Origin of the sequence: Brucepastera parasyntrophica (assembly GCF_022376835.1) — a bacterium.
GTDB lineage: Bacteria > Spirochaetota > Spirochaetia > Treponematales > Treponemataceae > Brucepastera > Brucepastera parasyntrophica.
This window is the reverse complement of record NZ_CP084606.1, coordinates 3,095,030-3,210,372: the sequence shown is the minus strand read 5'-3', so window position 1 is coordinate 3,210,372 and position 115,343 is coordinate 3,095,030. Positions and strand designations below refer to the sequence as shown.

Sequence of the window (115,343 nt, the reverse complement as noted above, 5' to 3'; positions counted from 1 at the left end):
GGTTCCCATATTTGTGTCCGATGCGACTTTTGAGGATTTTTACAATCTGCTCGAACATATCCCTGCTTCAATAAAGAAAAGTATAGAATCATATCTGAAAAAAGATATGCTGGTGCGGCAGACACACAAGTTCTGGGCGAACCCGGTAAACTTCCGCGATATGCCTGAAGCGTATAACGCGGACCTGAATAAAAGTGAATTGCTGGTTATCAAAGGGGACCTCAATTACAGGCGGACTGTCGAAGACCGGTATTGGAAAAACACGGCTGATATCAATGAACTGACCCGGTACTCTTCTCCGGAAGATGCCGTTCTCAGGGTTTTAAAATCAGATGTTCTCGTTTCCGTTTCAGATGAGCAGTATAAAAAATATATGGACCTGGATAATCAGTTTAAAACAGACGGACGTTGGGGCCTGATTCAGAAATTCCATTGATGCGGATTTCATTATTATCCTGCCTGGCAAAAAACACAGAATTTGTGCGGTACCTATACGCCGTTAAGAAACATTCTGCGGGCCGGCAACGCTTTCAGAATAAATAAAAACCCCAAATTCCTGCTATTCGGGAATTTGGGGGATCAATATAGCGGCAATAGGACTTGAACCTATGACCGAACGGATATGAGCCGTTTGCTCTACCGACTGAGCTATGCCGCCGTGATGTCTGGATAAATTATCAGACATCACGGAAAAAGTCAAGCTATGCGAAAAAAATATCAGCAACCGATATGTTCGGGCCTATTTGACAAACTGCATATTCGGATAGATTTTTTCCATACGGTCATCGGGATAGTGTTTATCACAAAACTCGTCCAGCCGGCCCGAAGCTGCGACACCCTTAGCCCGTTCCGACCAGCGGGAAACAGCAATAGACGAAATGCTCGCGTCCGCAAGCAGGGCAACAAAGACAATTATTGCCGCAATTTTGCCCGGTTTAACCGGAATTTTTCTGATGAGCAAAATCAGACGGGGATATATATATCTGACCCAGACAAGGCCGAGGAAGCCCCACATAAGTGAAAACATAAGATTGGTCCGTCCATGGAGGTTCAATTGTGTGTCGCTGTATTCCCATGACACCGATCCGAAAATCAGTTCCTGCCCGAGACTGCACATGTATTCGAACAACCCGCCTATAATCATACCGCCCAGGAAAAGAAAAATATCTCCCTTTTTCGCGAAGCGCGACAGAATCAGCGACATAAGCAGGGCGCCGGCGCCATATATGGGATTTGTCATTCCGTATATCAGCGCGGTCCGGCTTTCGAGGTGCCCCCTGGTCGCTACACACCAGATCATTTCAAGAAAAACACCCACATAGGAGGCAATAACAAAAACCCAGAACAGCTCATATATATGGTCCGAAGCCGAAGCCGCGGGAGGAATATGAATATATTTTTCATTGGCTGCGGTTGCTGTTTTTTCCGGTTTGCTGTCCTGCGCGAGGTCATCTTCATGGAACAGCTCAAGCTGCTTTGCGCTGTTTTTGTTTTTCATTCTCGGAAACGCTTTCAGGATTCTCGCGGAAGCCTTCGAGCGGGAAAGCAGACTATCCAGTTTTTCCGAAATCCGTCGGTTCATTTCAGTATTATTGTTTTTTATATTTTCGCGGAGCCGGTCGACACTGCCCTTCATATCATTTTCATTTATCCATTCCGTTACGGAGGAATTCGTTTTAAGGTGTTCCAGATATGCGGCAACCGAGGCCATCCGGTTGTCAAGATCAATAAGCGTACGAAGTGTACTGAGAAGGTCTACCACCAGGACGGCAGCCAGTACCCCGGCTATGATCTTCAGCGCATTTTCCGGGATCATGGAAAGCACATGAACAATTGCCGGATGGACAACAAGAACAGCTATGACACTCATTACTCCGAATAAGAGTGAATTTGTCAGGCAGACCCGTCCGTGAATATTGAATTTATGATGGGAATAATCCCACCATTTTGTATTGAATACGGTCTCAAGGACCCAGCCGGTAATATATTCGACTGTTGATGTGATAATCACTGACATAATATACAGCAGGATAATGTTTCCGTGAAAAGGCTCCAGCAAAAAGATAACCAGAAGTCCGCCGATTCCGTATACCGGACAAATCGGTCCGTGTAAAAAACCCCTGTTGGTCCATTTATGGTCTTTCACGAAACAGAAAAGGACTTCACACGCCCACCCTATAAAACTGTATATAATAAATAAGAGAAAAAGAAACGATAATGACATTTCAGCCTCCATCCGGTATACATAAAAAATCAGATCAGCATGTTATCCCGCGCAGCCCGGTACAGCCGGCTATTCCAGACCGGCTTTTGCAGAAGGGATTCCCGCATAGTATTATCGGTAATACCTCCCGCCCTCTTCTGGAGATATTTAAATCCCCGGCTCAGATAAGTCAGCGTATCCGCTGAAATAATACCTGTAGTCTTTAAACTCAAATTATAGCAGAGAAAATAATAAACGGCGGCATAAGGGTCGTTCATATCAATAGCGGCCCGCGCCGTTTCCTCCATTTCCGCAATTTTGGACTGGATTCCTGCTTCTGGATTAAAGAAGACAGAATAATATAAAAGAAGAACCCTGTAAAATCGCGTGAGGATTCTTGATTCCGCGGCTGTCCCCATACAGCGGTCTTCCGCCGGCGAAAACCCGCTTTTCCATATAACACGGTCAGGAGACCAGCTTTCCGGCCCCGGAGCAAAAAAGTCTAGTGTATCAGGAAACTGAATATTCTTTTGCGATTTTTTTTCGGAAATAATTGCCGTCTCAAGCAAAAAGAGCCAGGCCTCGGGAACAATATTTGTATACTCCAGAAGGATTTCTTCGGCAGCGCTGAAATTTTTCTGGTGAACAAGGGCCCTTGCATACCACGTTCTGCAAACCGGGATTGAATCGAGGAAGCCGTTCATATTGGCAATAGCAATTGCCGCCTGAAACCTTGCTTCAGCATTCTGATAATCGCCAAGTTCAAAAGCTATCCGGCCTTTCATAAAGACTATCAGTACTTCCCAGTCTTTTGCATAGCATTTTTTTGCAACGTCCTGTGCAAGATCAAGATAATGCAGGGAGGAATGAAACTTCCCGATAACAAAATAAACCATTGCAATATCAAACCGTGTCCGTAAAAGGCCGAAAGAATCATGCATTTTTTCCGCGTTCTCGAGCGCATATTCAAGATAAACGACAGAATCGTTCGCGCTTTTCTGAACAAGGGTAATCATTGCCGCAAGCGAAAAGGCGCGGTATTCCCCGGCCAGTATTTTTTCCTGCTGAAAGGTATGGAGAACATCCTTTACCATATATGAAGCTTTTGAATAATCACCTTCATTATAACGGGCAATGGCTTTCTCAAGATCATAAACAGCCTGTATAAGTTTGGGCTTGCTGAAAAACTGTTCCAGTTTTTTTGCGAGAGATACGGGATCATTATTGTGATACAGGCAGCGTATTAAAAATGAATCGGGAATGGTATACCCCAGTTCATTCAGCACATCAAATAATTCCAGGGTCGGCAGCAGCGAACCTTTTTCATATTTTGTCCACAAAAAACGGGCAATTGACATATCCAGTATCTTGGATTTAATTCCTATTGCCGCTGAAATCCGCGAAAAAAGGGCAGGATTCAGCGAAAGAAGATTTACCGGATCGGCCAGGATGCCTTTTGTGTAAAAGAGGTTTCCGAGCGAAGACAGAAAATCGGCCTGCTTTCCCATAAACACAAAGAATTCCGGCAATTCGTCAATAAACAGAAATTTCTCGGCGCGGTATATTAAATAGGCAAGTTCAAGCATATCCGCCGGAATTGAATCCGTGTCGGGAACCTGAAAACGGGTTTCCGTTTTTTTCAGCTGGAAATCTGCCTTTCGCCTGAACTGCTCGAATATATTCTGAAAAGATTCAGGCATCACTGCGGTATCAGGAATTTCAATCACCGCTTTTGTATATCCGGCCCGTTTCATTACAGACAGCAGCATGGAATAATATGAAATACAGGCGGCAGTATAATAATCCGGCCGGTCAGGTGAAAAACGGAGCCGCTCGCTCATATCAACCGCGTATTTTTTTTCAATAAACCCGGACTGTTCTTCCTGGCTAAGCAGGGAAGTATAATCGGCGTCAGGAAGAGAGGCAAATATATTATGAAAAATAATAACAGGATTGGTTATGTATGTGTTCGTAAAAGAAAGGGTTAAGGTATCTCTTGAAACTGAAACAGTTTTTTCAGCAGGTGTTTCAACATTTGTTTTTGTATACAGCCGCAGAGAAGTCTTTTCAAGCGGGACAGACGAAACATATGTACCCAGAACGGAAAAGGCTTCCTGGGTCAGTAAAATTCCCTGGGCGGGAATAACCAGATTATCATACTGCATTATTTTTTCCCGGAACGATTCGGGGTCCGCGGCGGCCGGAGAATAATCAACAAGCGCGAGATATTCCTTTACCCGTTTATTCTGGTTTATCAATGCCTGCAAATCATCAATAACGCGGGAAGCGGCAAACACAAACCCTATGGAAGAATCATCAAATGAATATAAATTTCCCGAAGCAAGCCGCAGCACCGCCCCGCCGTTTTTTCTGACCCGTTTCTCTATTTCGGCAAAAAAGGAGTCAATTACAGCCGGGCAGATTATCTGCAGCTGCCGCAGATAACGCAATTCGAAATATATATATATCATTTATTCACCCGATTTTCCGGTTAATATTTGCATTGACAGCATGTCTCCGACTCGATAGTATAACTTAAAAATAAATAAAAATCGAGATGTTTTAAACACCGACAGGAACGAATACGGAAATTAAGGAGAAAAATCATGTATCCTGCGTCACTTAAAGGCAGATCACTGCTTACATGGAAAGACTGGACTCCTGAAGAAATCAGATTTCTTCTTGAATTATCCCACGCTGTAAAGAAATCGGCCCACAATAATGACGTCCATCAGAGATTCCGCGGAAAAACGCTGGCTATGATTTTCGAAAAACGTTCCACCAGAACACGCTGTGCTTTTGAAACATCCTTCAGTGAAGAAGGCGGACATCCCGTATTTCTTTCCACACATGATATTCAGCTCGGGGCAAAGGAATCAATTGAAGATACCGCCCGGGTGCTTGGCCGGATGTTTTCGGCAATAGAATTCCGCGGGTACAAACAATCAACCGTGGAAATCCTCGCCCGTGAATCAGGGGTCCCTGTTTATAACGGGCTGACAGATTTATATCATCCCACCCAGGTTCTGGCCGATGTAATGACTCTCGAAGAAGTTTTCCGCAAACATAAAGGACTCAAGCTGTGCTATGTCGGCGACGGACGGAATAATGTTGCCCGTTCGCTTATTATAATAAGCTCAAAACTGGGAATTAACTGTACAATTGTTTCTCCGAAGGAACTGTTTACCGAACAGGCCCTCCTCGATGAATGCGCGGTATGGGCAAAGGAATCAGGGGCAGAAATAACAGTAACAGACGATCTTGACGCGGTTTCCGGTGCAAATGCGGTGTATACGGACGTCTGGGTTTCAATGGGTGAAGAAGCTGAAAGCGAAATGCGGCGGAGCCTGCTGCTTCCCTATCAGGTAAATGAAGACCTAATGAAAAAAACAGGCAACGCGGCTTGTATTTTCCTGCACTGTCTTCCTGCGATAAAGGGAGAAGAAGTCACAGTCCCGGTGGTTGAAGGCTCTCAAAGCAGGGTCTGGGACCAGGCGGAAAACCGGAAACATACAATAAAAGCGATTATGCTTGCAACTTTGATGAACCCCAGTGTATAATATAAGTGGAGGCTGTTAAAATGAGGAAAGGTGTTCTTCTTTTTATATCATTCTGTCTGATTTTTGGTATATTTGCTGCGGCGCCGGCCGTTTCACAATCTGCTGATACCGACGAGTCGGATATTTATTATTTCAACATTCCGATTTTAAGAATTTATCCGCACAAACTGGGATATTATATAATCTACCGCAGGCCGAACCTCAAGCAGGGCAGTCTGTATATCCCGAATGAATGGTTTGACCGCCGGGACCAGAGAGCGGTTATAAACAGGGTGGATAATACTGTCAATCCTTATATTTCGGTATTTATGCGAAATAAGGAATTTGACCACATACGCCTGTATATTTCGAAAAACATCCGGCATCCGAGCTGGGGGACGATACCAAACAGCGCCATTCCTGCGGAGAAATTCCAGGTTGAAACGCTGGAACTGGAATTTTAGGGCGTATTTTCCATATCCTTACAGCCACTGTTTTGTGAGACCACAGAACAGTGGCTTGAATTTTTTTTTCCTCTATATCCCTTGTTTATTTAAAAGCAGCTGTAGAAATGTAATATTCCGAAAAACGGAGCGTGAAAATGGTCGCAATACCTGAAAATTTGAAGGGCTTTCTGTCCAGATACAGCACATATATCATTGCAGGACACAGAGAGCCGGACGGCGACAGCATCGGCAGCGCCCTGGCCCTGTCTTCCTTTTTGCAGCGTCAGGGGAAACAGACCATTCTGCTTTCCGCGGGGCCTTTTAACCGTACTGAAATAAAAAAATATTCAGGCCTTTTCCTTCCGTCAATAAGCGGGCTGAAAACGGAAAAAAACACGGGACTGGTTATTGTGGACTGTTCTACCATGAACAGGCTGGGAAACGCCGCGGAAGGGCTTGAAGCTTTTCCGGCCGCGATTATTGACCATCACGCCACAAGCGATCCCTGCGGTGAAAATTCTTTCATAATATCCACTGTTCCGGCCACGGCGATTCTCATACAGGCCATTATTGAAGATTCCGGCCTTCCTGTTACCTCTGAAGAAGCGGAATATCTCCTGTTTTCAGTCTGCACTGATACCGGCTTTTTCAGGCATCTTGATTCATCAGGCAGCGAAACCTTTCATTCAGTTGCCCGGCTTGTCGAAGCGGGCGCAAATCCGAAAAAAGTTTTTCTTGAGATAAACGGAGGCAAATCCTTTGGCTCAAGAATCATTATTTCACGTATCCTCTCACGGATGGTGCGGTATTACAGCGGAAAATTGGTCATTTCGTATGAAACAATGGAAGATACCAGGGAATTCGGCCAGGAAGGCAGGGATTCCGATACCCTTTATCAGGTTATCCAGAGTATTGCAGGGGTCGAAGCCATTGTTATCGTCAGACAGGAATCGGAAACGGACTGTTCTGTAGGATTCAGGTCTCTCGATTCGATTGACGTAAGCAAGATCGCATCCTCTTTCGGCGGAGGCGGCCACCGTCAGGCAGCCGGGCTGAGCATAAAAGGGGTTATAAACGAGCTGATTCCGCAATTTGTTGAAGCCTTTGCCGGGCAGTTTCCCGGCATTCCGGCCTGAAAATCCCCGATCCGGAAAAAGACACCGCACTGCCCTCCCTGCAAAAAATCCCTGCCATATATTATTGAACAAATTCCACAATATTTTATGATAAATATCCTGCCATACTTATTATAGGACAGACCTGAATTCAGGGATTCAGGTTATTTTCAGGTAAAAAGACGGATATTCAGCCGGAATTTTTGTCCGGAGAGTAAGAACAGACAAAAAAAGACCGGTTTTCAGCCCGTTATGCGTACTGGCATATTTTTTGCACATAAAAACCTCACAAAAGGAGGTTTTTATGACAAAAGCTGCACTTATTTCCCTTATCCGTGAATACAGGGACAGGCCCTGCGCTTCATTAAAAGAAAAAACTGTTCAGGGTATGGGAGAATATCTGTATATGAATCTGCTGAAATATCCATTCAGGGGAATGGATGAGGATGTACGGAGTGAATTCATAGTCTGGCTGTATCCAAAATTATCCCTGCTTCTGGATCGGTACGATGCCGGAAGGTCCGGTTTTATCACTTATTTTGATATGCTGGTACACCTGAGTTACCGGACATTTCTGCGTCAGCAGATTATAAAACAGACAAAACACCAGATATTTACTATGGAAGAAGAAGCGGAACTTAAAAGTATTATGGAAGAGAACAATAATAATGACTGGGGGATGGCGGCAGAAGAACCCGAAATCCCCTATCTTTGCCGGAATATGGATTGCAGGGAAAAACGGAAAAAATACAAAGATACGCTGGATAACCGCCAGATATTCCTTTTAACCTGTAAAGCAGGAATGTATGTATCGGATACAATGATTAAGAAGGTTGCCGCATATACAGGTTATGAAGAAACATATATTCAGACAACCATAGACAGAATCAGGACCCAGTGGTTCGACAGATATGAAAAGCTTCTCAGGGACAGGGAAAAACGAAATGAATACTATTTCCGGGTCCGCAACTGCCACAGTCAAATGCAGCTCGTGGACAGGGAATCGCAGCGGTTTTCCCAGCTGGAAAAGGAATACCATTACTGCGCAAAACGGCTGGAAATCCTGCAAAAATCACTGATTCACAGGAGACGATGCCCAAGTAACAGATTTCTTGCCGGCATACTGGGCATAAGCCGGGGAACCATTGATACGGCCCTTGCAACAGCCCTTCAACATGATTATGATAAAATATAGTCAGATAAAATACGCCGCTGCTCTGCGGCGTATTTTATCTGACTATTTCCGATTGTAAGTGTTTCTGATGTAAAGAGTTGGTTAATTCTTTACATCAGAAACTTACAATAAAGGAGTATATCATGAAAATTTACCTGGCGAGCGGTAATGCACATAAACGGGGAGAAATTTCCCGTATACTGTATCCCCATACAATTACGATCCCGTCCGATGAACATATTGCGTTCGATCCTGAAGAAACCGCCGACAGTTTTTTTGGAAATGCCCTCATAAAGGCAAAACAGCTGTTTGAAATAACCGGGTTCCCCGCTGTTGCGGACGATTCGGGCATTTGTGTTGATGCCCTGAACGGAGAACCGGGAATATATTCAGCCAGATACGGCGCTGAAACCGGAGCCGGAGATGACAAGGCAAGAAACAGACTGCTCCTTTCAAATATGGAAGGCATTACTGAACGGAAATGCAGATTTATCTGCAATATGGTGCTGTATTATGACACGGACCGCTTTTATTCCGTCCAGGAAACTCTTGAAGGGATTCTGGTAACCGAGGGCCGCGGAACAGGCGGATTCGGCTATGATCCGCTGGTTTATCTCCCTGAATATGGAAAAACAGTGGCGGAACTCACTCCAGAAGAAAAGGACGCCTGTTCCCACCGGGGAAAAGCGGTCCGGAAACTGGCCTGTATTATTGAAACGCTTCAGTGACAGCGGCATTATTCACAACTGATACCTGAGCCAATTACCTTTGCAATTGGCTCATCTGATAAAAAAGCAATTTTTTCACATTTTTTTTATTTTTTATTAAGTTATTTTTCCAACAGGCCGATATTTATAACGGAAAAAGAAATTTCTAAGCATTTTCGGCAGAAAATGCATACAGAAAGGTCTTTTACTCTCTCTTACCGGTAAGTTGAAACAAGACAATGTCTGCTTTCAGCTTGCCAACCGGAAAGCATGGATGCGTTCCGGAAATACATTCCATGGAGGAATCACTATGATTATCAACCACAACCTATCCGCTATGTTCGCCCAGCGATCTCTCGGAATCACCAACAGGGCCGTTGAAAAAGACATCGAACAGCTCTCATCCGGTTACAGGATTAACAGAGCAGGCGATGACGCGTCAGGTTTAGCTGTGTCTGAAAAAATGCGCAGCCAGATCCGCGGTTTGAACCAGGCTTCCCAAAACGCATCAAACGGAATCAGCTTTATCCAGGCCACTGAAGGTTATCTACAGGAAACCACAGATATCCTGCAGAGAATCCGCGAACTTGCAGTTCAGGCTTCAAACGGAATTTATTCCGCTGAAGACAGAATGCAGATCCAGGTCGAAGTTTCCCAGCTGGTGGCAGAAGTAGACAGAATCGCCAGCGCCGCACAGTTTAACGGTATGAACATGCTCACCGGACGTTTCGCAATTGAAACCGGTGAAAATGTCGTTACCGCTTCAATGTGGTTCCACATTGGTGCAAATATGGACCAGCGCATGCGGGTCTTTATCGGCACAATGACGGCAGCGGCTCTCGGCGTCCGCAATATCGCTGACGAATCCATTATGGATATCCAGACAGCCGACGAAGCAAACAGGAGCATCGGAACAATCGATGCAGCCCTTAAAATCGTTAACAAGCAGCGCGCTGACCTTGGCGGTTACCAGAACCGCATGGAACATGCTGTAAACGGTCTGAATATTGCGGCTGAAAACATGCAGGCGGCCGAATCACGCATCCGCGATGCTGATATGGCATCAGCCATGGTTGAATACACCAAAAACCAGGTTCTGTCACAGGCCGGTACCGCTATGCTGGCGCAGGCTAACGCAAACAGCCAGCAAGTCTTGTCTCTTCTGAGATAACGTAGTATAATGTGATATAAGGGAAAAGTGGGTTTCCACTTTTCCCTATATCCTTGAAATTCTTCCGACTTTTTGGAAGAATTTCGGTGTTCTTTGAAAAACACCCTCAAAAAGCCATACCACGGTATGGATAGTTTCGTTTCCACGAGAGAGATAAGCGAAACTATCCGTGCCGTGAGGGCAGAAACTGAAGATCGGGGCGCTTATCCGGTCTCAGAGTCTGCAACAAACGGCAGATTGTCCGGCATGGATGGCTGGACATCGGAAAATCAAGGAGGGTCATTATGGTTATTAACCACAACCTGAGTGCTATGTATGCTCAGCGGCAAACAGGCATTGTTGAAGCCAATTTGCAGCGGGACATTGAAAAGCTCTCAAGCGGGCAGCGAATCAACCGCGCCGGGGATGATGCTTCCGGTTTGGCCGTATCTGAAAAGATGCGCAGTCAGATCCGGGGACTTAACCAGGCAGGGCAGAATATCCAGAATGGTGTTTCTTTTATCCAGGCAACGGAAGGTTATCTGGTTGAAACCACAGACATCATTCAGAGACTTCGTGAACTTGCAATTCAGTCGGCAAACGGAATCTATTCCGCTGAAGACAGAATGCAGATCCAGGTCGAGGTATCACAGCTGGTTGACGAAGTAAACCGCGTAGCAAGCCATGCTCAGTTTAACGGTATGAATCTTTTAACCGGACGTTTTGGCATAGACTCGGTGACCGGTCCGTTCCAGCTCCATGTAGGCGCAAATGTAGATCAGAATGAAACTATCTACATCGGAACCATGACCGCGACAGCGCTTGGTATTGCTGGAGCTCAGGGGGCAGATTCTATGATATCATTATCAACTGTTGAAGGCGCAAACCTTGCTCTTGCTTCTCTTGACTCAGCACTCAGAACAATTTCGAAACAGCGCGCCGATCTCGGTGCATATCAAAACCGTTTTGAAATGGCTTATCAGGGGATTGCAATTGCAGCTGAAAACCTGCAGGCAGCAGAATCACGGATACGTGATGCAGATATGGCAGCGGAAATGGTTTCTTTTACAAAGAACCAGATCCTCAACCAGGCCGGAAATGCAATGCTTGCACAAGCCAATACACAGTCTCAGTCAGCGCTGCGACTGCTGCAATAGGAAGGTTAAATTAGCTGGGTGAAAGAGATTTCTGGACGTCATCTCTTAAAAACCCCTGCATATCATTATTGTGGAAGAGGAAGAGGCGCCCTTCTTCTTCCATATTAAAACAATACCGGTTTTGCCGGTTTTGCATACTTGTATACCGGATTACATAGTGTTCCGGTTATATTTCCTTGAGATTCCTTTCGGGGAATCGACTCTGTATCACGGAAGATACAGATAGTTACTTTCACGGAGGTTCCCGATGAGTATCGAGGTTGCTAACATCGGGCAACATCTGGCGGCAATGGATCGCCGGCTGGAAGGTTCGGTTAATTCGACTTTAAGAGCTGCAACAGAAACAACACAGACAACAAATGATGCCCGATCAGAACAGATAAGCGAGGCACAGCTTCGCGATGCGGTTGCACAAATACAGAACATTTCAGACATGTTTGACAGGAGACTGCAATTCCTTGTCAGCACGGATTTGGAGAAGGTGATCGTCAAGATTATTGACTCGAATACCGATAAGGTTATAAGGGAAATTCCATCTGCAGAAATCCAGAAGCTTCAGGCAAGAATCAAGGAGACGCTAGGGCTGCTCTTTGACGAAACTATCTAAGTAATAGTCCGCCGCTGCTTTACTGTATCTGCATATTTGGAAAGGGAGGCCCAGTATGTCCGACATCAGTATTCCTGGCGTAAGCGCAAGCAAATACAAAACGGATGAACTCATCCAGGGATTGATGAAGGTTGAGCGGGCGCCGCTTGACCGTGCGGAAGCAGAGCTTGAAACGTATAAAAAACAGCAGTCGGCCTGGAGACAGTTAAACCAGCATACGCTTGTATTACGTGATTCTGCCAGAAATCTGTATTCATATAACAATCCTTTTACTGAAAAAATCGCTGATTCAACGGACTCCCGGGCAGTTACTGCAACTGCCTCACGGGAGGCCCGGGATCAGACTTTCAGAGTATCGGTCTCACAAATAGCCGCCCCTGACAGCTTTCTTTCCGACGTAATTCCGCGGGATTCCAAGGTTCCGAAGGGGACATATACATTCACGGTCGGGGAAAAAGAAATCAGTTTCGCATGGAATGGCGGCACTGTCCAGGAATTTGTCGACGCCCTGAACCGCAGGTCAAATAATCTTTTGAGGGCGTCAATCATTCAGGTTTCCTCAAACAGCCGGTCCATATTAATCGAGTCACAGAAAACAGGAGCCCAGGAAAGGCTGGGTTTTTCCGATGATGCGCTTACCTTTGCGCTTGAAAACGGATTTATCAGAAAAAATGACGCAAGTACAGCGGTAAGCCTGTCGCAGGATTCCCTCACCGCCCCTCCCCTTTCAAACGCCGTTATTGACTTTTCAGCGCCTGTCCGGGCGAGAAACGAATATGTCCTTGAATATACTATAAGCACTGTGCAAAAGGAAGCCGGTACTGAAGCCTATGCCGCTCCCGGTCCGGAACTCGGCAAGCCGGGGACCGTAAGCTTCGGAGGCATAACTGTCTCAAACGCGGCGTCCGAAACCCTTCTTGATGACGAACCTGTCCAGCAGACGCCTCGGATTGTGGAGGATAACGCGGTCTTTTCCCTGCGTTCGACCCGCAATACATCCATTCCGCTTCCTGAAATAACGGACAGTACACAGAAAACCGTAGTTACGGTACCCCTGTCGGAATACGGCGATATAAACGCGCTGCTGGTCCAGAACAATAATACAAACAGGGAAATAACCATAGAAAATATAAAAATATACGATCCTAAGGCAGTCGGAGACTATGTTCCCGTTAATCCGGTTTCGACCGCCCAGGACGCCATTCTCAAATATGAAGGTATAACCATTACCCGTTCTACAAATGAAATAGACGATCTTGTTCCCGGCGTTACCATTAACTTGCGTGAGGCAACGGAAAAAATGGAAACACTTAGTATCAAACCGGATACCGAAACGGCAAAAGAAGCTATTATCGCCTTTGTCGCAAATTATAACAGGGTTATGGCGGAGCTTAATATTCTGACGCAGGACAGGCCCGAGATAATTTCGGAAATCCAGTATTTTACCAATGATGAAAGAAAGGAAGCCGAGGAAAAACTGGGTATGATGAGGGGCGATACGACCCTGAATAATGTAAAATCCACACTCCAGAGACTGACCAGCAATCCCTACTATCCCGGCGACGCCGAGACAGTAACCCTCCTTTCGAACCTTGGTGTTTCGACAAAGGCAACTGCCGGCGGGGCGCTCGAATCGTCCCGCATGAGGGATATCTTGAAATTGATGAAAAAAAACTGGATGACGCGCTTAAAAACCATATTTCCGGCATCAAGAATTTCTTCGGATATGATTCGGACGGAGACCTGGTAATTGATTCCGGGCTTGCCTGGGCATTTGACAATAATCTCACGCCCTATGTACAGACAGGCGGTATTTTCCCGACCCGGACTTCCGGGCTTGCGACCAGGATCACAACAACGGAAAAACGGATTGACCAGCTGGACAAGCAGCTTGAGACAAAGGAAGCGGAATTGAGGGCAAAATACGGAAGAATGGAAGGTTCCCTGAACAGTCTCCAGAACCAGTCTGATTCAATTTCAAATTTCAACCGGCGGAACAGCAATAACAACTAAAATGACAGGAGCCATGATGAAAATTCGTCTGAATAACGAAGACATTGATTTTGAAATAAAAAATGAACAGACGCTGGGGGAAATTCTCGGGCAAATTGAAGAAGCCTGTGAAAAAGAGAAAAACACTATTACGTCAATTAAAATAGACGGGAAAGAAATCAGTCCCGGTGAACTTGACGGTTTTTTTTCAAAATCCCCGCAAAATTTTTCACTTATAGAGTTGGGAACAATTTCCGGCGAAGATGTCAGATATATGCTGCAGGCGGTAGGACAGCGGTTTTCGGCTTCTATTGATCAGCTGCAGAATATTCCTGTTCTTCTCCAAACCGGAAAGGACCTTGCTGTCATGGAAGCCATCAAGCTTTTGTCTGAAAATTTCAGGGAATTAAACGGACTTATTCCTCTCATTCCTCTTGCAGGGATTGATCCTGCTGCTCTGCAGATAGAAGATTCAGAGCTTTCGGCCTTTTTGCTTGAACTTCCTCCGATTTTAACGGATTTGCTGGGCGCGCTTGAAAAAAAAGATACTATCCTTATCGGGGATATTTCCGAATACGAACTTGCCCCCCGTATCGAAAAACTGAGTGAGGTTCTGAAGGCAGTGTGAACCAAGCTTTTTATTGCGGAAAAAACGATTTCACTATATACTATTATGAATATTACGGAGACAATACTAAGTGACAATACTGGATATAAACAATATAACCCGTAAAGAAAATTTTATTTACTATCGCCGGGAATTTACCGGCAATGCTCTGTATGATCTCCCCGGAAAGACTTTTTCCGGACAAATCGAATTTGTTATTGAAACAAATCCGCTCGGGAAAAAGGAAATATTCGTAAAACTGATTGATAAGGTTGACTATCCCCTTCTCCAGGTGATCTCGAACCTTAAGGAATTTATCCTTGGTCTCGACTATGATGGAAAATTGCCGTAATTTTATTCTCGTGGCGAGGGTTTAATATCCCAGACCGAAGGTCTGCCTGCTCTGCGGCGGAGTATTTTATTGACCTCATTTTTTTTATGCTGTAGGGTTACTCATGACCTTTGTTACTCATTCATCAGACGAAACCATTGCATTCGGGAAAAAAATAGGTTCGCAGCTTGAAAAAGGAGCGGTTCTTGCCCTGCAGGGTACGCTTGCTGCGGGCAAAACAACCATAACAAAGGGAATAGCCGCCGGTCTTGGTATAGATGAAAATATAACCAGCCCTACTTTTACTCTTATTTCCGAATACTATGGCAGACTTCCCCTCTATCATATGGATGTATACAGGCTCGATTCCGGTGAGGATTTTGTCAATCTCGGAACGGATGAAATGCTTTACGGGGACGGAGTATGCGTTATTGAATGGAGTGAAAAGGTCATGGATTTGCTGCCCCCATATTCCATCATAATAAAAATGGAAGCGGACAAAGACAATGACAGACTCATTACTGTGGAAAACTGGCCCTACGGCGAATTGTGAGATATATTGGGGCAGAATAACCCTGACACTATAAGGCGATACTGATGAATATTATTTCAATTGATACTATAACCGGAATGCTTTCCGTCTCTGCCCTCGGTCCCAAAGGACAGGCGACTGTTTTATTTGATTTTAAGGGACATCATGCCGAATATATTACCGACGCGCTGAGCAAGGCCGTCGATTCAGCCGGTTTTTCTCCTGAAAAGACCGAACTGGTTGTCTGCGCGGAGGGGCCGGGATCATTTACCGGACTCAGGATCGGCTTTTCCGCAGCAAAGGCTGTTCAGCTTGCTGCCGGATGTCCGCTTTTTCCCATTCAGCCGCTTGTCTGTTATGCATATCCATTCAGCAGCTGGCCAGGCGCGGTGATCAGTGTTCTCGATGCAAAAAAAGGACGGTTTTATGTGCAGATATTCAGACAGGGTCAGCCGACGACTGAAGCGCTCGATATATCGGAAAAAGAAATTTTTCCGTATATTGATCCTGCGGAACGGCTGCTGATAACCGGGCCTGACGCGGCGCTCTTTGCAGAACGGCTTGGCAGGGAAAACCCGAAAATGGATATATTTTCCTGCATTTCGGGAACAAAGGGCATTTCGCTTGAAATGGCTTTGATGGCAGAGTCTTTATATAATGATGAAAAAAAAATACCGGACCACGCAGGACCGGTATATGTCCGCAAGAGCGATGCGGAAAACTCTATTCCGGGATAATGCCGGAAAGTCCCTCAAGATTTGTATTTGAAACTGCCGCCGCGCGGTTTTCATTCTGGATAGCCTCAAAGACTTCCTGGCGGAAGACTTTCACCGATTTTGGAGCTTCAATTCCTACTTTAACCTGATCGCCGTGAATTTCAATAATTGTAACGGAAATATCTTCGCCGATCATTATTTTTTCGTTTATTTTTCTTGATAATATAAGCATCAGGACCCCCGCTTTGCGGAAATTTCCGCGACGAGATCATGCTTTGTCTGCCAGCGGGGGTCTACCAGAATAGCCTGGAGCGCCTTGTTATTTTTTTTGTTGATAATAAGCGGGCCCTGGAGATTTGCCGTAATCGGACTTCCGTCAGAAGGGACCGTGAGCAGCACAAAAACCAGAACATCCGACGGGGATTGTATTTCCAGCGGTTCCAGCAGGGAATCGTCCACATCTATTTCGTAATCAGGCCGGAAAATAAACGGATCAATCACCAAAAAAGCCAGTTCCGGATTTTCCAGTGACTGGACCCATATAAACGGTTTTTGTTCCGCATCAATCAATGCAAAAGAATGATACTGTTCAAATCCGTAAAAACCGTGTTCAAGTTCAATTATCTGTTTTTCAACGATGGATACGGTTCCCATCGCCTTAGTCTGTACTTCCATTCTTCACCTTACCTTATGTAATTCAGAAGCGTGTTTGAATATAACTTTCCTGCTACGCTCAAAGCCGCCTGCTGCGTGTATTCATACATTTTAAGATCTGTTATGGCTTTTGTAAAGTCAATATCGCCTTCCCGCGATTCCGCGGCGGAAACATTAAGAATTTGGGTATCAAGCCGGGCAAGTGTCATCTGGGAGCGGTTATAGCGCGCGCCTATTTCGGCCAGCCTGACAGTGAGATTATCAGTAGCGCTGTCTATAGAACCGAGGATTCTGCTGCCGATTGCTTCCTGGTCACCAGAAATCAGTGAATCCCTCAGGGAAATAACGGCATCATACAACGATCCTCCGGAAAGTCTGACTGACGGCGCAATATTGTTCGGAGGACGCTGGTCCGGGCGGACCAGCCCAAGAGAAGAAAGAACGGTGCCGCCCTCCCCATCCCGGAGCCAGAGCTGGCGGGCATCGGTTGTCTGAAGATTAAGAGCCTGGGTAACAGGATCAAGCGTGGCCTTTACCGCCGCGCCGGAATCATTAATCCGTGAAATAATGGCATACACATTGTCTCCCGCATACAGATTCACCGTTATACCGTCAATTTCAACGGTGGTGTCAGCCGGGACCATATATTCAGTTGCGTTTACTTCCGAAAAAAGCGACTGGGGCTCCGCCCAGAAGGTACGGCTGCCCGGCTGGTTTGTCTGAATGTAGGACTGTTCATCAATTTCAATGCCTTTTTCCCCGAGAGATCCGTTATACCGGACCTGCATGATCATCGGGTTTCCCGCACCGTCAACATCGCCGTATACGGCCTCAAAAGGAAGCGTAAAGCTTTTTGTTCCCGAAAAAAGATAGGTCCCATCAGGGCCGATGGCGTTTCCGTTCGCAACAAGTTCTTTCAGAATTTCATCGACCTCGGCGACCATATTTTTCAAGTCGGCCGGGGTATTTGTTCCGGTGGCGGCGCTGACCGTCAGTTCCTTGAGACGGTGCATAACCTGCAGGGACTGATTCATATATCCCTCGGTTATGCTGTACTGATCTTTTACCGTTTTTGCGTTTTTTTCAAACCGTTCCAGACGGGACAGATAGGACTGGTACCGGACACTGTGTCCCGCGGCAAGAGGATCGTCCCGGAGGTTCAGGATCTTTCTCTGACCTGATATCTGATTATTTACCTCATTGATCCGGGATTCCTGGCGGCGCAGCGCAAACTGCGTGTCATTATGCTGGAGATTTGAGCTTATACGTCTCATTTATCCGTCCTCCTTATTTAGGGAACTTCTAAAAACTGAAGTTTTTAGAAGTTTTCTTATCCGGGGGAGAAAATCGCCAATTGATAAATCCTTGTTTTGGAAGGACCCGGCGATTTTTTTCCAAGCTGTCACTTAAAACCTAACAGGGGTTTTAAAAGGCGGCCTTTATACACCCATCCGGTTTATTATGGTATCAAGCATTTCATTAATCGTAGCAATGAATTTTGCCGCGGCATTATAGCCGTGCTGAAATTTGATAATATCAGCAAGTTCTTCATCAACATTTACTCCGGAAACGGAGTCACGCATATCCCGGAGTTCTTTCATAATTGCGATCTGTGTTTCCAGGGAGCGGGATGCCTGCTCGCCCTTGAGGCCGATATTAGTCACCGCTTCCGAGAAAAAATCATCAAAGGTCCGGCTGTTGCCGACCATAACGGCAGTATTGCGGATTTGTGCGATCGCGACAGCGACCCGGTTATCTCCGGGAAAAACAGTGCCGTCAGATTCCGCGAAACCCGCGGCAATTGTCTGTATATCGGATTTAATGGCTCCGTTTATTTCTATCCAGCCGGAAGGATGGGCGATCGGGGAAACTGCGAACTGGATATTTTCTCCCGCAAGCAGGTTAACGGCGTCAGCCTGTTCCCAGGTATAGGCATTTTCAGGCCCGGAACCGGCAAGCACTCCCGCATATCCTGCAAGAAACCGCCCCGAGTCTTCCATATAGCGGATTACGAAGTCAGGATTTTCACGTCCGTCAGCTACCGTGCCTTTCAGAACAAGGCGTCCGTCCCGGTCAAGGCTGGCAACGACTTCTGCGCCGGAATTATTTATGCGGGCTACGACATCCGAGACCATATCGGTAGGATAGTAAGGTACCTGGACATTTCCTTCCGCGGCGGAAAGCGTGATTTCACCGGCCAGTCCTATCTGTTCCCGGCCGGACAGTTTATTTCCGCCCGTTATGCGGAAAATATATGATGAATCATATTCGCCGTCCCCATTCCGGTCATAATTTCCGGCGACATTATTAATAAAAGCCTGTTCTACAAAGAAATTGATTCCTGATTTACCGTTTGTGCCCATTCCGTCATAGTGAATATCATTGACAAGGTCGACAAAATTCATGGTCATGGTGTCAAGGTTCTGGATTTCCGAACGGACATCGACATCGCGAAGCTCGATAAGCGCCCCGAGCTTGCCGCCTGTAAAATAGGCCCGCTGACCGTTATCCGCCCAGACAACATCTCCATAACCCTCGTTTTCAAAACCGGACTGCACACTGAAGGCGCGGTAATTCATTCCCTGGACCAGTTCATATCCGGAAGTGTGAATAACATATTCTTCATCAGTATCGCGGCTGTCTACGGTTATGTTTATCAGGCTGGAAAGTTTTTCCACCAGAAGATCCCGCCTGTCCATTAAGTCATTGGGATTATCGCCCATGGCCTTAACTTTGACAATTTCGCCGTTCAGATCGGCAATCTGACGGCTTAAATCATTTACCTGGCGGGTTACGGCTTCAATATCGCCGTTCAATATATCCCCGATTCCCCTCAAACCCTTATACTGCTGGTGAATAGCGTCAACAAGGGTTTCACCCCGGCTCAGTACTACCTGGCGGGCGCTTTTTGATTCCGGATACAGAGCAAGTTCTTCCCATGAGTCCCAGAACTGGTCCATTCGCGTTCGCAGGGAAATATCGGCAGGCTCATTGTAAACCTGCTCCATCATCAGAATGTAGTTGTTTCTGGTTTGCCAGTACCCTTCCCCGTTTGTCTGTGCGAAAATTCGCTGGTCAAGAAGCGTATCGCGCAGGCGGCGGATCGATTCCACTGAAACGCCCTGCCCGAGCTGGCCCGGCGTTTCGGCCCTGCTGAGATCGGGACGGTACAGGGGATCCGTGGCCTTTAAATCAACACGCTGGCGTGTATATCCTTCAGTTGATGCGTTGGAAAGATTATGTCCGGCTGTCTGTATCGCCTGCTGGTGGGCAAAGAGACTCCTTTTTCCCATTTCAATTCCTGAAAAAGTCGACATTCGTTTCTCCTTAAAATGAACGGTTTAACAGCAGACTTTCCACATGAGCTGTCAAAAGATCTCCCCGCCTGTTGTATGTCTTATTCCGGCGGGAAGGCATAACGGTTTCAAGCATTCCGTTTATAACGGAACGGGCATTAGTTACATAGGTATTGAAAACTTCGTTTTCAGTTTTTGAAAGAAGAAGAAGCCGCTTTACTTCACGGAACATGGCGTTTATCCGGGTCCGGTCGTCTTCCGGAAGTTCCGCGGTCACTGAATAAAAATCGCGGGAACCTTCAGCTTCCGGCTTTATTTTCCGGGCGGTTTCAATCCGCTGTTCATCCATATCGAGGAAGATAACCGCGAAATTCTCGGAGCGGGCTGTTTCTTTCTGGAGTTCAACCCAGTCACGGGCCAGGACACATTCATACATGCGTTTCTGGCAGGCATATAAATCAGTTAAAATGGAAATTTCTTTCTGTAATATATCCTCAAGAAAAGCTGAATTGTCTGTCTGCTGCTCCATTTTATACACTCCTTCAATTCATTATCGGATTTCCGCGCAGGAACTGAATTGAAAAGAGGGCTATTCTTGACTTTTTTTCTATCATCTGGCAAGATTGCTTCATTGTTTATGGTGCCTGTAGTTCAGCGGTAGAGCGCCAGATTGTGGATCTGGTTGTCGTGGGTTCGAACCCCATCAGGCACCCGAAAAAGGGCCTCCTCATGGAAGCCCTTTTCTGTTTTCAAGCCGTATTTTCATAGAAAATCGCGCCCGTAGCTCAGTTGGATAGAGCAACAGACTTCGAATCTGTAGGTCGCACGTTCGAGCCGTGTCGGGCGCAAAAAAAATGTATTGGTTTTCACAAAATATTTTTTGAGTCTGAAATATTGTAATTTTTTTCCTTCCGAGTTGTTTTTTTCCCTTTTTTTTGGAAAAAACCTGCTATACTGTATTCAGTGGCATCTCCAATAGCCGGGATGCCTTATATTTTTGATATGTAAGGGGTAATGTATGAAAATTCGGATATTGCTGTCTGGTATATTACTAATGGCAGTATTTTTTTTGCCGGCCCTGTCCGCCCAGGAAAGGGACCCGCAGGTTTCCACAGTATCAAATCTGAACAGATCGACCTTCGGTATATTCAGAAATGATGTGGACTCAATTATTGACGTAAATTATTTTTCCACAATAGATATGGAAAAACGGTTTGCCTTTACCGGAGCGGCCTATAACCAGAATAATCCGACCTTTTCGGCAGGTTATGCGCAGCGTCTGGGCAATAACTATCTGGGGCTTTTCTATAACGGCTCCATGTGGTTTGGTAACAGCAATACATATTTTACCACCACCGGCGGCACGACGCTCCAGCAGGACCCGGCCGACACCGGAATAACCTGGGACAATACATTCGCGATTCTCTTCGGGAATGAAGTGCTTGGCGGCATCAAACTTGATATAGGCATTCTGGGACTGGATAAAGATACGGACCTGGTTGAAACCACAACAACAGACTCGGTAAAAACAGTGACCACAACCGGCGCAATGAATTTCGGACTGACCTGGGGACACAGTCTCAACATGGGAAGTATTGTATTCAAACCGAAAATCGGCGCCGCGTATTATCTGGATATGAATAAAATCGAAACCGAAACAACTACGGCGGCCGGAACCGATACGGATACGGAATACGGTTATTACAGCGGAGCGACGTTTTACGGGACCCGCTCCATTCTCCAGGCAATTGCCGGCGTGGCTTTTGAATCCGTGAAAGAAGATAACTCGGTATCCGTTTTTTCCGCGGATTACCGTCTGCTGTATTATTTCTATCCTGATTTTTATGAGGAAAACAAACTTGCCGCCGGAGGAGATCCGACGATCGGAACAAATGACGGCTCAAAGGATATGAGACATTATATCAATCTGAGGTATAAAAAAACATTTACCGTTTCCGAACGTTTTTCGGCAGGTTTCAGTATTGACGGCCAGGCGGTTATCTTTTCCCAGGAAACTGCGGACGTAACAAAAGTAGGGAGTACGATACTGAACGAAGAACCGGTTATAAAAGAATTCAGCATGACAATCCGTCCTTCCGTAAGCGGGGCCTTTATGTACTGGGTCAAGCCGGAAGTATTCAGCCTCAACGCCGGATTCTCCCTGCGCATACCGACCTATACATATACATCGGAAGAAGAAAATGACGAGGCGGCGGATATAGTCACCACGACAAAAACCCATACATGGGACGGCTTCAGCACAACGGTCAGCGCGGGCGCTACATTCAATATAAATGAGTACTTTGCCTTTGATCTGTGTTCGTATTTCAATATAGGCAATAATAACGCCAGAAACAGCTATATTGATCTTTCCCGCATATCGCTTATCGCGACACTGAAAATGTAAGAGAAAGGAGGGAAAAACATGAAATCGCACATATATTTACTTTGCGCAATATTAAGCATATTTGTTTTTACGGCGCCGCTGACTGCGCAGTCTTCTTATACAAATTCATCCACCGCAACGGTTATTGAAACCGATACGGATTTCTATATGGATGTTAATGACTTTAAAAAGGTTGAGATGGAAAATTTCTTTTCATTCATCAGATTTGCCGACAGCCTTACCGCTGGTTTCGCGAAAAACTTCGGAAACAATTATATCGGGCTTTATTACAGCGGGAACCTGCTGAGCGGAAATTCCGCCAAAACGACAGTTGAGACAGCGGGAACCTCCGTCAGGCAGGACCCGGCAGATACCGGTATTCTGTGGGGGAATTATATTGCAGCCCTCTGGGGAAATGACATATTCGGCGCGTTCCGTCTGGATATCGGCTTAACCGGCCTCGGAACGGATACGGACGAAACAGGCGTAAATGTCACTGATACAACCACAGGAGATATTCGCATCGGGCTGACCTGGGGAAAAAACTTTGGACTGGGCGGCGGACTACTGAAACCCGAAGCGGGCGTGGAATACTATCTGGCAATGAACAAGGTAAAATACAGCGCTACCAATTCAGATGATTACATACTGACGAACGGAAACCTTTCAACACTGAGTTTCAGATTAGGCACAGACTTTGAACTTGAACGGAAAGGAAAAGGTCAGTCGATTCTTTCATTCTATTATCTGCCCGCCTTTGTTATTTATCCAAGTTCTAACGGTGAAATGGTTATCGGCAATACAACAGTCTCGGGTGAAATCGACAGTTCCAATATGATAAACGGACTGTCCTTCAGATACAGGTATATTTATGAAATGAATGAACGTTTTTCATCGGGAATTGCCGCGAATCTGTATGTCACACTGACTTCCGCAAAAGAGACGCCGACGACTGTTACAGAAATGCCCGGCTCAACAACCAGTGTTAAAGGCGATACTCAAACCTACTTCAGCGCCTATGTAGCGCCAAGTATAGGAGCAGGATTTTCATTTAAGGTCAAACCAGAAGTATTTACTTTAAACGGAGGACTGTCGCTGACACTCCCCTACTATACCTACACTAATACTAAGGATGACGGAACACCGGAAACCGAGTCAAAGTCACATTCATGGACCAGGCTGACTCCCTCTGCACGTATCGGCGGCACGCTTAATATTACTCCGGCTTTTTCACTTGATATGCAATTATCAAGCAGCTTTGGCAATACGCCCGCGACAGCAACCACATATGATTTCCTTTCAACAACTTTCAGTATTATGGCTACGATCAAAAAATAAAAACCCGGGCTGTCCGGAAACTTCGGTTTCCGGACAGTTTCCGCCGCAAACGGCTTGACCTTACCGGACAAGTCGTTTGCCGGAACCGGTGTGTTCCATAAAAACAGAAGTATTTCAGAAAACAAGCTGTCAGTTGTATTTTGCGGCAGTTACTGTTATACCGGGAAATCCTGAATTCCTTCTCTGCCCTTACCATCAAGTTTTTTATGAATTATCATATCCCTTTTAAAGAAGATATAAGCCATTATTTTTTCTATTGCCGTGTTTTTATTGGGATTAAGGCTTCAGCATTTTAAAGTACCGGTCCCTGATAAAATTATTGACTTTTTAGTTATAATACTATAATATGCTTCTATCGTTATTAGAAACGGGCCATTAGCTCAGCTGGTAGAGCAACAGACTCTTAATCTGTGGGTCGAAGGTTCGATCCCTTCATGGCTCAAATGTTAAGTCCTTATAACATAAGGACTTATGTACTTTGAAAAACCCCTGTGTATCCAAAATGCAGCCAATATTTTTCTAAAATTGAGACAATATGCCGGCGTACAGATCGAACTATTCATTATATCAAAGCAAAAGACATGTTTTGCACCGGTACGGCAGGAATGTACTTTCAACGCCGTTTTTTCCTTTAACTGTATTATACCTTATTTAACACTCTCTCAAGAATAAACCGCATAGGTTTGTACGGGAATCCCTCGAGTTCCCTTTGGACCTGTTTCATTTTTTCGCGTATCGGGATTGCCTGGGGACAATGGCTTTCGCATTTACCGCATTGTACACATAAAGACGCATTGTGTTCCGCTGTCATGAGGATATACCAATACAGGCTCATTATTTTCCCTTTTATCATGGTATCATTCAGGCTGGAAAAACACATGGGGATATTGACATCTTTCGGGCAGGGCATGCAATACCCGCAGCCGGTGCAGGATACTTTTGTAGCCGCCCGGATTGCATCGCGTACCCCGGTGTACAGAGTCAGTTCTTCTTCCGTCAGTTTATCCGGATATGCATCCGAAGCAGTGGCTATGTTTTCTTCCACCATTTGCCGGGTTCCCATGCCGGAGAGTACACAAAGTACCTGGGGATGATTGAGAACCCACCGCAAGCCCCAGTCCGCTGGTGAACGCTTGACCGGTGCATGATTCAAAAGATCGAGAGCTTCTTTCGGCAGCTTTTGTACCAGAGTACCGCCGCGCAGCGGCTCCATGACTATGACGGGGATTCCCTTACTGCCTGCGTATTCAAGCCCGGCCTTCCCCGCCTGAACGTATTCATCAAGATAATTAAACTGGATCATACAAAAATCCCAATCATAGTCATCCAGCAGGGCAAAAAACTCAGACTGGACACCATGGAATGAGAACCCGATATTCCGTATCCGGCCGCTGCTTTTTTTTTCAGCAACCCATTCCCTTATGCCAAGATCACAGAGTCCGCGCCAGCTTTTCAGGTCGGTTACCATGTGCATAAGGTAATAGTCTATATAATCTGTTTGCAGGCGTTCCAGCTCGGTATTGAAAAACCTGTTGAAATCCTGATTTTTCCTGACCATGTAATAGGGCATTTTAGTGGCTATTTTGACTTTTTCGCGCAGGCCGTCTTTTGAAAGAATTCTGCCCAGAATCGCTTCGCTGTTTCCATACATATAGGCCGTGTCAAAATAATTGACACCCTGCTCGATGGCATAGCGGATTTGCCGTTCCACTTCCCTTTCGTCCTTGTGAAACCGCATGCAGCCAAAGCCCAGCGCGGATATCTCTTCATTGTTCTTTGGGTTTACCCTATACTGCATGCCATCCTCCGGAAGCGTATCACTCAATTATGCCGAAAGGCAGATAGCCTGGTTTTGCAGGCATTTCAGTTACCCGGGAGAACTGGAAAGGCTTTCCAGTTTCTTTACACGCAAGCGCGTAATGGCAGAGAGCGATTCCCATATCAATATCCGACAATTTATACATCAGTGAAACCGGCGGTTTTAATTTCTGTTCATACACCATAACCTTGCCGCCTTTCTTCTCGAAATACCACGGCTGGGTATTTACTCCGGAGGGAGCGAGGTGGGCGGCCTGAATACACACATCATCCGGCGCGTTTGTGATTTTGCCGATCGGTTTTCGAACAAACTTGTCTTTTGTCCGGTGTACCTGTTCTGTTGTCCGGCCGAAAGCCAGAGTAATAATATCTTTCTCTGTATTCTGTGTTTCCAAGTCCTTTGATGACCCGAGCCATACACTGCCGATTTCCATGGCGTCAAGCCATAATACCAACTGCTCAAACAGGAAGCCCGTATTTTCCATTTCACCTGCCTTGCCCTGTCCGCTGATTACCAGATACTGGGGCGCTTCCGCATTGAAACGGCCTTTTGTTTTTTTGCTAAAACGGTATTCCAGAGGTACAGAAGGACAAAGCACATCAAAACCCTTAATCGCGTCTTCAATTTCATTGATAATGCTGTGCTCCAGGGGCTGCGTTTCATATTTCCGGCATGACTTGCGCTGCGCTATTGAATGGTATAAATCCATGACTGAAACTCCTTTATTTAAAAACAGGAAATAGTATCACCCCGGTTTACGGGAATATTCCATATTTTCACCCTTTCATGAAAACAAAAGTGTTGCTCATATAATGCTCTTTACTCTAGAGTAAATACAGATGGTACAATAAGTCAATATATTTCAAACAGGTGATGCAGGAAACGAATACTACCCCCTGTTGAAACTGTCCAAACAAGGGTTCTTCCCATATTTATTTCACCATGCCTGTAGCCAGTTCCCAGTCATAACAGGCAACCAGATATTCGTAGATGGCATTCCGGTAGCCAAGGCTTGCCTGGCTCAGGTTGTCGATGGCCTGGTTCACCGAAAGCTGGGTCACCAGTCCGTTAGCATAGGCGTTCCGGGAAAGGGTTACCGCCCGCTGGGCCATACTTTCGGTGAGTTCGGCTGTCTTAACCCGTTCGGCCGCTTCATTAAGACGAAGCCGGATTTCAAGAAACTCACTTTCAATAGAGTCCCGTTTTCTGGTCAGGGAAAGTTCAGCCTTCTCCTGTTCCAGCCGGGCTTCCTGTACTTTGGAAAGGCGGTAGCCTCCGGTAAAGAGAGGTACAGTCAGGGTAAGATCGAGATTCAAAAGTGAAAAATCATACCCCCTTGTCAGGGAACGGCCGTTTCCCATACCGCCGAGGGCATAGGAGAAACCGCCGGTCAGTTTAGGCATGAAGGCGCCCAGCGCAGCCTTCTTTTCTATATCCACCAGTTCCCGGGAGAGAACAAGGGCATGGTAATCGGGACGCATAGACAGGCTATGTTCCAGACTTTGGGGATCAGGAAGAGGAGGAAGGCTTTCTCTGGTTTCAGTAAGATTCACGGTTTCCGTAAGAGGAATACCCGCCAGTTTCTTAAACGCTATCATGGCCGTGTCGGCATTTTTCCGGGCTTCCATAGTTTGGGGAATTCTGTTCTTCCAGTCTACTTCTGCCATGAGCAGCTCAAGTTCTGTGGCCGCCCCAGCCTGGAATTTCCCTTCGGTGCTCTGGTATATCTCCAGGCTGATCTGTTCGGAACTTTCCAGAATGCTTACCAGACTTTGCGCCAGCTGGTTCTGTATATACATTTTTTTGCGATGGTGATGATATTCTGCCGTTTACTTTCCGTGGCCTGTTGCTGGATAGCCTGCCCTTTTTTTGCCTGGTTGTAACCCGCAATAGTTCCGGCGTCAAAAATTGTTTGGTTCAGTCCAACTGCGAAGGACAGTTCATTGTCATAATTGACATCCACGTTTTGAAAAATCAAGGGACCACCGCCGGGCAGGGAGGCAACAGCCCTGGACTCTTCACGGTCAAGGAAATTCCGGGTATAGCCACCCTGGGCAGCAATAACCGGGAAAAAGGCCGACCGGGCCTGGTTAACATACTGCTGGGAAAGTTCCAGTTCTTTTGCCGCCACGGCAAGGTCAAGATTATTCGTCTTGACCCTTTCCAGATATGTTTCCAGGTTATAATCCTCCGCAACAGCGGAGATCGACTGGCCAAACATAAAAAGCACCATCAGACAGCTAAGTACATGCCGGAATGTACGATTTAACGAATGTACAAATTTCATATAGTCCTTCCTTCAAGCCGGCTGCGGCGGCTTACCAAGTATTCTATTGCGGGGATAAACCAGAGTGTCAGAACGGTAGAGGAAATGATTCCGCCGATAATGACAACGCCCATGGGCTGACGTATTTCCGCCAGAGATGCGCCTATTCCCATAGCCATGGGAACCATGCCCAGGATGATCGCTATATTGCTCATCAGAATTGCCTTTAGTTTCACCGGGCAGCTCCCTTCAGCTTCGCTCTTAATCTGCGGGCCGAAGCTTAAAACCTTTCTTCATGGCATAGACACAGGCTTTTATTAATTAACGAAACGGAGTTTCCCCAGCCTGCCGCCATAAAAACTTGTTTAGCCGCAATAGTAAAAAAAACTGAATAAGTTTGGTTTTTCTTCCGGATAACAGAAAGCATCTGTTAGATACCTGTTATCCGGCCCCGCCGCCCAAAACCGGATTTTGTTTTTCGCCCATACGTATAGTTATTCTGTTCGATGTCATTTTTCCTGCCATATTTTTTATTCCAACAGGTAGCTCTGTCTTCCAGACGGATCATCGCCGACGAATAAAGAAACCATCCTTGATAGATTTATTCACTGTTTTTCCTGTTTTGAATAAACCATGATTTGGTTACGGCCGTTATTTTTTGCCATGTAAAGCGCGCTGTCAGCCTTCTGGATATATCCATTTAAGGTATCCTTTTTGCCCGGAATGGCTGATATCATACCAATGCTGACGGTAAAACTAAACTCAGGGATATCCGGAAGACGGATATTCCGGACAGCTTCCAGTATCCTGTTCGCAGTTGCCTGTCCCCGGAGGCATCACAGTTATTGCACAGCAGGATAAACTCCTCCCCGCCGTACCGGCAGCATACATCATCCAACCGTGTTTCCTGTTTGACCACCGCCGCAAAAGCCTTCAAAACTTCATCTCCGAATGGATGCCCGTATTGGTCATTGATTCGTTTAAAGTGGTCAAGATCAAAAAACAGGAGCGATAATGGAGAATGTTTTTCCTTGCTCGTTGTATAAATAGAGGACGCCCTGAACAGGAAACCATTGCGGTTAGTCAGACCGGTAAGTGAATCAGTCGCTGCCATTGCCTCCGCTTCCTCGAGATCTTCGGAAATCTGGTTTTGTATAATTGCCGACGCGATCATCATTCCACCGGAACGGAGTATTTCAGACACGTCGCGCGGTAAGTCATACTGTTCCGCTTTGTAGGAAAAGGCAATAAATCCCCAGCCGGAATCATGCAATACAAGCGGGATGAAGAAAAGAGAACCTGCGTGCAGGAGTGAGTCGGTACGGTGTAAAAATGCGCTCCCATCCAGCACTGTGCTGCCGCCGTTCCCTTTTATTTTGCCCTGCTGGCGCCAGCCGGGCAGAAGTTCGTCGGGATCAATAACAGATTCAGCATTCATATATTGATTGGACTGCCCTGTGATCCACGCCGACAGCCGCCGTCCGTATGTTTTACCGTCCGGATAGGTAAAATTCTGCCAGATCGACACACCCTCAGCCCCCGCGCTTTTTCCCAGTATACGCAGTGATTGATGCAGAACATCCTGAAACTGCTGGTATTCCACATTCAGAATGGTTTCCGCCACATGGTTCGTTGCGATCAGCATTTCATTCAGATTGTTCAGATGGACATTTTTTTCCTCCAGTTCTTTCGCGTTATTCTGGAGTTTTCTTATCAGTCCGTCGATCCTTTCGACCATAACCCTGAAGGCATTCGATAAAATACCAATCTCTTTGTTGTTTTGGACGAGCGGTACTTCCACATTCAGATTACCCTCGCCCAGCTGTTTAGCCGCTCCCGCGAGTGTCAGTATGGGTCTGGTAATACTTTTTGATATCAGATAGATGATAAAAGCAATCACGCATACCGAGATGGCGCACACAATGATAACATAGTTCCGGATATTATTTGAAACCTTCAGTACTTCCGGCATGGGAATACTGACAGCGACAGACCAGGGATTTGTGTCTTCGCTGAAACGTATCGGCATGTATACAGTATAGTAATCATTATTGCTGGAAATATACAGTTCACCATTTCCTATGGCAGAGGATACTTCGCGCACATATTCAAGCCGGTCAGGATCGGTCTCAAGCATTTCACCGGCCAAAACAGGCGTGAGCAGACTCAGGTCAGGTTTCGCTCTATTCTGACCGGACGAATATGCCAGCAGGCCGGCAACAAACTGCACCGTGTTTTCATGTTTTCTCATTTGCGCTTCGTCAGGCGAACCGGGCAGCGGATGGTTTTGAATATATGTATTTGCGGACCGGACTGCCGGACCGATTTTATCAGGATGGGATATAAGCATGTCATAAAGCAGCAGCTCGCCAATTGTCTTTCCGAGATACTGCTTGTCCGGGTGTGCCACGACCGCGCCGGAATTTGAAAAAACCGCTGTGTACTCTCCCATACCCCGTGTATCTACCTGGGACACCATCTCCTGGAGTTTATCAAGAACAATGTCGGAAGCGATAATGCCGATAAATTCGCCGTCATGGATAAGGGGAAAAATGAAACTGGCGAGCATAACATCCTGCCCCTGGACATGAAAGGGATAAGGGTTTGTTATATACTCTTTTTTGTTTCCTTTCGGAACGATATACCAGTCCTGCGCATCTATATCGAGCAGAGGCTCCGCGTCAATGTTGCTGCCCAGCTTGTTCCAGTAAGGCGCGAATCTTCCGGTTTCATCATATGGCGCCTGTCCAGCATATTCCGCGTCCCTGCCGTCCAGCATATTGGGATCATAGGCGACACAAAAAGCGGTGATATACTCTTTCTGCTCAAGCGCTTTCCGCAGCATATCATTTATCATGTCACGGTCGGTAATATCATGGTCTTTCAGTGTTTCCAAAACAGCTTTAAGCGTTTCCGAAGTTACACGCGCGCCCTGAAGCTCCGCCATAATCTCGTTTTTGTATTTTTCCGCCATTTCCCTGGCAAGAGTGAAGGCGTCTTCCTTTGCCATCTCAATGCTCCGGTCGGAAACAAGCAGCGCGACAGCCACAAAAGATATTACCACGACTATGGCTACAAAGATGAAAAGCTTTATCTGTACGCTCATATTTTTAAACATGTTTCACCTGCTTTTGTTTTAAAAAATACATTTTATGTTAATCACATTCCTCACAAATTCTGACTATCCTCATACAATAAAGATAAGCATAATTCCGTTTTTCTTGTAGTGTTTTTATATATTTTTTTGTAGTACAAAGATTTGTTATACAGAATTCCGCAGCGGCGCGGCGGGAAAAGATCCCTTTGAAGTAGTTCACGCCGCCCGTTTTCTGTCTCCAGAATGCAAAATGACGGCCCGCAAGCTAACCGGCATGCATTATGGGCATTGAAGGGTTTAAAGATGTTAAACCGGGAAGCGAAAATAATGTGTGACTATTGATCCATTTTTTTTTACAAGCCGTGGTATTAAAAAACAGAAGTTGTCCGCTGTCCCGGTCAGCGGTGATAATGAAGCACTCCAGCGGGGTTGACTGGTCAGGTTGACAGCCTGTGGGAAATTCTTTTCCGGACATAGTGATACTTTTTTCACAGCCTACAGGGTGACATACGCTTGCATATGTTGTGTAATTACATATCTGGTTACAGGGCGGCGGAATGATTTACTGTTAACAGATGAAAAGATGGTCCCAGCAAATGTGAACAGAATGCACAGGGCGGACACGCTGGAAGCGTTCCAGAGTGTTAAACCGGGAAGCGCTGACAATGTAATATTATGAATGGTTCCATATTACTTAAAACTGCAATTTATATGAAACGGAAAATATTTTTCGTAAAAATTGACAGAAACACCGCCGTGTTTTATTGCGGCGGGGCGCCGTTTTTTGCCTGGGGAATATTATCGGGTTCACCCATAATACGATACGCTATCGTATTACTGTGGGAATTACGGCATTAATACTATAACAGTATACTATATCATTATAGTATACTGTTATAGTAGACTGGCTTTGAAATGATAAAAGGATAAATCAGAAAAATCGGAAGCGGCAGGGGAATCCGCGGAAGGCCCGGGCATTTTTCCAGCTGATTCAAACATGCAGATATAAGCCCGCAAATAGTTTTATATAGGTCTACAAATATAAATTTGGAGACCTATATCTTTCAAGTTTTATTTGTCCGATTTATTTTTTTCATTTTTTCTTCCATTTTCTGATTAAACTGTTTATAGTTCCACCTACGGAATTGCATTTGATAAGCATCCTTCGCTTTTTCTACTGGAGCGTTATTTGATCCATAAAAAACATCATTTGTAACATCATGGCTTCTATCTTGTATCGTTGTCCCTCCATATCCATTGGTGCCATATTTACCTGCACCTCTACCTGTTCTTTCCAAATTTCCTTGTTTAACAGTGAGTATAGTTTTATCGTCAGTTATGATAACTTGAATATGACTTGTGGAAGTGTTGACGTTAGCAGAACTACGTCCCATAAAAACTATATCCCCTTTACGTAATTCTGGTCCATTTATTCCTTCAGTATTTTGTAATATATCTTTGGCTGCTGTTGTAGATAATACTTCCTTTTTAAATTTATCAATATTTTTCCATTTTTTATCACCGGAATAATGAACACCTTTACCATTCTCAATAGAAACAGGCAAGCCTTTCTCTGAAGCATAATCAATTAAAACACCCAGAGCTAAATCTTCACAGGTAAATTTTTCTCCACTTTCTTGATATTTCGCTATTTTTGCTTCAACATATTCTTTGTAGCCATTTATATACTCATCATTCCACTCGTTAGTATGTTCCCATGCATCCAGACCATCCGGATCAACATACTTCAGCGGATTGTTCCTGCAGTATTCATACCAGTTGGTCCCGTCGCGGGCGGGGTCCTCTGTTATGAATTTTCCGAGGCTGCTGTCATACCAGCGCGCGTTGAAATAATACAGGCCGGTGTCTTCGTCGAGTTCCTTTCCCGTGTAGCTCGCCGCAAATGCCATGGTCCCGGATGTCCGGAGGACCGAGCCGAAGGCTTCGTAATTCGCCTCCCAGACTATCAGACCAGAAGCGTCGGTAACGGCTTCGCTGGTGCCGAGGTGGTCGGTGTGGTGATAGTATACGGCGGTTGCGCCGTCAGCGATCCGTTCCTCGGCCCACAGGGTATTTCCGGCCCGGATATACCGGCACTGCCCAGCTTTGCCTTCCTTCCAGATAAGGTTTCCGGCCTGGTCGTACTGGGTATACTCGGTCCCGCCACCCGGTTTTACGGTTTTTACCCTGAGCCCGCGCACATCGTATGTATAGGCCGCTATTTCAGTGAGGCCCTGTATGCCCTTCCTTGATTTTTCCACGCGCACGAGGCGGTTTGAAAGATCATACCCGTATTTCCAGACTTCCCCCTGTGTTCCGTCAAAGTCAAACGAGCCGGAGGTTCCATTCCAGACACCGCTGTTTCCCCGTTCCGTCAGGTTGCCGTTCCGGTCATAGTTGTACGACCATCCGTCCCTGGTCATCAGCAGGTTTGTGTTCGGGTAGTACGTGCTTTCTATTCTCCGTTCTCCCCTTCTGTATTTTGTTTCCAGTACCCGGTTGCCGGTCTGGTCATAATACCAGGAGCTGTCCTGTTCATCAATTATAAACCAGACATCGACTATATCGGCGGCGGGGCCGTCAATAGTGTGCCTGTCGACGGGATCAAAGGAGGCGTCCCGTTCATCCCAGGTATTATGCACTTTTATGTACCGCGCGGTTACCGGTTCGTCAAAGCGGTAAATCCTCCCTGTTTCATCAATACTTACGGAATAATTTTTTATTCTTTTCCAGGTCCCTTCAGCGCCGGTGACGCTGATATATATTTCGACAGTACGCTCATTAATCCGTCCGCTGATGCCTTCAAGCCGCAGCCGGGTTATCTGTGTTTCGAGACCAAGATCATAACCCAGGCTCATTGCCTGGTAATCAAATTTTATTTCCTCACGCGCGTTTCCGTATGAAAAGACCGTATTTCCGCCCACGTCCGAGGCCTTCATACCCTGGCGTGACAGGCCGAAGTCATGTACGCTGGTTTCAATTTCGCCCGTTTCGATTGCCCGGTCCAGGCGGTTCAGGGCGTCATATGAAAATCTGTTTGCGTTTTCGCCCCGGGTTATCTTTTCTATATTTCCCCTCGTATCCCAGGAAAGGGACCGTGACGCTACGCCCGGTATACCCCAATCATAGCCGTCAAGCAGGCCGGTCTGTCCGTTCCAGTTTTTTCGCAGTTTGGTACCGTTGGCGGCGTGGAGTTCATTGAGCCGGCCGGTCCGGGTGTATTGTCCGCCCGAGGCGTAACCGGGAATTGCCGTAAGATCACCCAGGCCATTATACTGGTATGTGACGGTGTTTCCGTCGGGATATACCAGCTCCAGAGGTCTCATGCCGGAGTCATACTGGTGGGCCGCAGCCAGGGTCTTTCCGTCAACTGTTGTGGAATAGGCGGTTATAAGTCCGTAGGCGTTGGCCTTATAGGACCCGTCTATCCTGTTTACGGCCGTATGTATACTGCCGTCACTGCCGCCGGTCATAAAGCCCGCCATGTCATAGGTCCAGCTTCTGCTTTCAGTATGACCGTCGTTCTGTTTAGTTTCAGACATGAGAAGTCCCGTATCGCTCCATACAAGGCTTGTCATGGTACCGTTCGGATCGGCCGAACTGACAAGAAGGTTCCGCGGATTATACCAGTACTGCCAGAGCTGTTCCGAATTTGTGCGTTCATAGCTGAGGTTCCCATGATCGTCATAATGCTGTATCCGTATCTGGTCGCCCCACTGGGTGTTTTTGTGTATTGTGGCGCTTAATTCTCCCCAGGCGTTGTAATACAGCGCCTGTTCTTTTCTGATTTCCCCGGTTGTACCTGAAAGCAGGCCACGGCTGTTGTACGTGTACCGCGTCTGGTTTCCGAGCGCGTCCCGTTCGGACTGTACCCTGCCGAGCGCGTCATACCGCTGTATGAGAATCTGTCCGTCAGGATAATCGGTTTGAGTGATGCGGTTCAGCGCATCATATGAATACCGCGTTTTGATTCCGGTTCCGGACGCAGGATTAAATCCGGAAGGTTCTCCCCCTGCTATGTGAGCGGTAATATTTCCGCAGTCATCATATATCCAGCCCTGAATGCGCGCGGTCCCGTCAGGTCCGGTCATTTTTTCCGTCAGCTTTCTGTTTCTGGAATCATAGGTCCAGGAAGTTACGACGCCGTCAGCGCCGGTCATCGAAAGCGCGTTTCCTCGCAGATCATAGGTAATATAAATCCGCGACCGCTGATTGCTTCCGGGCACCGGCGGGAGGTCGCCCTGCACGAGTCGTCCCAGATCATCGTAAGTATACAGTGCGGTAAAATTTTCAGCTTCAGCCCCGACCGCGCGGGGGTCCGTCATCTTTACCGGACGGTCATCCCGGTCGTACCAGTATCTTGTTTCCGCGCCGGCTTCATCAATCTGGATTGCGGGCTTTCCGCGGGATGTATAGATTGTTCTTTTATATGAGGGGCTTCCCCCGGATTTTAAGCGGGACACCTGCTCGGCGTCGGCAGTCTGCACCGGATTTCCCTCGCCGTCATACCATATCCAGCTTTCGTGCGGACCGTTTTTCTCTTTAATTATACGCCCGAGCGCGTCGACAGTATACACCCTGATTCTCCAGGAACCTTCGTATCCGGTCTGTTCCCTGACCGGGAAGCCGTTATCATTATAGGTTATGATGGTTTCAGGAGTTATCTTTACAGTCTGGATCGATGGGAAACTGCCGTCCGGATTTTCCGGAGGAATAAAAACATCCGTCTGAGGATATGAAATCCGTTTTTCTTTGCCAAAGGGCGAATACCAGATACGTATAACCTCACCGAGGGGGTTCTTTTCGGCCACCTTCCGCCCGAGACCGTCATACCATATCTGAGTTGTCAGGTCCATTCCTCCAACATCCGCTATGATATACTCGATGTCCCCATTCCAGTTCATTCTTTCATTTGTAATAATCCCGCGTTCATTTTCCGTTGTTTTAAGTCCCCATCCGTCATTATAGGTATGTTTTACGAAGGTGCCGTCAGGGGCTGTAACAGTGCGCGGGCGGTTCAAAAAGTCATACGTATAGGTTGTTTTCTTTCCATTCGGGTCGGTCATGGATGTTACCCGGCCGTATTTGTCATAACTGAAACTGGTTATTGCGGTCCGCTGCGGGTACAGACTCCGTTCGTATTTTTCCGCACGCAGCATATTGTTCCGCTGGTCATATACATAGTATTCGGTAATACTCCGGCCATTTGTGTTTCCGGTAAGCGTATCCTTATTCACCGTTACAGTCCTGGAACTGTCATTATAGGTAATTCTATCCCTTGGCGCAGATTGCCTCGAAACAGTCCATGTGCCCGCGGCAGCAGGAGGTTCGTCACCTGGTTTTATCAGCGATGTTATCCTGCCAAGTTTATCGTATCCCATTTCCGTGATATAGCCTTCGGATGATTTAATAACCCTCGGCCAGCCGGTTCCGCGGTCATATGCTATTGCAGTAGTAATATCCTTTGAAGTTCCGTCGGGCTGTATTACTGACTTTTCAATCTTTGTCTCTATAAAAAGATTACGTCCGCTGAGAGTGTCAAAATCATACCTGTACTGAGTATAACTTCCGCCTGTAGTAGTAACTTCTTTTATTCTGCCGGCAATTTTTCCGCCGCTTTCGGTGTTATAATAAGCCGTGGTAACGGAAGCCCAATGGTCTTCATTGTAAATTCCCCGCCATACCTGCCTGCCATATGTATCATAGGAATATCCCTCGTAGAATACACTTTGCGCTCCCGGAAAATGACGGGAAGGCAGGCTCACTGTTTTTTGCTCCCAAGAAGCAGATTGCGTGTCCCTTTTTCAGACTGCCCCGGGGTCCCGGGAATTCCTGACGGAATGCCTGAAGGCCGTATTGATCCTGTATCATAATACCAGGATTCGGTAGTAATGGAAGTGGTTTCCTGCGGCGTCCAGTATGATGTCTGGTCTTTTGTTATATTGCCCCAGTCATCGTAGGTATAGTGCGTTCTTTTTTCCATTGCGCTCCCGCGCGTCACGGTTATGTAGCTTGGTCTTTTCTGCTCTTCATTCCATACCTGTACGGTTTTTTCATATTCCGTTCCTGTTGAAAGATCCGTAATTGTTCTCTCAGTCATAAGCGCGAAATACAGCCGCTCCCACATGGGGTCTTCTGTATGAAGCCCCTCCCTGAGGACAGCAACGAGCCCGTCATCAAATGAAAAATATTTCCAGTACATTTTTGAGGAAACCGAATAGTTTTCACGGATCCTGATCAATCCGTTTGAAATCGTTGTCCGGGTTATCATCCACTGAGGTCCGAACCGCGCCATGTCGTAGGAATAATCGGTTTTCATTGACTGTCCTGAATTATTGACGGTAATATGTGATGTCATTAATTTTGCGTTAAATTCAAAACTGACCTTAACCGCTGTCGGCAGGAATCCGAGAAAATAATCGGCTGCTCCGAATTCAACCATACTGAGATCACGGTGCTCATAATCAATAGTGGTTACAAGCCCTCCCCATCGGTAACTTTAGATATCTGTGTTATATATTCAGTTGATACCCGGCCGGTCAGCGTCAGGGTCGGAATACCCAGTATGGAAGGAATCATGCTGGTAAAAGGTATGATCTCGAGAATAAGGGTAACAATATTCAGCTTTACTGATCCGCCGCCGGTTAACAGCAAATCTTTTCTTGCGTTATAGGTTGTAACCCGTCCGCCGACATCTTCGGCAGTCTTCATTGCGGGAAGCGTATTAAATATACCCTGTTCAAGTATGCTCGAATCATATTCATACCTGCTGCTTCTTTCGCCGCCGTTTGCGGCAGGAGTAATGATACGGCTTATAGTCGGACGCATAACTATGGAAATAAGTCCGCCATTATCATATTCAAAAAGAGTTTCATTTCCCAGGGGATCAATAATTTTTCAAGCAAAAAATCCAGGCCGTATTCAAATCTGATAATATTGTCGCCCGCCGGATCGCTTATTGATTCAATCCGTCCAAGCACATCGAAGGTGTAAATCATCCCGTCCTTTGTAACCAGTTCACTTCTGTAAGTTATCCAGTCAGGAATGACATTACCGATAAGTGAAATTGCGCCCGCTACCGATATGCTTCCGCTGTCAAGCTTTGCTATAGCCGGTACTGATGTGATCATACCGCTAAAATCAGCGCGGACCTGTTTTACCGTAAAGGTAAAATCGTCTCCGCTGTGATTTTCATAGTTCAGGACCCGGTGTCCCGATACTGCCGGGGCGTTTCCCTGTAATTCCATCTGTTTAATCGGATAATATCCGCCTGTCGGCAGGCGTATCATCACATTTGTATTATCCGCAAATACATACGGAAGATTGAGGCGCCACCCTATTCCCATGGCCAGATTGTAATCTCCGTTTCTTTTAAAAAAGTCTTTTAACCGCTGGATTACCGGACCCAGAGCCATATTTGTTCCGGCTGATATAAGCTGGCTCGCGATCTGGTTGCCTATTTGAGCGGTAAAATTAAGTCCTATTGACATACTCAGATTTATACTCGGGCTGTCCAGGCGGGCCGTTTGTGAATCATAGACACGTTTTACCGGATAAGTGAAGCCGTTTTTTCCTTTCAGAACAAACTCGGTCACTTCAGTCATCATGGTACCGCCCTGGGGGGATACGGATATTTCACCGACAACGCTTTCCGATTTGTCAGGGCGATGTCCGGTGTCCCACAATGCTTCAGGGGAGATATCTTCAAGCATTGTCGGCTGTACCGAGAAATTTGAAAAATGGTCCGCAAAGAGATAAATCGTATTCGTTTCAATATCTATGCCGGCTTTTTTTCACGGAACCATCTTCCCCACATTTCGTCATATGAAAAGACTGCGAGACTTGACTCCGGAAATCCGTTTGGGGCAAGAGATTCATCATATTCGATTATGATAAGAATATCTTCTTCAAACTGGGTATGCCGCTGCTCTGTAAGATTGCCTTCGCCGTCCTTCAGAAATGTGGTAAATGAATACATGGGACCGATAATCGGATTGGCGCTCCGCTTATCAAGTTCCTCGCTTTCAATTTCAGTTATCATTACCGCGTATACGTCTTCGGCGAGACAGACACCGGGTATCATAATCTTTACATTTTCATACTCAATCAGATTTGTTTCGGCCGGATCACAGCTGACCGGCTGAAACGCGAAACCTATCAGGACCGGATTTGTTTCAGTCCACGGCCCCAGATTTCCGGCATGGTCTTCAGCCCTCGCGCGGAATGACATGAGCGTATTCGGGACAAATCCGTCACGCCGGAAAGAAGTATCAGCAGTACTGAAGGCAGATGTTGAACCTTCTATCGTCAATTCAACATGAAAGATAAAAATATCCGTATCGCCCGTTGCCCAGAGCCCTTCCATTGAATTTTTTCCGGGAATTATGCGGCAGTCATTCAGCACGGCAGGCGGTTTTGTATCTATGTATACGGTTATATCTGCAGATGTATGGTTTCCCGCATTATCAACAGCGCGGACAATAAGTTTTTGAATGCCGTCACTGAGCTCCGCGACTTTCTGGGAACTGCTGATTTCTACCCATGAAACTCCGTCAACCGACAACTCATAACGCGCGATACCTGATAAATTATCAGTTGTTTCGAACATCAGTTCGGGAGTATTATTATTGCTCCAGCCCGTTATATTGGCCGTGAGCTCGAAATCTTCTGGTCGTGTGCAGTCAATATATGCGGTTATTTTGCTTCCGGTCACATTCCCGGCGCCGTCTACTGCAAGTACTTCTATTTCATGAATACCATCTTCAAGTTCCGCCACACGGTATCCGCTTTGTATATTTCCCCTGGATATGCCATTTATGATCAGTTCGTAGCGTTCGATACCCGAAGTTGTGTCAGCTGCATGGAAATTCAGTACGGGACTATTATTATTTGTCCATCCGCTTATGTCGGAAGAAATGATAAACGGTTCAGGAGGGACTGTATCAATCAGAATATTTGTTATTTCAGAACGTACATGTCCGGCCCGGTCCATAGCCCGGACAATAATCGGATGGCTTCCGTCCGGAAGTTCGGCTAAATGCAGGGGTCCCGTATCGCGTATCCAGTCGTTGCCGCCAAAACTGTACTCGTAATAATCAATACCGCTTACCGCGTCTGTTGTATTATATCGGATTACAGGGCTGTTATTGCTGTTCCATCCGGCCGCGCCCGTTTCTATCAGAAAAGATTCAGGAGGGTTGTATCCACAGTCAGGGTAATTATCCGGGCGTCGCTTATATTCCCCGCAGGGTCTGCGGCTTTCAGCGGCCATTCATAGTCACCATCAGCCAGCTTCAGTTTTTTCTCATATGGATTCGTTTCCGCAAAATCCCAGGTACCATCAGGCATTTGCCACCACACGGGGCCGGATTCATCAGATTCCAGTAAAACTGTTATCTCACTGACCGTTATAAATTCTTCCTGCGGATATACAACGCTCAGAATTTCAGGGGCAGTTGTATCACATTCAATTCTGATTGTCTCATGTATTACTTGCCCGCAGGAATCGGTTGCTTCAAAAATAAAATCATTTATTCCTTCGGAAAGGCTGACGTCTGCACGGAAGAATCCGTTTGTATCTGCCAGTTGTTCCCCATTCATGGATACTTCTAGGTTAAATCCGTTTGCAATGCATCCAGTCAGTGTATATAAAACCTGCCGGCTTTTGGTATTTCCCGCAGGTTTTTCAAAACGCATATCAGGAAATGCTGTTACGCGGTATACTTCTTTTGTCCAGAAAGCCAGGGTTTCTTCTCCATCCCGGATTTCCACTGTTATTGTCTGGTATCCCTTGCGTAACGGAATATCAGCGAAATAACGACCCTGATAATTGATTTGGTGTTCTTCACCATTGATATAGCAGCTCCATGCCCTGCTTGCCAGACTGCCGGAAATAATTATTGAATTATTCAGCGTTGCCGTTAATTCGGTTCCCTGGTCAAATGTACCCGCATTTATGCCCAGTGAAGGCATACGGTATGTTTCCTGAACCCGGAGCTGTCCGTATCTTCCTTCAAGTATAAAAAGCCCCTCGTTATTTGTTCCGGATAATCTATTTACCGGCAGCCAGAATACTCGTCCGTCCTGGGACGGATGCAGACCGTTTATTTTCACCTGTGTTCCGGGATTTCCAAGCCATCCAAGAATATATCCGTTTTCTTCGCCTGTATGCCATAATTCCATTCCGGGTTTTTATCAGAAGCACAGGATGCAAATACCTGTATTTCATAAAGCTCTGATATATTTGGCGGCGCAGCTATTTTCAGGCTTTCTGCATATAACCCGTTAACATCCGCCTCATACCAGCCCTGGCCGCTCCTTGACCAGTCCAGAGGAGCCCATTCACTTTTTCCGCTGTTTCCGGTTTTGATTAAGAGGCTCGCGTCCGGAGCTGCCGCCATTTCACCGTATATCCGCAGTTTTTCTGTCTGCCAGAGTCCGCCGAAGTTCCATTCTGTTTGCTCACTATCTTTTTTTATTGCAGGCGGCGTTGTCAGAATTCCATCATTGCCGGACCATTCTAAATGTAGTATTCCCCTATCTCTTTTTTCACGAAGTACAACACTTGCAATTTCATTAGCATTCTGTATTTTCAGAAACTGCAAATCCTTCCTGAAATTTTCTTTCGCAATTTCAATCCGGTAAATATTCATTCCGTTTATGTTTGTGGGGTTTCCTGCGATACACAGTATTCCGTTCCATTCAACAGATAACGGGGCCGGTCCTGTTTCTTCCGTGGTAATTTCAATGACACTGTCTTTTTTCTATCAGGAAAAAGGCTTGTGTTTTCCGCTGATGTATTCATATCAACAATAAAATAATACGCACCGTCCGTATCACGTGATCCTATCAATAATTCCTGTACAGGCTCTTTCCGGATACCGCTTCCCCATACTTCAATTTCCCCGATATATCTTGCCTGCTCCCATCCGCCCGGGAAGGTAACTCTCATCCGGCTAGTCGTAATTCCGGCCGGCCGCTTCATCCTTTGCCATCCTGAATTACCACCGCCGAGGGTTTCCGCACTTTGCCATGACGTACCGTCCCAGAATTCAAAACATATCTGCTGCCAGGGTTTGATAAACCACGCCTTTATGGTGTCAATTGAATATAGTCCATCAAATTCCAAAATGATTTCCGCATCAGTGCGGGAATTTCCATATTCATCAGGAAATAAAGCGGCAACTGCTTCCCGGTCAACGCCGCTCACCGGATCTTCGGGGAACTTCCAAAAGGTTTCATACCAGGAACTGTCAAGGATTCCGTCCCATAAGCGTTCAGCGTACAAACCAATATTTTCATTTATATTTATTGAATATTGGGAAGGAATTATTTTCCCATACGGAAGGGGGATGACTGCTTCTTTAATCTCCAGTTCAATGATTTTTATCTCGTCTGCTGTTTCTCCGGAAACCTTCAACAAAAGACTATTACTCACAGTGTGTTCTGTTGGGAAAACCAGCTCGGCTTTATCGTCTATGGGCCCATCGATAACCGCGCCGGGAATTGCGATCCACCTGTCGTTTTTATTCATATATACTGAAATACGGCTTCCGGCAGGCAGAATTCCGTCAATAACTAACCCGGCAAGCTGCCTGTTTTCATTAAAACAGACTTCGAGCCACCCGTCTTTTTCACCCTTTGCAAGGGCCCACCAGGTTTGTGTATTTCTGTCAAATACATAACGGCCAGGATTGACAATTGCCGTACTGGCGGACTCATAGTAGTCTGTACATTTTATTTCATTAAAAACAACATTGGTCTGCCCATACATCGCTGGAACAAATAAAGCCGTTATTATTATTGCATATAGTTTTTTCATATTCTTTACCATCCCATCCATTTATTCCATTATCAGTGTTTGAATTTCTTCAGGAGTCAGAACAGTTATATCACCGCGGTAATAATCAACACCATTTTCATCCAGTACTATTCCGCGAATATCATATACTCCGTCATATTCTTCCTTGATACCGTACCAGTGGTTCCTGGAAATAATACTGCTTATCAAAGTCAGCCTGCCGCCAAGTAAATGCATTCCATTAATATTGCCGGACAGTCTGAATTCCGTTCCCTGTATTTCGCCTCCGGGGTGCAGGGTAAAAGCCCGTTCCGCGCCGCTGACAGAAAAACCTGATCCGCTTACAGTTCCGTAGACTTCCACACCGAGCCAGGAAAAACCTGCGACTCCTCCGGCTATACTGCTTACACCATCCGGTCCATTGGCTATCAGGAGTCTTCCTCCGGGCTCCGCAATAATACCGGATTCAATAAGACCCTTTTTGTTTGTCAGACCTTTTGCTGTAATATTGCTGTTACTCAGGGTAAGGGTTATATTTTCAGGTATTCGCACAATACCATCAAGTTCAAATGGACCGCTCCAGTATTCATCCATATACAGCGAGCCGCTTTTTGTATTTGTCACTGTAATCGGCAAATCAACCTCAGTTGTTTTATTGTATCCGTCCGTAACTATGAGTTTTCCGACCCATTCACTTTGCTGTACCTTTTCACCGCTATGGATATAATAGGTGCCATATGTACCCAGACTGCCGAACACTGAATCAGAACCGGCACCGCCGGACCACATTAATATCTGCTCGCCGTTTCCCGGATCCCAGGTAAATGTGAGCGGATAGTCACCCGTCCCGCTTCCTTCATCATCAGTTACATGTGTTATATCTTCAATAAATACCGGCTTGCCCGGGGTAACGGTCAGTGAAGATTCCCTGACCGTTATCTGCGGAGCACGGTTATAACGAAGGGGAACAGCAAATTCACTGATATTTCCCGCACGGTCCTCAATTCTGATATTCACAGGATATACATACCCTTCGGGAGTCTGGCCGAATAAAATCATGCCCTCTGCTTCTGTCTGATATGTATCGCCAGCAGGCAGCAACGGATCAAGCCATGAACCCTGGACAATGAGCATCCACCTGACATCTTCATTGCTTTCAGCCAGATATTCCTGTGTCGGTCCGTTCGTAATGACTGCATCACGTTCATATTCATCAATAATAACCTTCCCTGCAAAACTGCCGGGCCATTCATTTTTTATCAGTTCAGGCGGAGTACGGTCTATCGTTATTACATCACCTTCGCATGCGGTCCAGCGTCCGCTTCCATTTTGCACCCGGATTATCCCCTGATATATTCCTTCACCTGCTTCAATTAAGGGGACGAAAATATCCGTTAACAGTACCGGCTGTCGGGATTTATCAATTATTGAATTAACCGGAATTCCGGTCCAGTCTATTTTTTCAACTTCCGTTCCGTCCTTCACAACTACGGCCTGATATCCAATGATACCGCTTTCGCTGTCACTCATTTCTATCCGCCAGCCGCCTATTGCTTCTTCCTCATTTGTCCAGCGGTAATCGCGGTACAGATTCATGGTTTCAGGTTCACTTACATCTATTTCAATTGCTTCTGTTGTTTGAACACCGCTCCATATTCCAACCCCGTTTGATGCCCTGAAGCGGAAACGTATTCCTTTTCCATGCCACCATTCAAGATCCTCATTACGTACATTTTCAAGCAGCTCTTCTATGCTGATTTCATGCACACCCCGCTTTTCACGCCAGCCGATTATTTCCTGCTCGCCGGGAACAAGTACGGCGCTCCATTGAATTGCGCTTATGCCTGTATTTCCGCTGCCGGTAAAAACTGCCCGGCCTTCAACTCTGTCATACCAATGAGTTGCATTTGTAATGAGCGGTATCCGACTCTCATTTTCGGAATATTCGGGCGGACTGGTATCAATCACCAGAGTCCTGGCTGCGACAGGCCCCTCGCTGCCGGCGTAGGATAAGGCATGTACACGAATTGTTATAATTGCGCCATTATCGAGTCCGAGACCGTCTTTGCCCCATACAAAAGAAACTGAAGGAACACTCACGGTACGGCTTGCAAGGACTTTACCGGATTCCGTAATAACGACACTGTAACCCCGGACATACCGGGATTCAGATTCCGGAAGACCATCCCAGTCGGCATGAATATTTACCAGATCAAAATTTGCCTGAAGTCCGTTTATTCCGCCAATACCGGTTTCGACCATCAAACCGCTGCTTATGGCACGGTTTGATATGTTTCCTGCTCCGTCTTCGATCTGGGCTTCAAATACCCACAGTTTGCCCTCATAATCGGAATCAAGCGTGACCCGGGCTGTAAAACCGTGCAGCTCTTCACGTATTGGAACAGCCTCCCCGGATTTCTCTTTCTTTGCTGTTTTTTCATCAACGATATACGCCTGAATAAAACCGCCGTTCATCCAGCTTTCATTTTCCGCCGCCCGGATTTTTACATAAACAGTGTTGTTTATCACTGTGCCGGCCCGGACATATCCTTCGCAGGGGTTCCGATAGCTGCTGTCACTGTATACTTCAACGTCATGAATAAAGGGAGCGGTTTCATCCAATACGATGCCATCACTATAACCGATCGAAGTTAATCCTGCGCCGTTTACCGTCTTAACCGCAAATATCACGGTCCGTCCGTTTATACCGGTGTTTCGCAGATCAACACTTGCAAATTCATCTAATTCGTCGCTGCTGTTATTTTCAAGTCTGTACCATTCTATATTCCGTTCATCTCCTGCATAGAACCATCCCCAGTAATAAGCTTCGAGGCCGCTCTCTGTGTCAATCCGGCTTAACCGCCAGTTTATTTCCAGCTCCTGTTTTGTATGATTTATTACATCACCCTGATCGAGGATCAGGGGTACAGGGGGATGCGTATTGTCGATTATAATGCCGCCTGTACGTACCTCACTATACATCCCCGCTCCATTTTCTGTACGGACAACGAGGCGGACCATATCCCCGGTTTCACAATAACCGTTAACATTTGCGTTAATCATCCCGTTTTCACCGCCGGGAACATACTTCCAGGGGTTATCGTTTTCTTCGCCGGCTATCTGCCACAGACGGTCCCCGGTTTCTTCATCGATTTCATTCAGCCGTTTTTCGATTAACCATTCTAATCCTTCTATACCGCTTTCGGGTCTTTTGCTTCGACCTGTCCCCATACCCGGTCGGAGCTTGCAGCAGAGGCGGAATGAATCCAGCGTATATCAGGAGGAGTCCTGTCTGTGATTGCCATAATACTTACACCGTTGCGGACTTCCCGGGCTTCTTCATCCAGGGCCCGCACAACAGCATAGATTTTTCCGCCGTGCTGCAAGTCATAGTCATGAGGTATTCTGATCAGCGCAGACTGCTTTTCAGTCATACCTTCTGCAATTTTAACCTTTTCGGATGAGGCTCCTCCGCTTTCCCACAACTCATATTCATATTTTACTTCCCCGGCAGCTGAACCATTCCAGCTTACCGCGACAGGATTTATTCCATCAGTAAACTGGGCAATATATACAGAAAGACCTTCGGTATCCAAATCCAACGGGACCGGTATTTGCGTACTGACAGCTTCAAGTGCGCCTGCGTTGACCGCCCGTCCGATAAGATAAAAATTTCCGTCTGCCCAGTCAATTTCGCCGGGGTCCCATTGGATTAATGCTTCATCGGAAAACACTGCTGCAGTTTTTATGAGTTTTTGACCTGACCCGGTATCCTGATAGAGTTCAATAGTTTGATGTACCGGACTCTCGGGTCGTTTCCGCCGCTCCAGCTCACTTTAAAATCCTCATACCGGTAATACGCCGCACGGCCATCTGCCGTCTGCTGCAGCATCAGTGTTATCTGCGCCGGAGGAGTTTCGTCAATTACAAATATATTGCTCAGTTCAATGCGTTCTTTGCCATTTCCCGTGCGCACAGCAGCTTCAATAATATAGTGTTTTCCGGGGAGCCATATCTGTCCGTTGTTTTTAAGCTGTTCCCAGCTTTCCGTTTCCATTATTATTGTTTCGGAAGACTCTTTCTCAATAAGTCTCCATCTTTTTTCAAGGCTGTCCGTATCTATGCCATTTTCGAAATGTATAGCAGCTTCCAGATCACTGAAATTGCCTGCATATAAAATACCTCCGGCTTCACCTGTAAAACCCGATACTTCAAGTGTCCATTCAGGCATTTTCGAATAATACAATACTCCCGCTTCAATTTCCCCGCTCTCATTTCCTGACGCATCCTGTATTTTAAACCATAGTCGGACCGCATCTTCAGCGTCCCCGTAAACCGGAACATACACAGTTTCTGTTGTCCAGTCATACTGCTGCCATATTCCGCCGGGACCTTCACGCACAGACCAGAACGCAATGGGACTGCCTGTTCCATCCGCCCCGATAAAGCGGACACGGACACCGCCACTGATCTGTTCTTCTATGGTAACGGAATCGAATTCAGGCGGAACCATATCAAAGCGTCCGTAGAATTCTTCTCTGGCGGTATTGCCCGCCAGATCACTGACTGTTACGGTAAGCCGGTACTGGCCTTTCAGTTCACTGCAGTCTATTACAAGCTCTGCAGTGTCTGAACCTCTGGTATTTTCCGTTATACACTCACGTTCTGCTATATGAGTAGTGTTTCGTGTCTGGTCATATACATATACCAGCCCCTGCAATTCAACAGGTTCAATTTCATAACGTACCGAACCGAGTCCGCTGAGACTATCCTGCACGGTAAAACTGAAATTTTCATTATTCCACCATCGGCTGTTCCAGGGATACCAGGGCTCATTCATACTGATAACCGGGCTTGTCTCATCGTAGTGGTCACGGCTATATGTTCTGGAGATTTCATTAACCGCGCCTATTTCATCAGAGGCAAGAAGAATCAGTGTACAGCCGTATTCCTTAACCATCTGGATTATATCTCCCTGTACCTGACCTGATACATGGCTCAGCAGTTCCAGTTTAAAACTTGCCATTTCTCCAAATTCGGAAGGTTCATATTCCCGGCTCTCCCAGACAGCCGCATTATCACCGCATATTACCCTGATTTTATACCGCACACTGTGACCATCAGGATCAACCGCGATATTCCATACAATGGGGGTTGAGGCGGAAAGGTAATCAGGCCATTGTCCTGAATCCGGCGGGATGAACAGCGGCGCACTGTTCGGAATTTCTTTCAGCTCTGATTTTTCACCATATACGGTCCGCGCGATTATGTAGTCATCATTCCCGCTCTCGGCTTCAAATTCAGCCCAGATACGGATACTTCCCAGCTGTCCCGCGACCCATGATCCGATTGTTTCAATATCATCACGTTTCCAGGTTATTTCGCCGTCATTATCCTCGGAAGCTGTAACCGGAATCCTTTCTTCCGGTCCCTGGGCCTTGTACACAGGTCTGTAAAGCACCGGCCCATACCACCGCCTCAGGGAGGGATCTTCATCGACTACGATACGGAATGTTGCCGCATTGTCCGTTGTATATGCGTCTTTGTGCCAGCCGGGTATTCCGGGCGGCTCGGGATGGATGAAAGTAAAGGTCCGGTCTTCCTGATTGCCCCATTTGTCTACGGCGATCAGACGGACATCATCCTGCCGAGTCCCGGCGTCAGGAGCATATATTCCATTCTGTATGTGTCCGAGGTTCTTGTTCCACAGAAGTGATATTCCTCCCGCCGCGGGAGCCAGCGCAAAAGTCTCGTCCGTCCCATTCCAGGCAAGAGTATATGTTTCTTCCGGATCAACCTGGTAGATATACATATCCGCTTCGTCGCCCGCGGACACGGCTTCGCCGTTTATCCTGAACAGGTATTCGCCTTCTTCCGGAAATACAATCCAGTTTTTTGAAGGAGCCGGAACAGTACGGTCAATTGTGATGAGAAATTCTTTTTCGGTTTCATTTCCGGCCATATCAGTAACAAGAATTTTTACCGAATAGATCCCGTCAGGAAGTGAAGAAATTTCCGTTCCGTTGAGTTCAACCTCACAGGGTGCCGGCAATCCCGCGTTAACCGCCGCCGAAGAGTCCAGTACCGGCTCGCCGTTTACGGGACTGACAGTCCACCGGACTGTCCCGACGCCGCAGCTTTTGGAAGCGTATTCACCGACTTTTACCGACATTCCGCGCACATTACCGGTGTATTCCTTGAAACACTCGGAACGTTCGCCGCCCTTGTTCACATCAGCAAGCCGCAGCGATATGTGTTCGTCAAGATAGGGGTAGCGGTCATAAATAATATGAGCATCACTGAGCTCGTTTGTATTTCCGGCAATATCGGTTACCTGAAAGGTATACAGAAAATTACCTTCTTTCAGATCTATATATTCTTCACGGACTTCCTGTCCCCGGTATGCTTTATGTCCCGGTATCGCTGAGTCATCCGAGTATACGGGCATATACGCACCGTCGTTTTGGTCTGATGTTTTATACTGTACCCGGCCGATTCCGCTCGTGCTGTCCCGCGCGGTTATATTCAGGCGGCTGCCTGCCTCGTTAACATAATTCGTCTCGGCTCCGCTGAGTTCCCGTCCGTTTTTGAAAACCATAGATGCAGACGGAGCAGCCGTGTCGACAGAGAAGGTATGATCAAAGGGAATCTCATTTTTGTTTCCAGCTTCATCTGTAAGATTAAAATAGACCGTATGCTGTCCGTCTTCAAATGGAATACCTATATTTGAACCGCCTGCTTTTATAAACTCCGTTACACCGGTCCAGAGAGTGGAATCCGTACTCCACTCCAGGTTGAATGAATCGGGCCATGCGGACATTGGTCTGTCCGCGTCATCTGTCGGCATCAGTCTGATGTACCCATCATTTATCCAAACATTGTCATCTTCATTAAAAGTAATGCGCGGAGGATGAACAAGCAAATACTGTATTACCTCAATTTCTATTGAATTATTTGGCGTTTCCAGATATGAGTTATACTCAAAAGTTAAAGCCCCGTAATCACGAGCAGAAAAATTCCACAGGCCACGTCTACTATCTTCCGGGGTATCATATTTAAATAATTGTCTTGTTGCGCCAGATATTTCTTTGAGCGAGCCCTCAATAACGCCTACCTGTTTTATTGTATGTACACCACTATCACCGGAAAGTTTTTCATTCGCTGCGACAATAAAAGAAGATTCTCTTGCGGCGCGTAGATAATATGATTTTTTACCAGATATTTCTTCATGCTGTATTTTTGTCCCGGACGGCTGCTCAATCCATATTTCAGGACCTGTCTTGTCAGCGCATACAACGAGTTTTTCCCTTACATTGCCGAGAAAGTCGGTTGCCCTTATGATATATACTCCATTGGCGTCAATATTAAAAGAGCTGCTTCTGCTGGCCGTATTTCCGGTCCAGTTCATCACGGTTTCCTCCGACTTCACTCCGTTAACATACCAGTTCTTTCGCGTAACGGTTATTGTTTTGATATTGACTTCATCATCGGTACAATCAAACTGGATCGTTTTCCGTATACCGTCCCAGTTCAGGTTAAGAACTTCATTATCCGTAATTTCCGGAAATGCGGGAAATGTTATTTCCGGACCTTCAGTTTTGAGTTTAAACTCAAGACGTATGGGAAGCGTAAGACCGGTTCCGTTTGGAGAAGCAACGCTTTGAGCCGGTGAATAAATCCAGTCAAGTTTAGTATTTGAAACACCCCAGCATTCCATATAAATATAGACCGTACATCCATCAGTAAAAGGCCATTTGCTGAAACTAACGTCAGCTTCAGAATCACCGGATTTAGGAGAAAGTGTAAATTTAGTGTGACCATACTCATATGGTTTACTCGACCATATAGTCAGCTTGGCATTTCTGGCTGCATTTGACGTATTGAAATAGGTAATTATTGAACCGTAGCCGCCGGAAATCTTATTCCTGGTATAAATATTCCGGTATTCGCTGAGTTTAACCTGGATTTCCCAATCCTTGACCATTGAACCAAAGGGAAGCCCCGAACCGATAATTCCTTCATGCCCCAGATTGTAACCGTCATCATTGCTTTTAAATGTATACTTGCTATACGGCTGCCCCGCGGCCTGAACGCATACGACGGCGATCAGGACCGCCAGCATAATACCTTTTTTTACCGGACTGTTTTGCATTTTGCTTCCCCGTTTTTTTACTGACCGTCCGGCGGAAAAGAATTCCCCCCCTGACAGCTGAACTATATATAGCTATATAACCGGCTTTAACCGGTTTTCATAATTCCCTGATATCAGAATGCGGACGCGGATAAAAAATCACCATCACCAAAAGCATTTACATGAAAAAGAGAGAGCTTTGACAGAACGCTTCCTTTACCTGCTTTCAGAAATGGAATTTTATGAACAGAAAAAATGCGATGTAATGAGAAAAAAAGAAAAAAAGATGAAAAGACCCGCGCAGTACAGCGGCCGCGCAGCAGAACAGACCAAGCAATAAACACACATATTACCCGTTGTAAAAACATTATTGTATCCTTATATTTCATTATATTATAGATGGCTTACATTAATAATTACAAAACAGCGTTTCCGCCGCTCCGCATAAAGATATTTTTTAAATGTCAGAGATAATTCCGGCTGGCTTTTACCGACCCTCCCTTAATCCTTCGCCGGAACCAGCAATTACGGGAATATTTATTTCCTTTTACGGTATCTATTGTACTTCATATATTTTTTTTTGCAAGCGGTTTTTTTAAAAAAGCAGAATTAAACTGAGAATCATACGTACCGGATTCCGGAAAAAATCAGAAGGCCCAGCCATACATACGGCAGAATATTGTATTATGAAAACAACCCTGGTATATACGCTATAAGTATATACTATATTATCAGAGTATGTACTTATAGTATATATAAACGGTATACAGGAAAAAATCCGAAAGCCGGTTCATAAACTCGAATGGGAATCAAATTATGGAAAATGCCGGTAAATACTGAAAACGGCCGCCTGACAATGCCCATCCAGGGTCAATACCGGCGGCCGCACCCAGAATATCAGCGTCAGATTATTTTCCCTTTATAATATCAAACACATCCCTGATATTTAAAAGGAGTTCCCGTTTTTCCTCAATGGACAAGGTATCAATATCAACCACTTTGTTCTGGAAAACTATTTCCCTGCCGTCAACAATCTTTATCAGGCTCGCTGATTTTTTGCTGTTTTTTACTCTCACCGGGTTATAGGCTTTTACCGGCGAGGAAATTCCCTTAAGAGAATATTCGCCCGCTTCGGCACATTCGATCTCGTCTCTTACCAGCATATATGTTTCATAGCTTATAAGAATGGTATCCGGTTTCGCGGCGGATTCATACCTGGCGGCAAGATTGACATTGCCTCCGATAATTGTATAGTCCATTTTTGTTTCGGACCCGAAATTGCCTATAGTACAATAACCGGTGTTGATGCCCATACGCGCATGGAAGGGACGTTCAATTCCCGCGCTTTCCCATTCAATACGGAGCTCGGCAAGACGTTCAAGCATTTCCATTCCCATTTTAACGGCGCGCAGCGCATGGTCCTGGTCAGAGGTAAATTCGGGATCACCAAAAAACACCATAACAGCGTCACCGACATACTTGTCAATTGTACCTCCGTACTTTTCAGCTATCCGCGCCATATTATCAAGATAGGAATTGAGAAGGGCTGACAAATCTTCCGGCTCCATGGATTCGGTTGTCTTTGTGAAATCCACTATATCTGAAAAAAAGATAGTGAGTTTTTTTCTGTAATGTTTTTCAGTTGAAACTTCCCTGTCGCCGCCCGCGATTGACGCGTACAGTTGCGGTGAGAGATAGTGTTTCATTTTGTTGTTCAGAGTTTCGATTGTCCTGGTCCTGTCTTCAACGGTTTTCTCAAGGCCGCGGTTCATCTCCTGAATAGTAAATATTTTTTCATTTAACTGGGCCCGCATTTCATTGAAGGCCGTTCCCAGTCTGCCGATTTCATCCTTTACGGTTAAGACAATTTCATGCGCAAGATTTCCCGAACGGACAACATTAACTCCATCGAGGAGCTGTCCGATCGGATTGAGAATAGTCGCTGAAATTCTGATAACCATAAAAGACACGATAATAATAATACAGACCGCGAGTATTGCGTATATGAGGGCGGCGGCCCCGAAGGTGGTTATATAAGGAAGGGATGACAAATAAACATGCAGCACAGCGACCGGGTCCCCATTTGTACTGAAGATGCCGCGGTATTCATTAAGCCCTGCCCCTGTGAGACTTATGCGTTCCGTATTTTTTTTCAGCAGGGCTATATCATTATAATGTTCAAGGGTTATCGCAAGATCGTCCGTTGCAATAACCGGTTCCGCATTTACATAAATGGCAAGATCGCTCTGGAGGTTTCTGGAGAGCTGACTGAAGAATTCAAAATTATCGGAAAAAACAAACCGCACCATTACTATGCCGGTAACCTCATTATTCCGTTTTACCGGAACCGCGGCTATGTATGCAGGAAATAATTCCTGCAGCCCATTTACCAGGTTTATGGTATCAATAATTTTTCTGTCTTTCAGGGCTTCCTGGAGAACAACCTGTTCGGAAGGAGATATCTGTTTACGCCCGGTGAATAATTCAGAATCCGTTTTGCCTATATCCGCCATAATTGATCCGCCGCTGTCAAAAACAGTAACATAATACATTTTTTCTTTGGCAACCTGCGGCATGAGATATTCAGTAAGTTTTTCCCTGCTTGCAAGGTCAATGCCTATTTGAATGGAACGGTCAGCGGCGATACTCTCCGCGAAAGCAAGTGTTTCATTTTTCTTTGCTTCCATAAAAACATCGGCAAGCTGGATTTTATTGCGGATGAGACTTACCGCTTCCCTTTTTGTAAAGAAATAGAAATATGTCAGAGAAAAAATACTCATCAGAAGGACAATAGCAACGGATATGACGAGGAAATTTCTCTGCAGGCGGCTTTTAATGGAATCCTGTTTGTTTACTGAAAACTCATATTCTTCCAGTAACTTTTTTTCTATGGCTCCTTCAACTGCATCCTGTACGACTTCAATATCACTCATTCTCTTCTCCCTTCAATAAATATATAATTGACTCATATCCTGACAGGCTTATCAGGGTTGAGAGTTTCGGACCCTGTTCCTTCCCCAGAAGAAGAAGATACAGGACGCGGTAAACATCTTTCTGAAATGCCGCGGCTTCAGGATTATTAATAGTATCAAGGGAATCCCCATGATTTTTTTTGGAGCGTCATATAGTAATTGCTGTATGGCGTCCTCATCCGCGCTTTCCGGCAAATGTTCCGCAATATATGAAACGGCTTTTCGGCATTTACCGGAAATTTCCTTCCAGACAGCAGTATTCCTTTCTTTCAGAAGAACGGGTACATCCTGGGTCATTCCGTATGTATAGATAAGTTTTTTGTACATTTGATCCGCGGCAGAACCTTGGTAAAAAAATCCGGTTCCGCGTCTTTATACGGATGGATGCTCCGAAGCAGTTCCGCGGCTTTTTTTTCATCACCGCCGGCAATTCCGGTCGCAGCTATAACTGTTCTGAAAGGTATGGGATATCTGCAGAATTCTACACCCTTTGTCGCGAGTCCGAATATCCTTTTATCTTCAGCAGTCGCGGAACCGTCCGTAATTTTTGTCATAAAGAGATCCCATTCATGGTACATTCTGTTCAGCCCGTTATCCATATCTATTGAAAAAGGTTTATCGGGACTGTTCTTTAAAAAGAGCCATCTGATAATGGCTGGTTCCAGCAAATCCGTTAATCGTGTTGAAAGCGATTTTTCACCCTGTGCGCGGGACACTTTTGCGATTCCGGGGATGCCGATAAACCGGTACAGAAGGGAAAACGGGGCCTGCCCGCCGAAAACCTGCTCCGCGATCCTGCTCGAAACGGCATAGCTTCCCGTTTCCGTAAGCTGGTTTTCTCCCGAGCTTTCATACCTGACGATATCATCAGTCCACCGCATTGCCCAGTTTGCCTTCCACATCAGTTTTCCGAAAAAACTGTCATTCAGTGTATAGGAAGATACGGTACCGCAGGCCCTGCATTCATATGAAATGCTGTCACTTTCCTGGTCATATCCGGTCACTGTAACAAGGTCCCTCTGGCATTGACTGCAGTAGACTTCAAGCGGATAGTAAGCTTCCCTCGCGGCAAGCAGTTTATCATCATAGGGTTTTTTCTCCCCGTTAATTATGTCAAAAATAACATCCCTTTTCTCTATTGCCTGCCGGATATATTTCAGATAAGCGCCGGATGCATATACCTGAGACTGATAATTATATTCCGGGTGGATTCCTATTGTTTTCAGTCCGTCTTCAAATACTTTCATATAATGTTCGCCGTAAGAAGGATATCCTCCCTGAAAATCAGGCACCTTGCCCAGCGGCTTCCCTATATGGTCCTTTATGGCTTCGCGCGTTGTGAACCAGGGAATTTTACAGAAATGGTCAAAATCGTCCCAGTAATATATTAAACGGGTCTTCCTCCCGCGCCTCGAAAGCTCTTCGGCAACAAAATGGGAAATGGCAATTTCCCTTAATATACCAAAATGTATAGGACAGGAAGGGGTCATTCCAGCGGCGCAGGTAATAGTATCATTGGCGGATACGGACACCGTATCAAGATATAACAGAAGGGCATCCGCAACTTCATCAAGCCAGAATGAACCGCCTTTTATTTCGTATTTCATTGTATGCTGTCACTCCCTGCATAAACGAGCTGGTCTACACTGGAGAGAATAGACAAGGGAACGGAAAAACCGATTTCCTGTGCGGTATCAAGGTTCAGTATAATTGACGGAACCCCTTCAAGTCGCTGCGAAAGAATACGCGGAGTAACTCCGGAAAGAATTGCGGCAATTTTTCGCGCGTTATAAAAACCGAATTTCTCGGTTTCGAGAGAGGAAATCCCAAGCATAATCCCCTGATCCACACGGATTTCACCTTCGAGAGCAAAAGAGGGTATACGGGCTTTATTGAGAATTGCCACGACCTCATCCATTATGTCATATTCAGTTATCGCTGTTGACGCGCCAAGATAGACAGCATCAACCCTGGTACACAGGTCCCGTAAGGCGGACAGATACAGGCGTGTTGTATCCGGCGCCATTACTTCCTTTACATTAGTATTTCTGACCAGCGTAAAGCCTTTTTTCCTCGCGACCAGTTCCACATCATTTACAGCCCCATACAGGCGGCCGTATTCATCATCTCCATACAGGATTCCAAGTCTTTTAAATCCGGCAAAATCATGAAAAAGCTGAACCTGCCGCTGATACTGGCCTGGATCAACGCGGCAGGTTACAAAATCACGGCCTGAATCATCGAGGGAATAGATAATGCCTGAGCCGACAGGATCGGTAATACCTTCCATTAAAACCGGAATCGGATAATTTTTATAACGGGTGAACAGCTTGCCGGCAACGCCGCCGAAGGCAATAACCAAATCAACATCAGGTTTCCTGTCCGTGAAAAATGCTCCGGCTGCTTTTGTGTTTTGGCCCCATTCAAGATCGAGGATATACTCTTCAGGGAATTCGATATACTCGCTGAAGTCGCCTATTGATTTTACCATTTCCCTGATTGTCTGTTTTTCGGGAATTACTGTATCGAAATTTGCCCAGCCGTTTGCAATCAGCCCGGAAAGGATACCCCTGAAATGCTCGTCAAATTCCCAGTACGTTCCGCTCTGCAGTATTGCAATTCTGAAGGGTTTTCCGTCAGCCCGTCTGCGGGGAAGATATGAATCGGACAGCTGGATTGCCGTCGCCGCATAATTGGTAAACCCGGACAGTAATTCATTGTCAGTGTGCCGGCTTACAGGAGCGGAGCCGTCAGCAGAAAGATATACTTCGTCTGAATTGATGATAATATCAACAGGAACATTAAAGCCTATTGTTTTCGCGGTCGCCAGGTTAATCGCGACAGACGGAATACTTTCAAATATCTGCGGGAGTTCCCGGGGTTTTATTCCTTCAAAAATATGCGTAATCTTTGTCGCCGTATAAATACCCGACCTGATCATACCGCTTGAAGCCAGACTGAACAGTATGCCGTCTTTTACACGCACAGAACCTTCCAACGCGAACGAGGGGATCTTTGCTTCATTTATAATATGCACAATTTCGGGAATAATATCATATTCGGTAACGGCTGTCGAAGCGCCGATGTATACCGCATCCGCGCGGGAAACCACATCCCTGAGCGCGTCAAGATACATATCTACAGTATCATCATCCATGTCTTCCTTGACATTGGTATTGCGTATTATTTCAAATCCGAGTTCCTCGGCGACAGCTTCCACATCCCGGACCGCTCCATAAATGACACCGAATTCATCGTCGCCATATACAATGCCGAGTTTTTTGAACCCCGTCAGTTCATGAAACAAACGCACCTGCTGCCGGAATAATTCGGGATCGATTTTTACTGAAAAGAAATCCTTACCTGAATCGGTAACCGTTTCCGTAACGCCGGCGGCCAGAGCATCAGTTATGGCGTCCGCAATGACCGGTACCGGATACGAATCCTGCTGATAAAACAGTTTTGCGGCCATCCCGCCGTAAGCAATAACAACATCGGCATCCGGTATTTTTTCAATCATGGCCTGTTCCGTTTCTTCATAATTATCCCCCAGGATAAGTTATGAAAAAGCTCAAGAGGGAATTCCAGATACTCACTGTAGTCCCTTACGGAAATCCATTGAAGCAATTGTTCACAGGTCACAACTGACGCGGGGATGGAAATGGAATTGGCCCATCCGATATTGGAGAAGCCTTCAATCAAACCTTTCAGGTTATCAAAAAACTCCCAGTAATCCCCGGAAATTACAACTGAAATCCGGTATTTTTTTCCATCATTTCTGAGCTGGGGATCAGGGATTGTTTCATCTTCCGGAAAGTCATCCGGCCGGTTTTCATTTATTGCGGTTTTTACATTCTGCCGGACCCAATTGGTTTCCTGTTCCGCTCCGCCCCAGAAATTATCAGAAGAAAGGCTGTCAATTGTACAGGAACATAAAAGTACGGAAACAAGGAATAATACGGCGAAACAGCCGGCACGGGATATATTATGCTTCATGGCGGATTCCTCCCCATCTTCCGTTTTTGCCCAATAGCAGAAACGCTATGGCACCGACGGCCGACCATACTCCGATAAAAAGCATGCTTGCGGAAAAACCGGCGGACATAATAATAAGACCTGTTACGGTCGGTATAAAAACGGAAATTATTTTTTCGATTGTTTTATAACTCTGTAAAAGGTTTTCTTCCGATATGCCCTTGATATTTCCAGAAGATACATAGACCTCTTCGACCGCATCTATAAATACATTATCGACACCCATAGCTATAAGAACACAGACAAAGAGGAAAATTCCGCCTGCAGGATACATGCCGAACAGAATCAATACAATGCCGACACATAATGAGCCGAATGACAGCAGCAGCTTATCATTCTTAACATAATCGGAAAGTGTGCTGACAAATACGGCGCCAAGACTGACAATACTGAAAATACTCAGAAAACGTCCTATATTTCCCTGCGTCATTCCCAGCGTATCGCTCATATACAGCGGAAGCAGGAACTGGAACAGTCCGACATAAATCAATTGGAATGGAATATTTATACAGAGGATATATACGATAACATGCCGGGATGTGAGTATCCGTAAAAAACTGCGCGCCGTTAAGCGGTTCTCATTAACCGGTACAACAGCCTGCGCTTCTTTTTGTTCATCAGGCTCACTGTCTTTTTTAATACAGAAAAAGACAAACAGAAGAAACAGGACAGCAAATACAATGGATACCCATATACCAGCAGCATAGCCGAATTTATTGACAATAATTCCTCCGACCGGTATGGAACATATCGAAGCGGCGGCAAAGGCCGCGGCATTTGTGCCGAACCCCCTGCTCCGTGTTTTTTCATTTGTATATGAAATAACCAGCGAGGAAGTACTTAAAAGCACTCCTCCGAATCCGAAGCCCGCGACAAAACGCGCGGCAATCAGGACAGGTATGTTTTCAGAAAATATTGTCAGAACTGAACCGGCAATAAAAACCAGCGTCATAATAATGTACCGGTTCCGTATGCTGAGATTTTTCATGCCGAACAGGGTAATAAACATTGCGACCATAATACCGAGCATGTACGAACTGACAGGAAGACTGATAATAGTTTGTTCCGTGAAAAAACCAAGGCTGTACGGATTCTGCAGATATATGTGCTGGATAAAAATCGGAATAAACGAAAGGGTTTCAAATGCCGCGAACATAAAAATAAAGGTGCTGATCTTTATAAGCCGGAGACTGTTTTTTTCATCTTCTTCATTCCGCACAGTATTTATCTGCTTCACATGTCGCCGTCCTGACAGGAAGGCAAAGAAATCTTTAAGCAGGAAGGCGAATATGAGGGCGACTACAATAATAGTCCCGGAATCGAGCGCCATATCCCTCAATATATTGTTAATCATGGGCCGGTTAACCCGCAGAACAAGATATCCGTTGCCGAATACGGAAGTCAGGGGAATAATAGTCAGGTCCGGGTCCTGTCTGGTCAGACGCGCATCGGAACCTTCGCCGGATTTGTGTATATTTTCCCGGTGCGTTTCATAGAGAATATTAAGATTTATGTCGGTTATATACATATCCGCGCACTGGGGATTCCCATCCATACGCTTTGCGAGGTATGAGTCCGCCCGTCCGAGGTCTTCAAGTTTAATATTATAATCAAGCGGTTTTTGAAAATCCTCCGCAATTGATTTTGCCAGAACGGACATATTCTTGTTGAACATTCCGGTAATGGATGTATTGTACAAATTATAATTCTGAACCGTAAAAACCAGCTGGGAACCAAGCAACAGAATAACAGTGACAATTGTTTCAACTCTGCGGTGCTGCGGCAATAACTGCAAAAGCAGATAATACAGCCCCAGAGTAACGACCAGAAAAATCAATCCTGTTTTGACCAGCGTTTCCGCGGTCTTGTATATGTATCCGGATATTGTCTTTTCGGAAAATTCAACAAGAAGGGTTCCTTCAAAGGTCCTGCCCTCCGAATACAGGGGAATGCAAATATAATAGGAATCAAGAAATTTAACTGTTTCCGAAGGAGGCCGGTCTTCGCCCGCAGCAAGATCGCTTCCCCGGAGAAACTGGAAGGGAATATGGTTTTGATTCATAACAGTCCGTGTGGAATACAATATAACGTCGTCCCTGTCAGCAACATAAAAATGCTGTATCCCGGATCCCTGTTTTATAGAATCATAGAATATTTCATCAATCTGATTGTCAAGCAAATAAAGCTTTTTCCCCAGGTTTAACGCGCTTTCAATTCTGCTCTTGACAGCCTCGCCCTGAATGCTGAATTGGCTTACCAGCGAATCCCGGTAGGTCGATTCAAAACCTGAAATATCCAATACGCCGTTAAGGGTAAAGGCAATAAGCAGGATCAGACCGAAACCTGCAAAACCTGACCAGAATGTTTTACTATTATTCACGAATATTACTCCTTTAAGATAATTCTGGTTATGTATGTATTGAGCAGAGCCTGCGAAGCCGCGGCATAATCCGCGGTAAAACCGACATATTCACCGGCAGCATATTTTCGCTGTGAATCAGTAATGTCCGCCACAGTAAAATCAAAAGTCTGTCCCGCTATTTCAACAGCCGGATCAACAGGAACAATATCGCCGGAAGAAGCTGCGAGTACGCCGAAGTCAAGGACAGCGCAGAGGCGTTTGCCCGTCTTTCTCGGCTGCCGGAGACCGCCCAGGGCCGTATGACCGCCGCCGTCCGGTCCGGTTATTTCCTTTTCCCTGATTTCAATAATTTCACCGTACAGAGTAAAGGCGCCTGTTCTGAATCCCGGCAAATACCCTCCGGAAGAAGAATCATGGCCGAAAAAGATACCCTCGCCTATTCTTATTTCGGAAACAGGCGCGGAAAGCCTGCCTTCCGCCAAAAGCTGATATACAACAGTTCCTCCGACAGATATGTCCGGATTGCCTGGTATCAGGGCCGCGCATTGTTTTAAAATTTCAAGGCTCTTCGCATCCGGCATTTTTCCGGAAAGGCAGGCAAAATTTGCCGAGACTCCCTCGATCGGAAGCGTTTTAAACCGCGCGATAATATCCGGGAGCTGATCAGGATAAAAACCTTCTTTCAGATCGCCCACTTCAACAATCAGCATTATGCCGGGTTTCCGTCCGGAAGGCAAAAGGGCCGCCGCGGCAAGCAGCTTTTCATCCGAAACAAAAAGCCTGTCCGGCCATAAGTATTCAGGTATATCCGGCAGCGCGCGGATATCGCTCAGGCGGGTTTTTATAAGTGATTTGGAAAATTTTCCTGCGAGTTCAGGCGGCAATGCCAGAAAATTCGGCATATTACTGTCGGCGACCGAGGTTATTCCTTCCTTTTCAAGTATCTGAAGGATTTCCGGATCGGAGGTACAGAATTTGGTAACAGCTGTCAGACTGAGGCCGGATTGGCCGGCTAAATCCCGGAATTTGCGTATATTATAGAGTATTGGGTCAGGATCGATCTCAATATACGCCATTATTTTCTCAATCTCCTCGCAAATGGGTTATCTGGAACTTTTAACTGGAAAATATACTCGTAAGTATATCACAGTTTTTTGCAGAAAGCCATAAAAGTTATTAAAGAATATTCATGGGCGGGCAGATGGACCGCTCCGAATCCGGCGGCTTCAATCTTTCTTTTTAAAGCGGTAACACCTGAAAAACACGCCGGCCTCCGTCCTGTTTTCAGACTTCCTTCTATTGACTTTTTTTTGTTTTCAGCTACTTTTTACTTCCGAACACAGAAATGTTGATGACAGTCATCTGGAAACGGAACACATAATAGTTGACATCCTGTTCCATATTATGTAGACTATTGACACTCATCTCGTGAGTGCACGTACTGTGTAAGCGAGAGTGGTGGAATTGGCAGACACGCCAGACTTAGGATCTGGTGCCTTGGCGTGAGGGTTCAAGTCCCTCCTCTCGCACAATTCCACACAGTAAAACAGGCAGATTTTGCGGGAATAGCTCAGTGGTAGAGCGCCACCTTGCCAAGGTGGATGTCGCGGGTCCGACTCCCGTTTCCCGCTCTTACTCCAAAGCGGTTCGGAAAAAATCCGGATCGTTTTTTTTTATCCGGCCTGGCCGTAAAGGCCGTGAATATCTAAACAATGAAGAGGAATAGTATGAACCTTACCAAGCAAATCACCAAGCTTGACAAATCACGTGTAAAACTCGATGTAACAATTTCTAAAGATGACGTTGAATCGGCATATAAAGAACTTCTTCAGAAATATGCAAAGACAATCCAGATTCCCGGATTCAGAAAGGGTAAGGTTCCCATAAATATTCTTGAACAGAAATACGGAGACGCGCTCAGGGGAGACGCGGCCGGAGATATCATCGATAAGGCCCTGGGGGAAATTTTTGAGACGGCAAATGAATTTGAACGCCCCCTGCCCTATGCCCAGCCCTCGCTCGATGAGGCGCCGGATTTTGACCCGGCGAAAGACCTCACATTCTCACTGACCTATGACGTATTTCCCGAAGTAAAACTCGAAACGCTTGACGGTTTCAAAATAGAAGTTCCCCAGGTTGCAATCGGTGACGCGGAAATGAAGGAAGAACTTGAAGCAATCAGGGAACGGAATGCCCTGGTTGTGGACTGCGGAGATAACGAAAAAGCAAAAAAAGACGAAATCGCAACGGTCAGTTACAGTGAACTTGATGACAGCGGAAATGTTATTCCCGGAACTGAACGGCAGGATTTTGTGTTTACCATCGGGACCGGCTATAATATTTTCAAGTTTGATGATGATATTATCGGGATGAAAAAAGGCGAGACAAAGGACCTGACAAAATCCTATCCGGAAGACTTTGAGGACAAGGATCTGGCCGGAAAAACAAAAAAAATCAGGGTAACGCTGACCGCTCTCAAGGTTAAAAATCTCCCCGAACTGGATGATGAACTGGCCCAGGATGTAAGCGAAAAATATAAAACCCTCGATGATCTGAAAAATGACATCAAAAAGCGGATGGAAGCCGCGCTTGACAACAAATTAAAGGAAATCAAGCAGAACAGCCTTCTGGAACAGATTGTCGAAAAAAACACCTTTGATCTGCCTGAATCCATGGTTGCGGCCGAACTCGAATCACGCTGGCACATGCTGGCGCAGCGCTTCGGGACTGATACGGAACAGCTTGAAAAAATCATAACCTCTTCCAATCAGACAAAGGAAAGCATGCTTGAGGAATGGCGTCCGGAAGCTGAAAAAATGCTCAAAAGCAGGGTGGTCGTCGAACTTCTCATAAAAGACAGGGATATTACCGTAACTCCCGAAGATGTGGAAGAAGAATACAAAAAAATTGCCGAAGGGGCGGAAATTTCCGTTGATGAGGTGAAAAAACACTATTCCGATCCCCGGAAAAAAGAGTATCTTATAGATGACATTAAAGAACAGCGGCTGTATGCACAGCTTCTTGAAAAATGCACTATTGCAAAAGGTAAAAAAATGGCCTTTGCAGATCTCTTCAAAAATGGACAGTGATATGAATGTACAAATGAGCAATCTGGTTCCCTATGTTGTTGAACAGACCGGCAATGGGGAACGTTCCTATGATATTTTTTCCCGTCTCCTGAAAGACAGGATTGTTTTTATTGACGGCGAGATTAATGATGTGACCGCCGATCTGGCGGTCGCGCAATTGCTTTTTCTTGATTCCCAGAACCCTGAAAAAGACATCAATCTGTATATAAACAGCCCGGGCGGTTCCGTGACGGCCGGCCTCGCTATTTATGATACCATGCAGCAAATCCGCTCAGATATTCAGACTTTCTGTCTCGGCCAGGCGGCAAGTATGGCAGCCATTCTGCTTGCGGGCGGAACAGCCGGCAAGCGTTCGGCCCTGCCCTCTTCACGTGTACTCATTCACCAGCCCTGGGGCGGTGTCCAGGGACAGGCTTCCGACATAGGAATCCAGGCCCGTGAAATAATCAGGCTGAAAAAACTGACCATTGAATATTTCGCATATCATACAGGCAAGCCCGAAGAACAGATTGCTTCCGATATGGAACGGGACTTTTTCATGACCCCGCAGGAAGCCCTTGAATACGGCATCGTCGATCAGGTAATGAAGCGGAGGAAACATGGCAAAGCAGAGAAATGACCGCGGCCTTGTTTGTTCGTTTTGCGGAAAACGCGAAGACGCCGAACACAGGATGGTAAGCGGCCCGGGGGTTTTTATCTGCAACCAGTGCGTCGATGCCTGCAAGGACATCTTTGACGAAGAAAACACCCAGATTGCGACCCAGTTTACCGGTGAAATTCCCACACCAAAAGAAATGAAGGAATATCTCGACCAGTATATAATCGGACAGGACCTGGCTAAAAAGGCCCTGGCTGTCGCGATTTACAACCATTACAAACGCATCACTAATGTAAAGCATACTGATGAAGATATAATGATTGAAAAATCCAATGTTCTTCTTATCGGACCGACAGGCTCGGGAAAAACCCTTCTGGCCAGGACAATTGCGCATAAAATGAAGGTTCCCTTTGCCATAGCGGACGCCACTACACTGACGGAAGCCGGCTATGTCGGGGAAGATGTGGAAAACATCCTGCTCAAACTGATACAGAATGCGAATGGAAATATTCCCGCTGCGGAGCGCGGCATCATTTATATTGACGAAATTGACAAGATCGCCAGCAAAGGTGAAAATGTTTCAATAACGCGCGATGTTTCCGGTGAGGGCGTCCAGCAGGCTCTCCTTAAGATAATTGAAGGAACAACGGCCTCCGTTCCGCCCCAGGGCGGACGCAAGCATCCCAACCAGGAAATGCTGAAAATTGATACAACAAATATTCTGTTTATATGCGGCGGAGCATTTGTCGGCCTTGATAAAATAATCGAGGCGCGGGTTGCGCAGCACCCGATGGGTTTCGGCGCTGACATAAAACTGCACAAGGAAAAAAACCTTGCCGAGCTGTTTGACCAGCTCAGCCCGGATGATCTGATAAAATTCGGAATGATCCCAGAATTCATCGGACGGCTTCCCATGACAGTGGCTCTCACTGATCTTGGAAAGGAAGACCTCAAACATATTCTGACCGAACCGAAAAATGCTATTGTCAAACAGTTTCAGGCTTCGCTTGCGATTGATAATGTTGAGCTTATCTTTGAGGATGACGCAATTGACGCAATTGCCGATCAGGCGATACGGCAGAACACCGGAGCGCGCGGCCTGCGGGCAATTGTCGAAAAACTTATGATGGAACTTATGTTTGAAATTCCCTCAATTCCGGGAAACAAAAAGGTCATCATTTCAAAGGACGTTGTTGAAAAAACTGAAAAACCAATCATAAAACGGATTGAACAGAAAACAGCATAAAAAAAGCCCTTAAAGGGGCTTTTTTTATATTATGGAAGTAATGCAGTCTATTGTTCCCTGCGCGCTTTTTTTCCAGTTAAAAGCTTCAACCCATTTAATTCCGCGGTTAATCAGGTCATTGCGGAGCGGTTCGTTTTCGCCTCCGGGGGTTTTAACGAGGCGCCCTATTGCCTGGGCAATATCCTCGGGATTATTCTGGTCAAAATAGACCGCGCAGTCGCCGGCCATTTCGGGAAGCGCTCCGGCGTTTGCGCAGGCGACAGGAAGGCCGCAGGCCATTGCCTCAAGAACAGGAAGACCGACACCCTCAACCGCAGAGGGGAAAACACAGACATCCGCAGCTGAATATAATTCAGGAAGATTCTGGTGAGGGAAATATCCGGTAAGCAGTATATCGGAAGAGACCGGAGACTTCAGGACCTCCCGGTGTACAATTTCAGCATTGATTCCGTCAGCGCCCGCAAGTACCAGGCGGTGAGGAGCCCCGGTATTTTTTTTGAAAATGGAAAAACCTCTGATTAATTCCACGTGACATTTTGCCGGAAAAGCGACGCGCGAAGCATAAATTATATAGGGCCGCCTGATCGAAAACGGATGGATTAATACGGCCTCATTGCTTATCTGGGGCCGGGGATAAAAAAGATTGGTGTCTATGCCATTATGAATAACCTGTATCATTGACTCGGGGATACGGAGATTAACCAGATCGTTTTTTATAAAATTGCTAGCGGCAATTATCAGTTTCGCTTTTTTCAATTGCATCCGGTGAAATCCGGAAATAAAATCATCATCGGTGTTTCTGGAAATATTGGAAAAAAAATCCTGTATAACAACAACAGAAGGGACAACATAATTCAGGGGAAGCAGCTTTATTCCTGCCGGAAAAAGAACCGCGTCATACTTTTGTTTTTTTACAAATGAAGGATACCGGAAAAAATGCCATAAATGTTCGGCGAACAGACTGTCGGAAACAGAAAGACCGGTGTATGTTACAGACTCAAGGCCCGAAGAATAGGTATAACGGTCAAGTTCCGGACCAAAAAGGTCAACCTGAAAATCAGAAGCAGGTAAATTGCGCACCAGAGATAAAATATAAGAGCCTATGCCTGATCTGCCATGATCACAACCGAAAGTATTTATACCTATTTTCAATATACCCTCCGCCAAAATCCGGTTACCAATATATTATTTTCAGTTTTTTCCATAGTAATAATTCGCCGGGATAATATTAATTGCAATTGTTTTTTGGGCATACAGCCTCTCAGACTATTAGTATAGCACTTTTCAGCCTATTATGCTATCCTGTTTTAATGAATAGTTTTTCCAGTTTGCCTATTTTACCTGAAATTTACGAAGCTCTGGCAGCAAAATCAATTACGGAGCCGACCGAAGTCCAGAAAATGGTTATTCCATCCATTCTTTCAGGTGAGAATGTTGTATTTCAGTCAGAGACAGGAACGGGAAAAACGCTGTGTTTTTTGATTCCGGCCTTCATGAGATCACTCGGGGACGGAAAAAAAGCGCCGCAGATACTGATTGCCGCGCCGACAAATGAACTGGCATCCCAGATAAAAACTGAAGCGGTTAATCTCGCATCCGCGTCCGGACTGCCGGTTTCTTCCGCCCTGCTCATCGGAGGAGCCCCTCTGAAACGACAGTTCGATCTGCTTAAGCAAAAGCCTTCCATTCTGATCGGCGGACCTGCCAGGCTCCTTGAACTTATCCGGCTGAAAAAGATACCGACCCAATCCCTTTCCATGATAATTCTTGATGAAGCGGACAGGATGCTTGCTCCCGAAATGAGGGACATTTTGAGGGACCTGCTGAATGAAATGCCCTCCGTCGCCCAATATATTGCCTGTTCGGCTACAATGACAAAATACCATCTGACGCTGTTAAAAAAATGATCCCCGGACATATAAAAAAAGACGGTGATGATAAGGAAAACAAGCCCATATCCTTTCAGCTCATATCGCTGCCGCCGGAAGATGTTCTCAAAAGAAAAATCGAACACTGGGCTTTTTTCAGTGAAAGGCGCGATAAAATCGAAGATTTAAGAAAATTCATACTGGCTGAGCAGCCCGAAAAAGCGCTTGTGTTTACGGCGCAGACCGGACAGGTTGAACATATTGCTTCACGGCTCCAGTACCGGGGTGTGGCCTGTTCCGCCCTTCATGCAAAAATGTCAAAGCTTGACCGGAAAAAGAATCTCGATGCTTTCAGATCCGGCAAAACAAAGATTCTGATAACAAGTGACCTTTCCGCCCGGGGTTTGGATATTCCGGACATAACTCACATAATCCAGATGGATGTCAGTGACAATGAAGATTTTTTCATTCACCGCGCGGGAAGAACAGCGCGCGCAGGCAAAACAGGAATCAACGCGGTATTCGGGGATGAACGGGAACTGCGCGAGCTTGCCCGCATAGAAAAAAAGCTTGGAATTATCATTTATCCGAAAATAATGTACGGGGCAGGATATGTACCCCTGAACAGGATGAAACCATTCAATAAAATACCTCGCCGCAGAGCAGGGCAGACCTTCGGTCTGAGGTATTTTTCTCTCCCGTGGAATTGGTCCCGGGTTTAATACCATGGAACCTATAAAAACTAACGTTTTTACAGGTTGTTATATAAACCGTCGCAGAGCAGTCAGCTCGAAGAGCTGCAGACCTTTGGTCTGGGGTATTCGCAGGTCGCGTAAGCGGCCATTAAATCGTTACCTTGCAGAACCCCAGCCGCAGGCTGATTAAACCCTCGCCTCGAATAAGCCGCTTTCCGGAATTACAGGCAATCAGTAAAAATATTCAAAACCGACAAAAACATAATGATTGAGTTCACGGCCGGTGGCGGAATTGCGCCAGACAGCAAGCTGTTCCTTTGCCCGGGCTTCAATAGCGGCATCATCATCAGGATCAAGCGTTTCATCATATTTGTAGATCGAGCGGTTTATATTCGCATTTATATTGCATTCAAAACGGTATCCGGCGCGGAAAACCATGTATCCGCCTGTTTTCAGGACCGGCAGGCGGCAGACCGCGTCAAAACCGACCTGCCATATATATTGCAGCGTATTCTGCGTGAGGAAGGGTGTTGAATCCCAGTATGCATGTCCGGAATCAAGACTGTCATCATTATTGTGAATGGATCCGTCAGTATTATAAATATCTTTTGTAAGATATTCCTTCACCCATTTATATCCTATATTTTCGTTAACATTGCCATGACGGATAAGAGTACCTACAAGATCAATATCAAGCTTTTCAAGCGGACGAAAGGTTGCCTTGAGATTAAAACGGTCAGAGTTTGGGTCAAGAGAGGCCCCGAAACTCTGTCCCGCGTGAGTATAGTTCTGATAATTTATATCGTATTTATTGCGGTTATCGTCGGCCTTATGTGTGTAGCAGTAAGGAGTAACCATTGTATAGTCAAAAGAAACTCTTGTAAAAATTCCCGAAGACGGAGGAGCATAGGCAGCGCCGATCTGGCCGGCAAGCCGCCACTTTGTTTCCCACTGCAGTTTAATTATGTCATTAAAGCTGAGATCATCGGCGTACAGAACTCCGTCAATTTTCAGTCCTTTCAGAGGTTTAACCGTAAAAGTCCCGCCGATAAAGGAGTTGTCATTGAAACCGGTATTCCCCTGGGAAATCATATAGGCTGAAAAGGGAATAAGGTACATAATATCAAATCTGCCGCCGTACATCATTGATTCAAGCACGGAGATTGAAAGCCAGTCGAAAGGATGAAAATCAATGGAATGAAGTGATAAATATTTTTCAGGATAAAACTTATCTGTTTTCACATCATTTGTAGCGCTCAGGGCGTACAGGCTGAGATTAAAAGTCCATTTTGGTTTGTGAATGACAAAAGTAAACTGACCGCTGTGCAGGGCCTGCTGTCCCACAATAACACCGTTTTCCTGAAAAGGCCCGAAAGACCCTCTCATCAGGCCGACCTGAAAATAATACTCGGACGTCCCGACTGCCGCTGATGTGTTCAGTGAAGGAAGGATATAAAAAGAACCTATTCTTGCATTATCTTCTATAATATCACGTTCCGACATCTGATGTTCAGGCAGCAGAGCGTCTGACGGAAGACGGTTGGTTGCCCAGATATCAAGGGAACCGCTTACGGTGAGAAATCTATTCAGCATCAGATTGATATCGACCGCAGGTGCGACTTCCAGCTGCATATCGCCTGACATAAATTCATAGGAAATCTGGGTCTTTCCGCCTACTGAAAAGAAACGGTTAAAAAACCGGCCGTAATGGGATTCGGCTATACCGCGCTGGGTCGCGTCCCCCTGTTCTATAACAGTTTCCAGAATCTGTTTGACGAGCTGAAGTGGATAAGGCCTCGCTGCCGGCAGGGGGCCGACCAGTCCCATAGTTTCCCAGATAACAAGATCCGTATAAAAAAAATCGAGAGGATCCGCCGCGACCTGGGCAAAAGAATTAATTCCGAAGCAGGCTGCAAATAAAAGAATTATCAGCTTTTTTTTCATTATATACCGTCCTAGTTCAGCAGTTTAACAGGAAATATTTTATTTTCAGATTTTCAAAAATCATTACAAACTATACATGAGCTTCGCCGGAAACTCAAGCACAGCGTTATCAGGATTATATTTTAAAATCATGAATAAAGGAAGCTATGGAGGACAATCCATTGGTAATTTTTAACTTGCTGATATTATTTTTTACGTTTGCGGCGCAGTCCGGATCCCGCAGGATTTCGTCAGCCTTATCAAGTATTGCGTCAGGATTCCTGATATACCAGCCCGCATTGTTTTTGACGGCAAATACTATGTTGCCCCATTCCTGGCCCCGGATATAGGTGGAAAAAACAGCCGGTTTCCCAACGGCAAGCGTTTCCATCAGCATTGACGCGCCGCCTTTTGTTATCACACAATCGGCAATATTGAGAAGGTCGGGCATAAATGAGACAAAGCCGAAAACCAGGATATTATCGGTGCCCGCCTTTTTTATCATTCGGGAAATCCGTTCTTTTTGCCGGTCATTGCGGCCGCATACTACAATAAGTTTTTCAGTACTTTTCCGCCTGATAAACGCGTCAACAATTTTTTCGGCCTTTCGTAGCCCCTCGCCTCCTCCTGCAATTAATAAAATCTTTTGATTGTCCGGGACCCCAAAGTTTTTGCGGACTAGTTTTATTTTCTGCGTTTCATACGGGTGATCATATTCGCTCGAAAAAAGAAAGGGAAAAACATGTATCTGTTTTTCCGGATAGGCATATCGCTCTATTGCTTCCCTGCGTAACTTTTCCGAAAAAACAATTACTTCCATATTTTTTTCATAAAACCACAGAGGATGGGCTGTGTAGGGGTCCGTAACGATAGTAATGAGCGGTATTGAAGGGTCAACCTTATTAATGGCCTGGCGGGTAACTATTGTAAGAACCTCATGCATGCAAACAACTTTCGTAATGCCGTATTCCCGGAGCAGATGAATTAAGTGTGTTTCACCGTGCAGGGATACAAAATAATTACCGACCCTGATACTTACGGAAAGACGGGTAAGCTGGTAAAACGCGACATAAAAACTTTCAAGATAATTGGATGTCAGAGCGTATCCATCAACAAAAAACGACCTGCACAGTTTCATTTTTTTGCTGAAGCCGTCAAATAAAAAAACATCAGAGCTGCCCGGATATGAATCGACAATTGTCCGGGCCAGGGCAGCGGCAGGATTAATATGGCCGCTTCCTGTTTCAAGATAGAGAAAGGCAATCCGCTGTTTCATTACAAAATAAACCCGGAACTATTTTTTCTTTGCATTATATTCCTGTATTGTGTCCCGGTAAGCACCGAGAAGTTTTTCTGTCATTGTTTCAATTGTCCATGACTGGGCATGCTTTCTGGCATCAATCACCTTGGCGTCATACAGGGATTTATTTTCAAGCAGATCAAGGACCCGTCCGGTAAATTCTTCAGGATCGTTTTTTACCATAAACCCGCCGTTGTCCCCGCCCATAACCGCGATAGTCCCCATCTCGCCGATAGCCACAACAGGAATACCTGAAAGCATGGCTTCAATTGTGACCAACCCCTGTGTTTCAGTGAGGGAAGGAAAAACAAACATATACGACATTCCGTACACCAGGGACAAGTCTTTGCGGTCCAGATATCCGGAGAAAACGCAGTAATCCGCTAAGCCCATTTCCTCGGCTTCTTCCTGAAAAAAAGGAAGGTCAGGACCATTGCCTGCTAAAAGCAGCACAACATCACCATGCTTTTTGATTATATCGGTCATAATTCTGAACAAAAAAGAAATATTTTTTTCTTTTCCTATACGCCCGGCAAAAAGGAGAATCCGTTTTCCTTTAAGCAGAGGATATTTTGTTTCAAATTCCGCCCGGAACTGCTGTATTTCTTCGGGTGAATTTGAAAATAATTCAGGATCTATTCCTGTCGGAATGAGATAGCTGCTCCGTTTTATCTTATAGCGCCTGAGGACTTCCTGAATCTGGAGGGAAGGCGCGATGATGGTATCGGAACGGGCGGCCGCGGTTTTTATTATCCTGCGCGCAATATACTTAAGCAAAAACTTGGGTAAATACGGAATATAATTTGTAATATAGTCTTCCCACATAGTATGAAAGGTATACACAATCGGAAGAGAATACAGTTTCGCATAGTAAAAACCGAATTCACCGATTACAAATTCGGAATGAATATGAATAATATCCGGATCAAAAACATTAAGCTGTTTTGACACCCAAAACCACTTGTGAAATTTCGCAAGGCGGTCTTCTTTTGAAATAAATATCGAATGAGAGGGTACCCGTATAACAATGGGATCATCATCATGTTCGCGCTTGTCCATAGTCGGTGTCGACATTTGTCTGACTGTTTGCGAATCAGGATAAAAAGAACAGATAATTACAACCTCATGTCCGGCCCTGATGAGTGCACGGGAAAACGATTCCACTGAAACAGTTACACCATTTACCCGCGGCCAGTAGGCATCAGTGAACATAACAATCTTCATGCACGAACCTCTCCATAATATCCTATGTGTTAAACAATAGTACTTTATTTCATATTATACCATACTATTTGAGACTTTTCCGGGATAAGACGAGAATTCAGCCGCTTTACAGACAATTTCTGCGGCCTGACAAAATGAGGCCTGGTATGCTATAGTCAAATAATCTGAATTATCTGACTTTTTCCGATTGTGCGTGTTTTTGCCGTAAAGAATTAGTTAATTCATTACAGCAGAAACTTAAATTAAGGGAGTACATAGTAATTATTATCATGAATGCTGCAGAAAAAAAAGAACTGTTTGACTTTCTGGTAACAGCGGAAGGCTGGTTATCAGAGCGGCGGATAAAAACAGGCGAACCGGTTTTCTCCGATACGTCAAGGAAGAAACAGAATAGCCCGGACAGTATTGAATCCATATATACTGCGATCCGTTCCTGCAAAAACTGCGATCTCGCCGGTAAACGTACTCATGCAGTTCCGGGTGAAGGCCCTGAAAATCTCCGCGAAGTAACCGTTATGGTTATCGGAGAGGGTCCCGGAGCGGATGAAGACGCAACCGGACGGCCTTTCGTAGGAAAGGCGGGCCAGCTGCTGGATAAAATGCTTGCGTCAATCAATTTATCCAGAACGGAAAACTGCTATATTACAAACATTGTCAAATGCCGGCCCCCGCAGAACAGGGACCCGCTTCCCGAGGAAGCAGCCGCCTGCATCGGATATCTGGAAAAACAGATAGCCCTGATCCGTCCCAAAATGATTCTGGCAGTCGGACGTATTGCAACCCAGCAATTGCTTAATACAACAGAGGGTATCAACCGGCTGAGAGGCAGGTTTTTCACATACAGGGAGATTCCCCTCCTCGCGACATATCATCCCAGCGCGCTTTTGCGGAATGAAGAGCTGAAACGTCCTGCCTGGGAAGATCTGAAAATCTTCAGGGCGGAACTTGAAAAACTGCTTGCTACGGACAAAAAATAAAATACTCCGCTGTTCTGCAGCGGAGTATTTTTCTCTCCCGAGGAATTGGTCTCGGGTTTAATACCATGCAATCTATAATAACTAACGTTTTTATAGGTTTTTATAAAAAACGCCGCAGAGCAGCGGGGGTATTCGCGGGTCGCGTAAGCGGCCGTTAAATCGTTACCTTACAGAACCAGCCGCAGGCTGATTAAACCCTCGCCTCGAATAAAAAGGTACCTTGCTAATGAATCAATGGATAGAGGTTTTATTTAACCTCCCGGTAAACCAGGCATTTACATATCGGATTCCTGAAACAATTATATCAGAGATATCCCCGGATATTTCAAACATAGGAAAAAGAGTCGAGGTCCCCTTCGGCTCACGCAAAATTACCGGATTTATAATACAGGAAAGCGACCGGCTTCCGGAAGATTTTTCCCTCACTCCTGAAGCAATAAAACCCATATACCGGATAATAGATGCAGAACCCCTGTTCGGCAGGCAGGAAATACATCTTGCCAGGTGGATGGCATCGTTTTATCTTTGTTCTGAAGGGGAAGCATTGGGAACCATGCTTCCGTCCGGGAAAAAAGAAAGCGAAACAGGGGCATTTTCTTTCAGTGACAGTGATTTTCTGCCATCGGGACATGAGCTTTCTTCCGAGCAGAAACTGGCTGTGGAGGGAATTCTGAGCGGTACGGATGAACGGTCCGTCTATCTGTATGGTATAACAGGTTCCGGAAAAACGGAAGTATTTTTGCAGGCTGCGGAAGCCGTTCTTTCCAGCGGTAAAAGCATAATTTATCTGGTCCCGGAAATAGCATTGACTCATCAGGTTGCGGAAGCTGTTATACAGCGATTCGGAAATATGGCCGCATTGCTTCATTCCGAACTTACAAACAGCAAACGCCTTTCGGAATGGATGCGTATCAGAAGAGGCGAAGCCCGCATTGTAATAGGCGCCAGAAGCGCGGTATTTGCGCCTGTTCAGAATCTTGGCCTTATTATTATTGATGAAGAGCATGACGGTTCATATAAATCGGGAACAACACCAAGGTATCACGCCCGGCAGATAGCAATGCGGAAATGCGCCGATGCCCGCTGTACTCTTGTGATGGGCAGCGCGACGCCTTCCCTGGACGCCTGGTATCAGATAAAAACAGGCGCAATACGCATGTTCCGGCTCAGCAGCAGAATTGCAGGCGGAAAAGAACCGGAGATACGCATAGTCAATCTGAGCGGAAGCGACGGAGCCCTTTCCGAAACACTTATTTCCGAAATCCATGAAGCGAAAGCGGCCTCACGCCAGACAATTCTTTTTCTGAACAGACGTGGTTTTACCCACTTTTTCCACTGCAATACCTGCGGCTATGAAATGAAATGCAAAAACTGTTCGGTCCCTCTCACCCTTCACCGGAAAAAAAACAGCATGAAATGCCATTACTGCGGCTGGCAGACACAGCCGCCGTCCGCGTGTCCTGAATGCGGATCGCTTGATATCGGATATGCAGGATTCGGGACAGAGTTCATTGAAAATGAAGTAAAAAGAGCATTTCCCGGCTTTACGGTCCAGAGGATTGATACGGACAGTCTTGGAAAAAAGAAGATTTAAAAACACTCCTTGAAAATTTCCGGGACGGTAAAACAGATATTCTGCTCGGTACACAAATGATAGCCAAGGGGTTGAATTTTCCCGGTGTCAGACTTGTCGGGATAGCCCTTGCAGACACCGGACTGCATATGCCCGATTTCAGGGCAGCCGAACGGACCTTTGCCCTGATAGTACAGGTCGCGGGAAGGGCCGGACGTTTCTTTCCCGACGGCAGGGTTATTATCCAGACATGGAATCCAAAAAACCCCGCAATTGTTTACGCCAGCCGCGGAGATATAGAAGGATTTTATGCCTATGAACTGGAACAGCGTTCACAGATGGATTTTCCGCCTTTTTCACGTCTGATACGGCTGGTCTTCAGAAGCAAAAACAGCAGAATTGCGGAACAGGGAGCTGCTGAGGCTGCCGGCATACTGAAACAATACCTGCCTCCTGAAGCCGACATTATGGGACCGGCAGAATGTCCGCTTGGCCTTATAGCGGGCAATCACCGTTTTCAGATTATTCTGCGCGCAAAAAAAATGCCTCCGCTCGCAAAAGCTGTCAGGGCCTTTCAGCAAACCCGCAAACCGGTCCAGTCCCTGTATATCGAAATAGATGTGGATCCGGTTAATCTGTTATAAATCACAGATAGCATACGATACGAAATACGATGAGCGATACGATAAGGTATCGTATCGCGGATATGATAAACATCCCCGCGGACACGTACCGCTTTTTGCTGCTTTGCATCTCCTTTTATTCGTGGCGAGGGTATTTTATTGCCGTATCCACAGCTCTGTCAGGTTCATGTATGTATTCTAATGCACTCACGTATTATTTTTACAGCAGATTATTTTATACACCTTTAATTTAAGTTTCTGATATAAAAAATCAGCCAATTCTTTATATCAGAAACACTTAGAATCGGTAATAGTCAAATAATTTAAATTATTTGACTATATCAGACTATTCAAAAACCTGGCTGTAGGTTCCCAGGCTTTGTCACCATACCCGCCGGCCATCAGCCAGGCGGAGGGAATATTTCTCTCCTGCAAATAACGGAAAATGAGTTTATCCCGCTGCAGGCACTGTTCAAGGGTCAATCCAAGAAGGGCACTCGATGGAAGACCGTCTCCTATATACGGATCGGCCCCGTCTACAACAATGGCAAGATCGGGTATTATATTTCCCGATAACTGTTCAAGACCGGCAAGTCCGTCGGCCAGGCGGGAAATATATAATTCTTCTTCCCCTCCGGCAACCGGTATATCAATATCAGAGGGAACAAGCGGAGCCCGGCCTTCCTGCGCACGCGCAAGCGTGTCATGGTCGAGCGGCCAGCCTTCCGCCATATGAACTGAAAGTGTAAATATGTTTTTTTGTCTGTCTATTGTTCTGCGGAATGCAACCAGTTCCGCGGTACCGTCACCTTTATGAGCGTCGACATCTATGATCCAAATGAGCTGCGCGCGGTCTTCTTCCTGAATCCGGCAGGCTGCAATAAGAATATCATTAATGGGGCAAAATCCGGTTCCGCCGTCATAATAGGCATGATGCATTCCCCCTCCGAGGTAATAGCAAAAACCCCTGTAGCCCATCTCACCGGACCCGGACAGCGCCAGTCTGCAGGCCAGATACGTTCCCTCTGTTTGCAGCAATATCTTTTCAAAAAGGGAAGATAAAGGCAGAACCGCTTTTTCGGGACAGAACCTGTTATAATTACCGGATTCATCAATCAGTTCGTAAGCTTTCATGAGAGCAGCAGATAGACCTTCAGGACCTTCACGGTATAATTGCTCCGCATACTCGGGAGAATGGACCCGCGCAACATCACTTCGGGTTATTGAAATATGGCTGTCCTGCAATAATCTGACAGCTTCATCGAATGAATATATTGGACAGCCGGACGTACGGGGCTTTTCTTCCAGAAAGTTTATTATTCTCTGAGCGCGGGAGGCCTCAATAGGGAGCATAATTCCATAATCACGGTATTGAACACTGGTGGAAGGGGCATACAATATCATAGGGCCTCCTGTATTCTTTTTGGAAATCCGGGGCCGGCTCAATACCGTACATCCCATAAAAAAAGGCCGGCCCCCGGTGCTGTCGGCCCTGCGTTACTGCGGCAGGCGGAATATACTATATGCCGGAATTCTTCCGCAGATTTGCCTTTTTCTTCCAAATGTATAAGGGTGCCTGTAATTGATCTGACCATCTTCCACAAAAATGCATTCGCGGAAATTTCAAATATGATTTTTTCTCCCTGGGGAAAAAAAACCGCATTATAAATATAGCGGAAAGTACTGTGACTTTGATCCCCGGCCGCGGCAAAGGTCGCGCAGTCAAGCTCTCCCCGTAAGCAGGACGCCATACTATTCAATCTTGATATGTCGGGAGTCCTGGGCAAAAACCACAGATAGGGCATTTCATAGGCCGGAGGCGTCTTACCGCAGTACAAAAAATACCTGTATGTTCTCGCGCGGGCGTCAAAGCGGGCATGGAATGAATGGGGGCTTCCCTGGCTTCAAAAATACGTATATCGCGCGGCAAAAGCGAATTCAGGGCGGGAATAAATTTTTCCGCGGGAATGCTCCTGATATCCGTATAAAAATTCGCAGCCTGGCCCGCGGCATGGACGCCTGAGTCGGTCCGTCCCGAACCGGTAAGCGGGACCGGATGTCCGTGCATTTTTTCAAGGGCCCGTTCTATTTCTTCCTGAATGGTCCGGTTTTTTACAGCCGTTTTCTGGCTCTGACGCTGCCAGCCGTTAAACTGGCTGCCGTCATAGGAAATGCGCAGCAGTATATTCCGTATATTGCTGTCACTGTTCGGATTCATCTTCGTCGTCAATATCTTCTTCATTGATTTCCGCAACTATATTGTCATACAGCATGCGGGCATGTTCAAGAATAGGTCCGGGTTTGTTTTTTGATGATTTGCCCAGACCGAACATCTTTGCGAGGGAACGCCGCTGGGTTTGAAGCAGTTCTTTTCTTTTTGCCGGGTCCGAGCGGGAACCGTATTTATATTCAAGGAGTGCAGTAAGATATAAGACCCCGTCATATCCGTAATTTTTATCCAGATCAGGGCCGAATGATTTCAGATTTGCTATCATTTCTTTTCCGCTGGTTTCAAGTTCTATTGCATACCGGTAAAAGAAAAGCGCTTTCCGGTAAAAAAGTTTTGCCACATAATCATAATTTTCTTCCGGATATTTTTTTCCAAGTTCAGAAAAAAGCCAGGCCGCCCGCAGGGAACAAACGCCCTGCTTTATTCTCGGAGAATATTTACTGTCAACATATTCGTAGCAAAGCATGGCAAGATAATATGAGGCGGCTCCTTCATTAAGGGTACGGTGTCCGTTAAAATCAAGTTTTGTGAACAGCTGTTTTACTGACTCGATCCGTTCCTGCATATGGTCATTTATTCTGGTCAGGCTTGCCTTGTCAAGAATACAGAAATCCTGGGGAAAAGCGGAATAACTGCATTTCGGACATACCGTCATTGCATATATAAGGGGAAAAACCTCGCCATATTTTGCTGACGGTTCGTATAATCTGCGCAGCTCATCAGTGAGATCGCCCGCTATCATACGTCCTCCGCCTGACTTAAGTTCCTCCCGCTTGAATTTGGTATTGCAGATGGGACATTCTATCTGATCCTTTGCATAGAAAGTTATCGGGGAAAGTTTATCAGGTTTACCCGGGGTATTTTTACTCATATCAGCCGCCTTCTATTACAACCATTGCCAGGGCATTATCACTTTCATGAGTCAGACTCAGGTGAATATTTACACCCCGCGATTTCAGGAAAGCGTCACGGGCGTTCCCGAAGAGAGTCATGCAGGGTTTCCCATTATGGTTATTCACTACAAGGATATTCTTTAAAGTTATCCCGCGTAAACCTATTCCCAGAGCCTTGCCGAAAGCTTCCTTCGCGGCAAAGCGGGCGGCAAGAGAAAGGGTTGCGCCCGCGCCTTTGCGCAGGGCGGCCGACAGCTCCTCGGGATGAAAAAAACGCTCAAGCAGACCGGGGATTTCCATCCAGTGTTCCAACCGTTTTACATGTACAACATCAAGACCTATACCGAGAATCATTCATCCTTCCTTGTAATGGTAAGAATAATTTCAGACGGAGTACTGTCGAGTACCTCAAATGTTCCCGGAATTATCGGATGAACAGGCAGAACATATTCACCGGGAACGGTTATTGTTTCGCATAATACAGTAAGCGCGTTTTCCGGCAATTCCCATCTCGATAGCCGCTTTTCCGCTCCTTTCAGTCTGATCATTCCATACGGAATATTTGCCTCAGCAGTAAATTCCGGACGCAGGTTTTCATAATAAAACGGAACATTGGTGAACTCTTTGATAAGAATGGTTTGTTCAATATTGACCCTGTAATCAACCCGCCCGTCTCCGCCGAGTGTAACCAGTGCCTCCGGATTTACAAGATTTATTGAACCGGAAAATCCCGCATTTCGTCCGAAAAGATCTATTGCTTCTGTTTCTATTTCGGTTATTTTTTCTATGGCCGAGCGGGGTCCGCTCAGATCCATTATGGACGGGGTTACGGTATAACCGGCAAATTCATATCCGGCTTCGGGATACCCTTTGAAAATCGCAACTACAGGTACTTTTTTTTCAACACGGTGTTCAAGCCGCAGGACCAGTTCGGACGGTTCAACCGAAACTTCGAGCGGATTGGCGTTCAGCGCTGTTCCTTTCAGCCGTGTCTGGACCGGAATACGGTATTCGCCTTCGGATGTATAAGCTGTCAGATCAACAAATGGAATTATGTCATTCTCAATTACCGGATATATAGCGTCTATTTCACCGCGCAGGGTTATTTTAACCATTTGCGGATATGCTGAAGCGGGGACAATATCTCCGTTTGATTCAATATGTAAAGGCGCAGAAAAAAACCTGTTTTCAAGAGTACTCATGCGGTAAAACAGAAACAGCAGAAGGGCCAGAGTAAAACATATGATTTTTGCCGGCCAGTGATCAAAGATTATATCAATCAAATTCTTTAGTTTCATTATCCGTTCCTTCTACCGGGACAAATTCGGAGCCTAATTCAAGAATTCCTTCCAGCTGTCTGATTATTTCAACGGAAGAAAGATCGTAATACAGTTTTGAATCATAGGCCAGACTTATTGCACCGGTTTCTTCCGATACAATCATAACAACCGCATCCGTTTCTTCGGTAAGTCCGAGGGCGGCCCGATGCCTTGTTCCAAAGGTTTTCCGGATATCATGCTGTTCCGAAAGCGGCAAAAAACAGCCGGCAGCTATAAGATGTCCGCCCTGAATAATGACGGCCCCATCGTGAAGCGGTGTGTCATGACCGAAAATGGTGACTATAAGGCTGGACGAAAGATCGGCATTCAGCCGTGTCCCGGTCTCCGTAATATCTTTTAATGTATTCCTTCGTATAAATACGGCAAGCATTCCCCTCCGCTGGTTTGAAAGAATTTCAGCTGCAGTCAGCACCGAATCAAGATGGCTGTGTTTCGAGCGTTTTCCCACACGCAGCCAGTCGCTTTGGCCTATCTTCAGGAATATTTTCCGGAGTTCGGGCTGGAAAACAATAACAACAGCTACCAGAAGTCCGGGAGCAAGAATATTCAGCAGCCATAAAAGGGTATTTAACCTGAGTATAAAAGCAACGGCATAAATGGCGAGGACTGAAATCGCGCCCTTGAGCAAATGAATTGCCTGTGTTTTCAGAAGAATTCTGTATACTGTGTACAGCAAACCGGCAAGAATCAGAACATCAAGGAAGGGCTGAATATAACTGTATATGGCACTAAGTCTCTTTATGATTTCCAAAGTTTGAAATCTCCTGTAAAACTGCAAGCATATCCCTGGCCGGAGCAACATCATGAACACGGAGTATCGCCGCGCCATTGAGAACAGCAAGCATATTGGCGGCAAGCGTTCCCGGTAGTCTGTTATCCGTATCCCGGCCCGTAATCTGACCTATAAAAGATTTGCGTGAAAGGGCCATAAGTACAGGGTACCCTTCACTGCCGATTTCCGCAAGCCCTGCAATCAGCGCGCAATTATCTTCATACCGTTTTCCGAATCCTATTCCCGGATCAAGTATTATTTTCTCTTTTTGTATTCCCGCCTGCCTGACAATTTCAGCCCGGTTAAAAAGATACGCGGAAACCTCATGAACAGCATCGGTATAAACCGGATTATTCTGCATATTTTCCGGCTCGCCTTTTTTATGCATTAAAATTACCGGTATTCCGGTCCCGGCGGCAAGCGGTATCATTCCGGGATCATCTTCAAGGGCTGAAATATCATTCAGTATGTCGGCGCCTTCATCAAGGGCAGCTTTCATAACCGAAGAGCGGCGTGTATCTATTGAAATAGGGATTGAAGTATGTTTGCGTATCTCCCTGACAAGGGGGATAACCCTGCGGAGTTCTTCCGCTTCGTCAATATAAACGGAACCGGGTCTGGTGGATTCGCCGCCTATATCCAGCATATCGGCCCCTTCTTCCGTCATGACAAGGGCCCGTTCAAGGCCGGCAGCAAGCGTTCCTGATCGGCTCTGCGCCCAGAACGAATCGGGAGTTGCATTAACAATGCCCATAATGAAAGCAGGAAGGGATGCAGTCAGAATACGTCCTTTTGAAAGACATATCCGGGGATTCATGAATGGGAATCCATCACCATAGTATACCGCAAAGCGGCTACTTCATCCGCAATATGGGCAGGAGAAAGACCGGCAGAGGCCAGAATTTCCGCCCGGGTTCCCTGAGGATAAAAAATTTCATCAAAAGCCATAACCGAAATCTGTTTTTCCGGACAGGACCGCCGTGTTATTTCAGAAAGCGCACAGGAGATTCCGCCTGTTTCAATCCCGTCTTCCACGAAAACGATATTTTTGTACGGCAAAACCGCTTCAAGAAAATAGGCTTCATCAATCGGTTTTATAAAACGGAGCAGATAACAGTCCGCAGGATTTCCGTTCCGCGCAAGTATATTCACAGCCTCATGAACTTCAGGATATATCCCTCCGGTGCAAACAATAAGCGTATCGGAACCGGCCTGATGCGTGAAAATTCCCCGTCCGGCTTCCAGTGGAAGCGAAAATTCCGGCAGTTCAGGAGGACAGGAGGTTTTCGGATAACGCAGAATAACCGGCCCGTTCTGGGAAACTGCCCAGGCAAGCATTTGTTTCATTTCAGCCGCGGAAGCGGGAGAAAGTATGGATACGCCCGGAACAGGGCGGAACAGGGCAATGTCATATAAGCCCTGGTGGGTTTCACCGTCATCAGGAACAGGGCCGGCCCTGTCAAGAGCAAAAACAACCGGCAAATGCTGCAGGGCCACATCATGGATAAGCTGGTCAACAGCGCGCTGTATAAAGGTACTGTATATGGCAACAACCGGCCGTATTCCGCCCGCAGCCAGTCCGGCGGCAAAGGTAACGGCATGCTGTTCGGCTATTCCAACGTCATAAAACCGGGAATGATATTTGCGCTGAAAAGCGGAGAGACCGGTCCCTTTTGACATCGCAGCCGTTATCGCCACGATTTCGGGATTTTTGTCCGCCTCCGCGATAAGGGCGTTTGAAAAAGCCTCGGTAAAACTGATAGTATCGAATTTTTCGACTTTCCCGTCGCGTATACAGAAAGGAGCGACGCCATGAAAGGCGGAAGGATCATCTTCCGCGAGACTGTAGCCCTTCCCTTTTTGCGTTAATGCATGAACAACAACAGGGTGTCCGAGCGCTCTTACATCCCTGAAAACCTTTTCAAGTTCTTTTTCATTATGGCCGTTGAGGGGGCCGACATATTCAAAACCAAGGTCAACAAAAAAATTATCCTTGAAAAGAACTCCTTTCAGGCCCCGCTTGATCCGGTAAATAAATTCTATCAGCGGATCACCTATACAGGGAATCGCGCGGATTGCCCGGTCAACCCGGAATTTAAACCGCTGGTAGTTCGGTCCCATTGTAAAACGGCTGAGATATTCTGATAAAGCCCCGGTATTCGGACTTATGGACATTTTATTATCATTAAGCACGACAATTAAATCATTCATTCCCTGTCCGGCGTGGGAAAGGGCCTCAAAAGCCATTCCGCCTGTCAGGGCGCCGTCGCCGATAACGGCAATAACCTTTGATTTTTTGCCCTGCCGCCTTCTTGCTTCCAGAATACCAAAGGCGGCGGATATTGATGTGGATGAATGGCCGGTATCAAAAAAATCATGGGGACTTTCATCCCTTTTAGGAAAGCCTGAAATACCGTCTTTTTTTCTTATAGTTGAAAACTGTTCGTATCGGCCGGTCAGAAGCTTGTGGGTATAAGACTGATGACCTACGTCCCAGATTATAATATCATCAGGACTGTTAAAAACACGGTGAAGGGCTATTGTAAGCTCAACCACTCCAAGATTGCTCGAAAGATGGCCGCCATTCTGCCCGACAATTTCAATTATCTCCTTCCTGACCTCAGATGAAAGAACTGCAATTTCTTCCTTTGACAGTTTCTTTAAGTCAGCAGGAGATTTTATTCCGGCGAGGATTGATTTATTCATTTCAATATCACTATATCACAGTATAAAGCATTTTCCAAACCCCGCTAAGTTTTAAAAATGACTTTCAAAACCGGCATTTCCGCTGGATCTGAGATTAATACAGTCAAATAATTTAAATTATTCGACTATTTCCGATTCTAAGTGTTTCTGATGTAAAGAATTAGTCTTTACATCAGAAACTTAAATTAACGGAGTATATCAAAACAAAAAGTTTCAAGCATCAACAAATTATGTAAAAAAAAGACCATATCAATAGATATAGTCATTTTTACAGGAAATAAACCGGACATAAAAGAAATACAGGACGAAACAGTATACTGTTTCGTCTTTGCCTAAACCGGGCAGAATAATCCGCCCGGGTACTATTATTTTTTCTTGTGCCGGTTTCTTCTAAGTTTTTTCTTTCGCTTGTGCGTCGCTATTTTCTGACGTTTTCTCTTTTTTCCGCAGGGCACGTCGGCACTCCTTTTATATGGATATCTTTTAAGTATGCATAAAAACCGTATTAGCGTCAAGTATTGCGGGAAATTTTATGTTAAGGAACATTTTCAGCTCCGGATTTTAAAAAATGAGTTCCGCAAAGCCCGCTGAGATTATAGAATTCGGTCACAGTATTATATATTTCCATTATATCATCGGCTGGAATATGACGGACACCGGACATCGGCCGGATAAAAGTTTCCTGGCGTTTTGCATATTTCCGGCTGTTCCGCTGAATGAGATTCTGAACGGACATAATATCAGTATCAGATAAATCCTGTCCTGAGCGCATTTTTTCAGCTGCACCCGGAACGGCAAAAAATTCACGATAGCCGATAGCCCTTAAACCGGAAGATTCGGCAGTGTATCCCGATCTGACGAGTGAACTGACTTCTCCGGCAAGCCCGGACCGGACCATTTCCTGCACCCGGGAATCTATACGCCGGTACAATTCCTCTCTCGCGCGGTCCAGAGAGATAACGCGGAACAGATATCCCGTCCTGAAATGGCAGGGAAGATCAAAAGAACTTTGGGCTTTGCCTGACGCGGCGTATATTTCCAGCGCACGGATAATCCGGTATTCATCATGGATTCCGATGCGCCGGGCCGATACAGGATCGATTGCCTCAAGTTCTTTTAGCAATACGGCTATTCCCTCTTTTTCTGCCCTTTCCTGAAGTTTTTTTCTTACTTCCGCATCGGCCTGGGGCGTTTCGGGCAGTCCGAAAAGGAAGTTTTTAATATAAAAGGCGGTTCCGCCGAGGACTACAGGCATTTTTCCCCGGGAAAATATATCCCCGCAGGCCGCGTCGGCAAGCCGGACAAAATCCCCCGCACAGAACTGTTCATCAGGATCACAAATATCGATAAGATGATGGGGCAGCTTTTTGCGGAAATCCCTGTCGGGTTTTGCCGTGCCTATATCCATACCCCGGTATACCTGCATGGAGTCAGCGCTGATTATTTCAGCCCTGCCATTTAAAAGGGCTGAAATTCCCTCAGGAATTGGGATGGATGGTTTTTCGGAGAAAAAAATATCGGCAAGCGCTGTTTTTCCGGACGCTGTCGGCCCGAAAATAACCAGTACGGGAAGACTGCTGCTATGAGACATATTTGGAAATTCCGGAAAAGAAGGAATTAATCTTTTTCGATCTGGTATTCAACCGTTTTGGTAAAGACCTGTTTTGCTGCAAGAGACACAACTTTTCCGTCGTTTTCCTCTATTTCAGGGTCATGGACCATGGAAAGCTGATAGGCACGTCTGATTGCCGCGCAGGTTATTTCATATACATTGCCCGTAAACTCAACGAGCTGTTCCAGTGGGAATATCATAGAATATAGTATATATTTTTTTCCATTTTTGTTCAAGTGAATCTTGTGCGGATACCCGTATTTAGATACAGTAAAGGTATTAATTTCTTCGGAGGCCTGTATAGTCAAATAGCTTTAATTATCTGACTATTTCCGATTGTTACTATTTCTGATACAAAGAATCAGAAGCTTCTTTGTATCAGAAACTAAAGGTAAAGGAGTATATTTATGGAAAATAGTAATGCATCCGGACCGAAACGCCCGAAATGGCTTTCGCTTCCGGTTATTGTAACGGCTATTGTGATTGTTCTTGCGATTATAATAGCCGCCACAGGACTTTTTGTTGTTGATCAGACGGAAGACGCGGTTATCACCAGATTCGGAAAATACCGCATGACGGTTGGTCCCGGACTGCACTTCAAAATTCCTTTCGGAATTGATAACAGCTACAATGTCCCGACAAAAACAGTAAGGACCGAACAGTTCGGGTTCCGTCCGGTGAGAGGCGGAGTCCATAATTCCTATCAGAACAATCTGAGAAATGAGTCAACCATGCTTACCGGGGACCTCAATATTGTTGATGTCGAATGGATTATCCAATACAGAATTGTCGATCCAAAAGCCTGGCTGTTTAACGTTCAGGAAGACGTCAGGATTTCAACTATCAGGGATGTTTCGCAGGCTGTCATTAATTCCCTTGTCGGAGACAGGGCGATCCTCGATGTTATCGGGCCGGAACGCACGGCAATAGAAAACCAGGGAACTCTTTTGATGAATGATCAGCTGAAGGAATTCGGTATCGGAGTGACAATAATTAATGTCCAGCTGCAGAATATTGTCCCCCCGGAAGGCGTTCAGGCGGCTTTTGAGGACGTCAATAAGGCTATCCAGGACATGAACAGACTTATCAATGAAGGCAAGGAAGCGTATAACGCGGAAATCCCGAGAGCGTCCGGTGAAGCAGAAAAACAGATCCAGATTGCCCAGGGATACGCTTCGGAACGGGTAAACCGCGCAAAGGGCGATGTTGCCCGCTTTAACGATGTTTATGCGGAATACCGAAAGGCCCCGGATGTTACCCGGCGAAGGTTATACCTGGAAACGATCGAGACCCTCTTTACAACGGAACAGGGAACAACTCTTGTTGACAAAAAACTTGACAATTTTCTTCCCCTGAAAAACCTTGAAAATGCGGGAACAGCAGTACGGGGAGGCAACTGATGAAAGGAAAAGTAATACGTGCGTTAATAATTATTGCTATTGTTCTGATAGTTATCCTCATGGGTAATCCGTTTTATGTGCTGAAGGAAGGGAATCAGGTTGTTATTACCCGGTTCGGCGAAATTGTTAATTCTACCGCAGAGGCCGGGCTTCATCTAAAGGCGCCGTTTATTGACACGGTAATCACCTACCCCAAAAAACTTATGTCCTTTGACGGTGATTCCCAGCGTATCCCTACCAAGGAAAACCAGTTCATTATTGTAGAAACCACAAGCCGCTGGAAGATTTCAGATCCGGTCAAGTTTTATGAGGCCGTGACTACCATAGAAGAGGCCTATCTGAAACTCGGCGATATTATCGACTCGTCAGTAAGAACGGTTATCACTTCTTCCGGGCTTAATGATGTTGTCCGTAATTCAAACATTATTAATGAACTGCAGCACAGTGAAAACTTCGCGCTCGGGGCTGAAGCTGAAGATGTACAACTGATTCAGATAACGGGCGATAAGGTTATCTATGAAACAATTACCCGGGGGAGGAAGGCACTCAGCGCCGAAATGGCGGCTATTGCCCGGGAAAAAATGCCGGAATTCGGCATTGAATTGCTGGATATAGTGCCGAGGCAGATAAAATATTCCGATGAGCTGACAGGAAGCGTTTACAGCAGAATGATCAAGGAACGGAACCAGATTGCCCAGACATTCAGATCGGCGGGAGAAGGAAAAAAAGCGGAATGGCTGGGAAAACTTGAAAATGAGAAAAAAACCATCCTTTCCGAGGCTTACAGCAGGGCTGAATCAATAAAAGGTTCAGCGGACGCGGAGGCATCCCGTATTTACGCGGAATCCTACAGCCGTGATCCGGAATTCTATAGTTTCTGGAAGAGCATAGAAACATATAAAACAACCCTGCAGGGATTCGATAAGATTCTTTCGACCGACATGGATTTTTTCAGGTATCTGTATTCACCGGCGGGCCGCTGACAGTATGAATATTGCCGTTCACTATGAATATGAGGGCAAGCCTGTCCTGGCTATCAATACAGGCTTGCGTCCGGAGGCTTTCGCAAAATCCCGGCTTCCCAAATCCCTTGATGAAAAGGGGTTTATACTCCGGCCGTCAGGGGAAGCCGAGGAATGGCTGCCCATCGGGACATTCTGCGCAGGACCGGAAGGCAGTGAAACCGTGTATATATACGGAAAAGAGGTCCCGGGCATACCGCTTCTTCCGGAAATACTGGAAAATGAACGGGGCCGGGCCTGGGAAAAACTGTATCAGACCGTAAAAACAATACGTGCTGCCGCAAAGTCCGCGCCGGGGATTGCGCGGCAGGCCGCGGGCTGCGGTCCCGCCGGCATCTTCATTGCGGATGAAGGCAGCGTTTTTATTCTTCCGCTGGAAATCTGCATAAGAAGCATTGCCGCGCAGGGCAATGCATTCGAAATGGAAAACCGGTTATTCTGGATACATCCCGATTTCAGGGCTCTCCCGGAGGAAATTTCTTTTAGCTTTATGGCAGGGACACTCGCCTATTATCTGCTGTGCGGTAAAAGGCCCTTTATCCCGGTCAGGCGGCCCAAACGAAAACTTGAAAAGGAAGCGGCTCCGGCAGAATATACGGCCGGACTCATCAGAAAAAACTTTTTCGAACCGGCCGGAGTCGCTGTCTGGGCGCTGAAACCGGAGGCCGCGGAAGCAATAGACGGTATGCTCCGGGGACGCGCCCCAATACAGGCTTTTCTGGATCTCGGCCCTGATTTCTCAGCCCTCTTTGATGCGGCAAAGGTAAATCTGCCCGAAACGCAGGAATTTCAAAACAGAAGAACCGCCGAAGCCAGAAAAAGGGAATCACGGGTACGGCGGGAAGCTTTTATCCGCTACAATATAGGAAAGTTTTTTACGGCCTGTGTCCTGCTGTGCGGAATTGTGGTTGTTACAATAATTGTTATATCCGAATGGAAATTCCAGCCGACGACTCTGGGCCTCACGCCCGATGAGGTCCTGGAGGATTTTTATGACGGAATCCACACGCTCAACGGAAAACTGATTCAGACATACGCGCCGAAGGCGAAAACGAATTATCACGAATTTATAAACATGCTTTTTATTACAGCCAAAATCAGGGAAACTATTGACAGGAATTCCGGAATAATCACTCCGGCCGAGCTCTTTGCAGACAAGGAAATGGGTACGAGAAGCGTTTTCGGTATTACCGGATTTATGGTCGCTCCTGTTTCCCGGACCGAAGCTGAAGCCGTATATACCGTTTCATTTTATTTATGGGTGCCGATGGCGGCCAAAAGCAATGACATTAATGAAACACTGAATATGATAGCTTCCGGAGAGCCAATGCCGGCGGGCTTGAGTGTATATCATTATATCGATGATATAACGGTGTCCTATGTAAAGGACCGCTGGATTATTACTTCCATAAAAGCGGCGGAACGGACCCTGATTGAACCTGACGGAGAAAAGCTCCTCAGATCGGTCAGTGACGGAAGCGCGCTGGAGCTGCCCTACGCGCCGGTTATTGAGGAAATAGAAAAAGCGGTTATCGATTAGGAATATCGTCCCTGAAATTGGGATAATAACTGGCACATTAATTAAAAACCCGTTCAGTTTACGCCTGAACGGGTTTTATTTTCCCTAATGGGGGACTCCGGCTCTTGAAAGCGGCCAGAACCTGAAAAAAGCGGTCCCAAGTATTTTATCGGCATGGACATACTTGGGAGCGAGAATGGAAGAATAAACAAACGAATAAGGATCTTCAGAATCAATCGGAGTCAGTCTGGGCGTATAGGAGTGGCGCATATCAAGGGAATTAAAGCGGTTATCACCCATCATAAAAAAACAGTTTTCCGGTATATAGTCGTTTTCACCGGCAGGAAATTCACCGAAATTCCGCTGGTCATGCCAGGCCATATAAAATCTGTAAGTATCCGCCTCGGCCAAAAGACTTCTGCGGATTCCGTCCGTGGCAAACTGTTCAATTGTACTGTTTGCGGCAAGCAGTTCGGCATTGCGTACAATCAGCTTACCCATACATAACTTCAAAAGCAAATCAATATGAAATGACTGTTCATCAAATAAATTTTTTCTCGGCGGAACATTAATCCAGGCGGTCATAAAATCCCGGAACCAGTTATACCCGCCGTTGGTTGTAAGCAGCGTTTTTGTTATACTATCATTTGACTGGAACATATAAACCAGCTCGCGCTGCTGTTCGGAAAAGAGTTCCGGCGTACTGTATATGGTATCCGGGGAAATTTTCAGCGAGGCAAAGCGTTCCACAAGACCGCGGGCTTCGGCAGCAGCGCTGTCGAGATCGATATCGGAGCGTTTTGACTCTACTGATTCAAGGAGCGCAAAATTTTCTTTTGACATAGGAAGATGCTGGACAAGCATCCTGTCGGAACGCGGAAGCGAATTTATATCCCACATTGCCCAGACTGCGTCTTCGGAAACCGGTACAAATTCACCGCCCTGCCGTCTGCTGTACAGGACACCGTCAACCAGCATCAGTTTTTCACCGGGAATACCCGTAATCCGTTTTACAAGAGGATCAGCCTTTACTCTGCCGAATTCGTCCCGGTTAATATTAACGGTCGTAAAGGTGAGCATATAGACCAGCTGGTGGGTAAAAGAAAGGACTCTCGCTTCTTTTGTGTCATTGTAATGGGGATTGCTGAATACAACAATATCGCCCCGGCCATAGGAACGCATCCGGGGAATACCGACATCAGACAAAGGAAATTTCGGGCCTGAGGGCGTTTTAATAACCGCGACCCGGTCTCCCACCATAAATTCGGGAACCATTGATTCAGAGGGAATCGCATAAAGCTGCAGAATAAATTGCTGAAAAATCAGTACAAAACAGGCGGCCTGAAGCAGCGCATCGACCCATTCCAGCAGGTGAATATGGATCGGCTTTTTTCCGGCCGGAGGCGCGGGCATTTTGGGGTAAATACGGGTTACCCGTTTGTCGGAAAGTTTGAACGAAATAAAAAAACTTAACACGCAGACAATCAGCCATACAATAACGGTAAAAAGATCGAGAATAAACGGACATTCAAGTTCCGTGGCGCGCCTGATTATAAACCCCGCAAACAATACAAAGGGAAGATATTCAAGCAATTTCCGGAAAAGGAAGAGACGCTGTCTGTCAGGTTTTTGCTGGAGCCGGAATGCGGCGGCAAAACATACCAGAGAGTATATAAGAGTGAGAGGGAAAGCCCATGCCGCCGCATTAAAAGCAGGAACAAAAGACAGGAAGGAAAACACCAGTGAAAAACCAGTACACAGATACATTATTATTGTCATAAAGCCTCCGGATGCCGCGGGCATTTCTATATTGATAAAACTTTTTCCACAAGCAGTATAGCAAAAAGGAATACAGAAGGCTATACTTCCCGTTATAGTTAAATAATCTGAATTATTTACCTATTTCCGATAGTAAGTATTTCTGATGCAATGAATTAACCAATTTCTTACATCAGAAACCTAAATTAAAGGAATATATATGGATTTTGATGAAATTTCACCGGATAGGCAAGACAAACCGAAATTAAACGGTGCATTTCTTGAAATTCCGGGTTCACTGCTGACTCGGCTGACGTCGGAAGCTTTTTCCCGTCTGGCTTTTACGTTTACCCGGGAACATCTGGAAAATCTTGCCGCCGTTGTGACGGCTGAATCTTCCAGCTATAATGATAAGTTAACAGCGTCGCTTTTACTCAGAAATGCGGTTATTGCTTCGGAAGGAATACTCCCGCTCTGCCAGGATACCGGAACAGCCCAGATTTTCGGCTGGAAGGATGAGGGAATCATTACCGACGGAGATGAAATACAGGCATTAACTTCAGGCATAGAAAATACCTATACAACAAAAAATCTCCGTTACTCGACAGTAATTCCTGATTCACTGTTTGAAGAACACGATCCGGGGAACAATCTGCCGGGACAAATCCTGATTACCGCATCTCAGAACAGGAACGAATCGGGACCAGTATTCCGGTTTTTATTCTGCGCAAAAGGAGGCGGTTCTTCCAATAAGACAGCCCTTTTTCAGGAAACCAAGGGTATTCTGAATGAAAAAAGTTTCACCGGGTTTCTTGAAAAGAATATAGCAGGGCTCGGGACTTCCGCCTGCCCGCCTTACACGATTGCGGTCGTTATCGGAGGCATCAGCCCGGAACAGAATCTCCTTGCGTTAAAACTGGCAACGGCAGGCTGGTTTTCCGAGCGGAGGCCCGGATATGATTACCGTGTTATGGGAACTGAACCGCTCCGCTTTCCGGACTGGGAAAAAAAGGTAGTTGAAATTGCCGCGAAAACAGGATTCGGCGCCCAATTCGGAGGCCAGGCAATGGCCCTTTCAGCCCAGGTCCTCAGACTGCCGAGACACGGCGCAAGCTGTCCGGTATCAATAGGCGTTTCCTGCTCAGCCCACCGTAATATATGCGGATATATTGACAAAACAGGAGCCTGGATTGAAAAGACCGAGCCGAACCCGCTTTCCGTCCCCGGTCTCGCAGAAGCCGCGGCTTTTTCGCAACAGCAGAATACCGGTCCGGTCCACATAGAAGTTGAAAACGACATACAAAAAACCAGAAAAAACCTTTCCGCCATTAAACCGGGCACTCCGGTGATTCTGTCCGGAAAAATACTGGTGGCAAGGGACGCGGCCCATGCCCGCTGGAGGAATTTGCTTGAACAGGGACAGCCGCTCCCCGGATATACAGCAAAATATCCTATTATATACGCCGGCCCGGCGGAAACTCCCGAACACCATATTATAGGAAGTTTCGGCCCGACTACCGCGGGCAGAATGGACGCTTACGCGGAAGAATTAATGGAACGGGGCGCGGCCCTCATCACTCTCGCTAAAGGAAACCGGAGCGAAACATGGAGAAGGACTTGCGAAAAATACGGCGCAGTATATCTCGGCGTTATTGGCGGGGCGGCGGCCCTTATTGCGGATTCATATATAACGGGGAATGAACTTATAGATTATCCTGATCTCGGTATGGAAGCGGTCAGACTGATAACGGTCAAGGAACTTCCGGCCTTTGTCCTGATAAATGGCAGCGGACAGGACTTTTATGAAGAACTTGTACAGGCGGCAAAAAAAACATAAATGGCCCAACCTTGTGCGTCCGTCGTACATTCTGCCATATATAAGTGTATAGGTGCTATACACAAGTGTTTAGTACCTATACACTTTCATCCACGGACCCTTGCCCTGAACAATCAGAGCTGTATCAAAAATTATCCGTTCAGGAAAATCCTCCGGAAATTCTTTTCAACCTGTTCCTCGAAGGCGGATTCAGCAATCCCGGAGAGCGCGGCGGCAGTACGTGTAACCGGATAAATATCGTCCGGGATACTGTACGGCTCGCCCTTAAGCTGCATGTAGGGAGCATCGGTCTCGGTTAAAAGCCGGGCCGGATTTATTCCGGCGACCGTTTTACACAGGGACTTGTCACCCTTAAGAATATTCTTGCCGGCGCAGAAAAAAGCATTGACTCCTTTTTGCAAGAACGATTCGGCTTCAACCAGTGAACCCGGCCAGCCGTGAAAAATAACGGCCCTGACTTTCGACAGTTTTCGAATTTCCGCGAACAAAAGATGCAAAGCTTTCCGGCAATGAATAACAAGAGGAAGGCCCCTCTCCAGCGCCAGATCAAGCTGGAAATTCCATACCTCCCGCTGCTGTTCAACCGTAACGCGGAAAGACTCATTAAAAAGATCAAAACCGCATTCCCCTATTGCGTGAATACGGCCTTCGCCTGCAAGGGTTTCCATTAACTGCTGCATCTCCATAACCATTGCTTTTTCTTTCACAGCATCATGTTCCGGAAAGGCCGCAAAAATCTGAGGATGGATGCCGAATGAAAGAAAGATTCTTCCGGGATTTTCTCCGGCGAGGGATTCATGGTACAGGAACTCGTCCCAGCGGTAGGCGGAAGTACAGGCCATGCTATCCTGAACCAGCTCAGGTTTTTTACCCGTGCGGCAGAATAAATCATACAGATGGATATGGGAATCAATATACATTATAGTCCTTTAATTTAAGCTTCTGATGTAAAGACTAATTCTTTACATCAGAAACACTTACAATCGGAAATAGTCAAATAATTTTAATTATTTGACTATACATGTCAAATATACACCCGGTATTTAAAATTGTCAGGTATATCCGGGCCTGAAACAACCGGATTTTTAATAAAAAAACAGCCAAAAACTCCGGGAAGATAACTCTAAAGCTATCCCGCAGAAACCCGAAAATAATAGTGAGGTTTTTGCTGAAAGCGAAAATGTCTTCTCTGGAGGTTATATGAAAAGCTATTATATCAGGAATAACACAAACACAGTGTCTTTTCTTTCAGTAGTCAGGGAAACGGAAGAAGGTTATATGGTTCGCATAACAAGAGATCTTGACGGATATACAAAGGTTATTGATGAATTTTTGCCGAAAATGCTGTTTGACAGCTGCCTTCGGACCGGATATTTATCGGAAATTGAGGAATCAGCCGAAAACGCTATAGCCTGAGGGTTATTCGATCCGGCCAGCCGGAAAAACAGGGGTGATCAAAGCAAGAGCATCACCCCTGTTTCCGTTTTTAACCCATGCAATTTGAACCCCCTTCCGTTCCATTCTCCTGAACCAGGTTTCCTGCCGCTTCGCAAATTGACATATCGCGGTATACAATAATTCCGTATATTCTTTTTCTGAACTTATTTTTCCCTGAAGCAGTTCCGCGGTATACCGGTATTCCAGTCCGAGGCGCTCAAGACGTTCCCAGCCTATTCCCGCCGTGTTAAGGTTCCTGACCTCTTCAATCATGCCTTCCTGAATTCTGCTTTCGAGACGGTCGCGTATGCGTTTTCTGAGTTCGGAACGGTCGATCCGGACGCCCAGTATATAGGGGTTTAAGAAGGGTTTCTGCAGACGGCTTTCAGTGGGCTGCAGAGATACATCAGATTTGTTTTTCTTTATAAATTCCGCTATTTCTATTGCCCGTACCAGTCTGGGCCGTTCAATGAGGTCGCTGCTGTTATGGACTTCGGGTCTCAGCGACAGCAGCCTGTTTATGAGAATTTCCGGAGGAAGTCCGGCAAGTTCGGCCCGGAGGTCCGGATTAACGGGGACCTCAACAAAGTCATAGCCCCGGATAATGGCATCAAGATACATTCCCGTCCCGCCGACAAAAACAGGTATGTTACCGCGGCTCCGTATACCGGAATAAGCCCGGGAGGCGTCTTTATGAAAATCAAATACATTATATTCGGAATCCAATCCGGCAATATCGATCAGATGATAGGGTATTTTCCCGTATTCATCCAAATCTTTGCCTGAACCTATATCAAGTCCCCGGTATACCTGCCGCGAATCAACGGAAATTATTTCGCCGTTTATTTGGTTTGCGAGGTAAACACCCAAATTCGTTTTTCCGCAGGCTGTCGGGCCGAGGATAATCAAGGAATCATAGAGCTGTTCCATAACGTATTCCTGATCCGTAACCACTGTTGTTTTCTACCATATCCGCATTATAAAGCATTTCAGGTAATCCGACTCAGGATAGCCCAAAAGCACGGGATGATCGGGTGAGGGGCCTCTCTGTTCAAGAATCTGCACTGTTTTATGGGAATCCATTGCCGCATTTTGCAGCATCCGGTAAAAAAGGTCTTCGGAAAAAAAGTGGGAACAGGAACAGCTTACCAGTATCCCTCCCGGAGTGAGCAGTTTCATAGCCCGCAGGTTGATTTCCTTGTATCCGCCGTATGCCTTATCAACCATTTTTGCCGTTTTCGTAAAGGCCGGCGGATCCAGGATAATCATATCAAAGGAACGTCCTTCTTTTTCATATTGTTTGAGCAGGTCAAATATATCCGCGCAAACCGCCTGCATGTCCGTTCCGGCGCTGTTCAGTTTAATGTTAGCCCCTATGACGTCAACGGCTTCTCCTGAAATATCCACTGAAACAACAGAAGAAGCTCCGTTCTTCCAGGCGTTGAGACCGAAGGCCCCGGTGTGCGAAAAAGCATCGAGGACATTTTTTCCGGCTGCGTATTTTGCGGCAGCCAGGCGGTTTTTTTTCTGGTCAAGGAAATAGCCTGTTTTCTGGCCTGTTTCCAGATTTACCCGTATAAGAATTCCGTTTTCCGAAATAGTTATTTCAGGGTCGTGTACGTGTCCTATCCAGCCCTTCTGCCTCGGAAGCCCTTCCAGGTCGCGGACATGAACATCGCTCCGTTCAAATATTCCGTCAGGCCGGATACTGTCATTCAGAATTGATAGTATTTCATTCCGGAAAAGATCTATTCCGAATGTTAAAAACTGAACTGAAAGAAAAACCCTGCCTCCGGTATCGGCGAAACGGTCAATAATAAGGCCGGGTAAAAAATCCGCTTCCGCAAAAACAAGACGGTAAGAATCTTCCTGATTAAACAGTAATTCACGCATTTCAGCGGCTGCGGCTATACGTTTTCTGAACAGCAAACTGTCGATCGGCTCTTCCCTTTGCCGGGTAAAAATCCGTATAATTATTTTTGAATTTCTGTTAATAATTCCTCTGCCCAGAAAAAAACCGGACTTGCTGAAAACCTCCGCAGGTTCCCCTGTTTTGCAATCGCCCTGGTAACGTTCTACTTCATTATCAAATATCCAGGGATGTCCCAGCCGGATACGGGCGTCTTCTTTTGACTTTAAAAAAATCTTATTCATAGCTGAAATTGAGTATATCCGCTTAATTGCATTAAGCCTACCGGTGTGTTATAGTCAAATAATCGAAATTATTTGACTATTTCCGATTGTACGTGTTTCTGATGTAAAAAAAAGCTGATTCTTTACATCAAAAACGTACAATAAAGGAGTATATTTTATTAATATGAGAATAATCCGATTTTGCTGTTGTATTTTATTTTTCGTTATGGTTTTTCCGGCTATGGCAATGACAGACCGGGAGCTGCGGGACGATTTTATCAGATCATCGCAAAAAGAACTTCTCCAGACCATTCTGCATGAAATCCCCGGAAATACACTGGGCGACTGGAAAGATACGCTTGAATCCGTTCTGTTCCTGCTGTTTAGGCATACGGAATTATACCGTGGTTCCCTGCGGCTTTTAGTCACGGACAGCCCGGATATTCAGGTTAAAATGTATCCGGAAGGTACTTTTCTGGTTTCCTCTGCCCTTTTGGACTATATAGATATTACTGTTTATGAAAACGCCGCGGAATCGTCCCGGCGGATAAGAAATCTCGATGCCGAGAGGGAAGCCCTGTTAGTCCCCTTCCTCGCCATTGAAGCCGCCCATTTTGCCCTGGATCAGCCCTTTACCAAATACAAACGCATAACTGAAAAAAAAGCCGGTTCCGCAAATCCGGCCATGTATACTGATGAAGAAATATTTAAAGCGGACAGTATGGCCCTTGTTCTTATGGAGCTTGCAGAATTTTCCTCCGGCAGCTATATAAACTGGCTTAAAACCCTTGGCAAAATAGCGAAAGACAAAGAAGTATATCCTGAATTCTCGGACTATCTGCGGTCCTTTCCGGCGCCGGAATCGCGCCTCGCGGCCATAGAAGCGGAAAGGAAGAACATAGAAAATATAACCGGTGAATTTTCTTCAGTATTGACAAGCCTCAGAACAGCGACCGCTTTTTCCGAATCCGCGGCCGGTCTCGCTGCGCTGCAGGAATCCTATCCCCATTCGTCCTTTATTATGAGGCTGAATGCCCTTATCCTGCATCAGGAATGGTTTTTTAACCTCACGTTTGAAAACCAGTTCTTGCAGACTTTTTTTCCTGTTGCCCAGGATTTTTCTCCATACAGGAATGCAATGATTGCTCTGGCAAAACAGAATACAGCAAGAGAATCGCAGCACACGCTCATAAAAAACCAAAACACCATCCCCGGAAATGTCCGGATATATAACGCGGCCCTTGACGCATATAAAAATGCCCTGGAAATATATACGGACCCGGCCTTTTCCTCATCTTACGCAATGCTGCTTGCGCGAAAAGGTACCGAAGCAGACCGGAATAACGCGCTGTCCATAGCCGAAAACGCAGCCGCGCAGGAAGCCGGCAGCCATTCCATTATTGCCAGGACAAACTACGCGACCCTGCTTTTCCTGATGGAAGCCGATTCTTCACGGGCATATCTGCTGCTGGAAAATCTTGTATCCATAGCATCTTCCGAATCTGTACAAAGCAGGGTTCTTATTACAGAGGGGTTCCCCGGAGATTTCAGGGATATTCTGCTGAATCAGGCTCTTATGATGCGCATGCAGGGAAATGTCGTACGGCTGAATGAAAAGCTGTCGGCCCTGGAAAAAATGTCCATACCGGAAAATGTCAAAAGCACGCCTATAAGGTTTATTGCGCCCGGAGACAATACGGATGAACTGCTCATCCGGTGGGGACAGCCTTCAGAAATTGTATACAATTATTATACCGAAAAATGGATGTATCCTTCCCTGGCGGCGGACATATTTGCCATTCCCGAAGATAAAACAAAACGGACAGGCAAAATTACCCTTATAAAGCTGAAAACAGGCTCCCCGATTTCTCCGGCAGGAAACATACGGACAGGCGACAGCAGGGCGGATTTTGAATCTGTTTTCGGTTCTCCGTTATATCAGGCGGGCGACAGCAGGATATATCTAAAAGACGGAAACAGATACGCGGTTTTATATCTTGCCGGAAAAATACGGCAGATAATAATCAGCAGATAAACTACTGAGGGCGGCCGGGCTTATCCGTACTTTTTTATTTGCCAAAAAGGGAAACTGCGGAGAGGCTTTTTCCATAAAAGGCCTCTCCGTAAAACCAGCGCGGAGCGTATATTGCCGCCTTATTATGCAATATTGATCAGAGGGAATCAAAAATATCGTCCATTGAAAACAGACCCGTTTTCGGCCCTTGACCGGCTTCCGGGGCGGCGAGCCATTCAAGGGCGCGGACCGCTCCGAGCGCGAAGCCTTCCCTGTTTCTTGCCCTGTGCGTAAGCTCGATTGTATCGGCGGGAGAATCAAAAATGACCGAATGGGTTCCCGTAACCGAGCCGACTCTCAGGCTTGAAACCTGAAGTTCCTCCGGCAGGATCTTCCTGCTCCCCAGTTCCGTTATGATTGTCTTTTTCCTGGGAAGGTTTTCAATAATATGTTTCGCAATATCAATACCGGTACCCGAGGGACTGTCGGCCTTCTGGTTATGATGCGCCTCAAATACCGCGGCGTCATATTCATCAAAATCGGCCATTAATCGGGACGCGTATGAAACAATCCGGTAAAACAGATTAACACCCACCGAAAAATTGGCGGAATACAGCAGAGCGGATTTGTTGTCATGGACCAGCTTTTCTACATCTTCCAGATGGTCCCTCCAGCCGGTTGTCCCCACTACCAATGGGAGCTTCGTCGGAATAAGGGCTACCAGATTATCCATGACTGACGCAGGATGGGAAAATTCTATAATCCCTTCCGCCCCGGACGCGGCTATCGCTGCAACCATTTCCTTTTTGTCTGAGGTAACGCACTGGGCGTCCTCCGCGAAAAGATCTACCGTACAGACAATAGTATGGCCCCGCAGTTCAGCGGCGCGGGCAATCATATGTCCCATTTTTCCATAACCGACAAGCGCTACCTTCATTTTCAGACCTCCGTTAAATTTTTAACTGAAAGAACAGGGTGTTTTTCCGTCCGCTCCGAAGTAACAGTCATGGAGCAGCCGGACAACACGTTCGGCTTCATTTGACTCGCAAATCAGGCTTATATTTACCTTCGATGCGCCCTGGCTTATCATCTGGATATTTATTTTTTCACGGGCAAGGGCCTCAAAAGTTACCGCAAGAATACTGCTCGAACGGCTGACGTCGCAAATAACCGTTACAATAGCTTTGTGTTTTTTGATTTCAATGCTTGCGTATTTTCCCAGATCCTTTGTCAGAGCGGAAAAATCAGCCTTCTTACTGTCAACAGTAAGCGAAACGGAAACCTCCGATGTGGCGACTACGTCAACACTGATATTATGGGCGGCAAAAATATCAAAAACCTTTGCGAGAAAACCGTACTGCCCGAGCATGCGGGTTGAAACAATATCAATAAGAGTTACATTCTTTTTTGTTGTTATGGAACGTACGGGAGGAAGTTCAGTTTCAGACTCCGTCACAATAATGGAACCCGGAGCATCAATATTATATGAATTTTTTACCCTGACCGGAGTCCCTGTCTGAATACAGGGCTGCATGGAACGGGGATGCAGAACCTGAGAACCGAAATAAGCAAGTTCGGCTACCTCGTCATAGGTTGCGACCGGAACAGTCTGCGCGGTTTTCACAATCCGGGGATCGGCGGTCAGAATGCCGTTTACGTCCTTCCATGTCTGGACCTCCTCAGCCATGAGCGCGGAACCGATTACAGTTGCGGTCAGATCGCTTCCGCCGCGGCCGAGAGTAGTTATAAAACCATTTTTGTCTTTTGCAATAAATCCGGTAACTACAGGGATTGCGGTACTCGCCCCTGCCCGTCCTTCCGCATAGGGACCGAGACTGGCACGGATATTTTCCTGAACATCAGGCAGCAGTTCCGCGTTTGTGTAATTTGAATCAGAAAAAAAACCTATATCCCAGGCATCATAAAAAACAGCCGGAGTCCCCTGGCTGCTGAGATAGGCGGCCATAATACGGACTGAAAGCCGTTCACCGAATGAAACTAGATAATCCTTTGACCGGGGAGAAAGTTCCCTGAGCATTGAAACTCCGGTCAGAAGAGTTCGTAACTCTCCGAGAAGTTTTTCTATTCCATCAACAGGAATACCCAAAGCCGCGGACGTATCCTTGTGCAGTTTTTCTATGGCATCTATAGTCACTTTTCCCGACAGGGCTGCGTCCGCGGCATCAAGCAAATCGTCAGTGGTATCGCCCATGGCAGACAGCACGACAACAGGTTTTCTGTCCGAAAAATTCTGTATTATTCCGGCTACATGACGGATACGTTCACTGTTTGCTACAGAAGACCCGCCAAACTTCATTACAATCATATCCAAGCTCCGCGATTTTTAAAATTAAGATATAGCATACACCTTTAATTTAAGTTATCTGACTATAACGGCCGGGAATTCCCGGAATCCGCTTTCACAATATACTTGCTTTGGGCTAAAAATACAATAGAATTTCCTGGAAACCGGAATTTCAGGAAAACTTCGTTAACGAAATTTCGAAATACCCGTTTTTCCGGATTTGTATGAAATCAGAAAAAAATGAGCTGGTTCAGTTTTTTTGATATTACTGTGCGGATATAAAAGCTGTCAGCGCTTCGCGATACCGAGGGAATAATAATACTGTCCGGCGGGATCATACCAGCGGTCAATAATATAGAAATCAGTCAGGACGCCTTCGGCAATTATCAGACTCCCTTCTTTAAGGCTCGTTTTTGAGCCCCGGGAATTCTCGAAATTTGAAGTCACGGTATAGTTCTGGACATCAGAATTGATCTGTCGGACAATATTCTGGGCCGCGTCGAGATCGGCGCTGAACAGGGAATCGCAAACGAACCGGTGAACCGGCGCTATCCCAACACCGACATAGTAGCCGCGTATTGAAGGAGGCTTGGTAACCCAGACAGGCCTGTTGTTTTCACGCAGAAAGGATGAGGCGGAAAAACCGATGACACTCTGCCTTTTTTCCGAAGATAGATGGGGATCGGTAACAAGAAGATACACCTGCCCGTCCCGTATAATCGTCCTTTTTACCTGGATGCGGGATTTAATGGTTTCAATAACCGAATCATTAAAAGAATACACAAAATCGCTGGCCGTACCCAGATAGCGTCCGAAGGATTCATCAATATATCCTGTTTTTATATATAAACCGGACATAAGGGCAATCTGCCTGGCGGCATTTGTCAGAGCAGCGTCATGGGCCTTTTCTATGGATGACATGGGAGGAGAAACCGCAAGAATTTCATTGTATTCAGCGTCACAGAACCGGTAGGTAAAAGAAAGAACAGCCTTCTCGAACGCGTCGTCTGAAGACATATGGCATATACATATGCATGAAAAAAATATAAAAACTAATAAGTGCTTTTTCATCCCGGCAAAAAATCTGAGGCTGCGCGGAGCAATACTTCTCCCCGGCAGCCTCGACTAATAATTGCTTATTCTTTTGATGCTTCGAGACGTTTGAAAGCTTCCTGGGCCTTGAATTCGGCGAAGGCAGCGCTTTCGTTGCGGGTATAGGATTTCAGCTGATTGTCCAGATTGGCAGCAGCCTGATTGATATCATACATCATCAGAACATATACGCCGCCGTCGGGATCCTGCCATGAATCCTCAATTTCAGCACCCGAGAGTGAAACTTCTGCAGTCTGCTTTGAAACTTCTTCCATAAACTCGATCAGTTCGCGGCTTTCGCCAATTCCTGAATCCTGGGTATATGTGGAAAGAACAGTTTTCACATCAGCCTGGAGCCAGAGCGCAATTTTATTGCGGGCATCAGCTTCAGCTCTTTTCTGGGAAGTTGCATAATTTGACATTTTGCCGTAACCGACTTCATAATGAACATCAGCAGCTTTTTTGCCCATTTTTGCTACCCAGTCAGGGCGGCCGTCATTTGATGTTGTAGTTGCCGGAGAGCTTCCGCAACTCGCAAGAATAGCCACGAGACCTGCTACAAAAAGCAATTTAATTGTTTTTTTCACTTCAAAATCCTCCTCACAGATTTTCTGTATCCCTTTTTTGAATACAGTTTTGTTATTGAAATGCTATTGTCACTATATCATAGTTAAACCGCGTTATCAACTTTATTTCAAAATTTGTTACATTATTTTCGGGAAAATACCAGTTTTGTTATTTTATCCCGAAAAACTTTTAATTACGCTGTATTTATGATACTGTTTTACAATGCAGTTTCAAATACATACTCTGGTTTTATATAAATCCCGTCCGGCGATTGTTATTGGTCTGGATAACGATAAAATAGAAATTCAGCTTGCTGAAGACGTCAAAAAAGTAAGGAACAAGGATATTGTTTTTTTGCACGCCGGCCCGGTCCGGAATTTACAGGCGGTTCTGTCAGCTGAACTGCCGCCCGGCGAACCTTCCGATGCGCTGGATTTTTTTGAAAATGAAAACCCTTCTTATGCTGAATTAACGGAGCTTATCTGGGGAAGTTATCCGCCTGAAGCCGCGTGGGTTATTTGGGAAGCGGTAGCGTCCTCGCCTTTTTTTATCTGTGAGGCGCCTTCGGAACCTGTCACAATCCGTTCGAAAGATGAAATAGCCGCGGGTGAACAGAAACTCAGGGCAAAACAGGAAGAAGAATTAATCAGGGCCGATTTTGCCGGAAGGCTGGAAAAAACGCTGGCAGGGCAGAATTCCATACGCCTTCCTGATGACAGCAGGTTTTTGCAGGAGATTGAAGGCCTCGCTCTCGGAAGTACGGCAAAGTCCAGAATCCTGAAAGAGGCGGGAATACAGGAAACGCCCCAGAAAGCCCACCGGACTCTGCTTTTAAGCGGATTCTGGCCCGCCGGGAAAAACCCCTGGCCGTCACGGCGCGGGCATACAATCAGTTCACCAAAAATACCGGTGCCTCCGCCGGACAGCCCCGGAAACGCCGGAGACAGGCTCGATCTCACGCATTTTGAGTCCTGGGCAATTGACAATGAATGGAGCAGCGATCCCGATGACGCAATATCCTTTGACGGCGAAAAATTATGGGTTCATATTGCCGACCCCGCTGAAACTGTTTTGCCCGGTTCCCCTTCTGATAATGAAGCAAGAAAACGGGGATCAACGCTCTATATACCGGAGGGCGCGGCCCGCATGCTTTCCGAAAATGCCCTTGAATACTACGCGCTGGGTCTTTCTGCTCCCTCATACGCCCTTTCCTTTTGTATAAGCCTGGGCGCGGCGGGAACAGTCGAAGATGTCGCTGTACACCGGAGTCTGGTCAGGGTACAGCGGATTACATACCGGGAAGCATACGACAAGAGGGAAAAAAGCTCCTTTGCGTCCTTTTTCAGCATAGCTGAAAGAAATATACAGCGCAGACAGAATGCAGGGGCCGTTTTTATCGATCTGCCGGAAATCCATATTTCGGTTACAGACCCGCTGGGGACAGCCCTGAAATAGAAATAACTCCTGTTGAAACAAACCCGGCGGCTGACATGGTCAGGGAAATGATGCTTCTGGCAGGGGAAGCCGCGGCCCGCTTTGCCTTTAAAAATGCAATTCCCTTTCAATATGTCAGTCAGGACTCCCCTGACCTTCCAAAAGAAATTCCTGAAGGACTTGCCGGCGAATACCGCAAAAGGAGGGCCATGAAAGCCCGGAAGGTAAGCACTATTCCTGCCGACCACGCGGGGCTTGGACTTGGCATGTACAGTCAGGTCACCAGCCCCCTCAGGCGGTACGGTGATCTGGTCGCACACCAGCAGCTTCACCGTTTTTTAAAGGGAGAAGCGTTAATGAAAGGCGACCAGGTCCTTGAGCGCATCGCTGAAGGCGATCTGAGCGCCCGGGAATCCGCGCTGGCGGAACGGGAGTCAAATCTCCACTGGATTCTTGTCTTTCTGTATCTGCATCCGGAATGGACAGGGGAAGCGGTCCTGGTTGAAAAAAACAATGCAAACGGAACCATTCTCATACCGGAACTGGCAATGGAAGGGAAAATAGTTTTGACCGGTCAGGATGAGCTTAATTCCAGGTTCAGAGTCAGGGCGGCAAATATAGATATCCCCGCCCAGACAGTGGATTTTGTACCGGTATAAAATACCTCGCCCCGAATAAAAAAAGCCCATGCAAAACGCATGGGCTTAAATACAATGTAAGTGAAACTATTCGGTCTTAACTTCTTCGGAGATATTGGCTTCAGTCTCTTTATCAAAGAATTTCGCCTTATCCATCATGGGTTCAAAATTTACCGTGTCCCCGATCTGGAAAGTAATGTTAGGATCGGTGCGGACAACGACCTGCTGGGTCTTGGAAACGAGATACAAATGGGTTTCGGCGCCAAGGGGTTCCTTTACGCTTACTTTCATCTGCATGATGTTTTTGCCAGTGGCCGATTTGTGATAGTTCATATCTTCCGGACGGATACCGAAATACACTTCCTTGCCGATATAATCTTTCAGGATTTTCTGGTGTTCCGGAGTCGGGATAAGTTCAAAGGAACCTTCGTCAACCGCGATCTGACCGCCTTTTTCATGGACCTTTACCGAAAGGAAGTTCATGGGCGGAGAACCGATAAATCCCGCGACAAATTTGTTTATCGGATGATTGTACAGATACAGAGGAGAGCCAATCTGCTGGATTTTTCCGTCTTTCATAACAACAATCTTGTCACCCATGGTCATCGCTTCAATCTGGTCGTGCGTAACATAAATCATTGTCGATTTGAGCCTGTGATGCAGGTCAGAAATTTCCGCGCGCATCTGGACACGGAGTTTCGCGTCGAGGTTTGAAAGCGGTTCATCAAAAAGGAATACCTTTGGATTACGGACAATCGCGCGGCCTACGGCGACACGCTGACGCTGACCGCCTGAAAGGGCCTTCGGCTTCCGTTCGAGCAGTTTTTCAATGTCAAGGATTCTGGCAGCTTCATTAACGCGGCGTTCTATTTCTTTTTTATCTGTTTTCCTGATTTTCAGTCCGAAAGCCATGTTATCATATACGGACATATGGGGATACAGGGCATAGTTCTGGAAAACCATTGCTATATTCCGGTCTTTCGGGGGACATCGTTCATGCGCTCGCCGTCAATGAACAGATCGCCCTCTGTAATATCTTCAAGACCGGCGACCATACGGAGCGTGGTTGATTTACCGCAGCCTGACGGGCCTACGAAAACCACAAATTCCTGATCGTCTACAGTTATATTGGCGTTATCAACAGCGCGTACTCCGCCGTCATATACTTTGCCAATACCTTTCAGTTCTACTTTTGCCATAATTTGGCCTCCTGAGAGTTATCTTATCATTATTATTGTAAACCCGCTTTACGGATAAGTCAAATAAAAACAGCGGCTATTTTCTGGATAAAGGGATCAATCAGGACAAAAATAATGATAAACAGCATTGCAGGCAGATAGTTGGCTGTTTTCAGTTTCCGTAAATTAAGGAGGTTTATTCCTATCATAACAATGAAGGCGCCTCCGATTGCAGACAGTTCATTTATCATCAATTCCGAAACATAGGGCTTGATAAAGACGGAAAGAATGGTAAGGCCTCCCTGGTAGACCAGGATAGTCAGGGCCGAAAAGGCAGTCCCTATTCCCATTGCGGCCCCGAATACAATAGCCATAAACCCGTCCAGTACGGATTTTGTGTATAACAGGGTATAATCATTTTCAGTCCCGGCTTTGAATGAACCGACAATGGCCATTGCGCCGACACAAAAAAGCACGGATGCGTTCAGAAAGGCATAGGGGAAGTTGGCGTTATTTCTTTTCTGTGTTCCGGCGGGGTTTTTGTCCGCTTTTTTTACCCTTTTTTCAAGGATAAGTCCGACACGGAGTATTTTCCCGTCTATATCCAGTTTTGAACCGATCAGCCCGCCAAGGATCAGGGAAAGAGTCATATAAATGATATTCTGAGTGGCGAAAGCCATCTGGAAACCTATCACGAGTGTCACCACTCCGGCCCCGGAGCATATAACGTCGGATATTTCTTCGGATATTTTGCCCGCGAAAAGCATTCCGATCAGAGAGCCTGCTATTACTGTTATACAATTTACTATTGTTCCAAGCATCGTTTATGCGATGATACTTTCTTGGAGGACAACTGTCAATGAACCGGTTTCCGGGCCGGGAAAAATCCCGGTGAAATTTTTAGTTAAATATACAAAAAAGCTAGTGAAAAATTTATTAAAATGTGCTATCATACTGGAATGGAGTACAGGAAATGATGAAAAGAATTGTTCTGTTTTGTTTATTTCTGACCGGTGCGGTCTATTCCTTATTTTCCGCGGAATATGATATTGCGACAGTTAACAGTCTGTATTTTGATGAAAACGAGGGAATCTTCGTCGCATCACAGTTCAAAATTATTTATAATGACAAAGAAAATTCCTTTTTTTTCCATACAGAAGACCCCCTGTCAGAGGGATGGGTCGAGTTAACCACGGATGATCTCGCAAAGATGAGAAAAGCCCTGCAAAAATTCTTCGACTGGGAAAAAACTGCGCTGGATAATAAGGTTATTCTTGATGAAAGAAGCATTCCGGATTCGGAAATAGAATCAAAGGTAATCTGGAGGTTCGGGGATGTCTGGTTTTCCGGCGACGGCCTGAAAACAAATTTTTCCTTTTTTTCACAGACGGAAAAGCGGCACCAGCTGGTTATTTCATCAAACCAGATAATGTCGCCTCCCCCGCTGGTTTCAGATTTCAGGCTTAAAACATTTTATCTGGACAGTATGGACGCGAAGGCCCTTTATGACGGAATAAGCGAAGACAGGATTCAGGAAGCCGTCGCCAAACATGAAACAAAGAAAAAGATAGAAACGCTTTTCAACTGAACAGTTTATACCGTTTTGCTGCTGAAACAAGAAGACCGATTCCAATCAGCGGCGGAAGCGCGAACAGATAAAAAAGCGGCAAATATCCAAGGGATTCAATGACAAAGCCTCCGGCCAGATTTCCCAGTACATTTGCCGCGCCGACCGCCACTGATGTATACAGTGTCATGCCCACAGCCAGGTTCCTGCGTGACACCCATTTGCAGACAAAAATAACCGCCGCCGGATGAAAGAGGCCGAAACCCACGGAATGGCATAACTGTCCGGCTACCGCTCCCTGGAATGAGGGAAATATGGCGTAGAGGCAGTTTCTTAAAACAATAACGGCCAGTGAAATAAGTATAATTTTTCCCGTACCCAGTTTTCTGATAAACCATCCCGAAAGGAACATAAAGGGTATTTCGACTATTGAAGCAAGGGCCCACAGACCGGCATAGGATTCAAGATGCAAAAATTCACGGACATAGAGTGAAAAAAAGCGCTGCGAGGGAACAAGGCCGAGATAACCCAAAAACACAAGCAATATGCCGAACCAGAAAACGGGTGGAAATTTCTCGAGCCAGGATTCTTCCTTTACTTCCGCGATCCCGATTATGCTGTGATTTTCCGTTTCGATGAGTGTCTCCGTAGGCCGGCGTTTCAGCAGCCCGGGGATACATACAAGGCTCAGGGAGAACAGCAGAGAGGTCAGGCCAAGCCAGAAAATAATCGAAGAAGGAACGGAAGGGTTTACCAGTTTTGAAATCTGCAAAAAGAGTGTAATACAGACAAAGCCTATGCTGCCAAAAACCCTGATCCGGCCGTATTTTTCCGTTTCGCTGCCCAAAAGCCGGTACACCAGAGCGTCCGATACGGGAATCGCGCCCTTGAACCCGACCGCATACACTATCAGAACCAGCGCGGTAAACCAGAAAGTGTTGACCGCCAGCAGAAGGGGCATAACCGCAAACATAAGTATTCCGAACAAAAGAAGGATTTGTCCGTAATTTCCCCTTTTATCTATTCTTGAACTGATAAAAATGGGGAAAAGAAGACCGGAGGCTTCGAAGAGTCCCAGAAATATTCCAATTTCTCCCGGCCCGTATCCTAATGATGACAGCAATATCGGAAGATAGGTATTTATTACCCCATAGATTGAAAATAAAAAAAAGAGGGGCGCTCCCATTTTCATATATTATATTTCTATCCCGAAAAAATATTTTACGGCAAAACCGACTAAAAATGAAACCAGAGTAACGCCAAAACAGACAAGGACCATCTCCAGAAAGTGCCGCCGGAAAGGCAGGGTTTTTGCCGTACAGAGATAGTAATTAAAGAAAAATATTATTATTACTGCAATCGCAATAGTGCATCCGAGCGCAAGAATAAAATTCCCGGTAAAAAAGAAGGGCATTACCAGTAAAATGACCGCTATTATATAGGCAATTCCCGTGTACGCCGCGGCCTTGAGCGGCGAAATATCCTTATTTTCCTCAGAACGCTGGGAAAGGTATTCTGAAGATGCCATTGACAAGGCGGCCGAAATCCCTGTTATCAGGCCCGTAACCGCGATCAGTCTTGTGTTCTGGAAGGCGAAAGTAAAACCGGCAAGGGCGCCTGTAAGCTCGACAAGGGCATCATTCAGGCCAAGGACAATGGAACCGGCATATTTTAAATGATCCTCATCAATCATTGCAATCAGACTGGCCTCATGTTCTTCTTCTTCCAGAATGATATCCTGTGTTTCCGGAAAAAACTCCAGAATTGTTTTATAGCCGTCCTGGGCATTTGCCTCATCTTTTTCCAGGCGTTTCAGGGTAAAACTCAGGCCAAGTATACGGGCAAGCAGAAAATAGAACCATACTTTCAGGCGTTCCGGTTTCAGTTTTTGACCGGTAAAACTTTCCCAGCGTTCGGCATGACGGCTTTCATCTTCGGCCATGTGTTTCATAATAAGGCGGTTTTTTTCATCCGGAATCTTTTCAAGGAGTTTTTCATATAAACAGGCGCTTGTAACTTCGTCCTGCTGGAATTTCAGAATTTTTTTCCTTGTTTCCGCTGGAATGGTTATATTCTGCATAAATAGCCTCCAAAAAATCAGGCAGATATGGTGGACACCGGAATTTCCTGTTCCTGTTCAGGAAAAAAACAACATCAGTTTTATAATAAAATACCCCGCGCTGCGAGGCGGGGTATTTTGTTCCCCCGTGGAATTGGTCTCAGGTGTTAATATCATGGAACCTTTAAAAACTAACGTTTGTATAGGTTTTTAATAAAAAAACCGCCGCTTGACGGAGGGGCATTAAACCTTCGCCATGAATAAAAGGTATCGAAAGATATGAAACCTTTCAATACCCGAGGCCCTTTTACAAAACCTGCTGATGGAATCCTTTACATCGTACTGTTTTTAAGACGCAAAGTCAAAGCTGTTAAAAAGCCGGGATCGCTTCCCTGTTCCCGCTGTAAACGGCCTGCGGATTTTCCGCAGCTTCATGTTCAAATACTTCAGGAACGGTCTCTTCAGTGAAGACCTCTGTAGTTTCTCCGCTTGAAGTATCTTCAGAATCATTGGTATTTTTTCCTCCTCCGTCCTTTTTTAATACAGGCTTGAATTCCACGTGTTCGGCAACAACCTTGACCTTACTGTAATTAGTCCCGTCGGCGCTTTTCCAGCGGTCCTGTTTCAGGCGTCCGATAACACGGATACCGCGCCCCTTGAGACAGTATTTGCCGCAGGCGTCGGCAAGGCGCGACCAGGTTTCAACATCAAAAAATGAAGTTTCCTGTTCATACTCTTCTTCCTGCCTGTAAAAACGGTTGGATGCTATGGAAAAAGTACACACCGAGGTCCCCTTTGGGGTTTCTTTTACGACTGAATCGCGTACAACATTTCCTTCAAGAATAATTGAATTGAGAGAATTCATGATTTCCTCCGGTACAATAGATATGACAGCACTGGCCCGGGGCGCCGCCGGAACAGAACTGTCAACAGTATTTATATGGAGGATTCAGTTTTTTGGCCGTTTATTTCAAAAAAAAGATTTACCGGGCTTTTTTTATAAATCCGCGAAGCTGGCTGATCTGCTCACCGACCCGGGCAGGATTCGGGCCGCCGGGCAGGTCTCTTGCCTGAACACAGGCTTCCGGGCTTAACTTTTCATAAATATCGGGACCTATCAGGGCGGAATGTTTCAACAGATTTTCAAGCGGCAATTTTACTATATCGGAAACACCGGACTGGATACATTCACGGACAATACCCGCGGCAACTTCATGTGCCGTCCTGAAAGGCAGACCTTTCCGGACAAGATAATCGGCAAGGTCCGTTGCATTCGCATAACCGCCGCCGCAGGACTCCTTCATCCGGGCGTCATTCCATTTTGCCGAAGCGATCATATGCGTGAAAATACGCACACAGGAAAAAACAGTATCATATGCATCGAAAAGATTATCTTTGTCTTCCTGCAAATCCCTGTTATATGAGAGGGGCAAACCCTTTACCATGGTAAGCAGAGCAATAAGGTCGCCGTATACCCTGCCTGTTTTTCCCCGGATGAGTTCGGCAAAGTCAGGGTTTTTTTTCTGGGGCATAATACTGGAACCGGTAGACCATTTTTCCGACAATTCAATGAATTTGAATTCCTCAGTCGACCAGAGCACTATTTCTTCGCAAAAACGGGACAAATGTGTCATCAGAATTGAAATATGGGCCGCTATTTCCAGACAGTAATCCCGGTCGCTGACCGCATCGAGGGAATTCTGAGTCAGATGGGAAAAGCCCAGTTCCTCAGCGACGGAATTCCGGTCCAGAGGAAGACCTGATCCTGCCAGAGCCCCGGAACCGAGCGGCATATAGTCAAGTCTCGCAAGAGCGTCTTCGAACCGGTTCCAGTCGCGTACAAGCATCCAGCACCATGCGCACAGGTGATGGGCAAGGGTTACGGGCTGGGCACGCTGCAAATGGGTGTATCCGGACATCAGCGTATGGGTATGTTTTTCCGCAATTTCGGACAGTGTTTCAATCAGCGTGATGAGAGAGTCCTGGAGATCGGGAATGGCTTTGCGGAGATAGAGACGTTCATCAAGCGCGATCTGGTCATTCCTGCTCCTGCCTGTATGTATTTTTTTTCCCGTGTCACCAAGACGTTCCGTCAATACCCCCTCAATAAATGAATGGATATCTTCGGCCTTCGGGTCAATGCTCAGCTTTCCCGATTCAAGTTCATAGGCTATGTCTTTCAGAGCAGCACTTATTTTTGAAGCATCTTCTTCAGGGATGATATGCTGCCGGCCAAGCATTTCGGCATGGGCAATGCTCCCGGTAATATCATCAAGGGCCATGCGTGAGTCCGCATAAATAGATGTTTCAAATTCAACAGCTTCGGCGTCAGGCCCTTCGCTGAAACGACCGTGCCACAGGGCCGCCCTTTCACCCTTCAGAATAGATGATTCGTCAGACATTTTTATTTCTTCTCCCTTGGTTGATAAATCCCCTGTATTTCACAAATATACATTCGGTGAAAATCGTTTTTTTCATAGTTCCGTATAAGCGATTTGTCCAGAAAATGTTCCGGCTGCAAATCCTGATAGTACAATTTTTTGCAGACAAGCACTACAGAAGCTTCGGCAAAGCCTATTGCTCCCGGTTTCATGGCCAGCGGAGTAATTTTGGCGGCAGAAGCCTTATCGGTATGGCGCCCGGAAGTAGTGCCGCAGATTTCAAATACTTCTTTTCTTTCTTCGGGAAAAAATGAAAAAGTTATGAGGTCTTCACGCTCAACGAATTCATAGGTATAGCGGACCGGTCTGATAACGCAGGTAACGGTCGGATGGTTCCAGAAAACCCCGAAACTGCCCCATGAGGCTGTCATCGTATTCCATTGTGAATGCCCGACCCCGTATCCGGCGGTAATAAGCATACGGTGAGTTCCTATAGATGAAAAGGGTGTAAACAGTGAATCAAGCGTTTCCTTGTCCGCGGGTGTTACATAAAAAGCATCTTCCATAAATAATAGTCTCCTATACCTGTAATATGAGCCAATTTCAAAACTCGGTTAGTTTTGAAATTGGCTTTGCAAAGATTTTTCTATTTCCTGCTTCCATATAGAAATAGAAAAATCTTTGCTTACATCTATGGGTACGATTTCAAAATTTTCTCAATTTTGAAATCGCCTCAATATAGTCAAATAATTTAAATTATTTGACTATTTCCGATTGTAAGGGTTTGTCAGGCAGGGAAGTATTATAAACTTGCCTGCCTGACAAACCCAAGTCTATGGAGTATAAGAAAAAAGGACCATTTCATGCATTTGCCGGCTCATTTTTTTCCGCTTTCCCTTCAGTTTTACTGAAAAACCATGAAATGAAGCCTCCCAAAAGCAGGGCCGCCGCGGAAACAAGTACCGAAACAGCATCCCCGGGAAGACCCGGAAAAACCGGCAGAACGGAACCTATAACAAGTCCGAGTATAATACAGTAAGTATGGACGGGGACCCGAGCCAGAAGGAAGCGGACAAAGCCGGCGCCAATCAGAAGGCCTGATAAAATGCCAAGGGCCAGCGGAACCAGCAGAGGAATATTAAAATCAGACAATGCCCGGATTACGGAACGGTAACCGCCTATTATTAACAGAATAAGAGAACCTGATATGCCGGGGATAATCATTGCTATTGCGCCTATAAAGCCAAAAAGAAACATCAGAAAAAACGCAGATACCGAAAGTTCCGTGATGACTGTTTCCGAAGAGACGCCAGCGTATCTGTTAATGAAAAACATGGCTGCCATTACTCCGATACCGCAGGCTATCAGGGCAAATGAAAGCGGCGTAAAGCGCTCTCCTTTTGCGCGTTTTCCAATAAAGGGGATGCTTCCCAGAATAATACCTATAAAAAAGAAGGCGGTCGGGACCGGATATGAATCAAAAAGCCAGGTAATCAGCCGGGCAAAGACAAATACCCCGACAAGAATTCCAAGGATCAAAAGCAGGATAAAAAGCCAGTCTTTCAGTATCTTTTTTATATTCAGGGTTATAATATTTATTAACCGGTCATATACATTGAAGACAACCGCAATTGTTCCCCCGGAAACACCGGGAATAACATTCGCGATACCAAGAATTATTCCGATACAAAAAGTTTTAATATACTGCATTATCCGACAGTATCATATTCGGAATAAAAAAAAAAGACCGGTTTACATACCGGTCTTATAAAGAGGCAGATTATTGAGCCAATTTTGAAATCGCCTCTATTTATTGCGCAATATACGCGCCGAAGATCCAGCCGGCCGGTTCAACTACGCGGTACCAGTGTGTGGTGACCCCGTCAATTGTATCGGTTTCGGCGGTACGTCCATTAATATCAACGATAGTCCCGTCGGAAATCTGTGTAACAACAACAGTATTAGCCAGTCCGGGGGCATTTCTGACATTGATATTGGCCCCGTCTATGTCTGAAATTATTGCCTCATAAATATCGACATCGTTTATGGTGAAAATAGGTAATTCAACCTTTGCATATTTGGCGAGTTCAGTTTCTATCAAGTCCCTGAATGCACTGGAAATTTTCGACGCATTACCGAGAAGTTCTTTTTTTACAACTTCCTGGGTACTGGTATCCATGGCGATCTTGTACATGCGCATGGCCCGGGCATCGGTCAGGGAGGTGTTCACGGCTTCTTTTTTTACATATTTTTCAGTAACAACAGGTGTCCTCATTCCGTCAAGATAGGCGCTTATACACCAGTAATCACTACTCAGATTATAATCGTGTACCCCGACAATGGTATACTTCGGAATAAGCTGGGAAGTAGGAGAAGCCATATCGGGCTTGCTGTACAGAACAACATCATCGCCGGTAATAACAGCCGGTCTTGCCGAAGGCGCAAGAAAAAGGTCCTGTATCCAGTATTCTTTGCCGTCGTCCAGTTTAATATGATAAAATTCGCGTTCCTGATTATCACTGCTCCGGATGGCTGCCTTTTTTTCAGGGGTCAATATTTCCGTCCCGGAGGAATCCTTGCTGACAGTGAAAAAACTCTGCACCTCATCCCCGATCCGAGCCAGCGAAACATTTTTTACATGAGTCTCATCTGTTGCTTCCCACAGGGCTACCTTATCGCTCAAAACTACAGCAGGCTTGGTACTTTCCTTCGGTTCTTCAGTTTTCCGGCATGAAGACAGTCCGGCGATAATCAGCATGCATAAAATAATTGCCATCTGTGTCAGGGTCTTTCTCACTCTTTTCTCCTTGATTGAACTACAACAGATGTTGTGGTGTCTGTAAATTCTTTACTGCAAAATTATAACACAGCTCCGGCCTTTTGTCCTTTAAAATCATTAAAACATTCAAAAAAAAGCGCAGGAACCCAATAGGCTTCCTGCGCTTCCGTTCACCTTACCCGAAGGTAAAACGACGATTATTACAAATATCCAAGATAGGTCATTGCGGAAACATCCAGCGTGACCGGCGAAGAGGTGTTGACGGACGAACCGGTTATATAGCATTGACCGGTGTCCCAGTCAATAACAAAGAAATAAAGGTTCTGGGCAGCGGAGGAGGATATAACCAGAGACCAGACCCCCGGGGCAAAGACGGTTGCAGTAACTCCAGGAACTATGGCAGACGATGCTCCCGACATTATATCATTGATGGTTATAGGCTGGGTAAGGGCCATAACTGAGGCGTCCAGTGCTGACGACCCGTTTTTTACCGTACCGTTAACGGTACGGGTGTTTACGGCTATGTCCCCAAGACTTATATTGCCAACATCCTGATCCGAGACGCTCCGCGTTACTCCTGAGTTAACTACAAGATATTCAAACTCTGACTCCCCTGCGAAAATGTAGAAGGAAACGGTGGATGCGGAAACCGACGCAGGCAGGCTTATTGACCAGGAGCCGTCCGTATTAACCTTAGAATTCGAAGCCTGTTTTCCGTTTACATCGGCCCCAACGCCTACAAAGAAGGGACGCTCCTGTTCATTGTCGAAAAGAACCGAGGAGACGGTCCCGCTCAGGGTTATGTTTCCCCAGTTGAGCGCCAGGGTTATCCCGCTCATATTCTGATTATGAACCGTGAGACTGCCGGTACGGGAGAAATCGCCGCTGTTTGTATCCGCATACACTTCGTAATAAATTACTGTTGACGAAGAGAAGGCTGGAATCGTACAGGACCAGGAACCGTCCGCCGAGTTAACCGGGGAATAAGCGAGATTATTGTTAAGTCCGGCATCGCTGTAAAATTGTATATATGCATAATTGATGCCGTCCGGAAGGTTTACCGTACCGTCCAGGTCTATGGAACTCCAGTTGAAGGGCCCGACAGAGATGCCGGAAACAGAG

94 protein-coding genes, 6 tRNA genes and 3 pseudogenes (2 of these 103 running past the window's edge) are annotated in these 115,343 nt (G+C 46.0%); 38 read left to right on the top strand and 65 right to left on the bottom strand.

Translation table 11 applies throughout. From position 1 onward, the window contains the following. A protein-coding gene (locus K7I13_RS15350; RefSeq protein ID WP_255947010.1) for an ARMT1-like domain-containing protein crosses the window boundary here: on the top strand, positions 1-436 show its end. It extends 527 nt beyond the left edge of the window; only the last 436 of its 963 coding nucleotides appear in the window; its start codon lies beyond the left edge, outside the window; it ends in the stop codon at positions 434-436. A gap of 149 nt (positions 437-585) precedes the next feature. Here the strand turns inward: K7I13_RS15350 and K7I13_RS15345 are convergent. From K7I13_RS15345 to K7I13_RS15335, 3 genes are all read right to left on the bottom strand, one after another. Next, a tRNA-Met gene (locus K7I13_RS15345) sits at positions 586-658 on the bottom strand. 81 nt (positions 659-739) lie between these two features. Next, complete coding sequence (locus K7I13_RS15340) at positions 740-2,224, bottom strand: putative ABC transporter permease (RefSeq protein WP_255947008.1); 1,485 nt, start codon at positions 2,222-2,224, stop codon at positions 740-742. A gap of 29 nt (positions 2,225-2,253) precedes the next feature. After that, positions 2,254-4,674: a tetratricopeptide repeat protein gene (locus tag K7I13_RS15335; RefSeq protein WP_255947007.1), complete on the bottom strand. Its 2,421-nt coding sequence runs from the start codon at positions 4,672-4,674 to the stop codon at positions 2,254-2,256. Between the two features lie 135 nt (positions 4,675-4,809). On the opposite strand from K7I13_RS15335, the gene argF reads away from it, so the two are divergent. From argF to tsaB, 14 genes are all read left to right on the top strand, one after another. Beyond that, positions 4,810-5,763, top strand: a complete 954-nt coding sequence (gene argF / locus K7I13_RS15330) for an ornithine carbamoyltransferase (protein ID WP_255947006.1) — start codon at positions 4,810-4,812, stop codon at positions 5,761-5,763. A gap of 20 nt (positions 5,764-5,783) precedes the next feature. Then, entirely contained in the window at positions 5,784-6,206 is a 423-nt protein-coding gene (locus K7I13_RS15325; RefSeq protein ID WP_255947005.1) for a hypothetical protein, read from the top strand. Positions 6,207-6,343: 137 nt separating this feature from the next. Beyond that, positions 6,344-7,324 carry a DHH family phosphoesterase gene (locus K7I13_RS15320; RefSeq protein ID WP_255947004.1) on the top strand — a complete coding sequence of 327 codons (981 nt, stop codon included), beginning with the start codon at positions 6,344-6,346 and terminating at the stop codon, positions 7,322-7,324. Positions 7,325-7,607: 283 nt separating this feature from the next. Then, a complete protein-coding gene (locus K7I13_RS15315; protein WP_255947003.1) occupies positions 7,608-8,498 on the top strand; it encodes a protein kinase family protein in 891 nt (296 codons plus the stop codon). A gap of 122 nt (positions 8,499-8,620) precedes the next feature. Continuing rightward, a complete protein-coding gene (gene rdgB, locus K7I13_RS15310; protein ID WP_255947002.1) occupies positions 8,621-9,205 on the top strand; it encodes an RdgB/HAM1 family non-canonical purine NTP pyrophosphatase in 585 nt (194 codons plus the stop codon). Between the two features lie 289 nt (positions 9,206-9,494). After that, a complete protein-coding gene (locus tag K7I13_RS15305) occupies positions 9,495-10,355 on the top strand; it encodes a flagellin N-terminal helical domain-containing protein (protein WP_255947001.1) in 861 nt (286 codons plus the stop codon). A gap of 284 nt (positions 10,356-10,639) precedes the next feature. Then, positions 10,640-11,491 (top strand): flagellin N-terminal helical domain-containing protein, encoded by an 852-nt coding sequence (locus K7I13_RS15300; protein WP_255947000.1) that lies wholly within the window; start codon positions 10,640-10,642, stop codon positions 11,489-11,491. A 247-nt stretch (positions 11,492-11,738) separates the two neighbouring features. After that, complete coding sequence (locus tag K7I13_RS15295) at positions 11,739-12,098, top strand: flagellar protein FlaG (RefSeq protein ID WP_255946999.1); 360 nt, start codon at positions 11,739-11,741, stop codon at positions 12,096-12,098. Between the two features lie 55 nt (positions 12,099-12,153). Then, positions 12,154-13,848: a flagellar filament capping protein FliD gene (gene fliD, locus K7I13_RS15290; protein WP_255946998.1), complete on the top strand. Its 1,695-nt coding sequence runs from the start codon at positions 12,154-12,156 to the stop codon at positions 13,846-13,848. Then, positions 13,731-14,111, top strand: a complete 381-nt coding sequence (gene fliD, locus K7I13_RS15285) for a flagellar filament capping protein FliD (RefSeq protein ID WP_369413769.1) — start codon at positions 13,731-13,733, stop codon at positions 14,109-14,111. The genes fliD (K7I13_RS15290) and fliD (K7I13_RS15285) overlap by 118 nt, the downstream gene beginning before the upstream one ends. Before the next feature lie 13 nt (positions 14,112-14,124). Further along, complete coding sequence (locus tag K7I13_RS15280; RefSeq protein ID WP_255946997.1) at positions 14,125-14,718, top strand: DUF8042 domain-containing protein; 594 nt, start codon at positions 14,125-14,127, stop codon at positions 14,716-14,718. 70 nt (positions 14,719-14,788) lie between these two features. Continuing rightward, complete coding sequence (locus K7I13_RS15275; RefSeq protein WP_255946996.1) at positions 14,789-15,049, top strand: hypothetical protein; 261 nt, start codon at positions 14,789-14,791, stop codon at positions 15,047-15,049. 103 nt (positions 15,050-15,152) lie between these two features. After that, on the top strand, positions 15,153-15,581 hold the full coding sequence (gene tsaE / locus K7I13_RS15270; protein ID WP_255946995.1) for a tRNA (adenosine(37)-N6)-threonylcarbamoyltransferase complex ATPase subunit type 1 TsaE: 429 nt from the start codon (positions 15,153-15,155) through the stop codon (positions 15,579-15,581). Positions 15,582-15,625: 44 nt separating this feature from the next. Further along, positions 15,626-16,297 carry a tRNA (adenosine(37)-N6)-threonylcarbamoyltransferase complex dimerization subunit type 1 TsaB gene (gene tsaB, locus K7I13_RS15265; protein ID WP_255946994.1) on the top strand — a complete coding sequence of 224 codons (672 nt, stop codon included), beginning with the start codon at positions 15,626-15,628 and terminating at the stop codon, positions 16,295-16,297. Here the strand turns inward: tsaB and csrA are convergent. The 5 genes from csrA to flgN form a co-directional block, all read right to left on the bottom strand. Continuing rightward, positions 16,284-16,508, bottom strand: coding sequence for a carbon storage regulator CsrA (csrA, locus tag K7I13_RS15260; RefSeq protein ID WP_255946992.1), 225 nt, complete (start codon positions 16,506-16,508; stop codon positions 16,284-16,286). The two genes, tsaB and csrA, sit on opposite strands and share 14 nt — an antisense overlap. Beyond that, positions 16,508-16,951, bottom strand: a complete 444-nt coding sequence (gene fliW / locus K7I13_RS15255) for a flagellar assembly protein FliW (RefSeq protein ID WP_255946991.1) — start codon at positions 16,949-16,951, stop codon at positions 16,508-16,510. Before fliW ends, csrA begins: the two co-directional genes overlap by 1 nt. A gap of 8 nt (positions 16,952-16,959) precedes the next feature. Continuing rightward, on the bottom strand, positions 16,960-18,204 hold the full coding sequence (locus tag K7I13_RS15250) for a flagellar hook-associated protein 3 (RefSeq protein ID WP_255946990.1): 1,245 nt from the start codon (positions 18,202-18,204) through the stop codon (positions 16,960-16,962). Positions 18,205-18,369: 165 nt separating this feature from the next. Beyond that, positions 18,370-20,247 (bottom strand): flagellar hook-associated protein FlgK, encoded by a 1,878-nt coding sequence (gene flgK / locus K7I13_RS15245; protein ID WP_255946989.1) that lies wholly within the window; start codon positions 20,245-20,247, stop codon positions 18,370-18,372. A 10-nt stretch (positions 20,248-20,257) separates the two neighbouring features. Continuing rightward, on the bottom strand, positions 20,258-20,755 hold the full coding sequence (gene flgN / locus K7I13_RS15240; protein ID WP_255946988.1) for a flagellar export chaperone FlgN: 498 nt from the start codon (positions 20,753-20,755) through the stop codon (positions 20,258-20,260). A gap of 111 nt (positions 20,756-20,866) precedes the next feature. Here flgN and K7I13_RS15235 point away from each other — a divergent pair. The 5 genes from K7I13_RS15235 to K7I13_RS15215 all read left to right on the top strand — a co-directional run bounded on the left by K7I13_RS15235 (position 20,867) and on the right by K7I13_RS15215 (position 24,392). Then, positions 20,867-20,938: transfer RNA gene (locus tag K7I13_RS15235), tRNA-His, on the top strand. Between the two features lie 62 nt (positions 20,939-21,000). After that, positions 21,001-21,074: transfer RNA gene (locus K7I13_RS15230), tRNA-Arg, on the top strand. A 170-nt stretch (positions 21,075-21,244) separates the two neighbouring features. Then, positions 21,245-22,633 carry a TDE2508 family outer membrane beta-barrel protein gene (locus K7I13_RS15225; protein WP_255946987.1) on the top strand — a complete coding sequence of 463 codons (1,389 nt, stop codon included), beginning with the start codon at positions 21,245-21,247 and terminating at the stop codon, positions 22,631-22,633. Between the two features lie 18 nt (positions 22,634-22,651). Next, positions 22,652-23,950, top strand: a complete 1,299-nt coding sequence (locus K7I13_RS15220) for a TDE2508 family outer membrane beta-barrel protein (RefSeq protein ID WP_255946986.1) — start codon at positions 22,652-22,654, stop codon at positions 23,948-23,950. Positions 23,951-24,319: 369 nt separating this feature from the next. Next, positions 24,320-24,392: transfer RNA gene (locus K7I13_RS15215), tRNA-Lys, on the top strand. Between the two features lie 198 nt (positions 24,393-24,590). Here the strand turns inward: K7I13_RS15215 and K7I13_RS15210 are convergent. From K7I13_RS15210 to K7I13_RS15095, 25 genes are all read right to left on the bottom strand, one after another. Further along, positions 24,591-25,748, bottom strand: a complete 1,158-nt coding sequence (locus tag K7I13_RS15210) for an aldo/keto reductase (protein ID WP_255946985.1) — start codon at positions 25,746-25,748, stop codon at positions 24,591-24,593. A 19-nt stretch (positions 25,749-25,767) separates the two neighbouring features. Next, positions 25,768-26,478 carry a nitroreductase family protein gene (locus K7I13_RS15205; protein WP_255946984.1) on the bottom strand — a complete coding sequence of 237 codons (711 nt, stop codon included), beginning with the start codon at positions 26,476-26,478 and terminating at the stop codon, positions 25,768-25,770. 223 nt (positions 26,479-26,701) lie between these two features. After that, the gene (locus K7I13_RS15200; protein ID WP_255946983.1) at positions 26,702-27,568 is read right to left on the bottom strand and encodes a TolC family protein; all 867 of its coding nucleotides are present in this window, start codon (positions 27,566-27,568) and stop codon (positions 26,702-26,704) included. Continuing rightward, positions 27,532-28,056, bottom strand: a complete 525-nt coding sequence (locus K7I13_RS15195) for a TolC family protein (RefSeq protein WP_255946981.1) — start codon at positions 28,054-28,056, stop codon at positions 27,532-27,534. Before K7I13_RS15195 ends, K7I13_RS15200 begins: the two co-directional genes overlap by 37 nt. Beyond that, entirely contained in the window at positions 28,053-28,271 is a 219-nt protein-coding gene (locus K7I13_RS15190; RefSeq protein ID WP_255946979.1) for an efflux RND transporter permease subunit, read from the bottom strand. The genes K7I13_RS15195 and K7I13_RS15190 overlap by 4 nt, the downstream gene beginning before the upstream one ends. 369 nt (positions 28,272-28,640) lie before the next feature. Further along, positions 28,641-28,805, bottom strand: a complete 165-nt coding sequence (locus K7I13_RS15810; protein WP_369413768.1) for a GGDEF domain-containing protein — start codon at positions 28,803-28,805, stop codon at positions 28,641-28,643. Continuing rightward, complete coding sequence (locus K7I13_RS15185; protein WP_255946977.1) at positions 28,769-31,153, bottom strand: diguanylate cyclase; 2,385 nt, start codon at positions 31,151-31,153, stop codon at positions 28,769-28,771. Before K7I13_RS15185 ends, K7I13_RS15810 begins: the two co-directional genes overlap by 37 nt. A gap of 1,043 nt (positions 31,154-32,196) precedes the next feature. Further along, positions 32,197-36,897, bottom strand: coding sequence for an RHS repeat-associated core domain-containing protein (locus K7I13_RS15180; protein ID WP_255946974.1), 4,701 nt, complete (start codon positions 36,895-36,897; stop codon positions 32,197-32,199). Beyond that, positions 36,894-37,574 (bottom strand): hypothetical protein, encoded by a 681-nt coding sequence (locus K7I13_RS15175; RefSeq protein WP_255946972.1) that lies wholly within the window; start codon positions 37,572-37,574, stop codon positions 36,894-36,896. Before K7I13_RS15175 ends, K7I13_RS15180 begins: the two co-directional genes overlap by 4 nt. 32 nt (positions 37,575-37,606) lie before the next feature. Beyond that, entirely contained in the window at positions 37,607-37,960 is a 354-nt protein-coding gene (locus K7I13_RS15170; RefSeq protein ID WP_255946970.1) for a hypothetical protein, read from the bottom strand. Between the two features lie 2 nt (positions 37,961-37,962). Then, positions 37,963-38,844, bottom strand: a complete 882-nt coding sequence (locus K7I13_RS15165; RefSeq protein WP_255946968.1) for a hypothetical protein — start codon at positions 38,842-38,844, stop codon at positions 37,963-37,965. Between the two features lie 65 nt (positions 38,845-38,909). Further along, a complete protein-coding gene (locus K7I13_RS15160) occupies positions 38,910-40,403 on the bottom strand; it encodes an Ig-like domain-containing protein (protein WP_255946966.1) in 1,494 nt (497 codons plus the stop codon). Then, positions 40,310-41,314 (bottom strand): Ig-like domain-containing protein, encoded by a 1,005-nt coding sequence (locus K7I13_RS15155; protein ID WP_255946964.1) that lies wholly within the window; start codon positions 41,312-41,314, stop codon positions 40,310-40,312. The genes K7I13_RS15160 and K7I13_RS15155 overlap by 94 nt, the downstream gene beginning before the upstream one ends. Then, a complete protein-coding gene (locus K7I13_RS15150; RefSeq protein WP_255946962.1) occupies positions 41,242-41,784 on the bottom strand; it encodes a hypothetical protein in 543 nt (180 codons plus the stop codon). Before K7I13_RS15150 ends, K7I13_RS15155 begins: the two co-directional genes overlap by 73 nt. Before the next feature lie 5 nt (positions 41,785-41,789). Then, complete coding sequence (locus K7I13_RS15145) at positions 41,790-42,953, bottom strand: hypothetical protein (RefSeq protein ID WP_255946960.1); 1,164 nt, start codon at positions 42,951-42,953, stop codon at positions 41,790-41,792. A 21-nt stretch (positions 42,954-42,974) separates the two neighbouring features. Continuing rightward, positions 42,975-46,163 carry a hypothetical protein gene (locus K7I13_RS15140; RefSeq protein ID WP_255946949.1) on the bottom strand — a complete coding sequence of 1,063 codons (3,189 nt, stop codon included), beginning with the start codon at positions 46,161-46,163 and terminating at the stop codon, positions 42,975-42,977. Then, positions 46,124-46,666, bottom strand: a complete 543-nt coding sequence (locus K7I13_RS15135; protein WP_255946947.1) for a hypothetical protein — start codon at positions 46,664-46,666, stop codon at positions 46,124-46,126. Before K7I13_RS15135 ends, K7I13_RS15140 begins: the two co-directional genes overlap by 40 nt. An 11-nt stretch (positions 46,667-46,677) precedes the next feature. Then, complete coding sequence (locus K7I13_RS15130; RefSeq protein ID WP_255946946.1) at positions 46,678-51,084, bottom strand: Ig-like domain repeat protein; 4,407 nt, start codon at positions 51,082-51,084, stop codon at positions 46,678-46,680. An 887-nt stretch (positions 51,085-51,971) separates the two neighbouring features. Then, positions 51,972-53,996 carry an adenylate/guanylate cyclase domain-containing protein gene (locus K7I13_RS15125; RefSeq protein WP_255946945.1) on the bottom strand — a complete coding sequence of 675 codons (2,025 nt, stop codon included), beginning with the start codon at positions 53,994-53,996 and terminating at the stop codon, positions 51,972-51,974. 51 nt (positions 53,997-54,047) lie between these two features. After that, positions 54,048-54,362, bottom strand: a complete 315-nt coding sequence (locus K7I13_RS15120) for a hypothetical protein (protein WP_255946944.1) — start codon at positions 54,360-54,362, stop codon at positions 54,048-54,050. Beyond that, positions 54,329-55,642 carry a lysine--tRNA ligase gene (gene lysS / locus K7I13_RS15115; RefSeq protein WP_255946943.1) on the bottom strand — a complete coding sequence of 438 codons (1,314 nt, stop codon included), beginning with the start codon at positions 55,640-55,642 and terminating at the stop codon, positions 54,329-54,331. The genes K7I13_RS15120 and lysS overlap by 34 nt, the downstream gene beginning before the upstream one ends. Further along, positions 55,639-57,555 (bottom strand): ABC transporter substrate-binding protein, encoded by a 1,917-nt coding sequence (locus K7I13_RS15110; protein WP_255946942.1) that lies wholly within the window; start codon positions 57,553-57,555, stop codon positions 55,639-55,641. Before K7I13_RS15110 ends, lysS begins: the two co-directional genes overlap by 4 nt. Then, complete coding sequence (locus K7I13_RS15105; protein ID WP_255946941.1) at positions 57,552-58,031, bottom strand: hypothetical protein; 480 nt, start codon at positions 58,029-58,031, stop codon at positions 57,552-57,554. The genes K7I13_RS15110 and K7I13_RS15105 overlap by 4 nt, the downstream gene beginning before the upstream one ends. Further along, positions 58,021-60,450, bottom strand: a complete 2,430-nt coding sequence (locus tag K7I13_RS15100; protein WP_255946940.1) for an MFS transporter — start codon at positions 60,448-60,450, stop codon at positions 58,021-58,023. Before K7I13_RS15100 ends, K7I13_RS15105 begins: the two co-directional genes overlap by 11 nt. A gap of 5 nt (positions 60,451-60,455) precedes the next feature. Beyond that, the gene (locus K7I13_RS15095; protein WP_255946939.1) at positions 60,456-61,508 is read right to left on the bottom strand and encodes an alanine racemase; all 1,053 of its coding nucleotides are present in this window, start codon (positions 61,506-61,508) and stop codon (positions 60,456-60,458) included. Between the two features lie 373 nt (positions 61,509-61,881). Here K7I13_RS15095 and K7I13_RS15090 point away from each other — a divergent pair. The 5 genes from K7I13_RS15090 (at position 61,882) to clpX (ending at position 65,365) form a co-directional block, all read left to right on the top strand. After that, positions 61,882-61,961 (top strand) — tRNA-Leu (locus K7I13_RS15090). Positions 61,962-61,991: 30 nt separating this feature from the next. Then, a tRNA-Gly gene (locus K7I13_RS15085) sits at positions 61,992-62,063 on the top strand. Between the two features lie 96 nt (positions 62,064-62,159). Beyond that, complete coding sequence (tig, locus tag K7I13_RS15080) at positions 62,160-63,521, top strand: trigger factor (RefSeq protein ID WP_255946938.1); 1,362 nt, start codon at positions 62,160-62,162, stop codon at positions 63,519-63,521. A gap of 1 nt (position 63,522) precedes the next feature. Further along, positions 63,523-64,140, top strand: coding sequence for an ATP-dependent Clp endopeptidase proteolytic subunit ClpP (clpP, locus tag K7I13_RS15075; protein WP_305118711.1), 618 nt, complete (start codon positions 63,523-63,525; stop codon positions 64,138-64,140). Further along, a complete protein-coding gene (gene clpX, locus K7I13_RS15070; protein ID WP_255946936.1) occupies positions 64,121-65,365 on the top strand; it encodes an ATP-dependent Clp protease ATP-binding subunit ClpX in 1,245 nt (414 codons plus the stop codon). The genes clpP and clpX overlap by 20 nt, the downstream gene beginning before the upstream one ends. A gap of 24 nt (positions 65,366-65,389) precedes the next feature. Here the strand turns inward: clpX and K7I13_RS15065 are convergent, their stop codons facing one another. Then, positions 65,390-66,517, bottom strand: a complete 1,128-nt coding sequence (locus tag K7I13_RS15065) for a glycosyltransferase family 4 protein (protein ID WP_255946934.1) — start codon at positions 66,515-66,517, stop codon at positions 65,390-65,392. A gap of 158 nt (positions 66,518-66,675) precedes the next feature. On the opposite strand from K7I13_RS15065, the gene K7I13_RS15060 reads away from it, so the two are divergent. Continuing rightward, positions 66,676-67,272 (top strand): DEAD/DEAH box helicase family protein, encoded by a 597-nt coding sequence (locus K7I13_RS15060; RefSeq protein ID WP_255946932.1) that lies wholly within the window; start codon positions 66,676-66,678, stop codon positions 67,270-67,272. Beyond that, positions 67,269-67,955 carry a helicase-related protein gene (locus K7I13_RS15055; protein WP_255946930.1) on the top strand — a complete coding sequence of 229 codons (687 nt, stop codon included), beginning with the start codon at positions 67,269-67,271 and terminating at the stop codon, positions 67,953-67,955. The genes K7I13_RS15060 and K7I13_RS15055 overlap by 4 nt, the downstream gene beginning before the upstream one ends. 204 nt (positions 67,956-68,159) lie before the next feature. Here the strand turns inward: K7I13_RS15055 and K7I13_RS15050 are convergent, their stop codons facing one another. The 3 genes from K7I13_RS15050 to K7I13_RS15040 all read right to left on the bottom strand — a co-directional run bounded on the left by K7I13_RS15050 (position 68,160) and on the right by K7I13_RS15040 (position 72,375). Further along, positions 68,160-69,872 carry a hypothetical protein gene (locus K7I13_RS15050; RefSeq protein ID WP_255946928.1) on the bottom strand — a complete coding sequence of 571 codons (1,713 nt, stop codon included), beginning with the start codon at positions 69,870-69,872 and terminating at the stop codon, positions 68,160-68,162. 115 nt (positions 69,873-69,987) lie between these two features. Then, positions 69,988-71,127 carry a glycosyltransferase gene (locus K7I13_RS15045; RefSeq protein ID WP_255946926.1) on the bottom strand — a complete coding sequence of 380 codons (1,140 nt, stop codon included), beginning with the start codon at positions 71,125-71,127 and terminating at the stop codon, positions 69,988-69,990. A gap of 18 nt (positions 71,128-71,145) precedes the next feature. Further along, positions 71,146-72,375: a glycosyltransferase gene (locus K7I13_RS15040; RefSeq protein WP_255946924.1), complete on the bottom strand. Its 1,230-nt coding sequence runs from the start codon at positions 72,373-72,375 to the stop codon at positions 71,146-71,148. A gap of 269 nt (positions 72,376-72,644) precedes the next feature. On the opposite strand from K7I13_RS15040, the gene K7I13_RS15035 reads away from it, so the two are divergent. Together K7I13_RS15035 and priA are read left to right on the top strand one after the other, a co-directional pair. Continuing rightward, a complete protein-coding gene (locus K7I13_RS15035) occupies positions 72,645-73,352 on the top strand; it encodes a uracil-DNA glycosylase (RefSeq protein WP_255946922.1) in 708 nt (235 codons plus the stop codon). 226 nt (positions 73,353-73,578) lie between these two features. After that, positions 73,579-75,569: pseudogene (priA, locus tag K7I13_RS15030) on the top strand (replication restart helicase PriA). Between the two features lie 315 nt (positions 75,570-75,884). Here the strand turns inward: priA and K7I13_RS15025 are convergent. From K7I13_RS15025 to K7I13_RS14980, 10 genes and pseudogenes are all read right to left on the bottom strand, one after another. Next, entirely contained in the window at positions 75,885-76,952 is a 1,068-nt protein-coding gene (locus tag K7I13_RS15025; protein WP_255946920.1) for a histone deacetylase family protein, read from the bottom strand. Between the two features lie 38 nt (positions 76,953-76,990). Continuing rightward, a pseudogene (gene truA / locus K7I13_RS15020) lies at positions 76,991-77,766 on the bottom strand (tRNA pseudouridine(38-40) synthase TruA). Beyond that, a complete protein-coding gene (locus tag K7I13_RS15015; protein ID WP_255946918.1) occupies positions 77,750-78,649 on the bottom strand; it encodes a DUF2225 domain-containing protein in 900 nt (299 codons plus the stop codon). Before K7I13_RS15015 ends, truA begins: the two are co-directional and overlap by 17 nt. 1 nt (position 78,650) lies before the next feature. Then, positions 78,651-79,025: a holo-ACP synthase gene (locus tag K7I13_RS15010; protein ID WP_255946916.1), complete on the bottom strand. Its 375-nt coding sequence runs from the start codon at positions 79,023-79,025 to the stop codon at positions 78,651-78,653. Then, the gene (locus K7I13_RS15005) at positions 79,022-79,969 is read right to left on the bottom strand and encodes a CdaR family protein (protein ID WP_255946914.1); all 948 of its coding nucleotides are present in this window, start codon (positions 79,967-79,969) and stop codon (positions 79,022-79,024) included. The genes K7I13_RS15010 and K7I13_RS15005 overlap by 4 nt, the downstream gene beginning before the upstream one ends. Next, positions 79,947-80,762, bottom strand: a complete 816-nt coding sequence (gene cdaA, locus K7I13_RS15000) for a diadenylate cyclase CdaA (RefSeq protein WP_255946912.1) — start codon at positions 80,760-80,762, stop codon at positions 79,947-79,949. The genes K7I13_RS15005 and cdaA overlap by 23 nt, the downstream gene beginning before the upstream one ends. After that, complete coding sequence (gene folP, locus K7I13_RS14995) at positions 80,740-81,600, bottom strand: dihydropteroate synthase (protein WP_255946910.1); 861 nt, start codon at positions 81,598-81,600, stop codon at positions 80,740-80,742. The genes cdaA and folP overlap by 23 nt, the downstream gene beginning before the upstream one ends. Continuing rightward, positions 81,597-83,489, bottom strand: coding sequence for a 1-deoxy-D-xylulose-5-phosphate synthase (gene dxs, locus K7I13_RS14990; RefSeq protein WP_255946908.1), 1,893 nt, complete (start codon positions 83,487-83,489; stop codon positions 81,597-81,599). The genes folP and dxs overlap by 4 nt, the downstream gene beginning before the upstream one ends. A 535-nt stretch (positions 83,490-84,024) precedes the next feature. After that, positions 84,025-85,080 carry a tRNA (adenosine(37)-N6)-dimethylallyltransferase MiaA gene (gene miaA / locus K7I13_RS14985; protein ID WP_255946906.1) on the bottom strand — a complete coding sequence of 352 codons (1,056 nt, stop codon included), beginning with the start codon at positions 85,078-85,080 and terminating at the stop codon, positions 84,025-84,027. Positions 85,081-85,106: 26 nt separating this feature from the next. Then, complete coding sequence (locus K7I13_RS14980) at positions 85,107-85,301, bottom strand: DNA-directed RNA polymerase subunit omega (RefSeq protein WP_255946905.1); 195 nt, start codon at positions 85,299-85,301, stop codon at positions 85,107-85,109. Between the two features lie 207 nt (positions 85,302-85,508). Between K7I13_RS14980 and hflK the strand changes: the two genes are divergently transcribed. Genes hflK through K7I13_RS14965 form a run of 3 tightly spaced genes read left to right on the top strand, consistent with a single transcriptional unit; the run spans position 85,509 to position 89,063 of the window. Continuing rightward, positions 85,509-86,501 (top strand): FtsH protease activity modulator HflK, encoded by a 993-nt coding sequence (gene hflK / locus K7I13_RS14975; protein WP_255946904.1) that lies wholly within the window; start codon positions 85,509-85,511, stop codon positions 86,499-86,501. Beyond that, complete coding sequence (gene hflC / locus K7I13_RS14970) at positions 86,501-87,484, top strand: protease modulator HflC (protein WP_255946903.1); 984 nt, start codon at positions 86,501-86,503, stop codon at positions 87,482-87,484. The genes hflK and hflC overlap by 1 nt, the downstream gene beginning before the upstream one ends. Positions 87,485-87,488: 4 nt before the next feature. Next, positions 87,489-89,063: a hypothetical protein gene (locus K7I13_RS14965; RefSeq protein WP_255946902.1), complete on the top strand. Its 1,575-nt coding sequence runs from the start codon at positions 87,489-87,491 to the stop codon at positions 89,061-89,063. An 84-nt stretch (positions 89,064-89,147) separates the two neighbouring features. Here K7I13_RS14965 and K7I13_RS14960 read toward each other — a convergent pair whose 3' ends face one another. Further along, the gene (locus K7I13_RS14960) at positions 89,148-90,821 is read right to left on the bottom strand and encodes a S26 family signal peptidase (protein ID WP_255946901.1); all 1,674 of its coding nucleotides are present in this window, start codon (positions 90,819-90,821) and stop codon (positions 89,148-89,150) included. A gap of 199 nt (positions 90,822-91,020) precedes the next feature. Between K7I13_RS14960 and K7I13_RS14955 the strand changes: the two genes are divergently transcribed. After that, positions 91,021-92,637: a fumarate hydratase C-terminal domain-containing protein gene (locus K7I13_RS14955; RefSeq protein WP_255946900.1), complete on the top strand. Its 1,617-nt coding sequence runs from the start codon at positions 91,021-91,023 to the stop codon at positions 92,635-92,637. A 131-nt stretch (positions 92,638-92,768) separates the two neighbouring features. Here K7I13_RS14955 and K7I13_RS14950 read toward each other — a convergent pair whose 3' ends face one another. Beyond that, positions 92,769-93,557 carry a TatD family hydrolase gene (locus tag K7I13_RS14950; RefSeq protein WP_255946899.1) on the bottom strand — a complete coding sequence of 263 codons (789 nt, stop codon included), beginning with the start codon at positions 93,555-93,557 and terminating at the stop codon, positions 92,769-92,771. Between the two features lie 280 nt (positions 93,558-93,837). Between K7I13_RS14950 and K7I13_RS14945 the strand changes: the two genes are divergently transcribed. Further along, positions 93,838-94,053 (top strand): hypothetical protein, encoded by a 216-nt coding sequence (locus tag K7I13_RS14945; protein WP_255946898.1) that lies wholly within the window; start codon positions 93,838-93,840, stop codon positions 94,051-94,053. Between the two features lie 3 nt (positions 94,054-94,056). On the opposite strand, the gene miaA (K7I13_RS14940) is transcribed toward K7I13_RS14945, so the two are convergent. Then, positions 94,057-95,004, bottom strand: coding sequence for a tRNA (adenosine(37)-N6)-dimethylallyltransferase MiaA (miaA, locus tag K7I13_RS14940; RefSeq protein WP_255946897.1), 948 nt, complete (start codon positions 95,002-95,004; stop codon positions 94,057-94,059). 33 nt (positions 95,005-95,037) lie between these two features. Continuing rightward, on the bottom strand, positions 95,038-96,228 hold the full coding sequence (locus K7I13_RS14935) for a class I SAM-dependent rRNA methyltransferase (RefSeq protein ID WP_255946895.1): 1,191 nt from the start codon (positions 96,226-96,228) through the stop codon (positions 95,038-95,040). A gap of 226 nt (positions 96,229-96,454) precedes the next feature. Here K7I13_RS14935 and K7I13_RS14930 point away from each other — a divergent pair, with 226 nt between their 5' ends. After that, positions 96,455-98,242 (top strand): hypothetical protein, encoded by a 1,788-nt coding sequence (locus tag K7I13_RS14930; RefSeq protein WP_255946893.1) that lies wholly within the window; start codon positions 96,455-96,457, stop codon positions 98,240-98,242. Positions 98,243-98,378: 136 nt separating this feature from the next. On the opposite strand, the gene dapB is transcribed toward K7I13_RS14930, so the two are convergent. The 4 genes from dapB to K7I13_RS14910 form a co-directional block, all read right to left on the bottom strand. After that, positions 98,379-99,158, bottom strand: a complete 780-nt coding sequence (gene dapB / locus K7I13_RS14925; protein WP_255946892.1) for a 4-hydroxy-tetrahydrodipicolinate reductase — start codon at positions 99,156-99,158, stop codon at positions 98,379-98,381. Between the two features lie 21 nt (positions 99,159-99,179). Continuing rightward, positions 99,180-100,547, bottom strand: coding sequence for an aspartate kinase (locus tag K7I13_RS14920; RefSeq protein ID WP_255946891.1), 1,368 nt, complete (start codon positions 100,545-100,547; stop codon positions 99,180-99,182). A 267-nt stretch (positions 100,548-100,814) separates the two neighbouring features. Then, entirely contained in the window at positions 100,815-101,543 is a 729-nt protein-coding gene (locus K7I13_RS14915) for an LPP20 family lipoprotein (protein WP_255946890.1), read from the bottom strand. A 119-nt stretch (positions 101,544-101,662) separates the two neighbouring features. Further along, complete coding sequence (locus K7I13_RS14910; protein ID WP_255946889.1) at positions 101,663-102,205, bottom strand: LPP20 family lipoprotein; 543 nt, start codon at positions 102,203-102,205, stop codon at positions 101,663-101,665. 202 nt (positions 102,206-102,407) lie between these two features. Here K7I13_RS14910 and K7I13_RS14905 point away from each other — a divergent pair, with 202 nt between their 5' ends. Beyond that, positions 102,408-103,640 carry an RNB domain-containing ribonuclease gene (locus K7I13_RS14905; RefSeq protein WP_255946888.1) on the top strand — a complete coding sequence of 411 codons (1,233 nt, stop codon included), beginning with the start codon at positions 102,408-102,410 and terminating at the stop codon, positions 103,638-103,640. 35 nt (positions 103,641-103,675) lie between these two features. After that, entirely contained in the window at positions 103,676-104,278 is a 603-nt protein-coding gene (locus tag K7I13_RS14900; protein ID WP_255946887.1) for an RNB domain-containing ribonuclease, read from the top strand. Positions 104,279-104,344: 66 nt separating this feature from the next. Here the strand turns inward: K7I13_RS14900 and K7I13_RS14895 are convergent. Next, positions 104,345-105,456: pseudogene (locus tag K7I13_RS14895) on the bottom strand (ABC transporter ATP-binding protein). Positions 105,457-105,515: 59 nt separating this feature from the next. Continuing rightward, positions 105,516-106,256: a DUF554 domain-containing protein gene (locus tag K7I13_RS14890; RefSeq protein ID WP_255946886.1), complete on the bottom strand. Its 741-nt coding sequence runs from the start codon at positions 106,254-106,256 to the stop codon at positions 105,516-105,518. A gap of 152 nt (positions 106,257-106,408) precedes the next feature. On the opposite strand from K7I13_RS14890, the gene K7I13_RS14885 reads away from it, so the two are divergent. After that, positions 106,409-107,023 (top strand): hypothetical protein, encoded by a 615-nt coding sequence (locus K7I13_RS14885; protein WP_255946885.1) that lies wholly within the window; start codon positions 106,409-106,411, stop codon positions 107,021-107,023. On the opposite strand, the gene K7I13_RS14880 is transcribed toward K7I13_RS14885, so the two are convergent. The 8 genes from K7I13_RS14880 to K7I13_RS14845 form a co-directional block, all read right to left on the bottom strand. After that, the gene (locus tag K7I13_RS14880; RefSeq protein ID WP_255946884.1) at positions 107,016-108,194 is read right to left on the bottom strand and encodes an MFS transporter; all 1,179 of its coding nucleotides are present in this window, start codon (positions 108,192-108,194) and stop codon (positions 107,016-107,018) included. The genes K7I13_RS14885 and K7I13_RS14880 overlap by 8 nt on opposite strands. A 3-nt stretch (positions 108,195-108,197) precedes the next feature. After that, complete coding sequence (locus tag K7I13_RS14875; RefSeq protein ID WP_255946883.1) at positions 108,198-109,082, bottom strand: VIT1/CCC1 transporter family protein; 885 nt, start codon at positions 109,080-109,082, stop codon at positions 108,198-108,200. A gap of 349 nt (positions 109,083-109,431) precedes the next feature. Next, positions 109,432-109,926: a single-stranded DNA-binding protein gene (locus K7I13_RS14870; RefSeq protein WP_255946882.1), complete on the bottom strand. Its 495-nt coding sequence runs from the start codon at positions 109,924-109,926 to the stop codon at positions 109,432-109,434. Positions 109,927-110,044: 118 nt separating this feature from the next. After that, positions 110,045-111,463, bottom strand: a complete 1,419-nt coding sequence (gene argH / locus K7I13_RS14865; protein WP_255946880.1) for an argininosuccinate lyase — start codon at positions 111,461-111,463, stop codon at positions 110,045-110,047. Positions 111,464-111,465: 2 nt separating this feature from the next. Then, entirely contained in the window at positions 111,466-112,008 is a 543-nt protein-coding gene (locus K7I13_RS14860; RefSeq protein WP_255946879.1) for a flavin reductase, read from the bottom strand. 295 nt (positions 112,009-112,303) lie between these two features. Next, positions 112,304-113,152 (bottom strand): DUF368 domain-containing protein, encoded by an 849-nt coding sequence (locus K7I13_RS14855; protein WP_255946878.1) that lies wholly within the window; start codon positions 113,150-113,152, stop codon positions 112,304-112,306. Positions 113,153-113,252: 100 nt separating this feature from the next. Then, positions 113,253-114,239: an SH3 domain-containing protein gene (locus K7I13_RS14850; protein WP_255946877.1), complete on the bottom strand. Its 987-nt coding sequence runs from the start codon at positions 114,237-114,239 to the stop codon at positions 113,253-113,255. A 182-nt stretch (positions 114,240-114,421) separates the two neighbouring features. Beyond that, a protein-coding gene (locus K7I13_RS14845; RefSeq protein WP_255946876.1) for a hypothetical protein crosses the window boundary here: on the bottom strand, positions 114,422-115,343 show its end. It continues 2,081 nt past the right edge of the window; the window shows 922 of its 3,003 coding nt (coding positions 2,082-3,003); the start codon falls outside the window, past its right edge; it ends in the stop codon at positions 114,422-114,424.

Excerpts from the sequence above, each read along its gene's own strand:
- K7I13_RS15340 (WP_255947008.1), bottom strand. The coding sequence starts at position 2,224 with ATGTCATTATCGTTTCTTTTTCTCTTATTTATTATATACAGTTTTATA.
- K7I13_RS15335 (WP_255947007.1), bottom strand. The coding sequence starts at position 4,674 with ATGATATATATATATTTCGAATTGCGTTATCTGCGGCAGCTGCAGATA.
- argF (WP_255947006.1), top strand. The coding sequence starts at position 4,810 with ATGTATCCTGCGTCACTTAAAGGCAGATCACTGCTTACATGGAAAGAC.
- K7I13_RS15325 (WP_255947005.1), top strand. The coding sequence starts at position 5,784 with ATGAGGAAAGGTGTTCTTCTTTTTATATCATTCTGTCTGATTTTTGGT.
- K7I13_RS15320 (WP_255947004.1), top strand. The coding sequence starts at position 6,344 with ATGGTCGCAATACCTGAAAATTTGAAGGGCTTTCTGTCCAGATACAGC.
- K7I13_RS15315 (WP_255947003.1), top strand. The coding sequence starts at position 7,608 with ATGACAAAAGCTGCACTTATTTCCCTTATCCGTGAATACAGGGACAGG.
- rdgB (WP_255947002.1), top strand. The coding sequence starts at position 8,621 with ATGAAAATTTACCTGGCGAGCGGTAATGCACATAAACGGGGAGAAATT.
- K7I13_RS15305 (WP_255947001.1), top strand. The coding sequence starts at position 9,495 with ATGATTATCAACCACAACCTATCCGCTATGTTCGCCCAGCGATCTCTC.
- K7I13_RS15300 (WP_255947000.1), top strand. The coding sequence starts at position 10,640 with ATGGTTATTAACCACAACCTGAGTGCTATGTATGCTCAGCGGCAAACA.
- K7I13_RS15295 (WP_255946999.1), top strand. The coding sequence starts at position 11,739 with ATGAGTATCGAGGTTGCTAACATCGGGCAACATCTGGCGGCAATGGAT.
- fliD (WP_255946998.1), top strand. The coding sequence starts at position 12,154 with ATGTCCGACATCAGTATTCCTGGCGTAAGCGCAAGCAAATACAAAACG.
- K7I13_RS15280 (WP_255946997.1), top strand. The coding sequence starts at position 14,125 with ATGATGAAAATTCGTCTGAATAACGAAGACATTGATTTTGAAATAAAA.
- tsaE (WP_255946995.1), top strand. The coding sequence starts at position 15,153 with ATGACCTTTGTTACTCATTCATCAGACGAAACCATTGCATTCGGGAAA.
- tsaB (WP_255946994.1), top strand. The coding sequence starts at position 15,626 with ATGAATATTATTTCAATTGATACTATAACCGGAATGCTTTCCGTCTCT.
- csrA (WP_255946992.1), bottom strand. The coding sequence starts at position 16,508 with ATGCTTATATTATCAAGAAAAATAAACGAAAAAATAATGATCGGCGAA.
- fliW (WP_255946991.1), bottom strand. The coding sequence starts at position 16,951 with ATGGAAGTACAGACTAAGGCGATGGGAACCGTATCCATCGTTGAAAAA.
- K7I13_RS15250 (WP_255946990.1), bottom strand. The coding sequence starts at position 18,204 with ATGAGACGTATAAGCTCAAATCTCCAGCATAATGACACGCAGTTTGCG.
- flgK (WP_255946989.1), bottom strand. The coding sequence starts at position 20,247 with ATGTCGACTTTTTCAGGAATTGAAATGGGAAAAAGGAGTCTCTTTGCC.
- flgN (WP_255946988.1), bottom strand. The coding sequence starts at position 20,755 with ATGGAGCAGCAGACAGACAATTCAGCTTTTCTTGAGGATATATTACAG.
- K7I13_RS15225 (WP_255946987.1), top strand. The coding sequence starts at position 21,245 with ATGAAAATTCGGATATTGCTGTCTGGTATATTACTAATGGCAGTATTT.
- K7I13_RS15220 (WP_255946986.1), top strand. The coding sequence starts at position 22,652 with ATGAAATCGCACATATATTTACTTTGCGCAATATTAAGCATATTTGTT.
- K7I13_RS15210 (WP_255946985.1), bottom strand. The coding sequence starts at position 25,748 with ATGCAGTATAGGGTAAACCCAAAGAACAATGAAGAGATATCCGCGCTG.
- K7I13_RS15205 (WP_255946984.1), bottom strand. The coding sequence starts at position 26,478 with ATGGATTTATACCATTCAATAGCGCAGCGCAAGTCATGCCGGAAATAT.
- K7I13_RS15200 (WP_255946983.1), bottom strand. The coding sequence starts at position 27,568 with ATGTATATACAGAACCAGCTGGCGCAAAGTCTGGTAAGCATTCTGGAA.
- K7I13_RS15195 (WP_255946981.1), bottom strand. The coding sequence starts at position 28,056 with ATGAAATTTGTACATTCGTTAAATCGTACATTCCGGCATGTACTTAGC.
- K7I13_RS15185 (WP_255946977.1), bottom strand. The coding sequence starts at position 31,153 with ATGTTTAAAAATATGAGCGTACAGATAAAGCTTTTCATCTTTGTAGCC.
- K7I13_RS15175 (WP_255946972.1), bottom strand. The coding sequence starts at position 37,574 with ATGGTTGAATTCGGAGCAGCCGATTATTTTCTCGGATTCCTGCCGACA.
- K7I13_RS15170 (WP_255946970.1), bottom strand. The coding sequence starts at position 37,960 with ATGCGTCCGACTATAAGCCGTATCATTACTCCTGCCGCAAACGGCGGC.
- K7I13_RS15165 (WP_255946968.1), bottom strand. The coding sequence starts at position 38,844 with ATGCTTGAAGATATCTCCCCTGAAGCATTGTGGGACACCGGACATCGC.
- K7I13_RS15160 (WP_255946966.1), bottom strand. The coding sequence starts at position 40,403 with ATGGCCGCTGAAAGCCGCAGACCCTGCGGGGAATATAAGCGACGCCCG.
- K7I13_RS15155 (WP_255946964.1), bottom strand. The coding sequence starts at position 41,314 with ATGGAATTATGGCATACAGGCGAAGAAAACGGATATATTCTTGGATGG.
- K7I13_RS15150 (WP_255946962.1), bottom strand. The coding sequence starts at position 41,784 with ATGAATATTTACCGGATTGAAATTGCGAAAGAAAATTTCAGGAAGGAT.
- K7I13_RS15145 (WP_255946960.1), bottom strand. The coding sequence starts at position 42,953 with ATGAAAAAACTATATGCAATAATAATAACGGCTTTATTTGTTCCAGCG.
- K7I13_RS15140 (WP_255946949.1), bottom strand. The coding sequence starts at position 46,163 with ATGGGGACAGGTCGAAGCAAAAGACCCGAAAGCGGTATAGAAGGATTA.
- K7I13_RS15130 (WP_255946946.1), bottom strand. The coding sequence starts at position 51,084 with ATGCAAAACAGTCCGGTAAAAAAAGGTATTATGCTGGCGGTCCTGATC.
- K7I13_RS15125 (WP_255946945.1), bottom strand. The coding sequence starts at position 53,996 with ATGAGTGATATTGAAGTCGTACAGGATGCAGTTGAAGGAGCCATAGAA.
- K7I13_RS15120 (WP_255946944.1), bottom strand. The coding sequence starts at position 54,362 with ATGTACAAAAAACTTATCTATACATACGGAATGACCCAGGATGTACCC.
- lysS (WP_255946943.1), bottom strand. The coding sequence starts at position 55,642 with ATGAAATACGAAATAAAAGGCGGTTCATTCTGGCTTGATGAAGTTGCG.
- K7I13_RS15110 (WP_255946942.1), bottom strand. The coding sequence starts at position 57,555 with ATGATTGAAAAAATACCGGATGCCGATGTTGTTATTGCTTACGGCGGG.
- K7I13_RS15105 (WP_255946941.1), bottom strand. The coding sequence starts at position 58,031 with ATGAAGCATAATATATCCCGTGCCGGCTGTTTCGCCGTATTATTCCTT.
- K7I13_RS15095 (WP_255946939.1), bottom strand. The coding sequence starts at position 61,508 with ATGGCGTATATTGAGATCGATCCTGACCCAATACTCTATAATATACGC.
- tig (WP_255946938.1), top strand. The coding sequence starts at position 62,160 with ATGAACCTTACCAAGCAAATCACCAAGCTTGACAAATCACGTGTAAAA.
- clpP (WP_305118711.1), top strand. The coding sequence starts at position 63,523 with ATGAATGTACAAATGAGCAATCTGGTTCCCTATGTTGTTGAACAGACC.
- clpX (WP_255946936.1), top strand. The coding sequence starts at position 64,121 with ATGGCAAAGCAGAGAAATGACCGCGGCCTTGTTTGTTCGTTTTGCGGA.
- K7I13_RS15060 (WP_255946932.1), top strand. The coding sequence starts at position 66,676 with ATGAATAGTTTTTCCAGTTTGCCTATTTTACCTGAAATTTACGAAGCT.
- K7I13_RS15055 (WP_255946930.1), top strand. The coding sequence starts at position 67,269 with ATGATCCCCGGACATATAAAAAAAGACGGTGATGATAAGGAAAACAAG.
- K7I13_RS15050 (WP_255946928.1), bottom strand. The coding sequence starts at position 69,872 with ATGAAAAAAAAGCTGATAATTCTTTTATTTGCAGCCTGCTTCGGAATT.
- K7I13_RS15045 (WP_255946926.1), bottom strand. The coding sequence starts at position 71,127 with ATGAAACAGCGGATTGCCTTTCTCTATCTTGAAACAGGAAGCGGCCAT.
- K7I13_RS15040 (WP_255946924.1), bottom strand. The coding sequence starts at position 72,375 with ATGAAGATTGTTATGTTCACTGATGCCTACTGGCCGCGGGTAAATGGT.
- K7I13_RS15035 (WP_255946922.1), top strand. The coding sequence starts at position 72,645 with ATGAATGCTGCAGAAAAAAAAGAACTGTTTGACTTTCTGGTAACAGCG.
- K7I13_RS15025 (WP_255946920.1), bottom strand. The coding sequence starts at position 76,952 with ATGATATTGTATGCCCCTTCCACCAGTGTTCAATACCGTGATTATGGA.
- K7I13_RS15015 (WP_255946918.1), bottom strand. The coding sequence starts at position 78,649 with ATGAGTAAAAATACCCCGGGTAAACCTGATAAACTTTCCCCGATAACT.
- K7I13_RS15010 (WP_255946916.1), bottom strand. The coding sequence starts at position 79,025 with ATGATTCTCGGTATAGGTCTTGATGTTGTACATGTAAAACGGTTGGAA.
- K7I13_RS15005 (WP_255946914.1), bottom strand. The coding sequence starts at position 79,969 with ATGAAACTAAAGAATTTGATTGATATAATCTTTGATCACTGGCCGGCA.
- folP (WP_255946910.1), bottom strand. The coding sequence starts at position 81,600 with ATGAATCCCCGGATATGTCTTTCAAAAGGACGTATTCTGACTGCATCC.
- dxs (WP_255946908.1), bottom strand. The coding sequence starts at position 83,489 with ATGAATAAATCAATCCTCGCCGGAATAAAATCTCCTGCTGACTTAAAG.
- miaA (WP_255946906.1), bottom strand. The coding sequence starts at position 85,080 with ATGTCTCATAGCAGCAGTCTTCCCGTACTGGTTATTTTCGGGCCGACA.
- K7I13_RS14980 (WP_255946905.1), bottom strand. The coding sequence starts at position 85,301 with ATGATATTCCCACTGGAACAGCTCGTTGAGTTTACGGGCAATGTATAT.
- hflK (WP_255946904.1), top strand. The coding sequence starts at position 85,509 with ATGGAAAATAGTAATGCATCCGGACCGAAACGCCCGAAATGGCTTTCG.
- hflC (WP_255946903.1), top strand. The coding sequence starts at position 86,501 with ATGAAAGGAAAAGTAATACGTGCGTTAATAATTATTGCTATTGTTCTG.
- K7I13_RS14965 (WP_255946902.1), top strand. The coding sequence starts at position 87,489 with ATGAATATTGCCGTTCACTATGAATATGAGGGCAAGCCTGTCCTGGCT.
- K7I13_RS14960 (WP_255946901.1), bottom strand. The coding sequence starts at position 90,821 with ATGACAATAATAATGTATCTGTGTACTGGTTTTTCACTGGTGTTTTCC.
- K7I13_RS14955 (WP_255946900.1), top strand. The coding sequence starts at position 91,021 with ATGGATTTTGATGAAATTTCACCGGATAGGCAAGACAAACCGAAATTA.
- K7I13_RS14950 (WP_255946899.1), bottom strand. The coding sequence starts at position 93,557 with ATGTATATTGATTCCCATATCCATCTGTATGATTTATTCTGCCGCACG.
- K7I13_RS14945 (WP_255946898.1), top strand. The coding sequence starts at position 93,838 with ATGAAAAGCTATTATATCAGGAATAACACAAACACAGTGTCTTTTCTT.
- miaA (WP_255946897.1), bottom strand. The coding sequence starts at position 95,004 with ATGGAACAGCTCTATGATTCCTTGATTATCCTCGGCCCGACAGCCTGC.
- K7I13_RS14935 (WP_255946895.1), bottom strand. The coding sequence starts at position 96,228 with ATGAATAAGATTTTTTTAAAGTCAAAAGAAGACGCCCGTATCCGGCTG.
- K7I13_RS14930 (WP_255946893.1), top strand. The coding sequence starts at position 96,455 with ATGACAGACCGGGAGCTGCGGGACGATTTTATCAGATCATCGCAAAAA.
- dapB (WP_255946892.1), bottom strand. The coding sequence starts at position 99,158 with ATGAAGGTAGCGCTTGTCGGTTATGGAAAAATGGGACATATGATTGCC.
- K7I13_RS14920 (WP_255946891.1), bottom strand. The coding sequence starts at position 100,547 with ATGATTGTAATGAAGTTTGGCGGGTCTTCTGTAGCAAACAGTGAACGT.
- K7I13_RS14915 (WP_255946890.1), bottom strand. The coding sequence starts at position 101,543 with ATGTCTTCAGACGACGCGTTCGAGAAGGCTGTTCTTTCTTTTACCTAC.
- K7I13_RS14905 (WP_255946888.1), top strand. The coding sequence starts at position 102,408 with ATGCAGTTTCAAATACATACTCTGGTTTTATATAAATCCCGTCCGGCG.
- K7I13_RS14900 (WP_255946887.1), top strand. The coding sequence starts at position 103,676 with ATGGTCAGGGAAATGATGCTTCTGGCAGGGGAAGCCGCGGCCCGCTTT.
- K7I13_RS14890 (WP_255946886.1), bottom strand. The coding sequence starts at position 106,256 with ATGCTTGGAACAATAGTAAATTGTATAACAGTAATAGCAGGCTCTCTG.
- K7I13_RS14885 (WP_255946885.1), top strand. The coding sequence starts at position 106,409 with ATGATGAAAAGAATTGTTCTGTTTTGTTTATTTCTGACCGGTGCGGTC.
- K7I13_RS14880 (WP_255946884.1), bottom strand. The coding sequence starts at position 108,194 with ATGAAAATGGGAGCGCCCCTCTTTTTTTTATTTTCAATCTATGGGGTA.
- K7I13_RS14875 (WP_255946883.1), bottom strand. The coding sequence starts at position 109,082 with ATGCAGAATATAACCATTCCAGCGGAAACAAGGAAAAAAATTCTGAAA.
- K7I13_RS14870 (WP_255946882.1), bottom strand. The coding sequence starts at position 109,926 with ATGAATTCTCTCAATTCAATTATTCTTGAAGGAAATGTTGTACGCGAT.
- argH (WP_255946880.1), bottom strand. The coding sequence starts at position 111,463 with ATGTCTGACGAATCATCTATTCTGAAGGGTGAAAGGGCGGCCCTGTGG.
- K7I13_RS14860 (WP_255946879.1), bottom strand. The coding sequence starts at position 112,008 with ATGGAAGATGCTTTTTATGTAACACCCGCGGACAAGGAAACGCTTGAT.
- K7I13_RS14855 (WP_255946878.1), bottom strand. The coding sequence starts at position 113,152 with ATGCAGTATATTAAAACTTTTTGTATCGGAATAATTCTTGGTATCGCG.